Consider the following 110,559-nt stretch of genomic DNA (forward strand, 5'->3'; position numbering starts at 1 on the left):
AGAGTGAACACCACCACGACACCATGAACACCAAGCCCTGCCCGCCTCCGGCGGACAGGGCTTCACCATGCCGCTACAAGCTCACCAGCAACGACGCCTACATGCTCACCGCGAACGCCGCGCAACACCGTGTCACCCATGGCGACGTTTATACAGCGGATCATCGGTGGGCCATTCACGGGCCACATGTCGCGCGAAGGAGGACCACCCGGGCCGCTCCGGACCGAGGTCCACCAGACGAGCCGAGGTCGGAGATGTCGACCTGGCCGATTCCCAAGCTGAGGGCACGAATCCGCTCAGTGACGTCAGTTCTGTCGGCGGCCGCCACGGCTCGGGAGGCGATGGGTACTCCATTGGTGCACCCGGAGCAGCGTCAGGCCGCGTCTGCCGGTCGACCTCGTCGAAGGCTCGATCCAGGCGGCGCAACGGGCCGAACAAGGCTCGGCCCAGCCAACGCAACAGGCTGAACAACCATCCGACCGAAGCCGGGAGCAAGTACGACGCACCTGCGGATACCACGATGAGAAGCAAGAGGTCCGAGGTGAACGGTAGCCGGGCAATGAAGGCGAAAGTGACCAATGACGCGACGGCGGTCGCGACGACGTCCAGGACGGCCCGGAGCGCGGGGCCGCCTCGGTGGGCGTTCCCGCGCTCGGCAGGGGGGAACTCGCCGCTGACCGAGAACCTCTGCATGTGACGCATCGCCTGCAACCAGTCGACTGCGAAGGGAATCTTTAGGATCGCCACCAGCAGCGCCCACTTCCCGATGTTGGCCGCTACCTCGCTCAGCCCGGCTGGAGCTATCGGCGCAAGGAGCCAGTACGTGAACAGCAGCGTTACGAATTCGCCAAAGAAGACCATGAACGGCAGTAGCGTCATGAGCGCTAGCGCCAGCTTGCGCTGACTCGGACCCAACACCTCTGTCATGCCACCTCGTTCCTCGACGGGCCGTCATGCTATCGGCCCACGCCAGCCCCAACCCAGCGTCGGCTCCGTGGGCGGTGCCACGACCGCCCGGCGAGCCGTCGGGGCCGGGATTGGGGAGGAGCCAAGATGACAGAGACTTCGATCCCCTGTGGATCATCGGCGGGCCATCCGCGGGCCATAAGCCCGGGTGAAGGAGGGACCGCCCAGGCCACTCGGGACCGCGTTCCGTCGCGTGAGCCGTGGTCGGAAATGTTGATCTGGCCGATTCCCAAGCTGATGTCGGTGGGCCCAGTCCTCAGTCGTCCACGCGGATGCCACGAGCCACCAGGCTACGTCGCAGCAGTGCACGCCCTAGTCCAGCCGCGTATGCCATGCCGATCGCGAGGTGGAATATCGCCAACCACCGGCCATCCACCAGGAGGCGGAAGGCGGTGATACCGCCGAACACGCCTATCCCGAGCGGCCATGTCCAGAACGGGGCCTTGTCGATCGACTTCATGCCAGGGTTATACGGGAGTGCTGACGCTATCTCAAGGTCATGTCCCCGGGGCCGGGCCATCCACGGGCCATAAGCCCGGGTGAAGGAGTGGTCATCCAGGCCACTCGGGACCGCCGTCTCCCAGGCGGAGCGAGGTCAGGGACATTGATCTGGCCGATTCCCAAGCTGACAGTGCAGGTTTGATTACCAACGGCTACATCACGAACTTGGGCTGCCGTATTAGGATCGCCTGATCACGGTCGACAGTTGCGGACCTGGTGGGAAAAGCCGCGTTCTACGGTGCCGACCCGTCCCCTGGCGGCAACCTAGTCGGCGTAGACCCGGTTGTGGTTCACCGTCCCGGCCGCAGGCGTAGCTCCTCGCGCTGGTCAACGCGCGTCGGGCGGCGCGCCCGGGTGCCTGCGCTGCCGCCCGGACAGTCAGAAACCTGCTCCTGGTCTGAGTAATACCTGGTGAAAGCCGTTTAGTGACAGGCCGGACGTGGAACGTATCCCAAGAACTGCGCCTGGCCGCAGGTAGGGAAGCGACATCATGGGTCTGGAGCATCCCACCGACTGGCGAACTCAGTGCGGCGTCGCCAGCTGGCTACGAGCAACAGGGAGAAGCAATGAGCGTGGATGTACAGCACAGCCAGAACAGCGTCGGGGCGGACGACAAGGTCCAGGTGCTGGAGAAGGAGCAAGCAGTGCAGGCGGCAACGCAGGCAGGCGCGCAGGCCGTGCAGGCTGCGACGCAGGCAGGAGCACAAGCGACTCAAGCTGCTATGCAAGCAGGTCAAGCCGCTGCTACCGGGGCGTCGATCACCGGGTTGGCCGCAGCCGTGGCAGCCGGAGCAGGAGGCCTGATAGTGGGCATTTTCCTGGGCATGTCGATCGTGAGAGGGCGTCGTCTCGACGAGTAATGGGACGAGTTGCGCAAAGTGGGGTCGCCACGATGAAGTGGCGACCCCATCGCTCTCTCTGGCAGCGCCAAGCCCAAGGGAATCGGGCCGACGTTTTGCGGGGAATGGCGTTGATTCCGCGGAGGTTGGCGTATTAACACCTAGCATGCTGACCTTGGTGCTGACAGGCGCCGCGATGACCTGATGATAGTTGCTGCGGGAGCAGGCGTAGGCGCGTGCTCCAACATGGCGGAAGTCGGCCACGTTAGCCGGCCAACTAACGCACGTTCGTCCCCCGTCTGAGCGATGTTCAAACCTCGACACAGCGGATTCGGCCGACCCGCTGCCCGGTCAGGAGGATGTGTCGGAGTTGGTCACGGAAACCGTAGTCCCGCTGCGCCGAAGTGCGCTTTTCGTACATGATGGCGATGTTCATGGTGCGCCACGCGCGTTGTTCCCCCGGCGCCGTGGCCGGGCGGGGGAGATGTCATGGTCAAGATCATGGTGAAGTTCGTGAACGGCTGCGCCGAGGTCCTCCAGGAACTTGAGGTCGATCGACCTGATGATCCACCCATGTCTGTATGCCTGGGCCCGCCGACGCCAGCAGCGGTGGCCTCGGCGGAGTCGGAGGCACATGAAGCCTGGGAAGCGGTCTACGTCAGGGAACAGGACACCGGCATCCAGCCGCCATGGGTCTACCGATTCTGCGGTCTCGCCGACCCGGAAGAGTGATGCCGAACCACGAACCACTACTGGGCGGGGCTGCGGAGCGCTTCGGCGTATTCATCGCCTGGCTGGATGTGATCCGAGCGGCACGGGCACCAACCTCGCATCCGACAACCATGACACCGTCCGATGCTCGGACAAGAACACGTTCGATATCCAGCATCTAGCGGGCAAACGCTGCCCGCGGCCGAGGTCCCACACAGGGCTTCGGCTGTCGGCAGCCGGCAGGCGACATCGCCTCCATCAGTCACGTCTCGCCATCGGGCAGCGGGCTGAGACCGCGAGGGCGAAGCTCATCGGCGATCGGCGAATGAGACGCCCTGCGGACCGGTACCGGATGAGACGGCCCCAGACAACGGCCTGGGTTTGAGCAGGGGCGACGCGGGAACTCCGCTTCTGGACCCGGCGGCCCGGGCCGGGGGCGTCGGCTGGCACAGCGACGTGGTCCGGGCAGCTCCCACATGGTGGAGGGGGAAGGAAATGAAGCAGGGATACAGCGACAGCACCGAGCGCGAGTCCGCTGAGGGCGGATCCGGCTTAGGGGGACCGCAAGGGCAACCGACGGCGGAGGGCGTGTCCCACCAGCAGCACGATCTTGCGCAGACACCGGGAAAGTTCACCGACGATGCCGGGCAGGCTACGTCAGGCGAAGGGGCCGTCACCGCGCGGCCAGCACCTGACGGCGACGATGACGAGAATGTGCCCGCAGCCATTGCGAGGCCGTCCGACCCGCCTAGCCACGAGAAGGGCCCGAGTACCTCGGCGGACCGCGGGGCAACCCGCTGAGCGCTTCATGCGCAGCGCGCTAGCCGGTGATCTGCGGGAGGTCCGCGGCCCCGCTCGGCCAATCTCGGGCTCGCCCGCGTAGAGCCTGCTCAGTGCGGGTACTGACAGCGGATGCCACTGACAAGATCGCTGAGCGAGTCGACGGTTGTGATCACGGGTGCCTCGAGCGGCATCGGGGCCGCCACGGCGCTGACACTGGCCCGCCGTGGCGCCCGACTGGTGCTCGCCGCCCGGAGCGAGCGCGGGCTGTCCGAGATCGGTGAGCAGTGTCGCCTGCTGGGCGCGGCGGTGCTGGAGGTGTCGACGGACACCGCGGACGTGGAGGCTGTCGAGCGGTTGGCCGCTGCTGCGCAGGCGAGGTTCGGCCGGATCGACGCCTGGGTGAACAACGCCGGAGTGGCCGTCTACGGCAGGCTGCTCGACCTGCCGCTGGATCAGGTGCGCCGGACTGTCGACGTGGACGTGTTCGGTTACCTGTATGGCGTGCGGGCTGCGGTGCCGCGTCTGCGTGCCTCCGGGGGAGGGGTGCTGATCATGGTCGGGTCGGTGCTGTCGGAGGTGTCGATTCCGTACCTGGGCGCGTACAGCATGGCCAAGCACGCGGTGCAGGGCCTGGCCGATGCGCTGCGCCAGGAGCTGCAGGCCGACGGGATCGACGAGGTGTCGGTGTGCACGGTGCTGCCGGCGTCGGTGGACACGCCCCTGTTCGCCTGGGCGGCGAACTACATGGGGCGGGAGGTCGTCCCACCGCGGCCGATGAGCTCACCGCAGCGGGTGGCCGACCGGATCGTGCGGTTGCTGGAGCATCCGCGGCGGCAGAGTCTGGTCGGTACTGCCGCGGCGAGTGTGGTGTGGTCGTGGCGGCTGGCGCCGGCGCTGGCCGGCCGGCTGATGGTTTGGTACGGCCAGACGGCCCAGTTCGGGCGGCTGATGCAGTCGTCGGAGGGCAACCTGTTCACGCCCGTCGAGCAGCCGCGTCGCGTCGACGGTGGGCGGCGCCTGCCGATGGTCGCGCTGGCGGGCATTCCGGCGGCGGCGCTGGCCGATGTGAGCCGCCGTATTCGCAGCGCGTGGCTGCCGACGAAGAGCCGCCCTGAACGCCTGACACCTCGAACCACGAGCCGCCGAGCTGCGCGAGTAGGCGTCACAGACGATTAGGGCAAAGCGCTGCCGGGTACGAAGCAGCCGTGTTTTTGTCCCAGTTTGTTCATCTGGCGCCCGGCGGCCCATCATGCCTGCCCGAAAGAGGCTGACCCATGTCAAGAACAGAACGCACCGTCAACGCGCCGCTGCAGAAGGTGTTCGACGTGCTGTCCGACGGCTGGAGCTACGCCAACTGGGTGGTCGGCACCGCACACATCCGCGACGTCGATCTCGAGTGGCCGGCGGCCGGCAGCAAGCTCCACCACACGGTCGGCATCTGGCCGCTGACCCGCAACCACGAAACCGAGGTCCTGGACTGCGAACCGCCGGTTCGCCTGGCCATGAAACCGAAGCTTTGGCCGCTCGGCGAACTCACCGCCGTATTCACCCTGATCGAACAGTCATCATCGGCCACCCAGGTGGTGCTGGTAGAGGAGTTCAGTGACGGGCCTGCCCTCGCCCTCCGCAATAAGATCAACGATGTGCTGATGCACGCCCGCAACCGCGAAGCGCTGCGGCGCCTGGCCGACCTGGCCGAGCACCGCCCGTGAACACGCCGGTCGCCGACGCGGTGGTCATCGGCGCCGGGCCCAACGGGCTGGTCGCCGCGAACCTGCTCGCCGACGCCGGCTGGGACGTGGTGCTACTGGAGGCCGCGCCCACCCCGGGCGGCGCCGTACGCAGCGCGCAGGTCGCCGCACCCGGCTTCCGCGCCGACCTGTGCAGCGCCTTCTATCCGTTCGCGGCCTGCTCACCCGTGATCTCCGGACTGCGGCTGTCCGACTACGGCCTGCGCTGGCTGCGCGCCGACGCCGTGCTCGCGCACGCACTGCCGGACGGACGTGCCGCGCTGATGTGGGGCGACCCCGAGCGAACCGCCGAGTCGGTCGGCTCGTTCGACCGCCGCGACGGCAGGCGCTGGCTGGCCGCATACCGCAGCTGGCTTGCCCTGGAGGACGACCTCGTGGCGGCCATGTTCACCCCGTTTCCGCCGGTGCGGTCCGCCATGCGGCTGCTGGCCCGCGGCGGTGTAGGCGGCAGCCTGCGAGCCGCTCGGCAGGCGGGGTTGTCGATCCGGGACCTCGCTGAGGAGTCCTTCGCCGGCGAGGGCGCTCGGCTGCTGCTCTACGGCTGCGCCCTGCACGCCGACGTCGGGCCGGAAAGCGCGGGCTCCGGCGCGTACGGGTGGCTGCTGGCCATGCTCGGTCAGCACCACGGCTTCCCCGCTCCCGAAGGCGGCGCACAGTCGCTCACCGACGCCATGGTGCGTCGGCTGACCGCCCGCGGGGGAATGCTGTGCTGCCAGGCCAACGTCGACCGGATCATCGTCGGGGGTGGGCGCGCCCTCGGCGTCGTCTGCGCCGACGGCCGCGCCTGGCGGGCCCGCCGGGCCGTGCTCGCCGACGTCGACGCCCCCTACCTCTACCGGCACTTGATCGGCCCTAGCCACCTCCCAGGGCAGCTGCTTGCCGACCTGCGTCGGTTCCGCTATGACCGGCCCACGGTGAAGGTGGACTGGGCGCTACGTGAGTCGCTGCCCTGGACCAACCCGCAGGTGTGCTCAGCCGGCACGGTGCACTTGGGCGGGAACACTGCCCAACTTTCGCGTACGGCGGCGTCGGTTGCCGCAGGAGACGATCCCCCGGTGCCGTTCGTGCTGATGGGGCAGATGAGCCGCGCCGACCCGACCAGGTCGCCGTCGGGAACGGAGACGTCCTGGGCCTACACCCACCTGCCCTACCGCTACGCCGGGCGGGGCCGCGACGACGCGGGCATCGGGGCGTACGTGGATCGCATCGAGGAAATGATCGACAAACTGGCGCCCGGATTCGGTGAGCTGGTCGTCGGCCGTTACGTCCAAGGTCCTAAGGACCTGGTCAACGAGAACGCCAACATGAGCGGTGGTGCGCTCGGCGGCGGCACCGCTGCGCTCACCCAGCAGTTGGTGCTGCGGCCGACGCCGGGGCTGGGCCGCGCCGACACCGTGATCGACCGGCTGTATCTGGCTAGCGCCTCGGCCCATCCCGGCCCGGGCGTGCACGGGGGTCCCGGCGCCAATGCCGCCCGAGCTGCGATACACCGCGATCGGGCCGTCACGGGTGCTGTCTACCGCGCGACCGTCTCGGCCGCGTACCAGCTGATCTATTGACCGAACCCAGGAGGGCAGCGGCCATCGCTGTGTGTAGTCGGACAGTGTTGCCGCTGCGGAGGAAAGGGTAGAATCCTTCGTGTTGACTGTTTGATCTCAACTGCCCCAGACCTCGGCAGCTCTGTCGGAAAAGCCAGAGGTGGGGATGGCGTGGTACAGCACCCGATGATCATCACCGTCACCCGCACATGTCAGGGGCGGGTGGCATTTTTATGCATAGGCGGCGACGTCGACCTGCTCGATTCCGGGGACGTAGAGCTGGCGCAGCGTCAATTGGCCGTGGTGTCCTGCGAGACCCTGTATGTGGACCTCGCCGATGTGACCTTCGGTGGGGCGGCTCTGGTTCATTACCTATACGCAGTGGCGGCCCGGCTGCCCGGGGCGGCGATATCGCTGTGCGGAGCGCCGGGCATAACTCACCAGATCCTCGAACTGACTGGCCTGGACCAGGTCGCCGCCCTGCGTGACAGCATCCCGGAGAACTGGGCGACACCCTCGGCCGCAGCTTCGACCTCGGCCGCCTCCGAACGACGGCTGCCCGCGGGGCGAGCCGCACTCGGTGGGCCGCAACCAGCGACCTGACGCCACCTGGCGATCCGGCGCGCAAACGGGGACAACTACGAAGCCAAATCGGTCACGGACCGGAATATCGGTCCGTGACCGCGGGGGACTGTCTATGTGCTCCCAAATTGATCACCAGCCGCCACACCGTCTTGCCGGGCTGACTGTAGAGGTCGAACCGGTCGCAGACCTCGTCGGCGATCCGCAAGCCCCAACCGCCTTCGGAGCCGGGACAGGCAGGGCATGTGCCGGCTTGAAAGGTTCCGCTGTCGGTGAGTTCACTGACGACCGCGCCCTCATCGGCCCATACACGCACGGTCCCCCCTGCACGCGTATGCCGCAGCGTGTTCGTGGCGACCTCACTGATCGCCACCCTCAGTGCCGGCAGTCGTTCGGCGTGCAGGCCGACAGCCCGCGCACACTCACACACGAACTCACGCACCTGCGTCAGGTCGCTCGGGTTGTCGAAGGTGAGCACTGGGGTGCCCTCGGGAGATGGTCCGAACGGTGCGGTTACCTGATGCACAGTTCCCCTCCTCCCAAGGCCACCGCCGTGGCTGTTGATCTGTGGGAACGATCGGCCCAGTGACGACAGCTAGTGTAATTTGTACCCATTTTGCAGCCGACGAAACTGCGGTTGACATGCTCGGCGAGGTGCCCGGCGACGACTGATTCGCGGGGCGGCTCTGCCGCTATCGACTGCATCGATCGGGCCGTAGGGGAGCAGGAGCGACCCAGCCGGAACATGGCGTCGATCATGATCAGCGTTACATCCCGCTCCGCGAACGCAGGGGACTGTAACGGCTGCCGCATAGGAAACTGCGCGGCGCTTGCGTCCGCGTCTTCGTAGAGAACCGGCAGCGCAGCCTGCTGCCCCGTGCTTAGGATGTGCAAACACGGGGCAGCAGTGGTTGATCGCTCCGCCTAGGTCATTGCGGCTTTACGCCGAAGTCCGGCGCCGCCTTGATCAGCGCCTCGTGATGGGCGGTGATGACCGGCATCGCCGCCTCGGCGGCCTCCTTGACCTGTGCGGCCTCACCCTTGTCTATTTCCTGCTGGGTCGCCTTCATGGACTTGGTGTGAGCTGCGAGCTGCTGCTCGATCCACATCTTGTTGAACTCGTCGCCCGCGGCGGCGGCCTGGAGCTTGTCTGCCACGGCCTTCTGCTCGGCGTTCGGCTCGGCCGGCAGGCTCACCTTTAGTTCCTGCGCCAGAGCCTTGAGCGACGCGTCGAGTTTGGCGTGATCGGTGACGAACCGCTGACCGAGGTCCTTGACCGCGGCCGAACTGCTCTTGGCCTGCGCCATCTTCCCGGTCGCGATCTCGGCGAGATTCGCCTGGTGCGCCGCGACCATCCACGCGGTGTCCTGCTCCGACGGCTGTACGGCGACCGCAGGCGACGCGGCGGCGGTCGCCGTGACCGCCATGGCCGCACCGGCCAGCAAGACTGCCATCCTTCTCCACAACTTCATCGTGCTCAGCCCCCTCCGTGGCGTGCATTCCATCCCGAACCAATACCCGTCGCGGGGTAGCCCTGAAACGGCTTGGCCTGCAGGTTTGCCGATGGCAGAGCGGGGAACGGACATACATGGCAAATGCTGCCCGCAGGGTGGCGGCAGCACAGCTGACCAGCATGAAGGGCGGCCACCGATGAAGGCAGTGGTGTGGCACGGCAAGCGTGACGTACGTGTGGACACGGTCGACGACCCCGTTATCCAGGAACCCACCGACGCGGTCATCAAGGTGACCTCGACCGGGATCTGCGGTTCCGACCTGCACCTTTACGAGGTGTTGGCACCGTTCATGACCGAAGGCGACATCGTCGGCCACGAGCCGATGGGCATCGTGGAGGAGGTCGGCTCGGCGGTCACCCGGCTTAAGCCCGGCGACCGCGTCGTGGTTCCGTTCCAGATCGCCTGCGGCGCCTGCTTCATGTGCAACCAGAACCTGCAGACCCAGTGCGAGACCACCCAGGTGCGCTCCGAAGGCATGGGCGCGGCCCTGTTCGGCTACACGCGCCTCTACGGACAGGTCCCCGGTGGGCAGGCGGAGTACCTGCGGGTGCCGCAGGCCCAGTACGGGCCGATCACGGTGCCGGCCGGGCCGCCAGACGACCGGTTCGTGTACCTGTCCGACGTGCTGCCGACCTCGTGGCAGGCCGTCGAGTATGCGGCCGTGCCGCAGGGCGGCACCCTGCTGGTTCTCGGCCTGGGCCCGATCGGTGACATGTCCTGCCGCATCGCGCTGCACCACGGCGTCGGCAGGGTAATCGGTGTCGACCCGGTGCCTGAGCGACGGGATCGCGCCATGGCCCGAGGCGTGGAGGTCCTCGACCTTGAGGACCAGGACACCCTCGTCGCCCGCATCCGGGACATGACCGGCGGTCGTGGCCCCGACTCTGTCATCGACGCGGTCGGCATGGAGGCACACGGCTCACCGATCGCCAGAGCGATGCAGCAGATGACCGGTGTCCTGCCGGACGCCTGGGCCGCCAAGCTCATGGAGACCGCCGGCATCGACCGCCTGGCTGCGCTGAACCTGGCCATCGAGACAGTCCGCCGCGGCGGCACCATTTCGATCATCGGCGTGTACGGCGGCATGACCGACCCACTGCCCATGATGACCCTGTTCGACAAGCAGATCCAGATCCGGATGGGCCAGGCCAACGTACGCCGCTGGGTCGACGACATCCTGCCCCTGCTCACCGACGCCGATCCGCTCGGCGTGTCCGGCTTCGCCAGCCATCGGCTGCCGCTGACCGCGGCGCCCGCGGCATACCAGCAGTTCCAGGAGAAGAAGGACGGCTTTATCAAGGTGCTGCTGCAACCGTGACGCACCGCGTTGGGCTCCGACATCGCGAGCACTGATCGGCGCTGCGATGCACGCAAGCGGATGAGACCGGCAGCGACGTCGGCGTGATCTTTTGCGCGCTGCGGGCTCAGACGAACAATGCGAGATAGATCGCGATGTGGTGGCACAGCGCTGCGAGCAGCGTGCAAGCGTGGAACACCTCGTGGTGGCCGAACACCGCCGGCCACGGATCCGGCCTCCGTAGCGCGAACAGCACCGCGCCGACGCTGTAGCCGATGCCGCCCACCGCCAGCATGACCAGCGCCAGTGTCCCGGCTACGTGAGCGACATCGGGCAGGATCACGACCGCCGCCCAGCCGAGCGCGAGGTAGAGGGGCACGGAAACCGTGCGGGGCGCGTGTGGCCAGACCATCGACATCGTGACACCGGCTAGCACGCCAGCCCAGACGATCGACAGCAGCACTGTTGCCTTGGTCCGGCTGAGCAACAGGATGCACAGCGGCGTATAAGTGCCGCCGATGAATATGAAGATCATCGCATGGTCGAGTCGGCGCATGATGCGGTAGCCGCGTTCGCTCCAGACCCGGCGGTGGTATAGGCCGCTGACGGCGAACAGAGCGCAGACGGTGATGCTGTAGATCGCAGTGCTGACGACCGGTGAGAGACCCGGCCGGGTGGCGGCGACACCGACCATGACGACACCGCAGACAGCGGCGACGAAGAACCCGTACGCGTGCAGCCGGCCGCGCATACGCGGCTGGCCGAAATCGGCGAGAGCGAGGCGGGGCGAGGTTAGGGTCACGCCTTACACCAGACGGTCATGTCGACCCTCCACAGCTTGAATCCGGATCAGCGGAAGCCGCCACCCGTCTGGTGACAAGCCTCTGTATCCGACGCACCGACGTCCTGTGTGGTCGGTCAACGGGTGCGACTCGGAGTTCCGGCATGTACGCCCGCGGAGATCTCGACCTTGGCGGGGGTGAGGCCGGTGGTCGTGGTGAAACGGCCCAGTGCCACTTGGACGTGTCGGCGTAGTTCGTTCAGGTCGGCTCCGGGACGGGTGTCCAGCGTCAGCAGCATGTCGGGCGCGTCGGCGGCGCCGCTGATCATCACGTCGGCGTGCTGCAGTCGACCCGTCGTAGCCAGGTCGCGTTCCAGGCAGTCGGCGATGGCCCGGTAGCGAACCTGCGTGGTGCCGTACAGGTCATCGGAAGGGCTCCTGTCGTCGGCGTCACCGAGCCGGTGCGGGTTGTGGCGGCCGAAAACCAGGTCCGGCAGGTGCCGGCGACCGTGAGCGCGTAGCTGGATCCGAAGCAAACGGGAGCCGAGCCACGCCACGATCAAGCCTGCGACCAGCACACCCAGGTAGGTCCACGGCTGCCACTGCCGCCACTGCTCGACCAACCCGGGCCACAGCAACGGCGAGTCCTGGTAGGTGCCGGGCAGCCGCCCGAGCTTGGCCAGCACGCCGGCCACACCAAGAGCCGTGAGAAGGACGCCGATGACGGTCCAGAGGATGCGGTTTCCGGTGTTCATGTCACCCTCCTCGGTTGTCTGAGGGCCACGTGCAGGGCGACGTCATCGCTGGCGCCCAAGCGGCTCATGGCGCGCCGGGCCGCTCGGGTCACCTCGGGATCGCAGTCCGCCCGGGCGTCCGCGGCTACCGAAACCGACCACGCCGATCGGCGCCCCCGGACGTCCACTCTCGGCAGTCCCACGCCGTTGACCCGGGCCACCGCTGCGGCGACCTGCTGCTGCACCGTGCGACGCTGCACCCGCCACGTGACCGCTCCCTCACTGGGCAGGTCGAGCTCCTTGGGGCGCCAGTGCCGCAACTGACCGGCCAGGATGACCAGTCCAGCCAGCGCTGTCGCGATGGCGGCCAGCAGCACGACACGGCTTGACAACGGTGTGGTGGTGAGGCGCTGATACCACTCTCGCAGCGGCAGGATCAGCGGTGCCCTGCCGGTCCATGCCGTGCCGGCTTCGGCTGCGGCCACCAGACCGACGATGATCAAAAGAATCCCGAGCAGAGCGGACGCGACCCGGTTCACGATAGGCATCGCTCACCTCCATCTGGGGCCGGTAAGAGGGCGTAGCCCGTGGATGCGGACCGCAACGCTGTGTCCGTCACGTCGCCGATCACGACGTCGACACGTCGGGTGTCGCCGCGTTCGGCAAGGACAGCTTCCGCGGCCTGCCCGACCGCGGCCGCCACCGGGGCGAGCGGCAGCCGCGCGGCCACGACCGCGACGGTCACCCGTTCGTCGCTGCCGCGTACGCCCGGCACCTGGCCGTGCGCCGACAGGGTCACCACCGGCACGCCGGGCCCGGCGGTCATCGAGTAGACGCCCGGCAGGGCGGTGACTGCTTCGGCCACCGCCCGTGCCAGCTCGAGCCTCGAACTCATTGCACTCGTGCTTCCTGTTCGCCCGTGTCGTCGGTCTCGACGTGGATGTCGTCGACGTTGATGTTGACCTCGACGACCTTGAGGCCGGTCATGCCCTCGATCTGTTCCGTAACGTGCTCGCGTACGGCATCGGTGACCTCGACGATGCTCTGGCCGTACCAGGTGACGACGTCGAGGTCGATGGCGGCTTCCCGCTCGCCCACCTCGACCGAGACTCCCTGGCTGGCACTGGCGGCGGGATCGTTGCTGGTGCCGGGGATCATTGAGCGCAGCTGGCCGACGCGGCGGGCCATGCCTGCCCCCATCGAGTAGACGCCGGGCACGTCCTTGGCGGCCAGCCCTGCGATCTTGGCGACGACACCGTCCGCGATGTGGGTTTTGCCGTGGTCGGTGATCAGGGACATGCCGGTTTGCGGCCGGCTGATCGGATCTGCTGATGGCCGCCGGGCGAGGTCACCTGCCCTGCCCGGGAGGTCCGTTCGCTGGGTGCTGGTCTCGCCGGTGCCGGCCTCTGCTGGCCGGTCGGTAACCGGACTGGTCATGAGAACCTCCGTGGGTGTCAATGATGTTGATCAGGGCCGGGAACGTGACAGCCGGTCGAACGCCCCGCGCAGGTCTCCCTCGACCGCGCTGGCGATGACGTAACCGACGATGCCGGCGAACAGGGCTGCCACCAGAACGAGGAAACCCAGCACCGCCCAGATGACGGCTAGGGCCACACCGATGGCGAACCCGAACTGGCGAGCACTCATCGCAACTCCTCTGGTAGCGGACGTGGTGTACCGCCCTGCGACACTCTCGGCCGTCCATAGGTCGGCCTTACCCATGAGTCCAGAATGTTGCTTTTACCCCTTTGCCGGGGCATCCAAACGTGAACGGCGCGTTTCCCGGCCGATGGGCGGTCCACTGGCCGGGTCGCAGCCGGCGGGCGACGTCGTCGGCTTTGGCGACGGCGTCATGGTGCCTGCACGGTGACTGCCCGGTGGGGGCGAGGGCACGTCGGGGTCGGGCGGGACCAGGCCGGCGCGCAGTTGCGGGTTTTCGGCGGCGAGGCCGAGCAGTGCCTTGACGATGCTGTATCGGGCGTGCCGGGGGCCCGAGGGTGATGTGGCTGATGCGGTCGACGGCGGCAGCGGCGTGCAGCCAGCCGCGGGCGGTACAGCACGTGGCCTTCGTCGAGCACGTGATCGAGTTAAGCGGCTCCGGTGGCGCAGGCGGCGACCTCGCTGCGGCCTCCAGGACCCGACGCCTGGCTGACACCCCCGGCGAATTCGAGTGGCGCAGCATAGGGCGCTGCCACCACCGCGACGGCTCGGGTCTGGTGCCTTCGACGGCGCGGCGATTGCCTGACGAAGAGTGCCCCCGCGCCCTCATGATCAGGTATTCCAGTAGTTCTGGCTCTTGCATTTGATGGTCTTGCGGATCGAGGACCTCAATGCAGGTGTCTCGCGCAGTGGCAGTGAAGGTGAGCCCATCCTCGCCGGCCTCTCATCGAAGAAGTCGACGTGGACCATGCAGCCATACTCGAAGGGATCAGGCTGGTGAACAAGCGCTCTGCTGCTGCCTGCGATGCAGGCGCAGCCAGCCTTGCCACTGCGCCGGAACGGATATGCGTCCTGAGAGCAGACCAACTCCTGAAGGGCACGTGGTGTTCTGTATGGCGAGCCGACACCAGCGGCTCAAGATCGTCTCACTTGGTTGCACTTGGCGCGCGCCCATAAACACGTGACCATGAGCAGGCCCATCTCAGTTTGTGCGCCGCCGCGACCCGCGCAGGTGTCCTCGGCGACCCGGGGGTGAAGCCCGCGGTCGAACGCGTTCGCCGCGGAGCACGCAGGTGTCGGTGTCCAGTCCGCACGACACGACGTCGGTTCAGCCACGCCCGGTGATCTTCAGCGCCTGCCGTTGAGTGCCCTGTAGCCGGTCTTATCGACGACCCCGCAGATGTGCGGCAGCGACGGGGTCAGTAGGTGACATTGTCGGTGTCTTGGCCCGTGCACCTCGTACCAGTCCAGCATTCGCTCGAATGGCCCGCTGGGATAGCGACCAGAACGCGCCGCCGGCCGCTCGCTCGCGTCACCTGCACGAGACTACGATCGCCGGTTCGATATGGCGGCTCGTTGAGGTAGTAGCCCTGCTGCGGGTCGACCACGATCAGCACGCATGACGCGGATCTACATGTCAGGCGACGGCGCTGCGCAACGCCAGGGGATCGGACGGGGCGTCGCTCTTCGCGGCCTGCATCCGGGCGCCCAGCTCCCGCAGCGCGGTGCGGTTCATGGCTTTGCGCACCAGCGGGAACCACTCCTTCTCCTCTTCCTCCACGTGGTGGCGTACGTTCTCCATCAGCACGGCCATCTTGGCGTCGAATCGCTCGTCGCGGGCATCGGTGTCGGCCAGTTCCGACAGCATCCACACCACGACGTGGTGCTCTTCGACGCTTTCCAGGACGTGCTCGGCGGTGTCCGGTGCGGCCTTGCGGGCGGTGGGGTAAAACAGCGTCTCCTCGATGTACGCGTGCCGCGTCAGCTCGGCGATGACATCAGTAACGATCCGGCGCTTGACGCCGAAGGCGCTGTCACCGGCCTTCTCGAACCGCTTGAACAACCCTTCGACGACCTTGTGGTCGGCCTTGAGCATCGCGATCGCGTCTTCTCCGATCGCGGCGGTGCCCGGCAGCGACTTCTTGGGCTGCCCGGCCTTTGCCGACGCGGCCGATGCGGCGGAGGTGCTCTTCTTGGAGCGGCTGGGCAGGGCAGTCTTACGGCCGGCGGTCTTGGACGTGCGTGTTGACTGGCTCACGATGCCTCCCGACAGTTGATGCGCGTGTCAGTCGATATGTACATGAAATGACGGCCAGAAACCGGGCAATGGACAACATCGCAGGCCAGGAGTTGACCGGCCGCGAGCTGCGCGTTACGGCTCGTGCGCCACGCCTGGCCAAAGGGCTCTTCACGATCCGGATAGTGGAGTGCAGCTGTGGCAGCCCGATCGGGCCCTGCTACGGGGGCGGTCGTGGTCCCGCATCATGCGCAACTCATGCCCATGTCCCGCCGTTCGAAGCGGCAGAGGGTGGAGTCAAACACATCAGGGCCAGCTGCGATGCCGCAAGCAGCCCGGCAGTCCGGTGGGGGGTCATCGGATCACGCACGCGCATCGGGGCCGGTGCTGCCCGGCAGCCGGCATAGCTTGGTCAAGCGGGCCGGTGTCCCCATGTCGACGGTCGGCCGGAGAGGACATAGTCGGTACAACGTGACAGCACCTGCTGCGATGAGCGATTTTCGGCGTTGCGCTCGGGGCCAGTTGACGGGTCGCGTAATGAATCGCCCAGGGGCAACAGATGGCCAGCCGTGATCTGCTGGTTCGGTACCTGCGGTCGCCGGAGCCGTCCTGCAGCCCGCCGCGGCGGTTTTGGGGGTTCTGCCGGCACTTTGGCACATTCGGCCGTCACGGCCCAGAGGTAGCACGTAGCACGATCTCCTCGAACGCCGATTCGGCGCGGAGTGATGCTGAGGCCTCTGGCGAAAGAGTGTCGGGAACGGCGGCAGGTGCCGCTTCGAATATCCGCCATGCCATGCCCGACACCGACACCAACTCCAATACCAGGCATCCTGTGGCATCCAGGCCGTACCGCAGGTTGACCAGATCGCTGTCCACGAGCGCGTCGAGCGACTCATTTACCTGCTGCTGGCTCAAACGCAGCGCGGTGGAGTAGCCGACTGGGTCGACGAATCGAGTTCCCGATTGGGCATCGCCCACCAGACGCAGCAAAACGCTGCGATGCTGCGACTCCCACTTCGTCTGCATGACAAACACAACGCCATTGCGCGCTGCGGGTTGCTCTCGGCGGCAGTCCGTGATGACGGTATCGCTGCGTAAGTTTCTTCATGCCGCGTCGCTCGCCTGGTTCTGAGCGCGAGCAGCGAACCCGTTTGGGCGGGAGTTCGGGTCCCGGTATCTGCTTGCGGATTTCCTTGGGCGTGAGTTTGGGACCCGCTCTGATCTGGCGTCGCGTTGATGGTCGAGCCGGCACTTTCACATAGAGGGTTCCTCGCTCCATGCTGTGGTGTGAGCAGGCGGAGCTAAGCCCGCCCGCCGACTTCCCGTGGGTAGGGGCGGGAGGGTTTGGTGGCGGGAGAAGTGGATGCAGTACCGTCGCGCGTATGACCAGGTCGACCCGCCCCGCTGGACGCCAGCGTCCCGGTGGCGCCTTCGGGCCTGCCCGTGACGAGACGCGGAATGCTCGCATCATCGAAGCGGTCTTGGACTTGATCGTGGAGAGCGGGTACGCGGATCTGACCATGGGTGCGGTGGCCGCGCGCGCGGGGGTGGCCAAGGCCACCGTCTACCGTCGCTGGGCCTCGCGCGAGGACCTGGTCGCCGACGCTTTGGAAAGCATCATGCTTCCTGATGTCCCGGCCGAGGTGACGGCCGTCGGGACACTGCGCGAGGACCTGGTCGCGACACTGACCCACAGTTCCGCATGCCTGCACCCCCGCGAGCGTCGCTTCTCGGCTGTGCTGGCCGCCGCCACCGCCTCTCACCCCAAGATTGCCGACACCTTGCGTGAGCGGTACATCGTCGGGCAGCGCGAGGGAATCGTCTCCTGCCTTAGCCGCGCCCAGGAGCGCGGCGAGCTCACTGCGGAGAGGGTTGAGCGTCTGCTGGCGCCGGGCCGGCTGGAGATCGCCGCAGTCGTCGGGGTGCTGGTCCTGCAGGAGGACCTGCTCGGTGCCGTTCTCGATGTCGATGGGATAGCCAGCCTGGTTGACCAGGTGCTGCTGCCCCTGGTGGGCGGAACTCCCGTCAGCTGAAGCCCTTCCGGCTCTATGTTCGATCCACGCCATGTCTGCTCGGCCGACCTCGGGTCAGGCAGCTCACAAACTAGATACGTTCATGACTCGATACTGTAGTGTCTCTAGTTGACGGGTTGTCGTGCCCGTGAACCGTTACCACATGATCAACCGAAGGCGGGACGTGCTGTGACACCCGAGAATAAGGCGAAAGTGCTGGTCACCGGGGCAACCGGGATGCAGGGTGGCGCCGCTGTCCAGGCACTGCTGCGCGCCGGTCACCCCGTGACCGCGTTCGTGCGCAACCCCTCGTCGGCCGCCGCCCAGGCGCTTACCGACCAGGGCGTCGCCCTCGCGACCGGCGACTTGGACGACGCCGCATCCCTGGAGGCGGCCAGCGCCGGACACGACGCGGTCTTCTCCGTGCAGCTCGCGGGCGTTGACCCAACCGATCCCGGCGCCGAGCAGCGCAAGGCCCGCAACATCGCCACCGCGGCCAAGCGGGCCGGCGTCTCTCAGATCATCCACACGTCCGTGTCGTCGACCGGGTGGCGCACCCGGCACCCGGGCATCGAGGTGACCGACCCTGTGATGAAGGCGTACTGGGACGAGAAGGAGGCCGCGGAGGACGCGATCCGGCAGGCGGGCCTCGACCACTGGACCATCTTCAAGCCCGCCTTCTTCATGGACAACTACCTCCCGCCTAAGCAGGGCACCCAGTTCCCCGAGCTGCCTCAGGGCAAGCTGATCACCTCTGCGAGCCCGCAGACCGTGCTGGCGCTCATCTGTGCGGACGACTTCGGAGCGGCTGTTGCCGCCGCCGTGGCCGAGCCCGGCAAGTTCCACGAAGCCGAGATCGACCTGGCCGGCGACGCGCTGACGCACACCGAAATCGCCGACACCCTCACCAGGGCCGCCGGCCGCAAAGTCGAGGCCGTCTTCCTCTCCCGGCAGGAGCAGGAGCAGCGCATGGGTGCGCCCACGGCGTGGGGTGACACCTGGAGCGACCGCGTCGGCTACCCCGCGCGCCCCCACCATGCCGCCCGCTACGGCCTGACCACGACAACCCTCGAGCAATGGGCAGCGCAGCACGACCTGCACACCCTCGCTGCCTGAACTCAGGCAGCCCTCCGACTTCACCAGCGCAGCGGTGTTCCTGGCGGCGCCCCGCCGCCAGGAACACCGCCTCACGCGGCGAGGACGACCACGTCCATACATTCGCGACAGCACCCTGCCCGCGGCGTCAAGTTGCCAACCCGCCCCGGGGCGGGGATCACAGCTCCTCACATGGCAGCGACAAGAACGGCTGCCTCATAGCGGCGCCCTGCGGGCTTCACTCACATGCCGCGATGAAGGATGACTCCGCGTTCGGGCGAGAATCACCGGCGGCCCCGGCTACCTGATCGACATGCTCGAGCTCACCCGTCAGCGTCTGCAAGATGGGGCCCAAACTCACGCATATTGATCACCGCGAAATGCCCAGCCCTGGGCCCGAGAAGGGTGCCCATCCGGGTCCCGTTGCCACGACCGAGCCACTCGCCCTAGATCGGCAACCGAGGGCCATCGCAAGGTGACCGCCCGCATCTTGAACTCCAGGCAGCTTGAGGTGCAACGCAACGAGTACAGCGGTGGACAGCGGCGTCCCCTCAAAGGCTATGGGACGTTGCTGGGAGCCTATGGTGCGATCGTCGCAGGCCTGGCACTGGTGGTCCGGGCCTCCCGCCGAGAGCTGCCCCGTCCCACTGTTGGTGACGTCGCGCTGCTCGCCGTAGCCACGCACAAGGCGAGCAGGCTGCTTACGAAGGACGCCGTGACGAGCCCGCTGAGAGCGCCGTCCACGCGCTATGACAAGCCGGCCGGTGAAGGCGAGGTTTGCGAGCAGGTGCACGATGGTGCAGGGCAGGTCCGTCATGCGGTGGGTGAGCTGGTCAGCTGCCCGTTCTGCCTTTCGGTGTGGACCGCGACCACGTTGACAGCCGGGCTCGTGCTGGCGCCCGGGTTGACGCGGCTCGTGGCGACCGCCCTGTCCGCGGTGGCAGGTGCCGACTTCCTGCAGTTGGCATACGGTATCGCCCGGCGTGCCGCCCAAGATGACCCACAGGCCTCGCCGCCGCAAGTCCCGGACATGGCTGATGCGCCTCGGGTCTACGAGAGCGCCGGTCTTCCCTGACGCGCCCGCTGGCGTTCTTGCCCGCGCACATGGAGCTGGACGGTTCGCCCACAGCGAGCCGGACCCGTAGACGGCGATGCAAGCGCTCCGGCGCCGCACCAAGGCCGGGCCGTATAGCCAGGCCACAGGACGGTCCGCTCCTGACGGTCTCAGATGATCAAGGCCAAGCTGGAGGACGCTTCGACGCCGGTGGGTCGGCTGAGCGATTGGCAAATCATCTTCAAGGGTATTTGGGTGCTATGGCCAATGCTCCCGTCAGCCCTGATGCGGTCGACACCTGGCGCGCCGGTGACCTTCCGGCGTATCTGTCCAACGGTCTGATCGGCCTTCGGGTGCGTCACATTCCGTATCTCAACGGGGTGGCCATCGTCAGTGGATTTGACGGGGTTGACCCCACCGCGGCGGTGGAGACGTTCGCCCGCGCACCGTACCCGCTGTCCGGGGACATCCGGGTGGACGGCAGGTCGCTGGACTACGCCCCCGACCGGGTCACCTTCGTCGATCAGCGCTACGACTTCGCATCAGGCGAGCTGAACAGCCGGTTCGTGTTCGATCCCGGCGACGCGCCCGTCCATGTGCAGGTCACCACCTTCTGCAGCCGGACCCATCCGACGCTCATCCTGCAGGAGACACACCTGCGGGCCGAGCGGCCGTGTGAGATCACGGTGTCAGCGGGAGTGGATCCGCAAGGCGTGACGGGGGAGTGGGCCGACAGACATCTGGGCGAGGTCGCCACGATCGCCGACGGCTGCGACGGGATGATGCGCTGGCGCAGTTACGGACAGCTGAGCACCTGCGGGGCGGCCTACCTGACCGCGTTCGACGGCACCGACGACGTGCGCCGCTTCCTCGAACGCAGTCCGGTGGCCGCGCTGCGCACGGACTACAGCTTCACCGCGCGGCCCAAGACGTCCTACCGGCTGCGGCAGGTGTCGAGCCTGGTGGCGGACACGCTGCACTCGCAGCCTCACCTGCAGGCCGGGCGGCTGCTGCGCGGAGCGCAGATACGCGGCTTCGACACCCTGCGCAAGCTGAACCGGCAGGCGTGGGACCAGCTGTGGCGCGGCCGGATCGTGCTGGACGGCGCTCCGAACCGGTGGCAGGCCATGGCCGACGCGGCGTACTACTACCTGCACAGCTCAGTGCACCCCTCCTCACCCGCCAGCACATCGATCTTCGGACTGGCGTACTGGCCGGACTACCACTACTACCGCGGCCACGTGATGTGGGACATCGAGGCGTTCGCGGTCCCGCCGCTGCTGCTGACCTACCCCGAAGCCGCCTCTACCATCCTGCGCTACCGCGCCACCCGCGCCGACGCCGCCGCGGCCAACGCAGCGCTCAACGGCTACCGCGGCTTGCAGTTCCCCTGGGAGAGCAGCATGAGCACCGGTGACGAAGCCGGCCCGGGCATCGGCGCGGCGACGTCGCTGGAGCATCACGTCGGCCCCGACATCGCCCTGGCGTTCGCCCGCTACGTGCACGCCACCGGCGACATGGGCTTCGCCCGCCAGTACGCGTGGCCGGTGATGTCCGGGGTGGCGCAGTGGGTGACCAGCCGCGTCGAGCACAGCGACCGCGGCTACGAGATCCGCCGCGTCACCGGCATAGCGGAGACGGCCAGCCCGCGGAACAACGACGCCTTCACCAACATCGCCGCGATCCTCGCCCTACGCGAAGCGGCTGCGCTCGGCCAGGCACTCGATGAGCATGTGCCCGGTGACTGGGCCGACGTCGCCGACCATCTCGTCATCCCCATGATCAACGGCGGCCACGTGATCGCCAACCATGACGGCTACCAGCCCGACCAGGAAAAGGGCGAGACCCCGGAGGCAGCTGCGGCCCTGTTCCCGCTGGGCTGGGAACCGGACCCGAAGGTGGCCGAGGCGACCCTTCGCTACTACCTGGACCTCGGCGACCGGTACGCCGGCGCGCCCATGCTGTCGGCGCTGCTCGGTGTGTACGCCGCGCGGCTGGGCGACCGCGGTGCGGCCCTGGAGATGTTCGAGCGTGGGTACGCCGACTTCATCACCGACCCGTACCGGATCACCCTGGAGTACGCCCCGGACGTGCACCCCGACCAGCCGCGCGCGGGGCCGTTCACCGCCAACCTCGCCGGTTTCCTCACCAGCTGCCTCTACGGCCTCACTGGCCTGGTGGTCAACCCCGGCGAGCCCGACACCTGGCCGCAGCACCGCGTCGTCATGCCCGACAGCTGGCAAGGCGTGCATGTCGAACGGCTGTGGGCACGACGCGAAGGGTACGAGCTCAATGCCGAGCACAGCCACGACCGGGCCCAACTGAAGCCGACCGGCGACTCCAGGGACATCGGATAGCGCCCTCCAGGGCCAACGACTTACTCACGCCCGTCACTGCCGAACTCCCACGGCCGACCGCCCGTCCGATCCACGACGCATACCGGCCCGGCCAGGGCCATTGCCGCGCAACGGCTCGGCTGCGGTGTGATAGCCGGCCTCGGCCCCAGCAGGTCGACACTTGCTCGGCACCAGCTGGCACCTGCCCGGCCGATCTCATGCACCGCGTGAGCGGACGTCCTCGCCGGGCTGCGCATGCCGCTCGGCCGGTCAGCTGATGCAGCAGGCCTCCGACAGCGCCCACCGCGCCGCCGACTGGCTGGAGCACCACGAGCCCGGCCAACTGCTCGACGAGCTAGCAGCTACGCCCGCCGGCACCCCGGCACCCCGGCACATTCCTGATCGGCGCGCTCGCCGCAGGCGTCGTTGCCGGTCGGCTTACCCGCAGCATCGCCTCGGCCCCCCGCAGGCAGGTCCAAGGACGGGCCACAGCCGGGTGCAGTCCCGGTCGCCAACAGCCGCTGCGCCGGTGTCCGGACGAACACGCGCGACCACAAGGACTACAGGTGATGGTCCAGGGGCCCGCGTGACGCCCCATGACCTTCGTACACCAGCGGCGGCTACCAGCACGAAGGCGAGGCGTCCCGATGAGCACGGAATCGTTACGCGACGCGGCGCCGAAGGGCTCGGCAACAGCTCGCAGCAGTCAATCGGTGGGCTGCTTGGCGAGATCAGCACCGCCTGTCGACCCTGATGCGGCAGGAACTCGAGCTGGCCAAGGCCGAGCTGCGGCAGGGGGCTTCAATAGCGGGCAAGGCGGCCGGAATGTTGGGCGGCGCCGCCGTGGACGCCTTCCTGTTGGTGCTGTTCCTGTCGTACGCCCTGTTGCGGCTGCTGTCGGCGGCCATGGACCCCGGCTGGGCGGCGGTCCTCGTCGCGGCCTTGTGGGGTCTGATCGCCGTCGCCCTATACGCCGCCGGACGCTCGCGGATGCGTGAGCTGCGGCCCATGCCGCAGACGGCGGAGTCGGTCAAGCAGATGCCTTCGGCGCTGCGGGCGCTACACCGAATCGGAGCGGAACACGTGATGAGCACGGATACCGAACAAAATCCGCCGAGACAGCGGCCGACGGGGCGGTCCGCGGCGCCGACCGGCGCCGCGGACCGCTGCCATCAAGCTGCGATGCCGTCGACTGGCCGGTCGTAATGGCGATGGGCTGCGATCGCTGTGATCAGCTCGGCGAGGAAACCGGTGTCGGCATCGCCCGCGGGTGCCAGGAAGACCACCCCGTCCAGCGCTCCGGCGGCGGGCTTGCTGGACGGCCCGGCCACGCGGTCCGACGGCTCGAACACGGGCAGCCGGGCAGCCTGCACGAGCCGGTCGCCTGTGCCGAGCACGCCCAGGGCTTTGGCGTGCTTGTACGCCTCGGCGACGAAGTGCACCGCATAGCCGTCATTGACGAGCAGATCGACCGCCGCTTCGCCGTCGGCGACGACGACCGCGTCGTAGAGCACCGACGCTACCGTGTTCATCGCCCGGGTTACCGGCAGCGCCTCACCGCTTGACGTCGTGACCGCGCCGTCGACCGGCGCGAGTAGCTCCACCACGGCGCCGGCATCCATCAGACCCGCCTGCACCGCCTGGACACTTCCGGCTTCGACGCCGTCGGCTACGAGTACCGCGACCTTTCGGCCGAGCACTCCGGTGCTGCCGGGCATGGCGGCCTGGCTCAGCGCCGGCGACATCCGGCCGTGGTTGGCCCGGCCAGCTGCCGGGGCAGGGACGCCGATACCGGCGGCGACTGCGACGGCGAGCTGATGGTCGATGTTGTTGAGGTGCTCAACCATCCGCTCGCGGATGTGCAGGTGCTCGACCTTGCCGAGCTCGAAGCGGTAGGCGGCGATGATGTGCTGCTTCTCCCAGGCGGCCATGCTGTTCCAGAACAGCGTGGCCTGTGAGTAGTGGTCGGCGAAAGTCTCCGAGCGTTTGCGTTCCTTGATCCCGTCGACGTGCTCGGGCGTGTGCACGAACGCCCCGCCGCCGGCGCCCGGGACGACCGGGCAGCCGCCGCCGAGCGAGTTCGGATGGTAGTTGGCCTGGCCGAGCGGGATGTCGTCCTGGTGGAAGCCGTCCTGCTGGTGGTTGCGTACCGGCGCGAGCGGCCGGTTGATCGGGATCTGGGCGAAGTTGGGCCCGCCGAGCCGGGTCAGCTGGGTGTCGAGGTAGGAGAACAGCCGCGCCTGCAGCAGCGGGTCGTCGGTGAAGTCGATGCCTGGCACGATGTTCTGCACGCAGAAGGCGACCTGCTCGGTCTCGGCGAAGAAGTTGTCCGGGTTGCGATCCAGGACGAGCCGCCCGACCGGGATCACCGGTACGACCTCCTCCGGGATGATCTTTGTCGAGTCCAGCAGGTCGATGTCGTCGAAGGCGAACTCGTCGCTCTCGGCAATCAGCTGTACACCGAGTTCGTACTCCGGGTACACGCCGGCCTCGATCGACTCCCACAGGTCGCGGCGGTTGAAGTCGGGGTCCTTGCCGGAGATCTTCTGTGCTTCGTCCCAGACCAGGGAGTGCACGCCGGCCACCGGTGTCCAGTGGAACTTGACGAAGGTGCGGGTGCCGTCGTCGGCCACCAGCCGGAACGTGTGTACGCCGAAGCCCTGCATGGTCCGGAAGCTGCGCGGCAGCGCACGGTCCGACATCAGCCAGATGACGTGGTGCATGGTTTCCGGCTGCAGGGTGACGAAGTCCCAGAACGTGTCGTGGGCTGACGCGGCCTGGGGGATCTCGTTGTGCGGCTCGGGTTTGACGGCGTGGATGATGTCAGGGAACTTGATGCCGTCCTGGATGAAGAACACCGGCATGTTGTTGCCGACGAGGTCGAAGTTGCCCTGGTCGGTGTAGAACTTGACCGCGAACCCGCGTACGTCGCGCGGTGTGTCTGTGGACCCGCGCGAGCCCTGCACGGTGGAGAAGCGCACGAACACCGGCGTGCGCGCCCCGGGGTCAGTCAGGAACCGTGCGGCGGTGTACCGGGCCAGCGAGCTGTCGTATGGCTGGAAATAGCCGTGCGCGCCGGAGCCCCGCGCGTGGACGACCCGCTCGGGGATGCGCTCGTGGTCGAAGCGCATGATCTTCTCGCGGCCGTGGAAGTCCTCTAGCAGGGCCGGCCCGCGCGGTCCGGCCCGCAGCCAGTTGTCGGTGTCCTCGACGCCGATGCCCTGATCGGTGGTCAACTCCGTGCCGGCCTTGTCCATGCGATGGGGATCGAGCTGCAGCACTTTGGCGTCACCACCGGGAGCGGCAGCGGCCGCGCCGGCCCGTTCGGCCCGGCTCAGCGCCTCGGCGACCGCGGCAGGAGCCGCGCGTGAACCCGCCTTCTTGGCTGGCACCGCCTTGGTGAACGGAGCAGCCTTGGCGGCGGCGACTTGCGCGGCGCCGGCTTCAGCGGTGGGCCGCCGGGCCGGGGACGTCTTCGCAGCCGGCGGCTTGGGGGTCGCGGGCTTCAGGGATGCCTGCTTGGCCTCGCCGGGTTCCGTCTGCTCGGTCATCGCTGAACCTCGCTGCCATCGGCCTTGCCCAGCAGATCCCTGACACGTTCGAACACCTGGTCCGGTGGCCCTGCCAGTGGGCTTGGCGCCTGCCCGCCGGCGGCCTGGAGGTGTTGTGCCAGCAGAGCCTGAGCGCTTGCCACCACTTCGGCCATCCGGGTGAGCTCGCCGGGATCGGTCACCTCGCGTAGGCGCAGGAACTCCAGCTCTTCCTCGGCCTCGGCGTGGGCCGAAACCGCGTCGCGAAGAGCGGCGAGCTGGCCTTCGAACTCGGGAGCGCTCACGCCGAGTTCGTAAAGCGCCGATAGTGCCTGCTTCGCGTCCTCCTCCTCGGCTAGGCGAGGGGGCACCACCTGGTCTCCGTCAGGTAGCTCCTGCTCGGCCAGCGGGTGCACCAGAAGCTGTTCGATGCTTTCATGCAGCGCCAGCGTGCCGACCAGTTCGGTGAACAGCTCCTGGCGATGGTCACCGTCCGCGGACTCGACCTGAGCGAACAGCATCTTCACCTGTTGATGTTGGCCGAGGAGGGTGTCGATCACATCTTGCTGAGCTGTGGTCATGCAGGGCGCTCCGTTCGTCCGCGCCGACACACGTTGCTATCGGCCATCGGCTATCTACGTAAAAATGGCAGAACTGGCAGAATGCCTGAAAGTACGCTACCCATAAGAAGACAGAGCAAAGCACTATTCACGAACATCGGGCCCCGGCAGCTCAGCGCGCGTGCTTGCCCGCGGTACAGACCTCGAAGCTCGCCGCCCGGGACACGGCCCGGAGTTATTGCCGTGATCCGGACGCGAGTCTGCGCCGTCAGCCGCGAGTGGCGCTGTCACCGATGCGCCTGACCGTCGTTGCATCGTCGACGTAGTCGGCGAAGCGGACCGCCAGAGATCCGGACGACACTGGCTACATCGATGTAGTCAACGAGAAACACCATAAGAGCAGGCCAACACCTGCAAGGTCAGGTCAACTGACAAGGTCTGGCCTCACCACCCGCGATCGGGACCGGGCGACACGAGTGCACACCCTGACCCGCACGGGCCCCTCCGACGTCCTGCGCCGAGCCAGAAGCGGTGCGTGGGTTTGGCCATTAGGCAGCGGTCAGCCGCCGGACGGCGGGATGTCCAATCGGCGTTGCAGGATCTCGATCATCGCGTTCGCCGTGGCCAGCTGGTACTCCAGGTCGACGATGCGGACCGCGGCGTCCAGACGAACACCACCGTCGACCAGACGTCGAGCACGGTCGGCCCGCTGCAGGTCATCCTGACTGTAGCGGCGATGACCGCCGCCCGAGCGGTGCGACTCGAATAGCCCCGCGGTCTCCACGGCGCGCAGGAATGCCGGCGTCACGCCGATGGCCTGTGCCGCTGTGCCCATGGCATACCCGGGAAAGTCGGTGTCGCCGAGTACCGGGATACGCTGCACCGCCTGCGCGGTCTCGTTCATGTCCGGCCTCGTCCTGTACGGGCCGGCCCTGGTTGGCGGAGCACCGCCAACCAGGCCCGGCCGGGTCGTATCCGATCAGGTTGCGGCACCGGCCGCAGCCGGACGGCGGCCATCGCTCGCCTGACCGCTGATCATCTTGTGTCCTTCGTGCGACTCCAGCCCGGTGTCTCGACCGCGGGTAATCTCAATGCGGCGCGGCTTGGCGCGCTCGGCGATCGGGATGGTCAGCGCCAGAACGCCGTCGCGGTAGTCGGCGCGGATGGCCTCCACATCGAGTCCGTCGCCCAGCACGAGCTGCCGGCTGTACCGGCCAGCCGGCCGCTCGGACACCAGGTAGGTCGAGTCCTCGGGATCGTTGCGTCGCCGCTCGCCGCGCACCGTAAGCGTGCCGTTCTCGGCCGAAACGTCGAGGCTGTCGATGTCGATGCCCGGCATGTCGAAGCGGACCACGAACGTGTCGCCCGTGCGCAGGCAGTCCATCGGCATCGGCGCTGGGGTGCGGGCGGTCCCGAACACCTCACCGGCGAGCCGGTCGAAGTCGCGGAACGGGTCGAAACGCATCATGATCAACACACCTCCCAAATGAGTGCTCTAGCAAGGCTGTCTGCTTGCCAGCAGAAATTCTATTCCTGCTGCTGCAGATTTCAAGCCCCAACTGGGGCAGTTTCTCCGCGCGTTGTTGGCCTGCCCGTGCGGCGCGGCGCGGCGCGGCGCGGCGATGGGACACGGAACTCGGTCAGGCGTGCAGTCGCATCGCCAGCCTTGTTCGCCGATTGTGATCGCCGAGCGCGCAGCCGCCGAGGGCGGGAAGTCCGCACGGGCTTCAGCCACCCAACATTCCGGCGATTGACGAACCGGCCATCGTGAGGCGGCTGGCGGTTGCGCCAGAACGCACTGACCTCCACGGCCGACGGTCAGTCGAGGAGGTCCGGCTGCATACCCGACGTGTCGGGCATCACCGCGCAAGAGAGGTTCGCCAGCCGCCGCGGGGCAATAGGTGCAAGGTTGTCAATAAAAAGGGGCTGGCATGGGTCAGAACATGTTCTCGATCGTCGATCTGCTGGGGGTCGCTGCCGTTGCGTTGGCACTTGGGGCCTTGGCGACAGTTGTTTTCCTGTCGTCGACGGCGAAAGAACTATGCGCGTCCCAAGCCGCCGCGGGTCGCCAGCGCCGGCAGACGATGAAGCTGCCACGCCTTGCCGAGCAGTCCGGCGGTGTCACCAGCGACACATGGGTGGCGAGCTGCTGCGACGGGTGCAGCCTGCCTGGCTGCCGCTGAACCGTTCGGCCGCCCGGCCGGGGCCTGACCCCCATCACCGCGCGATACGACCGCCCGCCCGGCGGCGCTTCGCCATGGCGGCATCAGACGATCGCGTGCGAGCCGCCGCCCGCGTCTCAAGTCGCCTCGGGGCCCAGCCCAGACGGGCAGAGCTAGCGCCGCTCATACGGCTTCCACTCGGGGGCTTCGAAAGCTTCCGCGTCTCGTGGGCGCGTGAACTTCCCTCGTACGCCGAACCTCCCGCGCGGGCTTGGTGAGGCGTCATTGGCTTCGTGCGGCGTCAGATGCGCTTGTCCGGGGTCTGGACCTCGCTTCGCCAGGCTCCGGTCTCACTGCCGCGCTCCTCGATGAACGTCTTGAACCGCAACGCGTCGGCTTTGACTTGGCGGCTGTCGGCGCCGATAGCGCTGCCGATGTTTTCCAGTAACCCTTCGGGCTCCCAGTCGAACTGGACAGTTACCCGCGTGTCGGAATCGCCGAGCCGGTGAAAGGTGACCACGCCGGCGTGTTCGGTCTTCCCGCTCGTGCTCTTCCACGCGATCCGCTCATTCGGGTGCTGCTCGGTGATCTCGGTATCGAACTCCCGGACGGTCCCGGCCACGTTGACGACCCAGTGACTGTGCGTGGCGTCGATCTGCCGGACCGACTTCACACCCTTCATGAAGTGCGGGAAGGACTCGACCTGGGTCCACTGGTTGAAGGCCATGTGGACTGGCACGTGGACGTCAACTGACTCTGTCACCGTGCTCATAAGACACCTCCTAGCAGATTCGGTCCGAGGGCAATACCCGATATATATGCTTATAAACCTGGAACGGCCGCTGCTGGTTCGCGAAGAGCGCGAATCGGCGCCTCGCCAATCCTGATCCGTTACACATTCCCGGTCGGCACGAAGCGCCGCCCACGTGCGCGGACCGGCCAAGCCTTGATGCCGTTGCCCACCACACGCATCAGGCGCACCACGGGCCAACAGGCCGCAGCGGCCGGATCTCGCACCCGGCCGGTACAACACATATGCGACCGAGGGCAGGCGCGGCACAATTCCTGGCCGCATTTCGCTGGCGGCTGGCCCCCTTCCTGGTGCGAACCCAGCGTAAAATCGGGCAAGACGGGCTTTGGGAAAGATTGTTTGACGTCCGTGTTCGGAGGGCGGTAGCCATGACTGTTCGAACTCCTTCCATCGAAGATCATCCTGACCTTGCCGAGCTTCGGTTGCGGTACGAGGAAGCCGCCGAAACCAAGGCGGCACAGGTAGTAGAAGGTCTGACCTTCCTCGCGGGTCTCTACCTCGCCATCTCGCCATGGGTGGTCGGCTTCACCAGCCACTCCAGCCTGACCGCGAGCAACGTCTTCACCGGTGTCGCACTGGCGGTGCTGGCATTGTGCTTCGCCACCATGTACGGACGTTCGCACCGGATCGTGTGGGTCGCCCCGATCATCAGCGCATGGGCGATCGTCGCACCTTGGCTTGTCAGCGGACCCGCACCAAGCGTGGGCGCCATCGTCAGCAACGTCATCGTCGGCCTGGTGGGCCTGGCGTGCACCCTTGCGATGATGTCCGTAGGCAGGCGAAGGGCCGCCGGCAGGGCAGGCCTCGGGGCGTCGCCCGAACCTTTCCACGAGGGGCGTCGGTTATAGACCGTGCCTGTGCGAGAGAACCGGCGACGGCTGATATCGGGTTTGTCGGCCTCGGCGCGATGGGGGGCCGGATGGCCAGCTGGTTGCTCGCCGCGGGCGCCAGGTCTACGGCACCAACCGCACGCGGGCAAAGCAGAAGGGCTGATCGAGCGTGGCCTGATCTGGTCGGACACACGACGCGAGGTCACCGCTGCGGCACAGGTCGTCTTCAGCATGGTGATCGGCGACAATGCCCTCGATGCGGTCACCTCCGGCCAGGACAGGATTATCGCCGGTTTTGGCACCAGGCAAGATGTACCTCGACATGAGCACCGTCAGCCCGGCCGCCAGCGGCGGGCTCAGCGATCAGATACGCGTGACCGGCGCGCACATGCTCGGGCAGCCTCCGCGCCGAGGTGGTGAACAGCAGCTCGCCGTAGATATGCCGTTCGTTGCATTCGGTCTGGGCAGATCACTCCATGCCACGCTGGCTGACCTCGGGCACGGCCTGTCCTGGCACGACGTGCGTCGGGTCAGGCCGCGAGTCCAATTGACCTGCTCGGCCTGTGCGGGTGCGCTACACGCCAAGGTGTCCCGCTCGGCCTGCGCTTCTTTGCGCACGGCAGCGCGTAACGCCAATGTCCGCTCAACGGCGAGACCATCGAGCACCGCCTGCTCAAGAGTGCCATCGCCGCCGCTTGCGGCTAGCCGGCACGGCCGGCACGCGGCCCTTGAGGTCAGCGCTCCAGATGGAGCGTGGCGCGCAGATGTGTTGGCGACAGCGCCCGACAGGTCATCGGAGGGCCTCCTGGGAGGAGGAGTAGTTGTCTCATCAGCACCACGATGACACTGAGGCCCGTATCGTCCGCTACGCCGACCACGGCATGGAGGTCGTGTGGTCTTCACTCGGGCCACGGCCGCCAGCGCACCGGAGATCGTAATCGAGGTCGACGCTGCCGGGATCACCGTCACTGGGCCGGTGGCCCACTTCAGCGCCAGACGCTGCGACAGCGCAGAGCCGTTCGTCCGCTTTCGTGACCTGCCTGCACCGCCGGTCTGCTCAGGCCACGGCACATGGCGGGGACAGCGGCGGGCCGCCTAATCCGCGTGAGGCATCGCCCGGACGGCCGCATGTCTGCGGTCGCCCGCGGCTATGACGGCTGGGTCACGGGCGGTAGGCCGTGCCGATGATGTGGGCAAAACGGGGCACGAACCGGCACGGGCTGAATCCAAACCGCTCACAGCTCACGATGGCGAACCCGCTGGCGGCGATGACGGCAGCGGTGTCGTGGTTGGGTCGGCAACCTGCGGCCAGCCGCGCCCACACCGGGGCGATCAGGTCCTGGAGCCTGGCCAGCGCAGGCTTGTCGGAGCGGACGTGCTCGTAGAAGCGGAGCTGCCCGGAGGGGCGCACCACGCGGCCGATCTCAGCCAGCGCGTGGGCGGGATCGGGCACGGTGCACAGCACCAGCGACGTCACGGCCGCGTCGAAAGCGGCGTCAGGTCCAGGCAGGGCGTCAGCGTGCCCTGCAATGACCTCCACCGGCACCGGTGCCCGCTGCGCGGCCTGGTGTGCGTGCCTGCGCAGAGTGCTGTCGGGTTCTACGGCCAGCACGCGGGTAACTGTAGTCGGGTAGTGAGCGAAGTTGAGCCCGTTGCCGGCACCGATCTCGATCACCGTGCCGGTGAGGCCAGCCAGAAGCCGGGCCCGGTGAGCGGCGCCGCCGTGGGCCTCGGCGTGGGTGCTGATAGCGGTATAGAACCGCGCGAACCTCGGGTGTTGCAGGTCTTGGACGTGTCGGTCTGACATCGAAGCTCCGCCCCAACCGTCTCACTTCGGACGGTAGGCTAATGTTTGGGGGTGTGTGGGCGATTCGGCGCTCACCGGATCTGGCATCAGTGCGCCTCACAACGGTTCGTCGAAGTTCACGACACCGCGGTAGCGGTAGATCCACTGTGGCTGTCTTTCCGGGTTAGGCTCGCGTACGTAGACGGCCTCCCAGGGCGGTTCGACCTCAGACTCTTGTACGGTCGCATGCTCGCCGGGCAGCGACAACGAGTACGTGTCCGGCGGGTTATCGGCGGAGTCGACCTCGATCTCCCGGATGAACTCTGCGTCACCGTGGACGAACTTCGCGGTGATCTTGTCCATGTGTTCAGCCTGCAGCCCAACGCCTGGTATGCGGACGGAAATCGGGGAACCAGCACACGACTCAGCCGACAGTACCTATAGACCCGTCCGCTGGACACGACCCGACACAGGAGCGGGGTGTGCAGCAGCGAACCCGCCGACACGCTGGCCACGGAGGAAGCCACCATCGATGCCCGCGTCCAGCGGCACGCGACGCCGTTGCCTGTCGTTGTAGGCGAGAGGGATTACGACGCGGCGACACCTGGCAGGGGTCTAAGCACGGGCCCTTGCAGAACTGCGCCGTCGATGTCGAAGCGCGAGCCATGACAGCGGCACTCCCATGTCCGTTCCGCGTCGTTGAACCCGACGATGCAGCCAAGATGGGTACAGGTCGCCTCCACGGCGTGCACCGTGGCGTCATCGTCGCGATATGCCGCGCACCGCTTGCCCTCGATCATCACCACCGCGCCCTGCCCCGGCCCCAGTTGGTCGACATTGACGTCCGGCTTGGTCAGCCGCTCGCCCACAAAGTTCTTCGCCACATCGACCGTGGCTTTCGCCACAATCCGCGGCCTCGGTGAGCGGGGTAACCGATGCGGGTCATACAGCTGGTTGGTCTTGGACCTGCCTATCGCGAGTGGGCTGCGGGCGGTTGGGTAGTGGTTACCCATCTCGGGGAAACCGAGGACGTCCGGTGGATGGATAGACCCGCAGCTGCCGTACGAGGTGGACAGCTTCTGGCCTGGTGTTGTTCTCGTGAGGAGCTGATATGGGCGAACGTGTGTTGCGGGGGAGCCGGCTTGGAGCGGTCAGCTACGAGCTGGATCGCAATATTGAGCTCGCGCCGCGCAGGGTCAGCACGTTTCAGTGTCCTCACGGCCACACGTTCGACGTGATGTTTGCGCTGGACGTGGAGGTCCCCTGGACCTGGGAGTGCAGGTTCGACGGCAGTGTCGCTCGGTTGAGGGACGGTACAGAGCCGGAGCAGAAGAAGGCCAAACCGCCGCGGACCCATTGGGACATGCTGCTGGAGCGCCGCACCGTCGAGGAGCTCGATGAGCTTCTGGACGAGCGGCTGGCTGCGGTACGCGCCAAGCGCGGTCGCTGACCGCCGACCGGGCCCCGCACGCAGGTGTCGGTGTCCAGCCCACAGAACAAGATCTCGGCCAGCCCTGCTCGCCGACAGCGCCACCGTCTGCTCGGGGATCGCCGTGTAGCCCGTTGGTGTTGCTCGCCACTTACGGGTTCTGGCGCAATCTGCGTGAATGATCTTGCGGGTGCGGCGGACCGCTCTCCGCCGGCGTGCTTAATGGCAGGAGCGCCGGTGGTGACGAACGGAACTCTCGACGTCACAGGGTTTCCGTCGACACTGAAACGAACGTGGGGTCAAGGTGCAGTTCGTAGGCTCCGTAGCACTCGTCCATCACAGTCGCGACCTCTTGACCGCACGGACAGATGAGGTTGTTGCCCCGAGTTCCAGGACGCCCGCAGCATCCCACCGCCTGGCGGTCGGGATCAGGGTTGCGCTGGAGGGACGGCGCATCAGCGGGGTGGATGACAAACGTGTCACGAGGACCAGCTGACACCATGTCCACCCCCTCGATGACCATGCTGTAGCCGGGCATGGCGTGAAGGTACGCGTCCGGGTCGGGCGAAGGCACAAAAGGTGCGCCGAAATGCTCGGGATCCACCGCATACCAGCCAACCGGCATTGTCGACCGCCTTGGGATGCTTCGCTCATCGGGCTGTGACGGGCGGATCAATGGGCCGGGGTACACGGCGAGTCCGCCGGTGATCGTAGTACCGCACGTACGGCAGCGAAAGGATGGCACGGTCGCGATGATAGTTACGCTGGCGATGATCCGGTGTCTCGTTTCCGGCCAGGCTGCCCAACGGCCAGTTTGGAAGGTATCGCGAAACAGCGACAAGATCATTCACGAAGAGTGCGCCAGAATCCACTTACGGCGCCAGATGTCGCCGAGTTTGAGCGCCAGCGAGATCTAACGGGTCTCGATGTTCGCGAGTTTCGGCGCCACCCCGGACGCCGGTCTCAGCCTGGTCGTCACCCCAGCGATCCGCTCACGTACGGTGACAAGTCGTGCAACTAGGGTCGCGCGCTTCGCGGCAGATCCGGATGGCAGCCCGGGGCATCACCCCAACTTCGTCCATTGCCCTTCGGAGACCACCTCGATGGAGCCGTTGACGACCTTGATGGCCGTCTGTTCGTCGATGGCATAGGCCGGGACACCGAGGTCAGCGGCCCACCGCTCCGCGTCAGCCAGGGTGTTCTCTGGAAAAGCGTTCAGGTGCGGGAAGATCGAGAAGTCGACGACTCCCAGTGTGCGGTCATCCGGCGCGGACGGCCACTCGACGAACTCCGCCCCGATCCGTGGCGTCATCACCATGCTTCCCGCACTCACGCCCACCCAGACCATGTCCGGCAGCGAAGGCAGTAGATCAGCCAGCCCGGACTCTCGCATCCAATGACACAGATACGTCGCGTCGCCGCCGTCGACCAGGAGCACGTCGGCCTCCCGGATCCAGGCGACCCACCGCTCCGCGCCGATGGTGGGCAGCGCGGTGAGTTCCAGCACGCCCAGCGACTTCCAGCCCAGGTCGCACATGGGTGATGAGCTTCGGCCGGCGATGAAACGCCAGGCCGAGGCGGGAGTGCACATGGGATGCCCGTACTGCGCTGTGGGAATACAGAGGGCATCGGCGTCGCCGATCGGCTTGCCAAGAAGCTGCACGAGCGCCGAGTGGATGCTGGCGTTCGTGACGCCACCTGACGTCAGCAAGAGCTTCAAGGTGCCTCCGAGTTCGCGTGCGGAAGGGGTGGATGTGCCTGAAGACCAGGGACCGAGCCGGGACTCATCGTAGTTAGGGTCTTCTCTTCGGAGGGTCCCTCAGATTGCTGAGCGTGATCGCCCTGCGCGTCAGGCGGGCAGCCGGCACGGCCCGTCTGGCGTGGCGAACGTGAGAGTCGGCGTTTACCTCCTGGATCAGGCCAGAATCAGGTCGTGGTCGATGACGCCGTGAAGTGGCGACTAGCAGCTGGGTTTCCGTCGTGACCGCCTGGCGAAATCCAGGTAGGCATCGGTGGTCGGCTAGGCCCTGGCCTGCTCTGCCCGGGCGCCTGGCCCACAGTCGGCAGGAGCGACAAAGCCGACCGCCTCCGGCGGCGGTCACGGCACAGCCGGACGACCATTTCGACTCCACCAGCCGGTGCGGCTTTCGCGGAGACGTCGAAGGACTGCGGGCGGTCGCCGTCGTGCTGGTGCTGCTCTTTCACGCCGGAGTGGCCTTCGTCCCGGGCGGGTTCGTCGGCGTGGACGTGTTCTTCGTCGTCTCCGGATTCCTCATCACCGGGTTGATCACCTCGGAGTTGAAGCGGACCGGAAAGGTGTCGCTGCTGCGCTTCTACGCCAGACGGGCAAAACGGCTGCTGCCCGGCGCCGGGGTGGTGCTCATGGCCGTGCTGCTACTGACGGTGTTCCTGCTGCCCAAGATCCGCTGGTCGGACACGGGTTGGGACGTGATCAGCAGTGGGCTGTACCTGGTCAACTGGCGCCTGTCGGAGCGGGCGGTCGACTATCTGGCCGCCGACACAGCGCCGAGCATGGTCCAGCACTTCTGGTCGCTGTCGGTCGAGGAGCAGTTCTACCTCGTCTGGCCGCTGCTTCTGCTGCTCATCGCACGATCCGTGCGCCGGCTGCGCGCAGGAAGTACACACGACATCGAACGACCGCTACTGTTCGGTCTGGCACTGGTCGCCATACCCTCGTTCGCGTGGTCGGTGTACCTGGCCGGTACCGATCCCGAACGGGCATACTTCATCACCACCACCCGGATGTGGGAACTGGCCCTGGGCGGTGGCATCGCGATGATCGTCGGCCGCCTGGGCCGGATGCCGCGGGTGGTGGCGGCGGCGTCGGGCTGGGCCGGACTGGCCATGGTCATCGCGTCCGCGTTCCTCCTGCGAGGGTCGACCCCGTTTCCCGGGTACGCCGCCCTGCTGCCCACCCTCGGCACGGCGGCCGTGCTCGCCGCCGGTGCGGCCGCCGGCCGGATCGGGCCGGCGGCCGTTCTCGACAACCCCCCATTACGCGCGGTGGGTGCGCTGTCGTACTCGCTGTACCTGTGGCACTGGCCGCTGCTCGTCGTCGCCGAATCCCGGTTCGGTGAGCTGTCGACCGCATGGCTGCTGGCGGTGGTGGCGCTGTCCGCGCTGCCCGCCTGGCTGACACACCGCTACGTGGAAAACCCGCTCCGGTTCTCGGCCGTGCTCGAACGCATCCCGGCGCGGGCGCTTCGGCTGGGGGCGCTGTGCACGGTGATCCCCGCCGTCTGCGCGCTGGCGCTGCACCAGGTCGTCACATGGCCGACCGGCACGTCAGCGAACCAGGCAGGCTGGGCTGAGCAAGCCGACACGGCTCCGCGCGGAGCCGAGGTCCTGTCCGAACACCCCCGAGATGATCCGCGTGGCGCCCCCGTCGACCGCGTGCCCTCGATGATCCCCGATCCGGTCTCGGTGCGCGCTGATTATCCCGACGTGTACAGCAAGGGATGCCACCAGAGGGAACGCGAACCCGAGGCGACCTCATGCATCTACGGCGAGCCGACGTCAACGTTCACCGTGGCGCTGGTCGGGGACTCCCATGCGGCCCAGTGGGTGCCGACGCTGCAGGCCGTCGCGGCGAAGCGCAATTGGCGTCTGGTCACCTACACCAAGTCGTCCTGCCCTATGGCCGAGGTGCAGGTACTGTCGCGCACCAACGGGCGCCCCTATCCGAGCTGCGCCGAATGGAACCACAATGTGTTGGGCGCGCTGACCGGCGACGGTCATCCGGATCTGGTAGTCACCACCAACTCCGACTACCGGATCGTCCGCGGCACTACCCGGCTGCCCGTACCGGAAGGCGACCGGGCCATGATCGCCGGCCTGCGTGCGAGCTGGCAAGCCATCACGGCCGTCGGCGTCCCCGTGGTCGTGCTACACGACACGCCCGACCCGGGGACCAACATCGCCGAATGCATCTCGGCTCACCTCACCGAACTCACCAGATGCGCCTTCGCGCGCGCGACAGCGCAGCCCGCCGTCGGACCCGTCCAGGTGGAAGCGGCAGCGGCGATGAGCAACGTGCACCTGGTCGATCTCAACGACGCCATCTGCCCCACCGACCGCTGCGCCCCCGTCATCGGCCGGGTGATCGTGTATCGCGACAGCAACCACATGACAGCGACATACGCTCGCACTCTCGCCCCGCGGCTCGACGCCGCAGTGGCCGGAATCCTCGAGTAAAGGGTCGTCCGAACGGTGTAAGCACGTGGGTGAGGACTACTTGGGCCTGCGGAAAGCCGACGCTCGGAGGTCCCTCGAAGGCGTACAGGGCGGGACTCCGGCGGGTGACCCGGCGTCTGCGGCCCTGGCCGGTCGGGCCGGCGCTCATCACCAGCCCCGAGCTGGTCGCCAAGGCCGGAACCGAAGATCGCGAATGCGGGCTGCAGGCAAAGTTCGTTGCCATCGACGCGTCCCATGCGCGAACGCCTGGGCGCTGCTCCGTACGAGCCGCCACCGACCTTGATCGAACCGGTGGCGGAGTGCGCAAGGAAAAGGTTTCGGGCAACGGCCGCCGGGCATACTGCCGCGACTGCGACGGATGACGGGGAGGCGACGTGGCTCAGCGATGGCTGGCCAAGGCGCATAACGCCCGCACGCTGATCATGACGCTCGGGAGCACGCTGCACGAGGTCGTGAACGGCCGCGGCGGTCTTGAGGTGCACCAGGCGTTGATGGACGCCTTCGACACACCTCATGACGACAGCAGGGTCGACGGGGTCGAGGTCGGCCGGGACGAGTTCGCACAGCTGTGGACCGGCATCCAGCAGGGGTCCGAGCTGCCCGAAGCCGCCTGGCACAAGATCGTCCTGCCGACGGTCGTGACCTTCAGCGGTCCACGCACTCAGAAGATCCATCTGGAACTGGTCACAGCCCAGTGGCTGGCCGCGCGTGCCGCCGCTGATGCGGTGCCCGGCTACGCGGACATCGCCGGCACTCTGGTGGCAGTTCACCCGGCGCTGGGCGACGAGCGCGCCGCCGAATCCCCGCCGACTGCGGAGATCGCGGTCCGGCCCAGCGTCGACACCATTGTCCCGGTCGCCGAAGATCCCCTTGTACCGAGCACGAAACGCCGGGCGTGGGTCGTGGCGGCAGCGATCGTGGTGGCTGCGGCGGTCGTGTTCGCGCTGACCTATCGCGCCTCCGATACGCCTTCCGCGATGGCCGGCACGCCGACTCCGTCCACGGCGGTGGTCGTGGAGGGCTCGGCAATGCAGCCCAGCGCCCTGCCGACCGTGGTGCCGTCGGCTGCGCAGCCACCGCCGGCGACCACGGATCAGCCGCCGCCGGTGTCGGTGTCGGCCGGGCCGGCGTCGCGCCCGCCGTCCGCGCCTCGAGACCTGACCGTCCTGGCCGCCACCCGGGACAGCGTGATGCTGAGCTGGTCAGCTCCGGCAGATGGCAGGACCGGAGGCGTGGCGTACTACCGCATCGTGCAGGACGGCGCCGACGCCGGCTGGACCAGGTCCTCGGGGGCGACGGTCACGGGCCTGACGCCGGGCACCCGCTACATCTTCGTGATCGTGGCGTACAACGCGGCAGGTCAGCAGTCAGCGGCGAGCAGTGCGGTCACGGTGATCACCGCCAGCTCGCTGGCGTCCGCCCCGCCCGCATCGCCCAGCGCGCCTTTGTCCCCGCAACCCTCGCCGTCGCCCCCGGTCGTGCTGCCGGGAAGCGACGTCCCCGCGCTCGGCGGAACGATCCGGGTCACGTGCTCGAACAGGCAACCGTCCGTCGTGCGGGTCACGCCGGCTGCCGGATACACGGTCAGGGACGTTCCGCAGCCCAAGGACCAGGTCCGCGTCCTGCTCGTCTCACCGGACAACGACAGCGAGATCACCGCCAAGTGCGACAAGAAGAACGCCGTCGCGGCCACGGTGAAGGAACACAGCCACTACGGCCTGTTTCAGCTGTCCACCGATCCGCTGTTCGTGGACAAGGTCCGTGACGTCGTGGGCCTGTACCTGGACCCGCCCGAGCGGGCCCTGGTCCTGTGCGTCGATGAGAAGTCCCAGATCCAGGCCCTGGACCGCTCCCAGCCGGTCCTGCCCATGCAGCCCGGCGTGCCCGAACGCCGCACCCACGACTACCTGCGTGCCGGCGTCACGAGCCGTGAGGTCGCACCCTGACGACCTAGGGCATATGTGAGTTGAAACGAACAGCTCTCCGGCGGCCAGCAGCAGCGGCTGTCCATCGCCTGCGCCCTCGCACGGACCCGACCCGGTCTTCCTCGAAGAGCCCACCTCGGGTCTGGACCCGCAGGCCCGCCGTGACCTGTGGGACGTGCTGCGCGACATCAGCGCGCTGGGCCGCACGGTCGTGCTGACCACGTACCACCTCGACGAGGCCGAGTCACTGTGCGACCGGGTCGCCATCATGGACCACGGCCGCATCCTGCAGTCCCTGCCGCCCGCCACGCTGGTGCGCGACCTCGACATGCCGGCTTGTCCACGTGACATACGGGTTCCCCGTAGCTGGAGCTCGACCGCGGGGCGGTGGGTCGCAGTTGTACTTGGTTCCCCGCAGGACCTGAACCGCAGTCGCCCGCGACCGTGACGAACCGCGTCGAGCAGACCTGGCGCCATGAACTGCTCAACCAGCGCCGGATGCGGCTGCACCGGCCGGACCATATGGCGCCGGTGCAGTGACTCTATGTCGACTGGGGGTTGAAAACTGCCATGCCGGATATAGAATAAATGTGTCGGTTGGTCCAGGAGAGCTCGACACCGGCAGTAGATAAACGAGGTCCTCGTCCGACCGGCGCGGTAACAGGCCCGATGAGCCGGGCCGAAGCAGAGCAAGTAGGCGAGGGGTGAACTTCGATGCTTATGCGTTGGGATCCGTTGCGTGACATCGACCGGCTCGCGGGTGAGGTGTTCGGCGCGGCGAGCACGCCGGCGCTGATGCCGATGGACTGCCTGCGGTCCGGGGACACGTTCCTGGTGCGCTTCGACATGCCCGGCATGGAGCCGGACTCCCTCGATGTGTCGGCTGAGAACAACACGCTGACCGTGCGCGGCGAGCGCCGCCGTCACGACCCCGATGCCACCTACCTGATTTCGGAGCGGCCGTCGGGCAGCTACAGCCGTCAGCTGGTCCTGGGTGACGACGTGGACGTCGAGGCAATCAGTGCCGACTACAGCGCGGGCGTGCTGACACTGACGATTCCGGTGGTCGAGCAGGCCATGCGCCGCAAGATCGAGATCGGGCGTGGGGCCAAGTAGATCGGGACCAGCAAAATCGTTGAGGGCAGGTCCGAGGCAAAGGGCCGGCCGCAGCTGACCGGAGCCCGTTCCTGACAACAGTCGCACACGGACGGGGGTGATGCGGCAGAGATAGTGCAAAGCGTCGCTCCAGTGGCGAGACCGGGTATCCCGCGCGACCGCCACTGGGGTGGGAGACCGTGAGGGAGGGACCATGGTTGACACGCGTAATGTGCCCACCGCGCTGTCCGCGATCAAGGAGCCGGATTTTCCCGGCTTCACGATGGGCACTGCCGCTGAAGCGCTGGGGGTCACCCCGGGGTTCCTGCGGTCGGTGGAGTCTGCCGGCCTGTTCGAGGCACATCGCTCCGGTGGCGGGCACCGCCGCTACAGCCGTGACGACCTCCAGCTGGCCGACCGGGCGCGGCACCTTGTCGACGACGGAATGCGCCTGGACGCCGCCGTACGCGTAGTCCAGCTCGAGTACCAGCTCGCCGCCGCCCAGGCAATGATCGAAATCCTGCGCCGCCGACTGGACCACCCGGAAGACGGCTCCTGAGTCCGTTACCGGAGTCGGTTTGTGGGAGCGCGGCCCGTTGCACCGGAGGTGAAATCCTATGCGACAGCTCGCTGTGTGTACCACCGCTGACCTGGCCGGGGACCTGAACCTTCGCCTCACCGGGGAAATCGATCTTGCAGTACACGCACAACTGCGGCGCTGCCTGCGGGCAGCATTGGCGGCGTCGGCCAACCATCTTGTGGTGGACCTGGCGGGCCTGACCTTCCTGGACGGCCGCGGTGCCGTCATGCTGATGGACGCCGCCGAACATGCCCGCCGCTCCGGCTCGGCGCTTTCGTTCACCGGTGCTGACAGCATCGTCGAGCAGGTGCTGTCCATCGTCGCCGGCTGGTATCCGCAGGCCGGTGCAGTTGGCGACGGGGCCGCGACTTGCCGTTGAAGTGCACCCGTGTGCTTCCGTCTTCGCGTCGCCCGGCGAACCGACCGACAGGCGCCCGATCCGTCAGACCCGTGGCCGGGCGACTGCACCGGCTGGACGCCGGGTCAGCAGCACGCCGACCGCGATCATGCCCGCGGCGAGCAGGAGGTGCAGCCAGTTGTCCGCATTGTTGACGGGCACGAAGTTGGCTGTGCTCGTCTGATCGACGATCAGCCCGTAGAGCCACAGCAGCGCATAGACCACGCCGCCGCCGATCAGATAGGAACGGGCGGCCGACACGGTACGCGACATCGCCAGGCCGGCCACACCGAACAGCAGGTGGACGATGTTGTGAAGCACCGAGACCTGGAAGATCCCGAACAGCATCGCCTGCGAGTGGTGCCCGGCGGCCTGCATGGTGTCGTAGTTGGTGGTAATGCCCGGGATGAACCCGAGGATGCCCACCAGCAGGAAGATCGCGCCGACTGTCGCAGCGGCCACGCGCACCGGCGCGCGGGCGGCTGCCCGGGTGGTCGACTCGTATCGGCTGGTCATGATCTTCTCCTTTGTCTGCGGCCGGTCAGCGGCCGATCAGGGGCGCAAGTACCCGCCGGCGGGGTGAAAAAACTTGTTCTAGCTGCTCAGTGCGGTTGTGGCGGTTCCGGGAGCTCGCCTTGGGGTGGGCCGTCCTGGGGAGCCCGGGACCGGCACCGCTCGTCCTTCGCGGTGGGTACGCCGACCCTGTGCCTGAGGACCCTAGGTTTGATCGAAGGCCATGAGGGAAACTCCCGATCCAGGCGTCGCTGTGGTCTACGAACGGGAGGAGACGGCCGTGGCGCGCAACCGCGACGACAAGCCTTCGGGCGCCACCGCAGGAGGGACCGAGCGGCCGGACACCGTCGCCTTTCCAGACGACGCCGAGGAACTGAGCGTCGCGGAAATGCGGCAGCTCCTGAAGGGCCAGGGCGTACTGGGTGTCTCCACGCTCGGCAGGGGCGGACTCCTGCGCCTGTACCACAAGGGCGGGCTGCCTCAGGACTCCACCGCCCGGCCCCGGTGACCTCGGCTGCCGACCGGAGAGGGCCACCCTGTCCATCCCTGGCCGACCGCGGTCACCTTCAACCGGGAGCGCCGTTCAGATCTTGGTGCGCCCTGGCATTGCAGGAGGTGGTCGTGCCGCTCACTCCGAACGAGCGTCGGCGTTTGCACGAGATCGAGCAGCAGCTGGCGCGGGACGACCCGGCCTTCGCGACGTCCATGGACGGTCCCGGACACCCGCCCGGCGACGCGGCCAGCCGGCGGCCCGTCCTCTGGTGGGCACTGGCGGCGCTGGCCGCGGTGGCGACATCGGTCGTCGTCGCATTCGTCGCGGGAATCGAATACGCGGCGATCCTGATGCTGTTCATGCTTGCCGCCAGCGCGTTCATGAAGCTCGGCTTGCAGAGCCGATCGGCGTCCGGCCCGCCGGACGAGCACGGCCAGTCATAAGCCTGCGGTCGGCAGGGTGCCGGGGACCCGCGGCGCTGCTCCTGAGCGACGACTGCCTGGAGGTCGGCCGACCGGTCGAGCTGGCGTTCAGTCTGCCGACGGAACGGGGCCCGCACCTGTCGTCCGGCGGCCGGCAGTCCAGGCCTGCTCAGGATTTCTCTGCTCGCAGCTCGTCGGCCAGGGGTGAGGCGACCCGGTTTTCGGGGTTCTCGACCCCGGCCATGCCGCCGTCCGGCGAGATCGTCCCGTCGAACTGGTAGACCGTGAGTTCGTCCTCGGCGACCCGGCGGGTGGTCGTCGTCGCCACGTACCGGTGGATGAGGCCGTCGGCCTCCATCTCCAGCAGCGGCCCTTCCACGCCGTCGAGCCGGGAGCCGTCGAACGGACCGCTGGCGAGAACCACATCCCTGCTCTGTGTCATGCCCGCGACCTACCCGTGCCCGACGGCGCGCAAACGGCCGAGAGGCCCATCGTTTCTGCAGGTCAAGGCGGTAAAAAGCCGATCGGGCGGGATTGTGCGCGGCTGCCGTCGGGTACGAGTTCCCGCGACAGGTGAGCAGCGTAGAGCCGGAGGAAACCGCCATGACCGACGTCATCACCTTGATCGAGCAGGACCATCGGGCGCTCGAGGAGCTGTTCGAGCGGCTGCAGAGCGGCAGCGCGGACAGGGAGCTGCTGTTCCAGCAGATGGCCGCGATGCTCACCGCGCACAGCCGGGCCGAGGAAGCCGAGGTGTACCCGGCCATCGCCAAAGCCGGTGAGCAGGACGAGGTCGACCACGCACGCGAGGAGCACGCGCAGGCCGACGAGCTGGTGGCCCAGCTGAAAACCATGGACCCGGAGTCCGCCGAGTTCGGCGAGGTACTGGCCCGGCTCATCGACGCGGTCAACGAGCATGTGGCAGAGGAGGAGTCGACCACCCTGCCCGCGCTACGTGACTCCGTCGACGGGGAACGGCTGGAGCAGTTGGCCGAGTCGTTCCTGGCCCGCCGCGGGCAGGAACTGGAGAACGGCCCGTCGCCGCAACAGGTCGATCCCGACACCGGGCAGGGCAGCGGTGAGCAGACGAAAGCCGAGCTGCTCAAGCAGGCGGCCGAGCGGGATCTGCCGGGCCGCTCCCAGATGACCAAGGACGAGCTGCGGGAGGCGCTCAAGACGGTCGGCGAATGACGGCCGCGGGCCGCGCCGCGACCCTCAGCTCAGTAAGCCGTGACCAGCCGGCGGTGCGGGCCACCGCCGCACCATGCCTCAGCGCCTCGCTGCGCACGGCGACCTGTTCAAGCCGGTCCTCGATCACGCATTGCCTGCCACGGCTCCACTGAGCACAGCGGACGGCCTGCCGGTCGGTCGACCGACGCCCGTGAGCGCCGATGTCTCGCCGGCAGGCCGCCCTGGCGGTGCTATCCGGTCGTCGGCCCGCGGGTCGGTGTGGCCTCCTCGCGTACCGTCGACGTGGCCTCGCCCACGGTCGAGCTGACGGATTCGACGGCCTGCTGCACCGGCTCGCGCAGGTGCTCCTTGACCTCCCCGGCCACCTCCGTGGCCTGCTGCCGCAGCTCCTCGGAGTGCTCGGCCACCTTCTCCTTGACCTGTGTGGCGAGCTGCTGCTCGGGCTCGGTCGCCGGAAGCAGCGCCGAGACGAGCACGCCTACGCCGAAAGCGATCAGGCCGGCCGCCAGCGGGCTGCCCTGAGTGCTGGTCAGCACCCGCTGCTGGGCTGCGCCGGCCGCGTCGCCGACCGTTCCCGCGGCCGAGGACGCCTTGTCGGCCAGGGTCGACATGGCCCCGCTGCCGGAGTCGACCGGATGCTGCACCGTTCCCATGATCTTCTCGCGTACCGAGTGCGCCGCGTCGCGTACCCGGTCCACCCGCCGCCCGACCACCCGCGCCGGGCTGACCCGGTCGGTGAGCGCGTCGACGTCGTAGCGCAGCTCCTCGCGGGTGCGTTCAATGTCGCGGCGGATCTGCTCGGTGTCGGTACTCATGGTGTGTTCCTCCCCGCGTCGGTGTGTCCTCGCAGCGCCGAGGGCACCTGCTTGACCGTCTCCGCGGTCTGCGTCATCGGCTGCAACTCCCGCAGACGGGAGCGCCCGACCGTGAACAGCACCGCGCCGACGACGCCCCACAGTACGGCGACGAGCACCGCCGCCCAGCCGGGGTCCATCGCCGCGGACAGCAGCCGCCACAGCGCCAGCGACAGGAACAGCAACACCAGGTGGACTGCCAGTCCGGCGGCGGCCAGCATCCCGGCCGCCTTGCCCGCCTTGGCGGTCTCGGCCCTCAGTTCGGCCTTGGCCAGGTCCAGTTCCTGCCGCATCAACGTCGACAGGTCCGTGCTGATCTCGCCGAGCAGCTCGCCGATCGACTGCTGCGATGAGCCGGCGGCACCCGTGCTCAGGTCGCCGCGCAGCGGCTCGGTCCTCATCGGGACACCTCGCTCTCCTGCTCGTAGCGGCCGCCGGCCCCGGTGTAGGCCAGCTCGTCGGGTGTCACCCGGGCGGGACGAGCACTCATGCCCGGCTCCGCCAGCGGCCGGGACTGTGCCGGCGTGGACGACGCCCGGCCCGCCCCCTGCGCGTCACTGCGCTGGGCCGAGGCCATGTTGCGGGTCAGCCGACCCACCACCAGGCCCGCCGCGAGGGCACCCAGCAGGAAGGTGCCGGGGTGCCGGCGCGCATAGTCGCGCACCTCGTCCAGCACCCGGCCGGGCTCACGGTGCTCCAGCCAGTCGGCTGTGCGGTGGGCTCCCGCAGAGACCTGCTGCATCAGCTGCCCGGCCATCCGGTCGGATCCGCTGCCCTGGCACATCGCCGACAAGTCGTCGGCGATCGTGTGCAGGCCCCCGGCGATCCGCTGCTGCTGCGTGCCCGCCTGATCGCGCAACTCCTGTGTCGCGGTGTCGACCAGACCGCGAACCTGCGAGCCGGTCTCCTGCGCGACGTGCTTCACCTGCTCGGCCGCGGTCTTGGCCGCCTCCGAGGCCGATGTCTGCTGTCCGCCGCCGGCCTGCTCATCCGGCCCGATCCCGCTCGGTGCAGCGCCCGGCTGCGTGGGCATGTCGATGTCGACCGGCTCCGCCGCGACGCCGGCGGTCGCGGGCGCGCCGGCGACGGACTCGCTCTGCGGACCACGCTCACCGACGAACGTGCCGGGCGTCTCGGCGAGGCGGTCCTGCTCGTGGCGCGGCCGGGTGACGTCGATGTCGTCCGTCTCGCCAGAGCCGATGCCGGTCGCGGGCCGTGGCTCATACTGCTCGCTCATGTCTCCCCCTCCACCTGCGCGGGAGCCGCGACGTCACGCCGTAATGGTGTCCGCTGGGACCGCAGGTAACTCCCGCAAGGTGGCCGTTCCCCTTGACAGCCGGGTGAAACACGTTCGCTCAAGCAGATCGCCAACAAATGAGCAGCTCAGGCGGGCGGTGCCCGCTGCCGGTTTCAGTGCAGGTCTGCCGGCGGCAACGGTTTGAGGGCGGGGCCTTGCAGCACCGCGCCGTCGACGTCGAACCGCGAGCCGTGGCAGGGACACTCCCAGGTGCGCTCGGCTTCGTTGAACCCGACTATGCAGCCGAGGTGGGTGCAGGTCGCCTCGACGGCGTGCACCTGGCCGGCCTCGTCGCGGTAGGCCGCGCACCGCTTGCCGTCGGCGCGCACGATCCCGCCCTGACCGGGTGCGAGGTCGTCGACGGTCCGGTCGGGCCTGCTGATCCGCGCACCGACCAGGTTCTTGGCGACGGTGGCCGCCGCCTTCACCAGCTGGGCTGCCTCGGCGATCGGGTGCAGCCGGTGCGGGTCGTACAACCCGGCCCATTCGGGAGTGGCCTCGTCGACGATACGGCTGGTCAGCAGGGTCGCCGCAGCCATCGAGTTGGTCATGCCCCAGCCGCGGAAGCCGGTGGCCACCCACACGTGTTCGTGCCCGGGGAACCGGCCGACGAACGGCAGCAGGTCGCTGGTCGTGTAGTCCTGCGCCGACCAGCGGTACGTCGCCTCGGCGACGCCGAAACGTTGCTGCGCCCAGCCCCGCAGAGCGGCGAAGCGCCCGTCAACCCCGTCCTCGCCGGGGGAGTAGGTCTCCCCGGTGACGATGAGCAGCCGTCCGCCGCCCGGCAGGGGAGCGGTGCGCACCGACCGGTCGTCGTCGACCCCCAGGAACATGCCGTGCGGGTCGGCATCGTCTGCTATGGGCGCGGCGATGACGAGTTCGCGCTTCGGGACCAGCCGCGTGAACAGTTCCGGCCGGTCGAACGCCGGATAGCCGGTCGCGATCACCACGTCAGGGGCCCGCAGCACGAGACCCGACTCCAGGGTGACCTGGCCGTCGGCGATCTCGGTGACCCGGCTGTGTTCGAAGATCCGCCCGCCCAGGCGCTCCAGGTCGGCGGCCACGGCCAGCAGGAACCGGCGGGGATGGAACTGGGCCTGGCCGCTGACCCGAACCGCCCCGGCGATGGGATACGGCAGCGGGGTGTCGGTCACGAACTGCGCCGGCAACCCGGCCTCGGCCGCCGCGGCGGCCTCCTTGCGCAGTCTGGCCGCACCGTCCTCGGTGACGGCATAGGTGTAGGCGTCGCGCTCCTCCCAGTCGCAGTCGGCGCCCACGACGTCGGCCACGACGCGCAGGGCCGCCAGAGCGGCCAGCTGCGACTGCCCGTATCGCGCGGCGTTGTCAGCACCCAGCTCGGCGTAGACGGCGCCGTGCAAGGCCGTGACCTTCGCGGTGGTGTTGCCGGTCGACGCCTCGGCGAGCCGGCCGGCCTCCAGGACCACCACCCGCCGGCCTCGGCGGGCGAGGCTCCAGGCCGTGCACAGGCCGGCGATGCCGCCGCCCACGACCGCCACGTCCGCTTCGACCAGGCTGGCGACCGGATAAGCGGTGCGTGGCGTGGACTGCATCCAGAACGAGACATGATCGTCCACCGTCATCCCAGCCCTTTCCTGGGTAAGGGTCGACTGGCGTCATACCCGGCTGGGGCCTGTTGAAACAGATGCGGCGCGTGGTCGCCCGGGGGCGACCGCCTGCGCCTTCTTGCAGGTCCTCGGCGTCAACTGGCACGTACTCACCCAGACCAGCTCGGCCGCCCGATGCTCGCCTTGATCCCGCGTCGTCGCAGGTGTTCCCGGTTGGCGGCCGAGGTGTACGCCTTGTCGGCCAGGACCCGGTCCGGGCGGGTGCGCGGACGCCCGCCGCCAGGGCGTGGTACCCGGATGCGGGCCAGTACCCGGGTGAACTGCGGACTGTCACCACGCTGCCCACCGGTCACCACCACGGCGAGGGGCTTCTGGCCTTGGCAGCAGCGGTTCCAGCGCCGCCCATTGCGCGTCGGTCAGGTCGTGCCGCCTCGCCGCCGGTATGGTGGCCATGAGGTCTCCGGTTTCGTTCCTCTTGGTCGTTGAACGGTCTTCGGGAGACCTCGCCGCTTGTCGATCATTTACGCGCAAGCCTTCTATGCAACCAGGTCCCTCGCAGGTCACCTGCCGTCGAAGCCCCGAAACGTGCCGAACTCGTCTGCGGTGTCTGCGAAATCGGCGAAGTCCAGGTTCGCGATGCTCAGATTGGTGGAGACGTCCGGGAACCAGCGGGGTGGCAACCGGAAGGAACGCCCGGGTTCGTCGAAGAGGTCAACCGCGAGCAGCAGGTGCTCCTCGTCAGTCATGCAGACGGCATCGGCCAGGAACAGTAAGTGACCCTGTCCCCGTCGTCGGCTGCGGCATCTGCCTCGACCAGTGCCTGAACTGACACCCCGGCGTATGCCGGATCGCTGACGTATGTCGCGCTGCGGTGTCCGCCGGAGCCGTCGACCGCAGCCTTGACCGCTTCCCAAGCTGCGTCGTCGCCAAAGTCTGATCGCAGGACCAGAGACGTCAAATCCTCGGGCTGAGGCAGGGAGGCCATGTCCGTGATCTTCCCATCCCGAACCTACCCACTTTGAAAACGCGGCCTAGGCGGCGTGCTCGCCGACCGGCTGCACACGCGACCCCTGCTCATCGCCACCCAACTCGCCCACGCGTGCTGGCCGCGGCGCTCGCGATGATCGCCTGGTGCCCTTCCGGCGATCTTTGTCTGGTGTACGCGGTCTCGGTGCTCGGCGGCACGGTCGCCGTCGCCGAGGTCCGGTGATGCGCCGCCGCCGCCGCCACCGTGCCGCACGCCGCCCTCGGCAACGCCCTGCGCCGTCGCAGGCCTGACCATGGCCCGCCGCGCGAACGTGCCCCCGCGCGGCCGACAGCTGCACCGACTGCGCGCCGCCGTCGGTCGCACGATGCCCGCCGTGCTGTGAGCGTCTCCAGGCCGGGCATCGTCCGGCTCCGGCCGCCAATGAGCTCATCCGGCGCTGGCCGCGACCTCGGCGCTTCGCTTGAGCTTCTGCCAGCGCAGGCGCCGTCCAGCCACGGCTGTCACCGCTGAGCGCAACAGCACCGCGTACATGATCTGCCGGTAAGCGAACTGCTGCAGCGGCAGTGCCCACAGCGGCCGCAGCGGCTCCCGGTCGAGCCGAAACGCGAGTATGGCGGTGACGGCCTGGATGGCCAGAACTGCCAGCCAGCCGATCAGGGTGCTCCAGCGGTCGAGGAAGAAAACGCCGAACACGGTCATGAGGTCCAAAATCGGGCCGAACAGCGGCAGTACGACGCTGAACAGCGCGATCAGGGGCAGCCCACGTCGGCCAAAGCGCCCAGAGGCGCCGGGCTCGATGACCGAGCGGCGGTGTTTCCACATCGCCTGCATGGTGCCGTAGCTCCACCGGTACCGCTGCTGCCAAAGCTGGCGCAGCGTGTTCGGCGCCTCGGTGTGGGAGCGGGCGGTCTCCTCGTAGACCACACGCCAGCCCTGGCGCAGGACCGCCATGGTCAGGTCGGTGTCCTCGGCGAGGGTGTCGATGCTCAGGCCGCCAGCGTCGGTGAGGGCCTGCCGGCGGAAGGCGCCGAGGGCGCCGGGGATGGTGGGGATGCAACCGAGTGCATCGTAGAGCCGGCGGTCGAGGTTGAATCCGATTACGTATTCGATGTGCTGCCAGCGCGGTAGCAGCCGACGGCGGTTGCCGACCTTGACGTTGCCGGCCACGGCCCCGACGGTCGGGTCGGCGAAGGGCTGCACGAGGTGGCGCAACGCGTCGGGCTCGACGATGGTGTCGGCGTCGACCATGACGATCAGGTCATGTCTGGCCAGCGCGACTCCGGTGTTGAGGGCCAGTGCCTTGCCACCGGACGGGACCCGCACCAGCCGTACGTCGTCGATGCCCAGAGCATCGACAGCGGCGGCCGTGGCATCGGTGGACTCGTCGTCCACGACGATGATCTCCATGCTCGGATGGTCGGACGCGGCGAGCGTGCGTACGGTCGCGGCGATGGTGTGCTGCTCGTTGAACGCCGGCACGATGACCGACACCGGCTCGTCGACGGGCGGCCCCCACGTGAACGCGGGCGCGCGGCGGCGGCGGGCGTGGCGGACCGCGACGGCGAACAGCAGCAGGGTGCGGGCCAGCGTCAGGACACCGACGACCACCAGCAGCCACCACAAGACGACCATGAGCCCGTCGGCGGCGCGGATCGTCCACACCAAGGCGCCGCCACGCCACTTCTGGCCGGCTGTGGCCAGCGGGTTGACCGCGGTGGCGATCGGCGTCTGCAGGGACTGCGAAACGGTCGTAAAGCGGTAGCCGTTCTCGCGCATCGAGGGGATGTAGCGTTCGAGCGCGGCGACGGTCTGGGACCGGTCTCCGCCCGCGTCATGCAGCAGCACGATCGCCCCGCGCCCTCCGCCAGGGGTGGCGTTGGCGGCGATCGCCTGCGCCCCGGGCCTGGCCCAGTCGCGGCTGTCGGCGTCTTCGAGCACGTTGAGGTAACCCTGAGCGGCCGCCTCACGCATGACCTGCCAGTCGCTGTCACCGACCGCGTCAGTGGAAGAAGAGTAGGGCGGCCGGAAAAGCGACGTCGTCACGCCCGTGGCATACGCGATCGCCAGTTGCGTCTGGGAGTACTCCAGATCGCGGCGCCACGCGGGGATCGCTGACAGGTCGGGATGGCTGAACGTGTGAACTCCGATCTCGTGTCCTTCAGCCACGATGCGCCGGGCCAGGTCCGGGTAGCGGGCGACCTGCGATCCGACGACGAAGAACGTGGCCCGGGTGCCGGTGCGGGCGAGCACGTCGAGGATCCGGGGAGTCCAGGTGGGGTCAGGGCCGTCGTCGAAGGTCAGCGCGACCGTCCGCTTCGCGGGCCGCCAGGTTTGTGGTTTGGAGCCGGCAGGAGCAAGGACCGGGCCGCCGTCGCGGACAGCAGCGGGCACGGCCGAGGCGGGCTGATCGGGCGCCGAGGAGGCGTCCGGCGCAAACGACGCGTTGGCGTACGCCTCGACCAGCAGTAGCGCAGCGACGATCACCACCAGGGTCAGCAACACCAGGATGCGGATTCCTCGGCCGGCCGGTCTGCGGGTGCTGAGGAACCCGGTGGTGGTCGGGTCGTCTGCGGGCCGGTTGCTGCTCGCGTACAGCGTCATCGTCGACCGCACCGCGGGGAGGGACCGTCGCCGGCCGGGGCGCAGGTGGCGGCGGGGGTGGGGCGCACGGTCCCTGCCGACAGGCTCAGCCAGGCCACCGTGGCCAGCACCGCCACCGCGCAAGCGAGGACGAATGCGATGGCGCGGATGCGGCGCCTGCGCCGGCCGCTGTCGTCGACGAACACCGGGGCTGCTGGGTCCGGCACCACCATGACGGCCGTCAGCTCAGCGGGGACGACCTTTGCCACGCCATCGGCGTTGATCCGGGCCCGCCCGACATGCCGCCACACCTTGGCCCGGCCCACCTGGTTGCTGCCACTCACGGCATCGCGCCTTTCGATCTCACATGGGACAACTGATCAGGGAGCCGGCGGCAGGAAAGCGGCACCGGCCGAGACCATGTCGCGGCCGGTGCCATGGGGTTAGAACTCCGAGCGTTCCTCGACCGTGCGGTACTCGGTCGGTTCGCGGGTCACCACGGCACGTCTGCGCGGTCCCCAGATCAGCGCGGTGAAGATGAGGCCGACAACACCACCGATCATGAAAATCACGCCGATGACGTCGATGTCGATACCGCCGATGTCGAAGTCCAGCGCGAACGTGAGGATCGCGCCGACGACGATCAGAAAGATGCTGGCACCGATACCCATGAGGGTCTCCTTCCAGGCTGCGAGCGTCCTGCTCAGCAGCCGGGATACCCCCGCCGCGAACACCGAAACGAAGGCCGGATATCCAGCAGGGCTCTGACCTGCACGGATGCGTATCGCAGCCCGTGGCCTTATCGGTTATGTCACAACCAAGTGACATCGAAAGCACCTGCTGCGCTTATCGTCCTTCCGGGTGCCGCCAATCAATCAGCCCGGCTGTGTTGCGCGGGAGTTGCGCTGCCGTCCGCGAGGCCGTCGGCGGGCGCGAACGCCTGGCCGGCATCTGCCGGATCGGTGGCACGGAGGTCGGGATCAGAGCGATGCCGCCATGCGTCGGACGCCCTCGGCGAGCAGTTGCGGCGAGGTGGCGAAGTTGAGGCGGGCGTGGCCCTCGCCGCCGGGCCCGTACTCCGGTCCGGAGCTGAGCGCGACGCGCCCGCGGTCGAGGAAAATCCGGGCCGGGTCGTCGGCGAGATCCAGCGCGTGGCAGTCCAGCCAGGCCAGGTAGGTGGCCTGTGGCGGATGGTGGGCGATCGCGGGCAGGTGCTCTGCCAGCAGTTCGCCCAGCAGCCGGCGGTTGCCGTCGAGGTCGGCCAGCAGGTTGTCGAGCCAGTCGCGGCCGTGGTCCAGCGCGGCGCTGTGGGCGATGACGCCCAGGTGGCTGGCCGCCTCGCGCACCTGCTCGGGAATGCGGCCGAGGTCGGCGACCGCTCGGGGACCGGCTACGACGACGGCGGCCTTGAACGCGACCAGGTTCCACGCCTTGGATGCCGACAGCACCGCGAACGCCTCATCGGAACCCGGCAGCGACAGGTAGGGCACGTGAGGCTGTCCGGGGTACATGAGTGGCGCGTGGACCTCGTCGACGACGACACGTACGCGGTGTCGGCCGGCCAACTCGGCCACCGCCGCCAGCTCATCGCGGGTGTGTGCGGTGCCGGTGGGGTTGTGCGGGCTGCACAGCAGATAGGCCGCCGTGCCGCCGGTGCCGGTCGCGGCACGGAAGGCCGCGTCGAGTGCGGGCAGGTCCAAGCGGTGACCAGAGCCCAGCGGGACCGGCACGACGCGCCGCTCGATGTTCTCGATGAGCTGGAAGAAGGGCGTGTAGACAGGCGGGTTGACCACTACCGCGTCGCCCCGGCGCGTGACGGCCTTCAGGACCTCGCCGATGCCCGCTGTCACGTCGGGCACGGTGACACCCTGCTCGGGGTTCAACGTCCATCCCCATCGATCGGCCGCGAACCGGGCGAGTGCCTCGGGATACGGCCGGCCCTCGGGGTAGCCCGTGTCGCCGAGAGCGATCGCGTCGACCACCGCCCGCACGACCGGCTCGGCGAGGTGCACGTCCATCTCGGCCACCCACATCGGCAGCACGTCGGGGCCGAACCGGCGCCACTTCATGCTGGTCCGCCGCCGCAGCTGCGCCCACGGCACGTCCAGAACCGGCTCGACGGACGGTGTCACAGCTCGTCATCGCCCAGAAGGATCCTGGACACGGCACCTTGCGCCTGCCGTGAGTGTCAGTGCCATACCTCCCATCCTCCACCGGGCAGTTTCCGTCACGGGCCGGATTCGCCAGTCGAGCACGGCATGGCCGTGCTGCCGTTTCGGCGCGACCGGATCTGCAGCAGGTGCGCCGACGAGTTCGCGGCAGCGCAATCGTCACGATCCACGATTAGGATCACCGGGTGCGCCATAGGGAAGGCATGGTCGCTCTGGTGACCGGGGCGAATCGGGGTATTGGTTTCGAGGTTGCCCGCCAGCTCGGGCGGTCGGGATACGTGCCGATCGTCGCCTCGCGTGATCGCGGGCTGGGCGCAGCGGCGGTCGCACGGCTGTCCGAGGACGGCGTAGTCGCCGAGTACGTCGAGCTGGACGTGACCGATGAAGCGACGGTTCGGGCGGCCGCTGGATGGATCGATCGCCGGTTCGGACGGCTGGACGCGCTGATCAACAACGCGGCCATCGCCATCGACGATGCCCGGCCCAGCCAGTTGCCGGTCGATTCGTTCCGGCGCACGTTCGAGACCAATGTGATCGGTGTCTTCACGGTGACGACACTGATGCTTCCGTTGCTGCGGGCGTCGGCCGGCGGCCGCATCGTCAACGTCTCGTCTGGATCTGCCTCGCTGAGTCTGACCAGCTCCGAGTGGCCGGACGAATGGAATGCCGCCGCCTACCCGTCGTCGAAGTCCGCGGTCAATGCGCTGACTGTCCAGTTCGCAGTCGAGCTACGGTCCACCGCCATAAAGGTCAATGCGGTCGATCCCGGGTATACGTTGACGGAGATGTCACCCGGCGCGACTCGGACCGCGGCCGAGGCAGCGGCAGTGGTGGTGCGGTTCGCCACTCTGGATCCGGAGGGGCCGAGCGGCGGGTTCTTCAACGCGGAGGGCCCGATTCCCTGGTGACCACACCCGCCGCCGATGGTCGAGCCGTGACGAGATCCTGCGCCAGCAGGGATGGGCCGGCGTCGACAGGGAGCCGCCGCCCCGCCCAGGTCCGACTCCGGCGCTCCACCGGTGTCCGTCTCGCCGGACGGGGTGACGGTCGCCGCGAGGCTGCTCCTCGATCGGAGCTGATGATCCGGCAGCGCACATAACGAAACCGGGCGTACGGTTTCCATGAGTGTGCGGCGGGCATGGGCGCCCCGCGTGCGGCGCGAGATCGCGGGCAGGCGGGAAAGGGGCATGTGATGAACACGATCGGTTACGTCGGCCTCGGAGCGATGGGTGGCCGGATGGCCGGGCGCCTGCTCGGGCTGGGGAACCGGGTGTACGGCACCAACCGCACCCGGGCCAAGGCGGAACCGCTGATCGAACGCGGTCTCATCTGGTGCGGCACGCCACGGGAGGTCGCCGCCGCGGCGCAGGTCGTCTTCAGCATGGTGACCGACGACGCCGCCCTGGAGTCGATCACGGCGGGTTCGGCCGGGATCCTCGCCGGCCTGGGACCCGGAAAGATCTACCTCGACATGAGCACGGTGAGCCCGGCTGCCAGCAGCGGGCTCAGCGACCAGGTTCGCGCGACCGGCGCGCACATGCTAGCCGCCCCGGTCTCCGGCAGCGTCCACGCCGTCGAGCAGGGCAGCCTCGCCATCATGGTCGGCGGCGACACCGAACCGTTCCACGCGGTCGAACCGCTGCTGCACCAGCTTGGCCAACAGGTGACCCATGTCGGTGGCAACGCCGAGGCGCTGCTGCTCAAGCTGGCCATCAACGACAGCCTGGCTGCGCAACTGCTGGCGTTCTGTGAAGGCGTGCTGCTGGCCGAGCGCGGCGGCGTCGACCGCAAGAAGGCGATCGAGGTGATGAACGGCAGCGCCATCGGTTCGCGGTCGCTGCGGGCCCGGGCTGATTTCCTGCTCGACCCGCGGGCCGATCCGTGGTTCGACGTGGCGCTGATGCAGAAGGACATCCGCCTGGCCCTTGCCACCGCCGACACGCTCGGCGTGGCAATGCCGGCGGCGCAGGTCACCGACGCACTGCTCACCAAAGCTCGTGAGCTGGGACATGCCGACCGCGACATCGCCATCATGATCGAAGTGCTGCAGCAGCTGCCCACCGGGTCGGCGCGGCCGTGACGGCCGCACCGATCGCGAAGCACGCGGCTGGCCCGGTGCGCCGCGTGCTGCCCGCCCAGAGCTGTTGTTGAAATCTTGGAAACGCTCGGTCCGGCGGCGCGATTCGAGGCACCGTAGGACGAGGAAAGCGACAGTGAATGGACGGATGCCATGCCACTTGAGGGTGAGTACGAACCCAGTCCGGAGAAGTGGGTGCGCGATCAGGTGGAACTTTACGAGAGTTCCGGCGGCACCCAGGGCACGACGCTCATGGACACCGGCCTGCCGGTGATCATCCTGGCCACGCTGGGCGCCAAGAGCGGCAAGATCCGCAAGACTCCGCTGATGCGCGTCGAGCACGACGGCCGGTACGCCGTGGTGGCCTCGCTGGGCGGAGCGCCCAAGCATCCCGTCTGGTACTACAACGTCCGGCAGCACCCCACGGTGGAACTCCAGGACGGGCCCCGGCGCCAGGAGATGACGGCCCGCGAGGTGACCGGGGAGGAGAAGGCGCAGTGGTGGGACCGGGCGGTCGCGGCGTATCCGCCGTACGCCGACTACCAGCAGAAGACCGACCGCGAGATCCCCGTCTTCGTCCTGGAACCGACCGGCAACTGAGCGGTCGAGCCTGAGGCACATGGCCAAGATCACTTCTAGGTTCCGTCGCCCGTTCAGGTGGGGAAGCGGCGTAGCCAGGCGTTTCCGCCTTGCGGCGGACCTCGGCGGATGCGACGTATCGACGACATCAACCGTCCGACGGAGCCGGGGTCACACGCTTGGCTGCTTACCCCTATCCTCGCGGGGTGCTCGCGAACATCAACATCACAGAAGTACTCCTTGTGCTGCCTGTCGCTGCCGTGACGGTCGCCATCCTCGGTTACTTCGCCGGCCGGGCCGTCCGGCGGCGACGCTCACGGGTCGGCCGGTGACCAGACGGCGTACGTCCAGCTCACCTCCTACGAAGTCGGCTGCATCGCCGGGTGGTCATCCGGTGACCGGCGGAAAGCCGATGCCCTGAGCCGCAAGAGCGTCGACCGCCTATCGGTGGCGTAGGTGGATCCGGGTGCAGGTGCCCGCGGGGGTGGTGTGCACCCGCACCAGATCGCAGAGCTGGTTGACCAGCAGCAGCCCTCTTCCGCCGTCAGGCGCGTGTGCCGGCACCGGGATCCGCCCGGCAAGGGGATCGCTGAGGTGCCCTCGGTCGGTCAGCTGGCAGACGAGGTGGTCTGCGTCGTGCCAGAGCGCGAGTTCGCCGGTGCCGCCGCCGTACTTGACGGCATTGGTGGCCAGTTCACTGATCGCGATGGTGAGATCGGCGACCTGCTCGCGTGTCATGCCGGCCTGCTCGGCGTGCTCGGCGACGAAGCGGCGTACCGCCGCGAGGGTGTACAGGTCGACGGTGACGGTCACCGCGTCGGCCGGCGGGGCAGGCAGCGGTCGGTTGAAGCCCGCCGCGACCGCCACCGGATCGTCGTAGTGGACGCTGTCGAAGCGGCGGGTGGCGTCCAGCATGACCGGGTGTGTCCGGTGGGCATCCTCGATCCACACTGGATCGAGCAGCTCAGTGTTGTACGGGCACAGAATCGTGGCCCGTCGGCCGGTGAATGCGGCGTTGATGAGGGCTTCGTGCTGGGCGCAGGCCGGGTACTCCGCGGCGCTGCGGCCGGCCCAGATGGGCTCGCCGATCAGGCGCACTCGACGTCCGGGGTGGGCGTTGGCGAAGGCGAGCAGGACGGTGGGGATGATCCGGCCCGGGTTGCGGCCGACGACCGTCATGTCGCGCAGCAGCACCTGCTCGGCGTCGGCACCTAGGGCGTCTCGGATCAGTCGCAGGTTCGGGCCGGGAACGGCGACTGCGACCGGTTCCCCGAGACTCAGGCCGTCGCGGATGAAGGACACGGTGCCCGCCAGGTACTCCTCGTCGTTGCGGTAGAGCAGCGCTGGGTGGACGAACCCCTCCACGGTGGCGGTGGTCATGCGGCCATCTCCGTACTTGCCGTGCCAGTGCCGCCGGTGGCGTGGACCAGGCGCATCTTGGGTAGCTGTGCGACACCGAGCCGGTCGAGGACCGTCGATATCGCCGGTTGGGCACCGGCGAGGTGGACACCGTTCGGTGCGCGCTGCGCCAGCTGGCCGAGCATGGCGGTGGCTGCGGCGTCGGCGAAGCGCAGGCCCGCGACGTCGATCAGGATCGGGGCGGCCGGGTCGGGTTGTTGGTCCAGTACGGCTTCCAGCGTGGCGGCGATCGCCTGGCGGTTGCTGAGGTCGGCCTCACCGATCAACCGGAGCCCGTAGGGGTCTGTCGTGCGGCTTATACGCAGCAGCGGCGCCCATCCGGTCTTGACGTGGCCGGCGATCGATGCCGGATGCGCGCACGTCACCTGTCGTAGCAGTTCGCGGGGGAAGGCACGCCGGTCGTAGAGGCAGACTCCCAGCGCCTGCCCGTCCAGGTAGAGCTGGTTGACCTGCGCCTCGTACCCGGCCAGTTGATCGACTCCGGGGGGTTCGGCCAGCGCCCAGGTCATATCGCCGACCAGCCGCAGCCCGCGGTAGCCGTCGCGGATGGTCTGGTCGATGTGCCCCATCAGAGTTTCGAGCAGCCGGTCGGGCTCGAACCGACCGGCCGGCAGATACGCCTCCCGGGCTGACAGCACCTCAACCTGTCCTGACCGCCGGGCAGCCGATGTCACGATGGGGAGCTCGTCGATCCCGGTCTGAACCGCCGTAGGCGGCAGCAGCGATCCGGTGAACATCATGACCTTGTCGCCGGCGTCGAGTCCGGCGGCGAGCGTCTGCGCCATCACGTCGAGAACATCGCCGACGCCGTCGACGAACGAACAGATGTGATCGCCGAGCTCGAGCTGCCCTGCCATGCTGTCTCGTGCCATGTGATCACCGCCCGACATCGTCCAGACCTGTTCGGCACGCCCTGACGCCCAGACGAGAACACGCGGATGACCGCAAGGCGGAATGTCCTCGGAACGGTACACCAGCTGATGTCGGCGGTGCCGGGCTTGGGACGTCGCCTGCGCGGATCCTCAAACGGGACCCTGAGCGGGGTGCACACCCCGGTGCGGTCGTGCGCATCGCCGTGATTGGTGGTTCTGCCGCTCGCGTTGCATGCCGCCTCGGCCGCACCGGCGCACCCTCAGCCGTGACCGAGGTAGGTGTCGACCTCAGCAGAAGGCGCGACCATGCCGTGGATGTCAGACCGCAGGCGCCCGGTAACCCATGGAAACCACGCGGCACGTCGTTTCAGAACGTGTTCGGCTGACGGTTACCACGGGTTCGGCAACAGCGTCGCCGATGACGGGTCCGCTGCCTGCGACGTTTCGGTGGCGGGCGCAGGTGGCGCAACCAGCTCGTCCGCGACCGCCTCACCGGTCAGCAGCTCCAGCACGCCGGTGACCGCCATCACCCGGCGGACCAGGCCGACGGCTCCGACGACGTTGAAGGCGACACCCGAACGGTGTGCCCTCTTGCGGGCGGCGAACAGGACATGCAACCCGGTCGAATCCATGAACGAGACCTGGGAGAGATCGACGACGACTCTTGTGACATCCGCCGTGTGGATCGTCTCGTACAGGCTGTTCAGCAGGTCCTCGCGGACCGCCAGATCGATTTCGCCGGACACGGCCACGACCGCCTCGCGCGGGTCGCCACCGTGCACGTCGACTTTCGCGACCTCCACGTCAGCTTTCCTCCCCGTCCGAGGGCACCGGCTCCAGGCCGGTCGCTGCCGCGACCTTGTCGACGTCCTGCTGTCCGTACGCGGTGCGCACCCCCGACACCGACATGCCCGCCGCCGACGCCAGCTCGCCGAACGTGTACGGGTGCGGATACACGAACTGGCGGCCGTAGGCCAGCAGCAGCCGGATCTCCTCCTCGGCCCGCATTCGCCGGGCGTGCGCGTCCGCCAACGCCGCCAACACCGCGTCACTGCTGGTCACGACAGCGGGGATCGGGAGGACGGCAGCCAGCACGGTCTTGACATCAGCGGCCACTCTGCGCGTACTCATGAAACGAGATTCGCATAAACCTGCGACGAACGCAATCCTTGATGATCATCAGCGATGGCGGCGTGCGTCAACGAGCCGGTGGGAGGGCGACAACTTGTGCGCCACGCACTTCTGCAGGCGCCTGGCCTTCTTGGCTGCGTAATGGCTGTTCAGGCCGGGTGGGGCGGGCGGGAGCCCTTGACAAGATCACTCACCCGACCCACCGCGACCCCCGAGGCGGCCCGGCGGTCATCCCACCCGGAACGGCCGCATCATGTCGTTGTCCTCGTGCTCGAGCAGGTGACAGTGCCACACGTAGCGCCCGGCCAGGTCGAAGGTCGCCTTCACCCGCGTGATCTCGCCGGGAAAGGTGAGGACGGTGTCCTTCGTGCCGCGGTCGCCCGGCCGCGGCGGTTGCGTGCCGTCCTTGCCTCGGCCGAGTACCTCGAACTGCACCACGTGGAGGTGGATAGGGTGGACATGGGCGCTCCAGTTGTGCAGCTCCCAGATCTCGGTGGCGTTCAGCGCCGGCCGCTCGGTGATCGAGTCGTGCCAGTGGTGCGGGTCGGCGTGCCCGTGCTCGTCGATCGTGCAGAGCATCATCTTGATCGACCGGTCCTGCCCCAGCTGCTCGTCCAGGGCCAGTCGGCGGGTCTTGCTCGCCCGGCCGAGCGGTCGGATCCGGGGCAGGTCCAGGTCCTCGGGCGGGACGCTGCGGTCCTTGCCGGTGAGCCGCCCGACCGTGAACTTCATGACCTGGCCGGTAGTGGCCGGATCCGACGGGTCGAATTCGTCGCCGCAGAGCTCGTCCGGCCCTTCGTTGACGAGGTACAGCTCGGTGCCTTCGCGTAGGCCGGTGAAGTCCACGATGACGTCGGCGCGCTCGGCCGGGCCGAGCAGCAGTTGCCGCAGGGACATCGGCTCGGGCAGGAACCCGCCGTCGTTGCCGATCTGCCAGATCGGCAGCGCCGCCGGCGCTGGGCGCTGCGCCAACTGCTCCGTCACGAGTTTCATGATCAGCACTCGGCTGTTGCAGCCGTTGAGTAGTCGCAACCGGTAGCGGCGCGGTTCAACCTCGAGCACGGGCCAGGTGCTGCCGTTGACCGTGATGGTGTTCGCAAGGAATGCCGGGTTCCAGATCGGCGGAAAAGGACCGTCCGGAATGTATGGTTTCGCATCGTCGGTGAAGGCGCGGCTGGTGGGGTAGAACAGCGAGCCGTCGGCGTTGAACGAGCGGTCCTGTACGACCAGTGGGATCTCGTGGTAGCGGGTGCCGGGCTGGTCGCCCACCCTTGGCGCGGGCCCCGGGAGCACCCCGGGCGGCAGGTCCCCGGAGCCGCCGCGCAGCAGGTAGAACCCGGCCAGGCCGGCGTAGACGTTGACGCGGGTCATGCCGAGGGTGTGGTCGTGGTACCACAGCGTCGTCGCGCGCTGGTCGTTGCCGTAGTGGAAGGTCGCCGAGCCCGGCTTCCAGGCGTCGCCGTGGCGCTGCGCGAATTCGTCGCCGAACTCGTCATAGAAGCTGCCCACTGTGGCATGGCCGCGCGGGATGTTGCGCGCCTGCGGCAGGTACCAGGCCTCCGGGTAGCCGCAGCTGTCCTCGAGTGAGCGCCCGCCGTGCAGGTGCGTGACGATCGGCACGGGCCCCCGATAGGGACCCGGCGTCGAGGTGAAGGTGGGCTGGGTGTCCCGACCGGTGGAACCGCCCGGTGGGTTGGCCCAGTGCAGCGTCGGATCCACCGCCAGAAGGTGGGGGCGGAAGTCGCCGGACGCGTCGACGAGTTCATTGACCCAGGTGACCCGGACCGGACGGTCGACGCTCGCCTCGATGGTGGCTGACGGGGTGCGGAAACTGCGCGGGTTCGACACGTCCCCGTAGCCCCACACGGTGGTACGCGGCAGGCCCTTCGGCAGGATCTGCTGGCGGAACTGGCGTACGCCGACCAGGTAGTGGGCCGGGCCGCGTCCCTCGTGGCGCGCGGGCGGTATCACCGACGGCACCGTCAGCGGCGTGACGTACTTGCGGATCTTGTTCGGGTTCAAGGTGCCCGCCCGGCCCTGCCCTACCGCCCAGGCCCAGCCGCCCTGCTGGGAGAGCGCCGTGACGGCACCCAGTGCCGCCGTCGCCTGAAGAATCCGCCTGCGGTCGACCATGTAGCACACCTTCCGCCGCGGACGCGGCAGCCCCGAAGCTGTTGCGGAGCAGCCCTCGCTCCGCAGACCGCCGGCCCCGCGGACGGCGTCTGCCAGGAGGAACGAGCAAGTCGACCTTGGGAAACGAGCCGCTTTCCTGCTCGCCTCCGAGATGCATCGGCTGCGACGAGTCGGTCGGCCGAGGTCGATGTCGGCCAGGATCGGGTGCCATCACCGCCGGGCACCGGCGCATCCATGGACGCTTGAACGGCAGCTGACGAAGCGTCAGAGGGCGGGCACCCCCGCTGCCCCGCGCCGGCTTATGGGCGGGCACGGGACAGCTCACGGCGGGATCACCCACGCCAGCCCACTTTGGATCACGCCGAAGTCGGGTGCGGCCTTCATCAGGGCTTCGAGCTTCTCCGCCACGGCCCGCAACAGCCCAGGATGGTGGTCAGGCTCCTTCCCGGTCCTCAAGTCCGACCGCGGCTTTGAGCTCGTCCACGTCGCTGTGCAGGCCCGGCTGTCGGTCGGCCTCGGCGACGTGGCTCATCAGGTCGGCCAGCCCGTCGGCGATGGCGTTGAGCTTGTGCTGGACAGCCTTGTCGGCGCGGGTCTGGGTGTTCTGCAGCAGTGCCACCATCAGGAAGGTCACGATCGTCGTGGCGGTGTTGATGATCAGCTGCCAGGTGTCGACCTCGCCGATGACGAAATACGACGGAGCCCAGATCAGCACCAGCAGCACGCACGCCGTGAAGAACCACGCCTTGGAGAAGAAGGCTGATGCGCGGGTGGCGAAACGATCGAATACACCGAGCTCGCGGCTGACGCTGCTGGGCATCTCGGAGACAAGGATGCTGTCGGGGCCGTGCTCTGGGGGATGCGCGCCAGACCGCCGGCGGGGAGCTTTTGTCATGAGGGTGCGATCGTCCTCTGAAACGACGGGCAAACGTGAGATTCGTCCAGCGGCAGGTCGGGTAGTGGCGTGAGGTCACAGCCGACCCGGTGGAGGAGTGTCACGTGCAGCCGACAACAGGCAGGACCCGCAACGCGATCTCGGCTGCGGCACGGCAGGTCGTGGACTGGGCCGGATCGGCCTGGGCCGCCGCGGCAGCGGTCGCGGTGGCGTTGCTGTGGCTGGCCGGCGGCGTGTTCGGCGGCTTCACCGAGCGCTGGATTTCTGTGCTGGTCGCTGTCACGAGCGTGTTCACGTTCATCATGGTGTTCTTCGTCCAGCACACCACGGGCCGGGAATCGCGTGCGGTGCTTCTCAAGCTCGATGAACTGGTGCGTGCCACCACCGGAGCCCGCGACGAGCTCATCGCTGCCGAGCAGGGGCCCCTCCGCGACCAGGAACAGCTCGAGGAGCAGTTGAAGTCGTCGCGATGAACCTCAGCCGGGCGGGCCGGTCTGGCGATCCAGCCGGCCCGGTGCGTTGCACGTGGGCCGGTGTTGGAACTGCCGCCTCGGTGCGCCGCGAGCGACCTGAAGCGAGAAGAGTTGCGATGCCGGAACGATCACCGCTGAAGATCCTGCTGGTGGAAGACGATCCCGGCGACGCGCTACTCGTCGCGAACGCCCTGGACAGCCACGGACTGGCCGAGGACATCTTCCACGTCGGCGACGGCCGGCAGGCGCTGGGCTTCCTCCAGGACCCCACCGCGCCGCGACCGGACCTGGTTCTGCTGGACCTAACCTGCCGCGGATCTCGGGGCACGAGGTGCTCTCCTTCGTCAAGCACGACATCCGGCCGGCCACGATCCCGATCGTGGTGTTCAGCACCTCCAGCAGCCCCCACGACATACAGGCGAGCTGCGGATCACACGCCATCATCGCAAGTCGAGATCCACTTCCGCAGCGGCCATGGCGGTGAAGGTGAGGATGGTTGAGCGCCGGCGTCCACGCCTGCTGTCGGACCGAACCTCGCGAACGACATCACTCACTGGTCTGAGTGTGGGCCGGTCCTGAGTCGTAGCGGTCGAGAAACGCGTTGGCTGGGAGGTCGAGTGCATGCAGTTTGGAGAACACCTCCGTGCCCGCGCCCATCTCCTCGTCGCCATCGGAGATCATATCGGAGATCCGGTATGCCTGCACCATGTCGAGGACTTCGTGGTCGCCCTCCCTGGCGTACTCGGCCGACTCCCGCTCGGCCAGTTCGATGGCCTCGTCGAGGGACGATGCTCGGAACAGCACGACACGCTCCTCGAAGGGACGGTCTTCCCAGGTCAGCCATCTATAGAAGGTTCTGGCGCTGTACCACGCCATCGGCTCATGCCTCATTGCCGGTCCGCCATCCCCTCGCGCCAAACCGTGATCATCGCAAAGGAAGATCCATTTTTGCAACAGGCCTAGGCGCGATCAGCCGACGGCATTGCGGCTCGCCGGACGCACCCGTCGAATGAAGGCCGAGTAGCTATCGCTCATGCCATGCCTCCATTACGTCGCCGGGCGCCAGGGGCATGTCCCTATGGTGCGGCATGCAAATCCATGACTACAAGGCGGCCAAATTCGACCTGGTCCGGCCTCGATGCGGTGTGGCCCGTCACGGTCGCCGGCTCACCCACGACGCTTCGAGCGGACGTCGCGATACGAGGTTTGCGCCCGCGTCCGGCGGGCAGATGCACGCCATAAGAACTCACGCGCAAAAGAGAAGGTCATGACTGTCGCCGGAATCATCTCGGCTCTTATCGTCGGCCTGGTCATCGGCGCGCTCGGCCGGCTCGTGGTGCCGGGCCGCCAGGGTCTGCCGATCTGGCTGACCATCGTCGTGGGCATCGTGGCCGCGCTGATCGGAACCGCGATCGCGCAGGCGGTCGGCGTCGCCGTCACCGACGGCATCGACTGGATCGAGCTCGTCTTCCAGGTCGGACTTGCTGCACTCGGTGTCGCGCTGCTGGCCGGCGTCCGTGGACGCAGCACGGTGTGACGCACGCACGCACGGCTATGGCGCGGGGCCCGAACTGAGTTCGGGCCCCGCGCCATAGCCGTGGCCGTCGATCGGCCGCCAGCCGCTCACTTCCGGGCGATGTCCCGGGGGTCCCACAACCCCGGGCGCCATCCGCCCTTCCCTCGTCGGAGATCGGGCGTTGGAACGGTAAGCACTCCTGACGGTCAATGGGCCGACCGCGCAGCACCAGGTCGCGCAGGCCACCGGTCTCCGACACGACATGACCACGCACCACCTGCGCGTACGGGGTTGTGGCTGAAGGTGACGGGGTAGGCGTCAGAGTATGAGCACCCCGGCTGAAGGTTCATGGCGTTCGGGCACACTGATCGACGACCGCTACCTGTTGACGACCCCGGTCGGCAGCGGCGGCACCGCGACGGTCTGGCACGCCCGCGACGAACGGCTCGGTCGCATGGTCGCGGTGAAGCTGCTCAGCCCCGGCATGCTCGCCGACGACCTCGCGGTGCAGCGCCTGGGTGTGGAGGCGCAGGCCCTGGCCCGCCTGCGGCACCGCCACATCGCCGAGGTCTACGACTACGGCGTGAACCGCCAGGCAGGCCAGACGACGGCGGCATACCTTGTCATGGAACTGATCGACGGAGTGCCGGTGCGCCAGGCCCTGGCCGAACAGGGTCACCTGCCCTGGCCGCAGGCCGTCAGGATCGCGGCCCAGACCGCCGACGGGCTCGCCGCCGCACATGCGCGTGGCATCGTCCATCGCGACGTCGCACCGGGCAACATCCTGCTCACCGCCGACGGCGTCAAGATCATCGATTTCGGGATCTGCGCCTCCACCGGCAGCGAGGAGCTCGACGCTGACGGCAACCTCATCGGCACGCCGGCCTACCTCGCCCCGGAACGCGTCGACAACCGGCCGGTCCAACCGCCGGCTGACGTCTACGCCATCGGCGTGCTGCTGTACCGCATGCTCAGCGGCCACCTGCCCTGGCCGGCAGACACCCCCGTCGGTCTGCTCACCGCGCCACACCTGCGCCCGCCGGAGCCGATGCCCGACATCGCAGGCCTGCCCACGAGCGTCACCGACACGATCGGGGCCTGCTTGGACCTCGACCCCGCCGCAAGGCCCACCGCCACGCACCTGGCCGACGCACTGGGCACCGCCGCTGACGGAACCGACGCCGCGGCACCATCGGCCATGCCGTACGCGGAGTCCGGTGCCGCGGGCACGGTGACCCACATCCTGCCCTGGCGGCAACCGCCGGCACCGCCCCGTTCCCGCCGCCCGGCCCCCGCCGTGCTCGCGGCCGCCGTCGCCCTCGGCGGCCTGGCCGTCGGCGGGGCGCTGTGGGCGTTCGGCACCTCCGACCCGCAGCCGCCGCCTGCCGCGGCCGGACCGCCCGGCGGTACGCAGCCAGGATGCGCGGCCGTGTTCCATCTGGAGGCCGACACCGGCACCCGCTTCGCTGCCACCATCACCGTCACCAACTCGGCGCCCGACGCCCGGACTCCCGCCCGGATCTCGTTCGATCTGCCCGGTGACCAGAGGATCCTCTCCGACGCGCACTGGCAGCAGAACGCCCGCACGGTCACTGCCGGCGGCACCCGGACGCTGGACCCCGGCGCTCAGCTGAGCCTGCCCGTCAGAGGGACCTACCGGAACGCCAATCCGCTGCCCACCACGTTCCGGCTCGACGGGTTGCCGTGCGCGGCCACCCTGCTCGGGCCGTCGGGAGCAATCATCACCCCGCAGCCGGGCACGCCCACCGTGGCCGGCACGGCGACAGGTCCGGCCGGCCCCACGCCGGGGCCGCGGCAAAGCCCGGACGTGACTCCCGAACCCGTCCCGCCCAGCCCGGACAGCAGTCCGAGCAGCGTTCCGAGCCCGCCCGCACTCTCACCTTCGCCGGCACAGGGCGAGGCGTGACCTCGTGGCATCTCTGCGCTCAGCAGCGCAGCGAGGCAACACTGACTGTCGCCGCGGACTGGGTCTGAGCGCCGAATTCAACATCTGAGTGGTGCGGTGGTCACAGTGCGGCCGGCGGTCGCTCACCCCCGTCAGCGACCGCCGGCCTTTCACTGTCCGGGTGAACGCCGTCCCCCAACGGCATCTGTCCACCCATCCCCCTGTGCACTTCGCTCGGCGCCACCAACCGGAAAACGAGTTCTCCGGCCGGGCCGGCCCGCTGGGACCCCTGGGGCCTTCATCGAGCGTCGCGCCACTGGTGGAAACGTTATGTCGTCTGACCTGCGGTCGTCCAGGGTGCGGCCAAGATTTTTTCACGGAAAGTAGTCGCGACATCTACGGTGAGTGCGGCGATGAGATGGCGGTCACTGCTCGCCAGACGCCCTGCCGCACGCGGACCCGCTTCATGGAGTGGCTGTCGTGACCGTTGGTGTGGGCGTTTCGCGATGGGCATCACCGACCCGACCTGCAGCACGGTGATAGCCGCCCGATCGTGAGCGCCACGACCCGTCCGGCACCGCTAGGCTCGGGACCACCGGTGATGCGGAGGAGGCGGCGTGATCGTGGCGGGCGAAGCGCCCGGGGCGTCGGGCGTTCCCTCCGGCGAGGCGGCGACGCCGTTCGTGCGTGAACTGCTGTCCGGGCTTCCCGCCAGCTGCAGCTGGCTGCTGCCGGTGACCGACGGCGACGGAGCGGTGGTCGACTTTCGGATCGCCGCGGCCGGCTCGCGCGCCGATGACGTCGGCGGGCGCAGCGGCCAGGACCGGGTGGGCCGCACCATGGCGGAGCTGTATCCCATGCTGGTGGGGGAGCCGTTGTGGCAGCTGTACCACCAGGTGCTGGCCGACGGTGTGCCCGGCCGGTTGCCGGACTTCAGGTACACCACCGACCAGCGCGGCATCGTCGCGACGTCGCTGTTCGACATAACGGTGCACCGGGCCTGCGGCGGCCTGCTGGTGTACTGGCAGCGCCTGGACGAGGACCTGCGCCGGCTGGAACAGACCGAGATGCTGGGCAGTCTGGGCTGGGGCGAGACCGACCTGAACACCGGTGAGACGACATGGTCGCCGGGCATGTATCGGGTCTTCGAACGCGACCCGGCGCTGGGCCCGCTGAGCCGCGGCGCGCAAGCCGAAATGATCGTCGCGGAGGACCGGCCGTTGCGCGAGACGGTCTGGCAGATCCTCGACAGCGGCACGATCTCCGACCTGACCCTGCGCGTGCGCGTCGGCGACGAGATCAAGCACCTGCGGCTGGTCGCCGACATCGCCCGCGACCCGGCCGGGCAACCGGTGAAAGTCTATGGCGTCGTGCAGGACGTGACCGCGCGTGAGACGACCCGCAACACGATGGACCGGCTCCGTGCACAGCTGCACACCCAGGAGCTGACCATGCTGGCCGAACATCGGCTGGCCGGCCGGCTCCAGCAGATCATCCAGCCGGTGCCCGAGGACGTCGTCGAGCTGGGCTGCATCCAGGCGTTGGTGCGCTACCTGCCGGCCGAGAACTCCGTACGCGTCGGCGGCGACTGGTACCACGCGCTCACCCTGCCGACGGGCCGGGTGCTGCTGGCCATCGGCGACGTCGTCGGCCACGGTCTGCCCGCGGCCACCGCCATGGCCCATCTCCGCTACTCACTGACCGCGTGGACCTCGGTCGGGATCGGCGACCCGGCACAGCTGCTGCGCCACATGAATACGCTGTGCCTGCAGCTGAACACCACCGCCACCGCTGTCGTCGCCGTGTACGACCCCACTGACGGGATGCTGGTCTGGGCGCGGGCCGGCCACCCCATGCCGCTGCTCGGCAGCGCCGGGAACGCCGGGCCGCTGCCCTGGCTCGACGGGCTGCTGCTGGGTGCCTCGGCACAGGCCGAGTATCCGCAAGGGCGCGTGCGGTTGCGTCCGCAGGACGTGCTGCTGCTCTACACCGACGGCCTGATCGAACGGCGCGACGACGACGGCGACCGGACGCTGCACGACGCGACCTCGGCCCTGGCGTTCCTCAGCGGCGACGCGGCACGCCCGCTGACCACGCTGCTGCCGCGACCGAACCCGCACGACGACACCTGTGTCCTGGCCGCCCGCGTACGGTGCTGACCGGCCGGACGCCGGTCACAACCGCATTCTCACCTGGACCACGGTCGCCTTGTCGGTGTGGTACGTACGAACCTCGTCGCAGACCTGGTCCACGATCGCCAGCCCACGCCCGCTGGGAGCGTCCGCCGCAGGCATCCGAGCCGGCGCCGGTCTGCCGCCGACGGGGCCCTGGTCGTGCAACTCGCAGACGATCTCACCCGGCTCCGCCCACAGCACCATCGTCCCGCCGCCGGCGGTGTACATCAGGGTGTTGGTGGCCAGCTCGCTGACGGCGAGCGCCAGCAGTCCGGAGCGGGACGACGGCAGGCCCGCCCGCTCGGCGTACGAGGTGACGTGGGTGCGCAGCTTGCCCAGGTCCCCGGCCTCGCGGTAGGCGATGCGGTGCGGCTCGGTGTCGAACACGGGCGGTTCAGCGCTCATGGCCATTTCCCGGGGATGGCGGGGCCAGCAGGTCGGCGACTCCGGTCATCTTCAGCACGTGCGAGACCATGCCGCCGGCTCCCGTGACGTACAGCGCGCGTCCGTGCTGCTCGGCGTGGCGGTATCCGAGGACCATGGCATGGATGCCGCTGGAGTCGAGGAAGCCGACGGCGCTGAGGTCGATCTGCACCGCGGGCGATTCCGCGAGCGCGGACAGGATCGCCTGCTGAAGATCCTGCAGGCTGGACAGGTCGCAGTCGCCGAACAGGCGCAGCACGATGCGGTCTGACTGCGGCTCCGTACTGAAACGGAACGGCACCACTTCACCACCCACCTAGCCGCAGCGCCCGGTCACGACATCCTCGCATTTCGGTGCCGGGAACGCATATCCGCAGCCGCGGTTCAGGCAGACGTGTTCCGGACGCGTCGCGAAAGCTCGGTCGGCGCGGACGTCGCGGCGTTCATGAGGTGATCCGCCCACATCCGGTAGCCGGCGGCACTGGGATGGAAACCGTCCTCGGCATAGAGGTCGGGGCTGTCGATCCGCGGGGAGGGCACGTGGACTGTGGACGGTGCGGCCGCGGCGACCCGGTCGAGGCGAAGGTCGAGGTGCCGCGCGTGCATCGCCAGCACCGCCCGCGTCGGCTGGGGCAGCGACGGGAACCCGGCCAGATCCGGAACACCGGCCAGCACGATGCGACCATCCGGGCGCAGGCGCCCCTGCAGCGCGGCGACAAGCGCGGCGACATCGCGCTGCCACGCGCGCGCCGACCGCATCTCCAGCACGTCGTTGACGCCGAGCACGACCACCACGACGTCGAAGGACTCGTCGGGCACCTGCGGCAGCAGCCCGGTCAGCGCCTGCCGGGCGTTCGACCCGGTCCGCGCGGCGACTCGCCAGCTCACGGGACGTCCGCTGTGCCGGGCCAGACGTGCGGCGAGTGCACGGGCAAGCCCGTCGGACTGCGCGGGCACCCCGACACCGGCGGCGGTCGATTCGCCGAGCAGCAGGACGGCCAGCGCGTCACGGTCTCCGGCGCCTTCCACACCATGCCGTTCGCCGCCGGCCTCGGGCAGCACGGGCGTCCGGCGGCGGACCCGGACGCCCTGCGTGATCAGGACCGGTGCCAGCGCATACGCGAGGGGGCGGCTGGCACGTACGGCGATCTGGCCCATGCCGCGGATGCTAACAGCGGTTCGGGCGCGGTCCTCCACGCGCATGGCCATGCGGCGGTCACCGAGACTGGGCCGTCACCCGATAGTTGAGCTCCACCAGGTCGTGGGAGTAGACCGGCGTCCGGAAGATCAGCCGCAACCAGCGGTGCTCTCCGCCACGCGGGTCGGCGGCCACCTCGATGCGCTCGTCGCACGCGCCTACGTGTACCGCGGCGATGTTGGCTGTGCTGCGGAAACGGCGCACGCTGAGCTCCACCGACAGCGCCTGCGGCGGCTGCGGGTAGGGCAGGCTGTCGGGTAGGAAGACCGAGAACTCCTGGAGGTCGTCGAGGCGCACCACGCCGCGGAAGCCCTCCCGGCGGGCCAGGCGGACGTGTCCGCTGTAGATGGTCGAGCGGACCGGCTCACCCGTCGTGGGATCGGTGCCGTCCAGGAAGGCGCGTGGTCCGGGCACGACGGCCCGCAGCTCCAACAGGTCCACCCGGGAAGACTAGACCCTCGGCGTACGGCCGTGCGAGGTCGACGAGCGGACTGGGTGAGGCGGGTCCCGGATCGCCTATCGGGTGATGTTGAGCGTGGCGATGAGGTCTTCGTGGAGTTCGAACCACACCCGGTGGCAGGAGTCGACCTCCGTACCGGTGATCCATACCGGATCGTCCGAGGCCTGGGCCAGCGCCCAGGCGAAGCGGCGGTGGTAGCCGCCGAACCGGGCCAGGTGTGCGACCAGCCGGTCTTCCAGCGGTCGAAGCTGTGCGGCGAGCTGGGTGAGCTGCCCGAAGACGTCGCCCGTCACCGGCGGAGTGGCGGTGTTCATGGAACCGAGCTGCCATGACGTGAACGCTTGGGTCGCCTGCGAGTTGACGGGGAGGAACTCCTCGTGGACGGCGGTGACGGTGTCACGGGCTCCGACGCGGTCGAGTTCCTCCTGCAGCCGGGTTTCGCCGTGGCGGCGGCCGGCTTCGGCGAGCGACCAGCCGGTCAGGCCGGCGAAGGAGGCGCGGGTGACCCAGCCGTACGCCTGGGCGTCGAGCAGGTCCTCCCGGGTCTGCTCGACGTCGAGGCCGAAGCGGGCGGCGACGGCGTCGGTATCGGCGAATCCCTTGAGCCGGACGGCGTGCAGCACCAGGAGGTCGGTGGGCGACGCGTGGGGCATCAGGGCGTTCCGTTCGCCGCGGTGACGGTGCCGAGGGTGCCGTCGACGCAGACCGGTGTCCCGTCGTCCAGCTGGGACATCGCGTGGGCGGCGCCGACGACGGCCGGGATCCGGTACTCGCGGGCGACGATCGCCGCATGGCTGAGCAGCCCACCGGTCTCGGTGACGACGGCGGCGGCGAGCCGGAACAGAGGTGTCCAGGCCGGGTCGGTGGTCCGGCACACGAGCACGTCGCCGGGCCGCATCCGGGCGAAGTCGTCGACGGAGCGCATCAGCCTCGCGGGTCCGCGGGCCTGGCCGGGACTGCTGGGCACGCCGGTGACGAGGACAGGGGGCCGGTCGGTCATGGTGCCGGGACGTCCCATGATCGCTTCATGCGGCCAGCATCGCTTTCCACAGGCTGCTTGTCAACGAGCCGTACCGCGAACGTCCCACCGGACCTGCTGGTGGTCATCCGGGCGGCGATCCCCCGTGGGCGCCGTGGGCGCCGCAACGCCGCCCGGATGGTCGAAGGGGTGTGGCGGGCCTGTCGGCCGGCCGTCCACCGTGTCGGAACGCGGCGAACCGGGCGGGCGTTCGTTCGGCCCTGGTCAGCGCCCGCACCAGCTCCTGCGAGCCCCGCCTGATGCGCTGATGCCCGGGATCGTCGTGGCCGGAGTTCATCCAGGCGACACGGTCGTAGTAGGACAGGATGTCGAGCGGCACGTGAGTGCCGCGTCGCCGCTCACGGAAGTACGTCCAGCAGCCGTATCGCGATCGCGGTCATCGTCGCGGCGATGACGACGTCGAGCACCCGCCACGTCACGGGCCGGGCCAAGACCGGGGCCAGCCGGTGCGCCCCCGCGCCGAGCGCGGTGAACCAGACCACGCTGGCCAGTGCCGCACCGGCCGCGAACAGCCACCGGCTGGGGTCGCGCAGGGCCAGGCCGCCGAGCAGCAGCACCGTGTCGAGGTACACGTGCGGGTTGAGGAAAGTGAACGCCAGACAGGTCAGCAGGGTGGCGCGTAGCGGCGTGCCCGCTGCCACGCGCGGATCGAGGCGGCCGGGCTGCAGCGCGCGCCGCGCCGCCAGCACCGCGTACCCGAGCAGGAACGCGGCACCGCCCCACCGGATCGCCGCGAGCAGGCCGGGACGGTCGGCGACGAGCGAGCCGAGCCCGCCGACCCCCGCCGCGATCAGCAGCGCGTCGGCGGCCGCGCAGGTAACCACGACCGGCAGCACGTGCTCCCGGCGCAGGCCCTGGCGCAGCACGAAGGCGTTCTGGCTGCCGATGGCCACGATCAGCGCCAGGGACGACGTGAAACCGGCGAGCAGCGAGGAGATCATGTTCTCGACGGTACGGTCCTTGGCGGCACCACTCCAGCTAATGTTTCTTAATAAGCATTAGCATCACTTAGGTGAGCCTGGATTCGGCACAGCTGGAGACGTTCGCCGCCGTCGTACGCGAGGGCAGCTTCGACGCGGCCGCGCGGGTGCTCAACCTGACTCCGTCCGCGGTCAGCCAGCGGATCAAAGCGCTGGAACAGGCCACCGGTCAGGTCCTGGTCCGCCGGGCCAAGCCGTGCCAGGCCACCGAGGCCGGTGCGCCGCTGCTGCGCCTGGCCGGGCAGATCGCCCTGCTCGAACGCGAAGCCCTGGCCACCGCCCGGGGCGCCCGCGGTGGCACCTGGACCAGGGCTGCCATCGTCGTCAACGCAGACTCGCTGGCCACCTGGTTCATGCCCGCGCTCGCCGCAGTGCCGCCGGAACTCCGGCTGCGGTTCGACGTATACCAGGACGACCAGGAGCACACCGCCGAACTGCTGCGCAGCGGCACCGTGATGGCCGCGGTCACCGCACAGAACGTGCCCGTGCAGGGGTGCCGGTCACAGCGGCTGGGCGCGATGCACTACCGGGCCGTCGCGGCACCGGCCATGTTCACCACCTGGTTCGCCGACGGGATCACCCCGCAGGCGCTGGCGGACGCGCCGATGCTGGTGCTTAACCGCAAGGACCGGCTGCAGCACCGGTTCCTGCGGACTATCACCCGCCGGGAGCTGGATCCGCCGATCCACTACGTGCCGTCGGTGACCGCGTTCGACGAGGCCATCCGCCTGGGGCTCGGCTGGGGCATGGTGCCCGAGCCGGTCGCCGACGCGGACCTGGCCGCGGGGCGCTACCGGGAACTGGCGCCGGGCAGCCGACTGAGCGTCCCGCTGTACTGGCAGCACTGGCGGCTCGAATCGGACGCCCTCACCGCGCTCACCACGGCCGTCCAGGCGACCGCCGCCACCGCCCTGCGCTGATCGGGGGCGGTGGGACCGCCGTCAGCGCGAGGCGATCAGCCACCGGCCCCCGACGCGTCGTCGAAGCGCGCGGCGAGGGTGAGGAACTCCTCACCCCACCCGCTGGACAACGCGACCTCCTGGATCGGGCCGGTCGGGGCGAACAGCACCGACAGGGAGAACGGCACCCTGCCCTCGGCGCGGACCACCGCCGTCAACCCGTCGATCTCGACCAGGGCGGCATCGGCGTCCAGGAAGGACGACCACGAGAAGTCGTTGTCCGGCCGGGCCAGCCACGCCCGCACCTCACCCAGCACCATCACGAGCGTTGCCACATCGACACCCACCAGCCGATTGTGCGCGTCCGGTCAAGATCGCTCAACTTGCCGGGCACCTGTGGGTATGGCGATCCAAGATACGCACAGGTGCCGGGCAAGTTGAGCGATCATGGGCCGGGCGGTCAGGTGGCGAGCAGCTCGCGTACGCGGGGCACGACCTGCTCGCCGTAGAGGCGGATCGAGGTCATGAGCTTGTCGTGCGGGAGGGTGCCGGCGCTGTACTTGAGCTCGAACCGGTTGACGCCGAGTGTGCGTACCGTGGCAGCGATCTTCTGGGCGACGGTCTCGGGTGAGCCGACGTAGAGCGACCCCTCGTCGGCCTCGGCCTCGAACCGGTCGCGGTTGGTGGGCGGCCAGCCGCGCTCGCGGCCGATCCGGTCCATCAGCTTGCGGTGGTGCGGCCACAGCTCTTCGCGGGCCTGCGCGTCGGTCTCGGCGAGGTGGCCGGGGGAGTGCACGCCGATCGGCAGCCGCTCCACCTCCATCTGCGCGAGCGCGCGGTGATACAGGTCGACGTAGGGCGCGAAACGCTCCGGTCGCCCGCCGATGATCGCGAGCATGAGCGGCATCTGGTACGCGGCGGCGCGCACCACCGACTCCGGGCTGCCGCCGACGCCGATCCAGGTGCGGATGCGCCCCGACTCGGTCTTCGGATACACGTGCTGGTCCTTCAGCCCGGCCCGCAGGTTGCCCTGCCAGGTGACCGGCCCCTCGTCGAGCAGTTGGGCCAGCAGGTCCAGCTTCTCCTCGAACAGCTCGTTGTACTGCGCCAGGTCGTAGCCGAACAGTGGGAACGACTCGGTGAACGAGCCACGCCCCAGGATGATCTCGGCCCGGCCGCGTGAGACGGCGTCGAGGGTGGCGAACCGCTCGAACACGCGCACCGGGTCGTCGGAGCTGAGCACGGTCACCGCGGTGCCGAGCCTGATCCGCTCGGTACGCGAAGCGATCGCGGCCAGCACGATCTCCGGCGCGGTGACGGCGAAGTCGCCGCGGTGGTGCTCGCCGATGCCGAACGCGTCCACGCCGACGCTGTCGGCCAGCACGGCCTGCTCGACCACGTTGCGGATGACCTGCGCGTACGGCACCGTGCCCCCGGTGTCGTCGACGGTGACGTCGCCGAACGTGTCGAGCGCGAACTCCAGCGGTACGGACATACCGGTCCTCTCCCTCATGATCGTCGACAGGTCGAACCCGCGCGCGGGGCAGCGTATTCCGCGCCGCGGCGCGGAACCCACCGGGACGTGCCCGCTCGGTCCGGTGTAATTCGCGAAACCGGCCAATGGGCTGTAAATGGCGACTAGCGTCGCACGGGGACGCCGGATCCGGCGGCGGGCGCCGCCTGCCGCTGAGGACAGGGAGCACGACCATGACGCAGCAGAAGACCATTCCCGGGTACACGTACGGCACCGGCGAGGCCGCCAGGTCGCCGGTGACCCTCGACGAGCTGGCCCGGCTGAAGGAGAGCGTGCTGTTCGGCCCCGCCGACGAGGCCGCCCTGCGCGAGGCGGGGCAGGTGCTCGCCGACCAGGTCCAGGACGTGCTCGACGTCTGGTACGGCTTCGTGCTGGCGCACCCGTTCCTGGTGGCGTACTTCTCCACGCCCGATGGGCAGCTCATCGACGACTACCAGCGACGGGTGCGGGCCCGGTTCGGACAGTGGATCCTCGACACCTGCAACCGGCCGTACGACCAGGCGTGGCTCGACTACGCGGAAGAGATCGGGCTGCGGCACACCGCCGCGAAGAAGAACACCACGGACGACGCGCCGTCCGTGCCGCTGATCAACCTGCGCTACCTGATCGCGTTCATCGTGCCGATCACCGTGACGATCCGCCCGTTCCTCGCCCGCAAGGGCCACGGCCCCGACGAGGTCGAAGCGATGTACCAGGCCTGGTTCAAGGCGGTCGCCCTGCAGGCGGCGCTGTGGAGCCGCCCGTACACCGGAGGGGACGCCTGGTAGCGCCGGTGTCGTCGGACCATCGCCTTAGGATGGCGGGACGGGCGCCGGTGCCGGGAGGCCGCGATGGGCAAGATCGTGCTGATGATGTCGGTGTCGGTCGACGGGTTCTTCGCCGGCCCCGACGGAGAACTCGACTGGCACCTGGTCGACGACGAGGTGCACCACCACTTCAACGCGCTGCTCGCCCCGATGGGCGCATTCCTCGACGGCCGGGTCAGCCACGAGCTGATGGCCGACTACTGGCCCACCGCCGACCAGGATCCGGCCGCGCCCGCGACGGCGGCGGAGTTCGCCCGGATCTGGCGGGACATGCCGAAGTATGTCTTCTCCCGCACCCTCGACCACGCCGACTGGAACACCACGGTGGTGCGCGAGGTCGTGCCCGACGACATTCGCATGCTCGCCGACCAGTCGGGCGGGGACGTGGCCGTCGGCGGCGCCGGGTTGGCGGCCTCATTTTTCGAACATGACCTGATCGATGAGATCCGCCTGTACGTGCACCCGGTGGTGCTGGGCCGGGGCCGCCCACTGTTCCGGCCCGCGGACCGGCGTCACCACCTTCGCCTGGCCCGCACCCGCACGTTCGGCAACGGCGTCGTCCTGCTGCACTACGCGCGTCCTGCCGGCTGACGCAGGCGGAAGACTCCGGGACGGTGGCGGTCACCTCGTCCTGGAGTACGGCATGGCGGCGCCGGCCGCGTACGGTCGGAGGGAACGCTTCGTACCTGAAGCAGGCATGGGGGAGCCGAAGCAGTGAACAGCACGACACATCAGAAGGCCGCTTGGGACGCCTACGTGGATGTCGCCTATGGGCTGCAACGCGCCATCTGCGAAGGCGAGCGTTACGACGGTGAGGTCGACTGGGAATGGGCCGGCGTCCGCGGCAGCCTCCGCGACCACCGCCTGAGTGTGCTCAACGCCGGGCTGTTGGCCCTGCTCGACCAGGCCCAGGCCCACTGGCGGGACTGCCCCGTCGACAACGACGTGCTGGCCGGTTATCTCAACGAGATCGCCGACGGGTTGCGGGACCTCGCTGAAGATCAGGCCCTGGACGGCTGGTGACCGGCGACCGGTGCGGGGCATGCCGGGCACGCCCCGCACCGCCGGGTGTCGTCAGCAGTAAAGGTTGGCACCGGGGGTGGTGCCGAGGATGCCGACGAACTGCTGGTAGGCGTTGACGCGGCTCTGGACCTGCGCCGGGTTGCCGCCGTTGCACTCGATGGAACCGTTGATGCTGCGGATCGTCTGGCCGAAGCCCGCCCCGTTGACCATGGCGTTGTGCGCGGTCATCGTGCCGGGGCCGTTCTGGGTCATCCAGTACCACAGTCCGGTGCGCCAGGCGACCGACGCGTCCTGCTGCACCAGCCACGGGTTGGTCAGCAGCGGCAGCCCCAGCGCGTCACCGGCGGCCTTGTAGTTGAAGTTCCAGCTCAGCTGGATCGGTCCGCGGCCGTAGTAGGCGGCCTGCCCGGCCGGGCAGCCGTAGGGCTGGCCCGCGTCGCAGTAGTGCGGGTAGTTGGCCGTGTTCTGCTCGACGATGTGGACCAGTCCGCCGGTCTCGTGGTTGACGTTGGCCAGGAACGCCGCGGCCTCCTGCCGGCGCACGGTGTCGCTGCCGGTGGTGGCGAACGACGGGAAGGCGCTCAGCGCGGCGATCAGGCCCTGGTACGTGTAGAAGGAGTTGCGGCCCGGGAACATCTGGTTGAAGGCCGCCTCGGAGACGACGAAGCCGCCCGGGTTGGTCGGCGGGTTCGACGGGGGCGTGCCGCTGCAGGTGTACGGGTCCCAGTACCAGGTGCTGATCGTCGGGTCGTAGCCCGGGTTGTCGTGCTCGGCGATGTAGTAGAGCCCGTTGGTGTAGCGCACGATGCTACCGGTGGTGTACCAGGTGCCCGCGGCCCAGTTGGGGTGGTTGCAGGTGCCGCCGGGCGGGGGCGTGGTGCCGCCGCCGCAGGTGCCCTGGTCGGTCCAGACCTCGTTGGTGCCGGGGGCCTGGTTCTGGGTCCACCAGCGGGCCAGCCAGTTGCGACCGTTGTGGGAGGCGGTCATGCCTCCGGTGTAGACGGCCGACGACTGCCACGCGGTGACGCAGTTCGCGGCGGACGCCGAGGCCGAGGGCAGGATGACCGCGAGTGCTGCGACGATCGCGAGCACTCCCGTCAGCGCCAGGGAACGTTGTCGTGACATGGGGGCTCCTCTCCGCGGCGGGGTGCCTGCGGTTCGTGAGATGTCGGGGGGACGAGCGCTCACGGAGAAGAGTATCAATAAATAAAGCTTCCTAACAGTCTGTCAGGATGGCGTCTTCAGGCCCGCCAGGACGAAGTCCGCGAGCTCGCGCGCGATCGTCTCGGCCGGCTTCGGGCCGTCCGGGCGGAACCAGGTGTGCAGCGAGTTCGTCACCCCGAAGATCGACCATGAGACGACCTCCGGCGAGGCGACCGGGCTGAACACCCCGTCCTGCTGCGCCTGGCGGATCAGGCCCCGCACCGCCTCCTGGTAGCGGCGCCAGTCGGCCTGCAGGCGCTGGGTGCGCCCGCTGTCCATGGTGGCCAGCTCACGGGAGACGGCCGCGGACTCCTGCCGCATCGCGGCCGTGCCGACCACGATGTCCTCGATGATCGCCCGCAGCGTCCACTCCGGATCGCGCCCCTCGGCGAGGATCGCGTCCAGCGCCGTGAGCCGCTCGCTGAAGATCGCCCGGTACATCTCGACGAGCAGGTCCTCCTTGGCCCCGAAGTAGTGGTACAGGCCGCCCTTGGTGACCCCGGCCCGGTCGACGACCTGCTGCACCGACGTCGCGTCGTACCCCTGCTCGGCGAACAGCTCACACGCCGCGGCCAGGATGCGCTCGCGCACCCCGGCCCCGCCGTCGGTTTTAGAACGCCCCATCCGGGATCTCCATCAGCGCGTTGTCGGTGGCCTCCAGCACCCGGCGGCGCGCGGTCAGCTCCGGCAGCACGGTACGCGCGAAGAATCGCGCCACCGCGAGCTTGCCCTGGTAGAAGCCGACGTCGTCGCCGGACGCGCCGTCCAGGGCGGCCAGCGCGACCGCGGCCTGCCGGATCAGCAGCCAGCCGATCACCAGGTCGCCGACGCTCATCAGCAGGCGGGTCGTGTTCTGGCCGACCTTGTACACCTCGGTGACGTCGTCCCCGGCCGCCTTCTGCCAGCCGAACATCGTCTCCACCATGCCGCGCACGTCGGCGATCGCCTCGCGCAGCGACTCGCACTCCAGCTTCAGCGCGTCCGTGGACCCGTTCGCGTCGAGGAACTCCTCCATCTCGCCGATGAGCAGGTCCAGGGCCACTGAGCGGTCCCGTACGATCTTGCGGAAGAAGAAGTCCTGCCCCTGGATCGCGGTGGTGCCCTCGTACAGGGTGTCGATCTTCGTGTCCCGGATGTACTGCTCCATCGGGTAGTCCTGCAGGTAACCCGAGCCGCCCAGGGTCTGCAGCGACAGGGCCAGCATCTCGTAGGAGCGCTCCGAGCCGACGCCCTTGACGATGGGCAGCAGCAGGTCGTTGACGTTCGCGCCCTGCGCGTGGTCGCGGTCCAGCCAGCCGGCGGTGTAGAGGTAGGTCGCGCGCAGACCCTCGGCGTAGGCCTTCTGCAGCATCAGGATGCGCCGCACGTCGGGGTGGCGGTCGATGGTGACCCGGGGTGCGGTCTTGTCCGCCGCACGGGTCAGGTCGGGGCCCTGCACGCGCTGGCGGGCGTAGTCGAGCGCGTTGAGGTAACCGGTCGACAGCGTCGCGATCGCCTTCACGCCGACCTGCATACGCGCTGACTCGATCACCTTGAACATCTGGGCGATGCCGTCGTGCACCTCGCCGACCAGCCAGCCCTTCGCCGGAACGCCGTGCTGGCCGAAGGTCAGCTCGCAGGTGCTGGAGACCTTCAGGCCCATCTTCTTCTCGACGTTGGTCGCGTACACGCCGTTGCGTTCGCCCAGCTGCCCGGACTCGTGGTCGAAGTGGAACTTCGGCACCAGGAACATCGACAGGCCCTTGGTGCCCGGCCCGCCCGCACCGGGCGTGTCCACCGGCCGGGCCAGCACGAAGTGCATGATGTTCTCACTCAGGTCGTGCTCGCCCGAGGTGATGAAGCGCTTGACGCCCTCAAGGTGCCACGAGCCGTCGGCCTGCGGTACGGCCCGGGTGCGCCCCGCGCCGACGTCGGAGCCCGCGTCCGGCTCGGTGAGCACCATCGTCGCGCCCCACTGTCGCTCGATCATGATCTCGGCGACGCGCTGCTGCTCGGGCGTGCCCATGCGGTGCAGCAGTCCGCCGAAGCCGGGGCCGCCGCCGTACATGTAGACCGGTGCCTGCGCGCCCTGGACCAGCTCGATCAGCGCCCACCACAGGGCGCGCGGGGCGACGACGCCGCCGGCCTCGGCGGGCATGTCCAGCCGCCACCACTCGGCGTCCATCCAGGCCCGGTAGGAGCGGCGGAAGCTGTCGGGCATGGTCACCGAGTGGGTCTGCGGGTCGTAGACCGGCGGGTTGCGGTCCACGTCGGCGTACGACGCCGCGATCGGCCCGACCGACAGCCGCTCCACCTCGGCGAGCATGTGCTCGACGGTGTCGGTGTCCAGCTCGGCGAAGCGTCCCGTGCCCAGCTTCTCGCCGAGGCCGAACACCTCGAACAGGTTGAACCGCAGGTCACGCAGATTGCTCCGGTAGTGGCTCATGCCCAGCCTTCCCCCATGGCGCCCCAGCCGGAACGCCGACGTGTCGAGGTGCCCATGACAGCGCGGCGGCGGCCCCGCTGTCAATACCGACCAGTCGGTATGTTGAACCGCACGGAGGCCTACCGACCGGTCGGTCTGCTCGCTAAGGTATGCGCACATCGACTGCAACATCAACGACTGAACAAGGGGCGAAGCTGTGCGTACAGGTCTGGAAGGTCGTACCGCGCTGGTCACCGGCGCCTCCCGCGGCATCGGCAAGGCCACCGCGGCCGCCCTGGCCGCCGAAGGCTGCAACGTCGTGCTGACCTCCCGGCGCCAGGACGCGCTGGACGCGGTCGCCGCGGAGTTCCGCGCGGCGTACCCGAAGGTCGGCTTCCTCGCCAAGGCCGCGCACGTGGGGGAGAAGGAGCAGGCCGACGCCTGCGTCGCCGCGGCCGTGGCCGAGTTCGGCTCCGTCGACGTGCTCGTCAACAACGCCGGCACCAACCCGTACTTCGGCCCCATGGTCGACCTCGACGTCTCCCGCGCGGAGAAGACCGTGCAGGTCAACCAGCTGTCCATCGTGCTGTGGACGCAGGCCGCCTGGCACGCCTCGATGGCGGCCAACGGCGGCACGATCGTCAACATCGCCTCCGTCGGCGGCCTGGCGACCGAAATGGGCATCGGCTACTACAACGCCACCAAGGCCGCCGTCATCCACCTGACCCGGCAGTTCGCCGCCGAGCTGGCCCCGAAGGTGCGGGTCAACGGCATCGCCCCCGGCATCGTGCGCACCAAGCTCGCCCAGGCCCTGTGGGAGAACAACGAGGAGCTGATCAACCAGCACACCCCGCTGGGCCGCATCGGCGAACCCGAGGACATCGCGAGCGCCGTCGTCTTCCTGGCGGGCCAGACCTCCTCCTGGATGACCGGCCAGACCCTCGTCGTCGACGGCGGCTCCCTCATCCGCCACTCCTTCGCCGCCTGACCCGCTCCGACCGGAGGGTGCACTTTCAGGGAAACTGCAGCGATCGGGCCCACGGATCGTGCAGTTTCCCCGAAACTGCAGCGGGCCGCGCGGCGGCGCGATGGTCGGTAGCGTGTGGGTATGGCGGCGCAGCTGTGGGTGCTCAACGCGGGGTATGTCGGTGATCGGGTGGCCAGCACTGTGGCGCTGCTGCGGGACGGGGACACCACCGTGGTCGTCGACCCCGGGATGGTCGCCGATCGGCAGCAGATCCTCGGCCCGATGGCCGATCTCGGCGTCGACCCCGAAGACGTCACCGATGTGATCTTCAGCCACCACCATCCCGACCACACGATCAACGCGGCGCTGTTCCGCAATGCCCGCTACCACGACCACTGGGCCTACTACGTCGACGACCAGTGGGTCAGCCGCGACGCCGAGGGTTTCGCGCTCTCCGAGACGATCAGGCTGATCCGCACCCCGGGGCACACCGCCGAGGACATCACCACCCTGGTCGACACCGCCGACGGCCTGGTCGCGCTCACCCACGTGTGGTGGCACGCCGAAGGGCCGCCGAAGGATCCGTTCGCCACGGACGGCGTCGCGCTGTCGGCGTCCCGCGCGCGGGTGCTCGCGTTGAACCCGGTCCTGATCGTGCCCGGTCACGGGCCCGCTTTCGTGCCCGATCCGACCACCCCGCGCTGAGCTTCGCGGACGCTGCGGGCCGCCTCCCGCGGTGGCTGCCGGTACGTCACTCAGCAGGGCGGTGCGCCAGGGTGCGCATGGCGTCGGCGACGGCCTGTGTCACCTGCGCGGCGAAGTCCAGGTCGAGGGTGTCCAGGGTGTCGGTCGGCTGGTGGTAGTGCGGGTTGCGGAACTCCGCGGTGTCGGTGACCATCACGCCGAGCCGCCCGCTCGCCCAGTAGGGCTGGTGGTCGCTGCGGGCACCGTTGGCTTCATGGTCGGAAGGCAGCGGCACCGCCACGACCGGCAGCGGCGGGACCTGGGCCGCCCCGCCGTCGCCGATGGCGGCCAGGTAGGCGGCGGCCTCGACGTTGCCGACGGCGGCGATGAAGTCCGCGCGGTGCAGCCGGGTGAGGTCGAGGTCTGCCTGCCCATCGGCGTCGGGAAACGTCTGGGAGCCGGGGCGCAGGTCGCGGTAGCCGATCATCTCCAGGACGATGATGCCTTCCACGTCGGCGCGCGTGGCGTCGAGCCGGGCGACGTGGGCCCGACTGCCGTTGCACGGTCCCGGATCGTGCTCCTCGCCGCCGAAGAAGCAGAACCGGACGGTACGCGGGGCGGCCGGCTCCGCCGCGCAGATACGGGCGAGTTCGAGCAGACCGGCCACGCCGCTGGCGTTGTCGTCGGCCCCGGGGCTACCGGCGACGCTGTCCCAGTGCGCGCCGATCTCCAGTACCGGAGCCATGGCGGTGCCGGCCCGCTCGGCCAGCAGGTTGACCTCGTGGGGTGCGTCGCCGTACGGCTCCCGCACCACCTCGTACCCGTAACCGGCCAGGCAACCGGTGATGTGGTCGAGCGCGGCCGACACCGCCCGGCTGTCGTCGCGGTGGCGCGGGCCGAAGGCGGTCAGCCGTCCGATGTGCTTCCGCAGCGCCGCCGCATCGATCACTTCTGTCATGGCGACCGTTGTAGTAGCCCGCCGCAACCGTCACCGGGCTCTGTTGGCGACGATCGCACCGCGCGCTTGATCCGGATGGCTACCGTCACGCTCGTGACGATGTCGGGAGAGATGAGCAGACCGTCCGGGGCCGCGCGGTGACCCGTCCGGAACCGCCGTGGGGGAAGACGGGCCGGTGGGCCGGTGCGTTCGTGTCGGTGGTCTTCCTGGCGCTGGTCGTGTCGTTGATGGTGCTGGCGTCGAACAAGGTGCTGGCCGAGCTGGGCCCGTCGTGGCGGGCCGCCAACGGCGAGGGCGTCGCGGGCACGTTCAACCCGACCGGGACGTACGAGGTCGGGCGGAGGACCCAGATCTGGAAAGGCGACTTCGTCAGCGACGACCGTTCCGTACTGCACTTCGATGTGCAGCTCGACAACGCACCCCCGGACATGAGACTCGGCAGACCCGTGCCGGCTCTGGACACCGGTGCCCAGGGTGTCGTCTACGTGCCCGGGGCCGACTACCCCTTCGTGACCAACCTGCTGTGCCTGGGCTGCCTCTCGTGCCCGCTGGTCCTGCTGGGCCTGATCGTGGTGCCGCCACTGCTGCGCCGCATGCGCAGACCGAGGACCGGGGACCGGCCCGCGCCTGCCTGACGGTGCCGGTGTCCGTTCACCGCGGGCCGAGCCCTGTGTGCGGCCGTCGCCGCCGACCCGTCCAGGATCCGACGACTTGCCTGGCACCTGTACGTATGCGCGTGCGGGATACGCACAACTGCCAGGCAAGTCCGGCGGTCGAGGACGAGCGGGGTCAGGAGGAGTGGCTGCGGTCGTGGTTGCGGACCAGGCGCAGGCGGAGCTGGGAGATGCTGCGACCGTCGATCTCGGTGACCTCGGCGGTGAAGCCGGGGACCTTGACCGTCTCTCCGGTCTTGGTGGGGATGTGGCCGAGCTTGTCCAGCACCAGGCCGGCGACGGTCGTGTAGTCCATCTCGCCGAGGCGGTTCAGGTCGATGCCGAGGTCCGGCAGGTCGTGCAGCGGGAACGAGCCCGGCACCAGGAACACGTCGTCGGCCTCGCGGACCACGGAGACGACATCGCGGTCGGTCTCGTCGTAGATCTCGCCGACGACCTCCTCGACGAGGTCCTCCATGGTGATGATGCCGTCGATGGAGCCGTGCTCGTCGACCACCAGGGCGAACTGCTCGCGCTGGTTGCGCAGCTGGCGCATGGCGTCCGACACGGACAGCGTCTCGGGCAGGAAGACGGCCGTGCGGGCGCGCTCGCCGACCGGGCCGCCCGCGCCGAGCAGATCGCGCAGGTGCACCACGCCGACGACGGAGTCGAGGTCGCCGTCGCCGACGACCGGGGCCCGGCTGTGGCCGGTTTCGGCCAGCACACCCAGAGCCTCCTCGGCGGGCATGCCCGCGGGCAGGGTGACGACCTCGCGGCGGGGGATCAGGATGTCGCGGATGTCGCGCTCGCTGATCTCGAACGCCCCGGAGATGATCTCCCGCTGCTCGGCCGTGAAGCTGCGCTGCGCGACGACCAGGTCGCGGATCTCCTCGGCGGAGATCTCCTCCCGGCCGGCCCGCGGGTCCACTCCGGCGATCCGCACGATCATGTCGGTGGACTTGCCGAGCAGCCACACGAACGGCCGCGACGCGGTGGCCATCCAGTCCAGGGGCCGCGCGGCGACCAGCGCCCAGCCCTCGGCGCGCTGCATGGCGATGCGCTTGGGCGCGAGTTCGCCCACCACCAGGGTGAGGAAGGTCAGCACCAGGGTGACCACGATGATGGCGGCCGGCTCCGCCGCCTTGCCCAGGAAGCCGAAAACCGGCACCAGCGGCTTGGCCAGCGACGTCGCCGCGAAGGCCGAGGCCAGGAAGCCGGCCAGGGTGATGCCGATCTGGATGGTGGCGAGGAACCGGTTCGGGTCCCGGGACAGGCGGGCCAACACCCTGCCGCCGGAGGAGGAGCGCTCGAGCCGCTGGATCTGCGACTCCCGCAGTGAGATGAGAGCCATCTCGCTGCCCGACAGCGCTCCGTTGATCAACATCAGGACAAGCACCAGCAGAACCTGGGTGCCGTAGCCGCCCACGGGCGTTCACTCCTCGACATGTTCAAGACAGAACCCACACCGTAGCGGGTCTACCTGAAGGTGCTGCACGGGGCGGCACGGACAAAGCTCCGTCCATGCAGCACAACGGCATGAACGGAGCTTTGTTCGCGAAATGCGTCAGTCCTGCTTGACCTCGGCCTTGTCGCCCGACCACAGGGTGTGGAAGGTGCCGTCGGAGTCGACCCGCTTGTAGGTGTGCGCGCCGAACAGGTCCCGCAGGCCCTGGGTCAGGGCGGCGGGCAGCCGCTCGCGGCGCAGGCCGTCGTAATAGGCCAGCGACGAGGAGAACACCGGCGCCGGGATGCCCAGCTGCGCGGCGGTGGCCACCACGCGGCGCCAGGCCGGCACGGCCGCCCCGATCGCCTCGGTGAACGCGGGCGCGAACAGCAGGTTCGCCGGGTGCTCCGAGCCCTGGTACGCGGCGGTGATGTCGCGCAGCAGCGAGGCGCGGATGATGCAGCCCGCCCGCCACAGTGATGCGATCGCCGCCAGGTCCAGGTCCCAGCCGTACTCCTTGGACGCCGACACCAGCATGTCCAGGCCCTGGGCGTAACTGACCAGCTTGGACGCGTACAGCGCCTGGCGCACGTCCTCGACGAAGGTGTCGGGCAGGTCGACCTTGACCTCGTGGCCGGCCAACAGCCCCTGCGCGATCGGACGCTGGGCCGCCTGCGACGACAGCGCGCGGGCGAACACCGACTCGCCGATGCCGGTGACCGGCGAACCCAGCTCCAGGGCCGCCATCACGGTCCAGCCGCCGGTGCCCTTCATGCCCGCGGCGTCGACGACGACGTCCACGAACGGCTTGCCGGTCTTCGCGTCGACGTGCCCGAGCACCTCGGCGGTGATCTCGATCAGGAAGGACGACAGGTCGCCCTTGTTCCACTCGGCGAAGATCTTCGACTGCTCGGCCGGCTCCAGGCCCGCGCCGGAGCGCAGCAGGTCGTACGCCTCGCCGATGACCTGCATGTCGGCGTACTCGATGCCGTTGTGGACCATCTTCACGAAGTGACCGGCGCCGTCGGTGCCGATCCAGGAGCAGCACGGCTCGCCGTCCACGTGCGCGGAGATCTTCTCCAGCATGGGCCCGAGCGACTCGTACGACTTCTTCGACCCGCCCGGCATGATCGACGGGCCCTTGAGTGCGCCCTCCTCGCCGCCGGACACACCCACGCCGACGAAGTGCAGGCCCTTCTCGGCCAGCGCGGCCTCGCGGCGGCGGGTGTCGGTGAAGTGGGAGTTGCCCGCGTCGATGATGATGTCGTCGGCGTCGAGCAGCGGCACCAGCTCGGCGATCACGTCGTCGACCGGCTTGCCGGCCTTGACCATGATCAGTACGCGGCGCGGCTTCTCCAGCGCGCCGACCAGCTCCTGCATCGTCTCGGTCGGCACGAAGTCGCCCTCGCCGCCGTGCTCGGCGATCAGCGCGTCGGTGCGGGCGCGGCTGCGGTTGTGGACCGCCACGGTGTAGCCGTTGCGGGCCAGGTTGCGGGCGAGGTTGGCGCCCATCACCGCCAGCCCGGTGACACCGATCTGTGCTGCCATGGTGTGACTCCTGGTCGTGAATGCTCGATGTTTGCGGCCGCCCCGGTGCGTCCCTTCACCGCATACCCCATCACGCCGGGCACGGGTTCGCACGCCCGGGGCGGCAATGTCCTAGTGATCGAGAACCCGTGCCGGATTCGTGATCGACTCCAGGTTCCGCGGCCTCCATCCTCCCGCAAGACGCGACACGGCGAGCGCGTATGAAGCGCTTCGTGGCCGTGACACGGGCGTCAGAGCCGGATGCGGGCGGCCACCGGGAGGTGGTCGCTGCCGGTCTGGGGCAGGTACCAGCCGCGGGCGACCGTCGCTCCGCGAGCCGGCACCTGGTCGATCCGGGCCGGCGGCGCGGGCGCGGGCCGGCTGAACGCGAAGTCGGACCGGTCGGAGGTCAGCTGGGAGGTGATGGGGTTCAGTCTCGCAGGCTCGCGATGTGCCGCATCTTGTTGGTCGCGTCGAGCGCCGCGACCTTGTACGACTCGGCCAGCGTGGGGTAGTTGAACACCGCCTCGACTAGGTAGTCCACGGTGCCGCCGCAGCCCATCACCGACTGCCCGATGTGGAGCAGCTCGGTTGCGCCGGTGCCGAAGACGTGCACGCCGAGCAGCTTGCGGTCCTCCGGCGACACCAGGATCTTCAGCACGCCGTGCGTGTCGCCGATGATCTGCCCGCGGGCGAGCTCGCGGTAGCGGGACACACCGACCTCGAACGGCACCCGCTGGTCGGTCAGCTCGTCCTCGGTGCGGCCCACGTAGCTGATCTCGGGGATGGTGTAGATCCCGATGGGCTGCAGCGCCGAGATCGGGCCCAGCGGCTGCCCGCAGGCATGGTGCGCGGCCAGCCGGCCCTGCTCCATCGAGGTGGCGGCCAGCGCCGGGAAGCCGATGATGTCGCCGACGGCGTAGATGTGCGGCACCGCGGTGCGGAAGTTCTCGTCCACGGTGATGCGCCCGCGGTCGTCGGCGGCCAGCCCGGCCGCCTCCAGCGCCAGGGCGTCGCCCATGCCCTGCCGCCCGGCCGAGTACATGACGGTGTCCGCGGCGATGGTCTTGCCGCTCTCCAGCACCGCGATCGCGCCCTTGGGGTGCTTCTCGACGGCGGCGACGGCCTCGCTGAACCGGAACGTCACGGCCAGGTCGCGCAGGTGGTACTTCAGCGCCTCGACGACCTCCAGGTCGCAGAAGTCCAGCATGCGGCTGCGCCGCTCGACCACGGTGACCTTGGTGCCCAGCGCGGCGAACATCGAGGCGTACTCGATGCCGATCACGCCCGCGCCGACCACCACCATCGAGCGCGGCACGCGGTCGAGTTTGAGGATGCCGTCGGAGTCGATGATGGTCAGGTCGTCGAATTCGACCGTCACGGGGCGCGCCGGGCGGCTGCCCGCGGCGATGACGATGTTGTCCGCGGTGACCGAGAAGTCGCGGCCGCGCTCGCCGGTCACGTGCACCGTGTGCGGGTCGGTGAACCGGGCGGTGCCCGCGTGCAGCCGCACCCCGTTGCGGGCCAGCTGGCCGCGTACCACGTCGACCTCGCGGCTGATCACGTGTTCGGTGCGGGCGGTCAGGTCCGCGACGGTGATGTCGTCCTTGAGCCGGTAGCTCTGCCCGTAGAGCTCGCGCTGGCTCAGGCCGGTGAGGTAGACGACGGCCTCACGTAGGGTCTTCGACGGGATGGTGCCGGTGTTGACGCTGACCCCGCCGATCATGTCTCCGCGTTCTACCATGGCGACCCGGCGGCCCAGCTTGGCGGCCGCGATGGCGGCCTTCTGGCCGCCGGGACCGGATCCGATGACGAGAACGTCCACATCACGCATGCCGCATACCTTGGCACGGCAACGTCAACGGCGGGCACCCTCCGAACGGCGGTCGTCCCGGACTGATCCCGGCTGCGACGCGGGTCACCTGCACAGCGGGACATTGGTATGGTCGCGGCGTGCGCAGGAGTGTGTCGGCGGTCGTGCTCGATCAGTTCCACCACCCGACGCAGGTGATCGTCGGGGGGTTCGCGGCCGCTGCGCTGGTCGGCACGGGTCTGCTGTCGCTGCCGGTCGCCACCGAGACCGGCGAGCCCGCCCGTTTCCTGGATGCGCTGTTCACGGCCACCTCGGCGGTCTGCCTGACGGGTCTTGTCCTGGTCGACAGCGAGACGCACTGGTCGGTCGCCGGCGAGCTCATCATCATGGCGCTGATTCAGGCGGGCGGCCTGGGCATCATGACCATGGCCACGCTGTTCGCGATCGCGCTGTCCGGCCGGCTCGGTCTGCGAGCCCGGATGCTGGTGCAGGCCGAGACGAAGGCGCTGCAGATGACCGACCTGCGCCGGGTGGTCCGCAACGTGGTGCTGCTCAGCGTGGTCACGGAGGCGATCCTCGCGGTGGTGCTGGCGGGCCGGTTCATGCTCGCCTACGGTGAGACGTTCTGGCGGTCGGCGTACCTGGGCGTGTTCCACTCGATCTCCGCCTTCAACAACGCCGGGTTCGCGCTGTGGCCCGACAGCGTGGTCAGGTTCAACACCGATCCGTGGATCTGCCTCACCCTGGCGGTGGGCGTGATCGTCGGCGGGCTGGGCTTCCCGGTGCTGTTCGAGCTGCGCCACTCCTGGCGGCGGCCGCGCCGCTGGTCGGTGCTCACCCGCCTCACCCTGACCCTCAGCGCCGTGCTGCTGGTCGGCGGCACGGTCCTGCTGCTGGCGACCGAGGGACGCAACCCGCGCACGCTGGGCGACATGTCCGGGGCGGACCAGCTGCTCAACGCGTTCTTCGGCGCGGTGATGCCGCGCAGCGGCGGGTTCAACTCCATCGACATCGGGGCGATGTACCCGTCGAGCTGGCTGGCGTACGACGCACTCATGTTCATCGGCGGCGGCAGCGCGGGCACCGCCGGCGGCATCAAGGTCACCACGTTCGGGCTGCTGGCTTACGTGATCTGGGCGGAGCTGCGCGGTGAGCCGTCGGTGAACGTCGGCCGCCGCCGCATCCCCGAGCAGTTGCAGCGGCAGGCGCTCACCATCGCGCTGGTCGGCGTGGGCACCGTGGCCGCCTCGACATACGTGCTGCTGGTCCTCAACCCGCACACCCTGGACCAGGTGCTGTTCGAGGTGATCTCGGCGTTCGCGACCGTCGGGGTGTCCACGGGCATCACCGCCGAGCTGGACGCGGCCAGCCACGGCCTGCTCGCGATCCTGATGTTCGTGGGCCGGGTCGGCCCGCTGACCCTGGGCACGGCGCTGGCACTGCGCGCCAAGGCCCGCCACTACGAGCTACCCGAGGAGCGTCCCCTTGTCGGCTGAGAACGGCAACGACCCCGTCGTCGTCATCGGACTGGGCAGGTTCGGCAGCTCGCTGGCCGTGGAGCTGATGCGCCGCGGCACCGAGGTGCTGGCCATCGACCACCGGCCCAAGGTCGTGCAGAGCCTGGCCGGGGAGCTCACCCACGTGGTGGCCGCCGACGCCACCGACATGGAGGCCCTGCGCCAGCTCGGCGTCGCCGAGTTCGGCCGGGCGGTGGTGGCCATCGGCTCCGACCTGGAGGCCAGCATCCTGGCCACGTCGCTGCTGGTGGAACTGGAGGTGGCCGACATCTGGGCGAAGGCGGTCAGCCGCCAGCACGGCCGCATCCTGGAGCGCATCGGGGCCAAGCACATCGTGCTGCCCGAGCACGACATGGGCGAGCGGGTGGCGCACCTCGTGTCGGGCCGGATGCTCGACTACATGGAGATCGACTCCAACTTCGCGCTGGTCAAGACCCGCCCGCCGCACGAGTACGTGGGTGTGCCGCTCGGTGAGACCAGGCTGCGCCGCAAGCACGGGGTGACCATCGTGTGCGTGAAGACACCCGGCAACGAGTTCACCTACGCCGACGCGACGACCGTGCTGCAGTACGGCGACATCATCGTGGTCGCCGGGCCGGTGGACCGAGTGGAGCGCTTCGCCGAGCTGCCGTGAGCGCCGACCGGCGTTTTAGATCATCCGGAGACCGGGAAGGGAGGAGGATGTAGAAAGTGGGCACTCTCCGTGGCCCGCTCGGGTCCCGGGAGGCAGCCCATGACCGCCGACGTCTCGGTCCCCGCGCCGCACCCGCAGCGCGACGACCCGCACGAGCTGCGCCGGGTGATCACCCGGCCCATGCTGATCTTCTTCATCCTGGGCGACATCCTCGGGGCCGGCATCTACTCGCTGACCGGGCAGGTCGGCGCGGAGGTCGGCGGTGCGATCTGGGCGTCGTTCCTGGTCGCGTTCGCGCTGGCCTTTCTGACCGCTTTCGCGTACATGGAGCTGGTCACGAAGTATCCGCAGGCCGCGGGCGGGGCGCTGTACTGCGACCGGGCCTACAAGATCAAGTTTTTGAGCTTCCTGGTCACGTTCGCGATCATGGCGTCGGGGGTGACCTCGGCGAGTTTCGCGGCGACCCGGGTCGGTGGGCGCTACTTCAGCGGCCTGACCGGGGTGGAGAACCCGCCCACGATTCTGATCGGCACGGTGGCGATCCTGCTGGTCGCGGCGGTGAACTTCTGGGGCGTGTCGGAGTCCATCAAGGTCAACATCGCGATCACCTGTGTCGAACTGGCCGGCCTGCTGTTCGTCATCGGCGTCGGGGCCAGCGTGCTGGCCAAGGGCTCGGGCGACCCGGCCGCCGCGTTCGCCTTCTCCGGGCAGGGCTTCGGCGTCGTCACCGGGGTGATGGCGGGCGCGGCCACCGCCTTCTACGCGTTCCTGGGCTTCGAGGACTCGGTGAACCTCGCCGAGGAGACCAAGGAACCATCGCGCGACTTCCCACCCGCCATGATCACCGGCCTGCTCGCCGCCGCCATCGTCTACCTGCTCGTCGCCTTCACCGCGGCCATGGTGGTGCCGCTCGACGTGCTGACCACGTCCAGCGGGCCGCTGCTGGAGGTGGTCAAGATCGGCGCGCCGAACCTGCCCGTCTCGGAGATCTTCTCCGCCGTGTCGATGATCGCGGTCTCCAACACCATGCTGATCAACATGCTGATGGCGTCCCGCCTGCTCTACGGCATGGCCCGGCGCGACGTGCTGCCGCGGCCCTTCGCGGTGCTGTCGGTGAAACGCACGCCATGGATCGCGATCGCGTTCACCACCGCGCTGTCGATCCTGCTGATGGCGACCGTCAGCGACCTCACCGACCTGTCCGACACCACCGTGCTGCTGCTGACGGCCGTGTTCCTGCTGGTCAACATCGCGGCGCTGGTGCTGCGCCGCGACCACGTGCCGCACCGGCACTTCCGCACGCCCACCGTCATCCCGGTGCTCGGCGCGATCGTGTCCGCGGTGTTCCTGCTGCCGTTCGTCCGCGAGGCCGGCATCTACCTGCTGGCGTTCTGGCTGCTGCTCGGCGGCGTCGCGCTGTGGGGGCTGAACCGCCTCGTGGTCGGGCGGATGCCGCCGCGCGACGGCTCGGCCGCCGCCCCGCCGTCGACGTGACCAGAGCGCGGCGAGCGTAGGCGGGCCACGCGGTCCGCCGGACGGTCGGACGCATGCGCAAGTTTTCCTCAAGGCTGCGCCGGGAAGGTTCCGCGCGGGCGCGAGCGGCCGTCACTGTGGGTACACCATCCGCACGACGACGTTGACGACGGGAGCTCACCGATGCGGTCCACCCTCGAGCTGATGCCCGCCGCCGCCGTGTACGAGCCGGTCGCCCGGCTCGACCGGTCCCGGCTGGCGGACGCGTTCGAGCTGGCCTGTCTGGTGCGGGCGACGTCGCTGACGCCCGACGGGGGAGTGCGGGTGGGCCATCCGCGTCGCCCGGCCACACCGGCCGGGACGGTCGAGTTCAGCGCCGAGCACGCTGCCCGCCGGATGGGGCAGCTGATGCGGGCGCTGGACCTGCCGTATGCCCACGAGACCGCCGAGGCGGGGTTGCGCCGCCGCTACCTGCTGCACCGGGTCAGCGTGCCCGGTGAGCACCGCGCCGCGTACGTGGAGATCAGCGAGGGCGCCTGGCGGCAGGGGCGCGCGGCGGTGCTGAGCACGGCGTTCGTCGGCGGCTCGGCCCCCGCACACGCCGACCGGCTGCGCCTGGCCGGGGCCGCCTGGCGCGGGGTGCTGCTGGCCGCCGGCCGCCACATGCGCAAACACATCCTCGGTGTACGCGTCACCGACCAGGACCTCGCCACGATCCTGGTCCGCGGCGCACACCTGCTCGGGGCCCAGGCCGCCCTGTCCCGCCAGGCGGGCAGCCTGCTCGTCAGCGTCCCCGCCGTCACCGCCCATCGCGTCCTGCACGGCGCGGGCATCCTGCATGACGGCACCGGAGCGGGCCGCATCCTGGCGCTCTGACGGCTGACCGTCAGGCGGCGGTAGCCGTGTCCCGGCTGCGGCGGCGCAGGCGCGGGACGGCGACGTACACGAACGCAGTCAGCAGCAGAGCCACGCCGAGCTGCCACGGAAACCCGAACATCAGCGTCACCCAGGTGCCCAGCGGGTCCGCGCGCTCCCACCGCGATCCGATGCGCACGCGATCACCGCCGCCATCGCCTCCGGCGAGGCTGGGCAGCACGTAGAACGGCGAGTAGACCACGCTCACCTTGTCGCCGTCGAAGCGGCGGCCGAGCTCGGCGAGCAGCGACGGGGTCAGTCGGGTGGTCTGGATGTACACCGACCCGTCGTGCAAGGGCGCCATGGCGACCAGGGTGCTGTCCCGCCACGAGAACACCTCGTCGGCGACGGAGTCGAGGTGCGGCGGCCGGACGGTTCCCGGCTTCTGCCGCGGCTTGGCATCGAGGTACGGCACCTCCCACCCGGACAGCGGGATGCCCGACCAGTGCCGCGGTGCCAGGCCGGCGGCGGCCGACGCCAGCACCAGGATCGGCACTGCCAGCGATAGAACGATCACCGTGACCACCGCGCGGAAGAATCGACTCATGTCATGATGACGCCTCCCCCCGGCACCTGGTTGCGGCCGAACCGACCCGGGAACAAGCCCGGCCGCCGAGCACGCACGATCGAGCACCGGTTCCTCGACCACCGGCCGCTGCCTCGGCGCTCTGCCCTCGGCGTAAAGCGGAGCGATCGCCGTTCCGTCAGGCTAGCCTGACAGCATGGTCACCCCTGATGAGCTCGAACGCGAGCACACCCTCCAGACGGCCGTCACCCGCTACAACGACCTGCGCATGCGAGAGGCCCTGGCGGAGCCCGGCCTCACCGCCGACGAATCGCTCCAGCTGCTGGCACTCGGCGAGCTGATCATCCGCAAGGCGGGCTACGGCCGGCAGCTGTCGGTGCGTGGCGCGCGCAGCGCCGGAGCGTCCTGGGCGCAGATCGGCGCAGCGCTGGGCATGACCCGCCAGTCGGCCTGGGAGGCGCACACCCGCTGGATCAACGACCAGGCCGAGCAGTTCCGTGACACCGGCATCTCCGGCTTCGACGCCGAGCAGGAGGCCAAGGCCCGCGACCTGGCCGGAGACGACGGCCACTGACAGCGGCCCGGCAGCGCGCTCGGGAGGTGCGGCCCGGGCAGCGTGCGGCACGAGTCGGGTAGGTTCTGCGCCGTGGTCCGTGTGCGAGTGCCGTCGGCCGCCGCGCTGGTCGTGGCGGTCCTGCTCGGCATGGCCGCGTGCACCGAGCCCGCGCCCGCGCCGGTACGTCTGGACATCGCCACCGGCAGCCGCACCGGTGTGTACTACGTCTTCGGGCAGGCGTACGCGGCGATCATCAACCGCGAGCTGCCGCACGTGCAGGCCAACGTCCTGGTGACCGCGGCTTCCGCGGAGAACGTCAAGCTCGTCGGCGACGGGCGGGTGCAGCTCGGCTTCACCCAGGCCGACATCCTGCCCACCACCGGCAACCAGCTACGCGCCGTGGCCCGCGTCTACGACGACCTGCTCCACCTGGTGGTACGCGCCGACGGTCCGGTACGCCGCCTCGCCGACCTGCGCGGCCGCGCCGTTTCGGTCGGCGCGCCCGACTCGGGCACCGCGATCACCGCGAACCGCCTGCTCGACGTCGCCGACCTGGCCGGCGGTCAGGTGAAGGTCCGCCAGCTCGGCCTGGACGCATCGGCCGAAGCGCTGAGCAAGGGCGAGATCGACGCGTTCTTCTTCTCCGGCGGCCCGCCGGTCAGGGCGGTCGAGCAGCTGGTGGACACGATGTCGATCCGGCTGGTCGAACTCGGTGAGTGGACCGAGCCGCTCCGCGTGCGCTACAGCGAGGTCTACGTCAGCCGCGACATCCCGTTCTCGGTGTACGGGCTCGACCCGATCAGCACCGTCGCCGACCCGAACTACCTCGTCGTCAGCGAGAACATGCCTGAGGACCTGGTCTACGACCTGACCAGGCTGCTCATGCAGTATCGCGACGAGCTCGGCGTCGCCCATCCGGCGGCCGGGCGGGTCAACCCGCAGTCGGCCATCGCGACCGCGCCGCTGCCCCTGCACCCGGGCGCGGCCCGCTACTACCAGTCGATCAAGCCCTAGGCCGGGGTGTCCAGGCTGCGCAGCCAGACACGGGCGTCCAGGCCGCGCTGGTCGGCATGGGTCATCGCGAGCCTGCCGCCGGACGCGTCGACGAGCACGGCCGCGATGGTCAGGCCCAGGCCGGAGCCGTCGATGTTCTGGGCGTCCGGTGCCCGCCAGAACCGCTCGGTCGCCTGGTCGAGCTGGGTGTCGGTCATGCCGGGGCCGTCGTCGCGCACGTGCACCGCGATGCCGCCGTCGGCGGGCAGCACCTCCACCTCGACCCGGCCGCCCGGCCCGCTGAACTTCACCGCGTTGTCGATCAGCGCGTCCAGTGTCTGGTCCAGGGCGGTCGGCACGACGTGCACCAGCGCCACCGGCAGCCCGACCGACAGCGTCAGCGCGGTGCCATGGTGCCGGGCCAGCGGCTCCCAGGCCGCGACCCGGGACTCGGCGACCGCCACCGCGTCGATGGTGACCAACTGGTGCTGGCCGCGTTCGGCGCGGGCCAGGGTGAGCAGCCCGTCGAGGACCGTCGCCAGGCGGTCGGTCTCCTCCAGGGCGAGCCGGTGCTCGCTGCGGCCGTCGTCGTCGGCCAGGCTCGGCCCGAGCTCCTCGACGCGCAGGCGCAGCGCGGTGAGCGGGTTGCGGAGCTGATGGCTGGCGTGGGCGACGAAGGCACGCTGGCGTTCCATCGCGTCGGCGACGGCGTACGCCATGTCGTTGAAGCTGCGGGTGAGCCGCCGCAACTCGGGCGGCCCGGCCTGGTCGGAGATGCGGGTGTTGCCGTCGCCCGCGGCGACCTCGTGCGTCATCGCGTCGAGCACGGTGACGGGGCGCAGCACCCAGTTGGCCAGGTTGCGCGCGGTGAGCACGCAGGCCAGCGCGGCGAGCAGGCCGATGCCGCCCAGGGCCAGCCACCAGAACGTCACCGCGTCCCGGACCCGGCCGGCCGGCGACACGATGATCACCATGCCGAGCACCTCGCCGTTGTCGTTGACCGGCACCGCGACCACGATCGGGTCGGAGGTCCAGGGCAGCACCGATTCGGCCGAGGTGTACTGCTGTCCGGCCAGTGCGGCGCGTACGGCCGCCTCGCCGCGGGCGGGTTCGAGGTGGTAGCTGACCGAGCGTACGAAGGTGTGCCGGTCGCGGTCGAGCACGGCCGCGCCGATGCCGTACAGCTCGTCGTAGCGGGCCAGTTCGTCGCGCACGGTGCCGATGGTGTCGGTGCGCAGGCCGGGCCGGGCCAGCGCGGCGAAGCGGGTCGCGTCGGCGAGCCGGTCGGCGCGGACCAGGTCGGACTCCCGGCTGGCCAGGGTGAGGGCGAGGGGGATCTCCAGGGCCAGCAGGACCAGCGTCATCAGCAGCAGGTAGCTGGCGGCCAGGCGTCTGCGCACGGCTACTCGCTGCGCAGCCGGTAGCCGACGCCGCGCACCGACTCGATGAGCCGCGGGTCGCCGAGCTTGCCGCGCAGGGAGCCGACGTGCACCTCGACGGTGTGCCGGGCGACCCAGGTGGTCTGCCAGGCGTCGAGCAGGATGCGGTCGCGGGTGATGACCAGGCCGGGGTGGCGGGCCAGCGACAGCAGGATGTCGAACTCCTTGCGGGTCAGCGCGACGTCGTTGCCGTCGACGCTGACGGCGCGGGCGGGCACGTCGATGCGCACCCGCCCGGCCACGATCACCATCAGCTCGGGGGAGGCGTACGCGGCCCGGCGCAGCACCGCCTCGATGCGGGCCTGCAGCTCGACCATGGAGAACGGCTTGACCACGTAGTCGTCCGCGCCGACGCGCAGCCCGACCACCCGGTCGCGCTCCTCGCCGCGGGCGGTGACCGCGATGATGCCCAGCTGGGGGCTGCGGGCGCGCAGCGTGCGGCACACGTCGAGGCCGTCGCCGTCGGGCAGGGACAGGTCGAGCAACACCAGATCGCAGGGGGCTGCCGACAGGGCCGCGGCGGCGGTGGCGGCGTGCTCGACGTCATAGCCGCGGCGGGTCAGCGCGGCGCTCATCGCCGTGGCGACCCGCAGGTCGTCCTCGACCAGCAGGATCCGCATACCTGACCTCCCTCCGCGTCCATGTGGCCTTCGATGATGCGTTACGGGCGCACCCATGCGCCAACGGGGCCGGGGTCCATCGACGGACGCCTTGACTTGGCTCGGCGCCGGTGGTTGACTCGAATCGTATTTAAGAAAGTTTCCTAACGATTGATCCGCCAGTCTCCGCCGGTGCCACGGCGGGGGCGCGCGGAGTGCAGACGTGCGCCCGTCCGGCCGGGGGAGAAGGCCTGCGGGCGTGCCAGGCCGTCGTCGCTGCCCGTCGGTGGGGCGCGGCGGGGGCCGTCCCCCGGGTCGTCACGCGCCGTGCCGCCGTGACGACGCCGGGCGTGCCGGGCACCTGGGCGGCAGCATGGTGTGTCATGCGCCCGGGTGCCCGGCCCGCCGGTGGGTCGGCCGGCGTGGGTGTCGGGCGGCGCCCGAGCGAGTTCGCCCCCGGCGGCGTACGGTTTGCCGGTGACAGACAACCCGATCAGGTACGCGGTCGTCGGGCGCGGCTGGCGTGCGCAGTTCTTCTTCAAGCTCGCCGAGCTGATGCCCGAGCGGTTCACCGTCACCGGTGTGATGACCCGCTCCGTCGAGGCCGCCGCCGAGGTGGCCGGGCTTTGGCGGCTGCCCGTCACCCAGGACCTCGACGAGCTGCTGCGCACGGGCGACCCGGATTACGTCATCACCTCGGTGCCGTGGGGTGTGAACCCGGGCCTGGTCGAGGCGCTGGTGGAACGCGGTCTGCCGGTGCTGTCGGAGACCCCGCCCGCCCCGGACGCGGAAGGGCTGCGCCGACTCTGGTCGCAGGTCGGCAAGGCCGAGAAGGTCCAGGTAGCCGAGCAGTACCTGCTGCTGCCCGACCACGCGGCGCGGCTGGCGGTGCTGCGCTCCGGCGCCATCGGCGAGCGCACCTCGGCGCAGGTGTCGTCGACGCACGGCTACCACGCGGTGTCGATGCTGCGGGGCATGCTGGACGTCGGCATGGGCCCGGCCAGCGTGCACGCCCGCACCTTCACCGCACCGCTGGCCGACCCCATGAGCCCGGCCGGGTGGCGCGACGACGCGACCCCGAAGCCCGCCGTCAACACCCTGGCCACCATCGACTTCGGCGGGAAGAGCGGGCTGTACGACTTCACCGACAACCAGTGGTGGAACCAGCTGCGCACCCGGCGCATCGTGGTCCGGGGCAGCCTCGGCGAGCTGGTCGACGACCGGGTGGTGCGGCTGCAGGGGACCCGGACGCTCGTCGAGTCGGAGCTGCGCCGCAGGCAGACCGGCCGAGACCTCAATCTCGAGGGCTTCGACCTGGACCACGTCAGCTTCGACGGCTCCGTGGTCTACACCAACCCCTATGCGGGCGTGCGGCTGTCCGATGAGGAGATCGCCATCGCGACCATCCTGGAGTCGACCGGCCGGTGGGCGCGCGGCGCGGCCGAAGCGCCCTACCCGCTGGCGCAGGCCTGTCAGGACCACCTGATCAGCCTCGCCATCGACGAGTCCGCCCGCACCGGCCACACCGTCGACGTCGGCGCCGAACCCTGGCAGTGACCAGGCTGCGTCGGGTGCCTGCAGTTTCACGGAAACTGCAGGCATCCGGGGCGGCGAACGTGCGCTTTCCCTGAAACTGCAGACCCCGGCGGGTCTACGGGCCGGGCGGGTCGGCGAGTCAGGCGGGGAGCTTCTCGCCGGTGAGCTGGGCGCAGGCGGCGAGCAGGCGGTCCTGGGCGGCGATGTCGTAGGCGGCCGCGTTGGGGCGCAGGTCCTGCCGGCGCTTGAGGTAGTGGCCGCTGAAACCGACTTCGGCGGGGTCCGCGGTGGCCAGCCACACCTGCGTCTCGGCGCCGTCGGCGAGCTCGTCGGTGGCGTTCGGGCCGCCCATCCGGGTCTTGATCCAGCCCGGGTCGACGGCGTTGCTCAGCACCGCCGGGAACAGCCGCGCCACCGCGAACGCCAGCAGCACGTCGTGCAGTTTGGAGTCGCTGTAGGCCTGCATCCCGCTCCATGCCTTGTGCTCGAACTGCAGGTCGTCGAAGTCGGCGCGGCCGCTCGCCTCCAGCCCGGAGGTCAGGTACACCAGCCGCTGCGGCAGTGGCATCAGCGCCGTCAGCAGGTACGGCGCCAGCACGTTGACCGCGAAGATGCGCTCGATCCCGTCCTCGGTGACCTCCCGACGGGCCGCGCTGCCCACCCCCACGTTGTGGATCACCGCGTCGTACGGCCCGTGCTCGTTGGCCGCCGCGGCGACCGACCGGGTCTGCGCCAGTGACGACACGTCGCCGACGAGCACCGCGGCCGCGTCCGGCACCGCGTCGCGGGTCTGCGCGGCACGCTGCTCGTTGCGGGCGTGCAGGACCACTCGATGTCCGAGCGCCAGCAGTTCGCGCGCCGTCTGCAGGCCGATGCCGTCCGCCGAACCGGTGACGAGGACGCTGCTCATGTCGGACACCTCTCGATTGGATCTCCCCACCAACCCTACGCCGGACGGCCCCGGGCGGCGAATCGCACCCCTTGCGCCGGAGGTCGAGATCGTGTCTGTCCGGATCGGATAGGAGTGGTAACGAACGTAATTCGCATTGGTCCGCGGAAGTCACCCGAATGATTGCCAACTTCCGACACATCGGCAACGTTTCCGCTGGCCGTCGCTACATTGGCCTTCACTTCCACCGATGAAGGAACGCCATGCGCATTCTGCACATCATTGCCACACCGCGTGGTTCCGAATCACATTCACTTCGTGTTTCCGAAGCATTTCTCAACGGCGTGAGCGAGCAGTCCGACGACGTCACCGTCGACGTCGTCGACCTGTACCGCCACGACCTGCCGTCGATGGCCGGTGACAACATCGAGGCGAAGTACACGCTGATGGTGGGCCGCCCGATCGACCGCGGCCACGAGGAGTCGTGGCGGCAGGTTGAGTCCCTGATCGAGCACTTCGTCTCCGCCGACGCGTATCTGATCACCGCACCGATGTGGAACTTCGGGGTGCCGTACGCGCTGAAGTACTACATCGACTGCGTCGTACAGCCCGGATACCTGTTCCGTTACGACGAGACAGGCCAGGTCGTGCCGATGGTCAACGGGAAGCGCATGGTCTGCGTGACCTCCCGCGGCGCCGACTACTCCGCGGGCAGCCACCTGCACCCGTACGACTTCCAGGAGCCGTACCTGCGGGCGATCTTCGGCTTCGTCGGCATCACGGACCTGCAGTTCATCCACGCCCAGCCGATGGACATCACCCCGCACCAGCGCGAGGCCGCCCTGACCGGGGCCGTCGCGCAGGCCCGCGAGCTGGGCAAGGGCTTCCTGTCACCCGCCGTCGGCGCGGCGGCCTGAGTCGCGGCCTGCCCTGACCTGCCGTCCCGGGGACCCGCGCTCGCGGCGGGTCCCCGGGACGTCGTGCTAGACGCGGGTGAACCGCACCGCGTCGGCGATGACGTAGCCGGTGCCGGTGGTCCACCGGCTGACGCCGACCTTGTCTCCGTCACCGGCGGCGAGGGTGAAGATGCCCAGTGAGACCCACTGGCCGCCGTTGACGCGCTGGTTCACGGTCACCGTCTGGTTGCCGCCGCTGGCGGCCACGATGAACGGGGTCGCTTCGTTGTAGCCCGCGTTGGCCGGATACCAGATCGCCACCTCGTACGCCGCGGTTTCCGGGATGTTCACCCGATACCAGGCCGGGTCGCTGGCCGCGACCGGGTCGGCGAAGCGGTAGTCGGTGCCGTAGCGCTGGCTGGAGAATGCCGAGGCGCCCCAGTTCGCGCTGGCCGTGAACCCGCCGGCGGTCGTGTTGTCCACGATGGCGCTCCACGACGTCGGCGGCGGGGGGTCTGTGACGCTCGTCGACACGTCGAGGTAGTTGCGGTCGATGTTGATCTGCACCCCGCCCCACGTCTCCAATACGTCCCCGGAGTACTGGTGCAGCCGCCGGTGGTTGGTGTAGTAGGACGCGTCGCAGTACGGGCCGGCGTCGGTGTTGGCCACGCCGTTCCACCACGCGATCCAGAGGTGGTCCAGGCGGGTGTAGCGGGAGTCGTGGTAGGCGCTGCAGACGTCTGTCACGCCGGACGACCCGCTGGAGTACATGCCGGACAGGTAGCCGCGCACGTGCAGCTGCTCCGTCCATCCGGACAGGAACGACAGCACGGCGGCCTTGCAGGAGGCGTTGGACGGATACTGCTCGATGTCGTTGTAGATCGCGCTACCGGCGGGGATGCCCAGCGCCTGCGCGGCGCTCACCGCGCTGTTCGCCGCGGTGACACCCTGGGATCGCGCGGTGGTCGCGTCGGCGGACATCTTCGGCAGGCGGGTGCCGCACGGGGCCTGGCGGCCCAGCTCGATCGGGATCAGCCGCCAGCCGTTCGCGGTCTGGTTGGTCACCCAGTTCGCGGTCAGGTTCGGCTGCGAGCAGGACCGGCTCGCGCCGCTGATGTAGATGCCGACGGCCCGGTACGGCGAGCTGTTGCGCCACGTGTTCATGGTCGACTGGGACGGGGCGGCGCAGGTGTCGAAGCCCTTGCCGGTGTACGTGCCCGGCTGCGGCCCGGCCGCCGCCAGCGGCGCCGCGGCGGTGGCGGCCCTGGTCGTCGCCGGGGCGGCGAGCAGGCCGTCGGCCGACGGTTTGGCGTCGCGGCCCAGGCTCGCGGAGGCGAGGATCTGCCGGACGAGGGCTTCGGTGTCGGGCGTATGCGCCGCGGTGACCAGCACTCCCGCGCCGCGCACGGCGACCTGGATCGCGTCGTCGCGCGACACGGCGTCCGCCGCGACAGCCGCGCCCGCGGCCGTGACGGCGGTCTGCGGTGCGAGGCGGCCCGCCGAGACGGCGTCGAGCGGCTCGATGATGAGCGCCGCGGTGCGACCGACCAGCTCGGCGGGGCAGAGCGACTGGTCGCCGGGGTGTCCCAGGTAGACCGTAGGCCGGTCGAACCGGACACACGCCCGCGGCTCGGCGCTCAGGTCCACCACCTGCCATGAGGCGGGCACGACCACGCGATACCCCTGGTAGCCGACGATCCGGCTGCCCGCCGTGGCCGCGTCCGCGGGCTTGGCCCATGTCGGCGCGGTCACCAGGGACGAACCGGCGACCGCGACGGATATCGCGGCCGCCAGGACGGCTGCACCTGCTAGGACCCTTCTCAAACCAGCCTCCGGGGTGTGAAGGAAATCTCAACATGGACATCGATGTGTGGAGAATTCCTACCACGTATTCATGACCGCCGCTAGGGCGAGCGCGCGGGCGGAGTGTGCCGAAGTGGCGGGGTTTGACATGCAGCCGTTCGGCTGCCTAATCTGCTGACATGCAGCCGAACGACTGCATGTAGGGACGGCGATGGACGACGTTTTCAAGGCGCTGGCGGACCCGAGCCGCCGCGCCCTGCTGGACAGCCTCAACGGCCGCAACGGGCAGACCTTGCGCGAGCTGTGCGCGGGGCTGGACATGGCCCGGCAGTCGGTGAGCAAACACCTCGCGGTGCTGGAGGAGGCCAACCTGGTCACCACCGTGTGGCGGGGCAGGGAGAAGCTGCACCACCTCAACGCCGAGCCGATCAACGCCATCGCCGACCGCTGGATCGACCGCTACCACCGCGGGCGGGTGCACGTCCTCGCGGACCTCAAGACGGCATTGGAGCAGCAGCACATGGACGAGTTCGTCTACACGACCTACATCCGGACCACCCCGCAGCAGCTGTGGCAGGCGCTGACCGACCCGGCGTTCACCAGCCGGTACTGGCAGGTCACCTTCGACACCGACTGGCAGGTCGGCTCAGGCATGACCTGGCAGCGCCTCGGCGTGGTGATGGCCGACCCGGCGCAGGTGGTGCTGGAGGCGGAGCCCTACCGGCGGCTGGCCTACACCTGGCACACCTTCACGCCCGAGTTCGCCAAGTCCGTCGACCTGGGCGAGGAACTGCGACAGCAGCTCGCGGCCGAGCAGCGCTCGAAGGTGACCTTCGAGCTGGAGCAGGACGGGGACCTGGTCAAGCTCACCGTCGTGCACGACGGGTTCGCGCCCGGCAGCGCGCTGCCCGGCATGGTGAGCCAGGGCTGGCCGCACCTGCTGTCGGACCTGAAGACCCTGCTGGAGACCGGCCGCACCATGGCCGAGGCGGCCTAGGCGGGCGCCAGGTGCTTGTCGAAGAACGCGTCGAGGCGCTCCACGGCCGGGGTCACGTATTCGGGCTTGTCGTAGAGGTCGATGTGCGTCGCCCCGTCGATCAGATACAGCTCCTTGGGCTCCTTGGCCTGGGCGTACGCCTGCTCGCTGAAGTACTTCGTGTCCGCCCTGGTGCCGGCGATCATCAGCAGTGGCCGGGGCGAGATGAGGTCGACGTGGTCGTAGGAGCCGTACGCCATGATCCGGTCGAGGCCGGCCACGACGTACCAGTTCTTCGCGTTCGGGTGCTGGGCGCGGGGCGTGCGGTAGTAGTCGGTGCCCTCGGCGTACAGCGTCGGGGTGTCCTCGGTGACCTCGGCCGGAGTGTCCGGCACGATGTGCTCCAGCCGGGCCGGCTTGCCGTGCGCCTGGTCGGTGCGGTCCTGCGCGGCAGCCTCCAGCAGCCCGTCGCGCAGTTCCGCGTCGCCGTTGCCGCCCAGCCCGTCGCGGAACAGCGAGCCCATGTCGGCCGCGCTGACCGTGGCGACCGCCTTGATGCGATGGTCGGTGGCCGCCGTGAAGGGCACGTAGCCACCGGACGCGCAGATGCCGAGCGCGCCGATACGTGCCGGGTCGACCTCGTCCACGGTGGTCAGGTAGCTGACGGCGCTGCGGATGTCCTCGGCGCGCGCGAACGGGTCCTCCAGGAAACGCGGCTCGCCCGCGCTCTCACCCTGGTACGAGGCATCGAAGGCGAGCGTGACGTTGCCCTTCATGCACAGCTTCTGCGCGTACAGGCCCGCGGTCTGCTCCTTGACCCCGCCGAACGGGTGGCTGACCACGATCGCCGGCAACTTCTGCCCGGCCTGGTAGTCGTCGGGCACGTAGAGGTCGCCCTTGACGTCGAGGCCGTTGCTCTTGAACGTGACGCTCTTCTTCACGCGCCCTCTCCTCACCTGACGAGGGGGTGAACGTCCCGATTTTACCGAGTTCCCAGGCCGCCGAAGAGCGGACAGCAAGGCTCGTGCGCATAGGCTACCGTGCGGGCGGTGATCGACACTCCACTCGTCGCCGACGCCCCAGCCATGCTGCCGGAACGGGACCGGCGGCTGGTGATCACGCTCGCCGCGCAGGGCCGTGCACACCCCGATCCGGCCGTGGCCGCGGCGGCGGTGGCGCAGGTGCGCCGACTGAACAGGCGCGACCGGACCGTCCGGCATCTGCTCCTCGGGGTGGGCGCGGTCGCGTTCCACGGGGGCATCCTGTCGCTCCTGATCGCCGGAGGCTCGGTCCGGAACGGGCCGTGGTGGCCGTGGCTGGTCTTCCTCCTGGCGGTGCCGGCAGCGGTGATCGCCGCCGGGGAGTGGGAGGTAGGTGTTCTGCGCCGCGGACTGCGACCCGAGGCAGAACCACCGAACCTGCGCATGCTGCTCGAATGCGCAGAGCCGGGCCGGACCGTGCCGGTGACGATCACGCGCTTCCGCGGACTGCGCGCGTGGTGGCCGGTGCTGGTGCCCGCCGCCGCCGTGGTCGGCTGGCTGACCTGGCGCAACCTGCACGTGCCGGCCAAGCTGATGGAAGGCCTGCGGAGCGCGGCGATCATCATGCTCTTCTGGGGGTTGTTCCTGCTGGTGGTCGCGGCACGCCGGCTCATGCGGCGGTGGCGCGGCATGCCGCCGCAGTCGGCCGATGCGGCGACGCCGATCATCATCGACGCGTCGGGTCTGCGCTTTCGGTCACTGCCAGAAGCCGTCACCTGGTCTGAGGTGAGCGCTGTGGGGCTGCTCGGGCCCACGCCCGCTGAGCCGCAAGCACCCGTGGCGGTGCGGTGGTCGCTGCACGGCCGCGATCCGATCGTCATCGAGGCGGACGACATGGCCCAGCCACCGGAGACCGCTATCCGCGCGACCTGGGCGCACCGCCCCGACCTGCGGTGGCGGCCTGTCGACGGCGACAAGCCGGTCAGCTGATCACAGCCCCTGCGCCGGTGAACCGTCCGGTAGGAGCGCCGCTGCGGCGGCGGTGCAGCGGCCCAGGTCCGCGCCGGGCATGTGCAGCGTGACCGCGATGCCGGGGTGCGGAAAGCGCAGTGCGCGGGCGAACGGCAATCAATCGAAGTCCATAGACGTAGATTTATCTACAATGACGGATTAATTCCGGCGCGGGACCGAGGTCTGCAGCCACTCGCTGATGAGGTCGGCGATGACGGCGGCGGCGGTGTCGTTGAGGTGGATGTGATCGGTGAGCAGCGCCAGGCCGTTGGCGGCCGAGATCTCGTTCCAGGAGCGGCGCAGCACGAGGTGCTGGAACGTCGTCCGCAGCGCCAGCCCGAGCCTGCCCTCGTACGGCGGCGGCCGGTGCCCCGGCGGCAGCATTGTGGTCAGCCGCTCGTGCAACGGTAGGCACGGCACGCCGCGTCCCTCCGCGATCTCCCGCAATGCCGTGTTGTACTCCCGCACCTGCTGGTTCATCGTGCTCGACAGATCCTCGCCCAGCGGCGGCAGGTCGAGCACGGCCAGCCGGGCCGAGGTGCCGTTCTGCAGGCGGTCCAGGATCGCGTCGACGTTCTCGCGATACCACTCCAGACTCGGGGGCGCGGGCAGGCGCTGCTGCCGCCGGTAATGCCGGGCCCAGCGGGCGTCGTAGGTGGCGTTGACGTCGTTCGTGCCGACGAGCAGGGTGACGGCGTCGGGGCGGCACGCGATCACCTCGTCCAGGCGGCCGCGCACGTTCCAGGCGAGGTTGCCGTCGACCCCGGCATTGACGAATCGGTATCCGGTCGGGCCGAGTCGGTCGCGCAGCAGGCTGACATAGTCCGCGCTGGCCAAACCGCGGGTGATGCTGTCACCCACGCACACGATCTCCTTCGCGGCACCGGCCGCCAGGCTGCCGTGCGGCGCGGCGATCGGGCCGCCGAGCGCAGTGCGGCGTTTCATCCAGGACACGAGACCCACGCCGACCTGCCTCCTCGCAGCTGCCGAGTCTGGTTTCGGCTGCGCCCATGAACGTTAACAAGCCGCTGACCGGGTGAGGGCCCGTCGCGCCGTTCCATTGACAGCACCACATGCGGCGGCTAGCGTTCGGCGCAACTGGAAGCAAACCTTACAGTTTGGATCGAGCCGTGCGCCGACTTCTCCTGCTGGCCGTGCTGGCCTGCGCCGTGGTGTACGTCCCGGCGAGCGCCGCGGATGCCTCGACGGTGAACCTGGTCGCCAATCCGGGCTTCGAGGAGGCCCGCCACGGCGACCACTCCGTGGTGTGGGCCTGGGACTGCGAACCCGGCTCTACCCAGTTCGGGGCGGCACACGGCGGCACCCGGGCGCTGGCCGCCGCGCCCACCGCCGGCAGCACGGGCCGCTGTGCACAGACGATCCCGGTCCAGCCCGGCGGGGTCTACACGCTGTCGGCGTGGGTGCGTGGCGGATACGCCTTTCTCGGCCACGACCACGGTGTGGCCTGGACCCCGCCGAGCGCGGAGTGGGCCCGGCTCACCACCGGCTTCACCGCCACGGCCGACACCGTCACCATCTATCTGCACGGCTGGTATGCCCAGGGCGCCTTCACCGCCGACGACATCGTGCTGACCGGCCCGGACAGTGCCGTGCGCCGTCCCGTGGCACCGGCCGCGCCGACCGTCGGCGAGTCGACCAGCCACTCGGTGAAACTGGCCTGGATCGGTGTGCCGGGGGCGACCGGTTACCGGATCCACCGGGACGGCGTGTTCATGCGTTCGGTGACATCCACGTCGGCGGTGGTGGACGGGCTCGCGCCGGGTACGGCGTACGCCTTTCACGTCACTGCGGTGAACGCGGCCGGTGAGTCCGCGCCGGGCCCGGGCGTGTCGGCGAACACCGCCGCGCCGTATGGCGAGGTCCCCCCGCCGACCCGGATGGTCGTCGGCACCCCGCAGGCCTACCAGGTGTTCCTGGCGTGGGAGGCGGTCATGGCGGCTACCGACGGCTACCACGTCTACCGCGACGGCGTCCTGATCGGCTGGTCCTACGGGCCCGCGTTCACCGTCACCGGCCTGCGGCACGGCACCATCTACACCTTCGCGGTGACCTCGCTCAACTCCGCCGGCGAATCCGCGAAGTCCCAGCCTGTCCAGGTCATGACCTGGCAGGTGCCGTAGCGGGCGACCGCTACCGTGCCGGAGCCGGTCAAGAGTCGGCGTGAGCCAGGCCACCGGCCGGCCTAGCGGCGGCGGAAGTTCGTGACGAACCGCAGCAGGCCGAAGAAGAGCAGGCAGCCGACCAGCACGAGCCCCATGGCCCCGGCGCGCTCACCGAAGGTGCCCGCCTTCACCACCACCGCGCCCGAGCCGATCACGAAGCCCGCCAGCGTCACGAACAGGCCCAGGATCTCGACGACCTTCAGCGTGCCCTCGGCGACCACGCGCTGGGCCGACTCGACCTTCTCGGTCAGCGCCGCCGAGGCGTCCTTGATCCGCTGTTCGGCCTGCTCCGCGATCGTCTCGCCGACCTCGCGGGTGAGCTGCTGGGCGTATCCGTGCAGCTGCCTGGTGACGGCGATCAGCTCGCGCTCGCGGACGTAGTCCTGGTGCACCGCGTTGTGCCCTGGGCCGAGCATGGCGATGGCGCGGTCCACCTCGTCCAGCGCCTGCTCGAAGCGGCCCAGCTTGCGCAGTGCGAAGGCGCGCCGGAAGAACACGTTCGCGTCAAGTGAACCGGTGGCCGTCAACTGGTTGGACAGTTCGAGCATCAACTCGGCCTGGTCCGGAAGGTGGTCGGCGAACCACAGCGCGTGCAGGCAGACGTGCCGGCTCTTGCTGTCGGCGTCGGGCGCGGCGACGGCCTGCTGGTAGAGATCCAGACCCCGGCTCGACCGGGAGCCGAGCGAAGCGAACGCGGCCAGGCCGAGGATGAGCGCGTCACCGCCGAACTCGGCCAGCCAGCGGTGCGACTGCGACTGCAGCTGCTCGAACTTGAAATCGAAGCGCAGCCGCTGCCCGTGTATGTAGGCCAGCACGAGCCGGTCGAGAACCGCGCCGCCGCGCAGCGCGTCCCAGTCGGCGCCGCCCGGGTAGCGCTGCCCCTGCTCGCGCGCCAGCCACGCCAGGTCCGTCGCGGCCGTACGCACCTCAGGCATGGTCAGCTGATGCCGCGCGGCCGCGGCCGACAGCTCGCCGATCCAGTCCAGCGAGGCCGTGCCGACCTCCGGTGCCAGGTGCTCGACGAGGACGGCCGTCCGCCGATCCGGCGCGGCGTCTGCCAGCCGGCGGTCGAGCGAGTCGGCGTCCTGCGGGTCGCGTTGCTGGGGCACCGCCGCCGCCGGTTCGACGCTCATCGCTGTTCCTCCAGATAAGACGGACCTTGAGATCCGCCCACCGTAGCGGTTTCGCGCACGTCGATGGCGCGAGCCCCAGAAGGACGGCGACCGCCCGCATACGGCACGTGGCCGGTCCGGGGCGCTGCCCGGACCGGCCACGTGTCACGACGAGGAGCAGCCGCTACCTGGTTTCGCGCTGCGCGTTCAATTCGGCGAGAAGCCGATCCGGGTCAGTGCCCACGATCGGCGTGAACAGGCTGGTGCCCAGCCTGCGCACGGTGCGCTGGTAGCCCACGATGCGCCAGAAGCCATAGAAGCGCCCGGCCGTCTCGCGTTCCTGGGCGCGTTTGTCCTCGCCCGGGTCGCGCGGTGTGACGCACAGCATCCACACGCCGCCGGACCGCTGCACGGCCAGTTCCTTCACGTGCGGCCAGGGCAGGTGCAGGGCGGCGAGCACGATGCCGTTGGGCCGCAGGAACAGGCCGTGGTCGTCCGCGCCGAGCAGCGGCGTGCGGGCCTTCGCGGCCTCGTCGAAGCACGTCACCACGTAGTGCAGGCCGACCACGGCCAGCAGGATCACCGTCAGCCGCCAGGACCGGATCGCGCTCAGCGACAGCACGGCGGCGACCGGCAGGTGCACGGTCAGCAGTTTGCGCCGGGTCAGCTGCAGGGCGTACGCGAGCCGGTTGCTGCGCAGCAGCACCGGAAGGTCATCTGGTACGCGCACGTGCAGGCTGGGGGTGTGCAGGGTGCCGTGGCGATCGGTCGAGGAGCTCATCAGCGGGCGAGGTTAGCAGGCCCGTGCCAGCAGCATGCCGCGCGGCGTCAGCTCGCCGGTCTGCGCTTTGCGGCTGGCCTGGGCGAACACGTCGAAACCGGCCTCGGTGACGAACTCCGCCATGCGGTCCACCGGGCGGAAGTGGTAGTTCAGCGTGAACGTGCGCCCGAACGCTTCGGTGCGCAGGCGCTGCTCGTCGAGGTTCTGGAAGATCAGCAGCAGGTGCCCGCCGGGGGCGAGCGCGCGCCGGAACCCGGCGAGCACCGACGGCAGCTCGTCGTCCGGGATGTGGATCACCGAGTACTGCGCGCTGATCCCGGCGAGGGAGCCGTCGGCCACGTCGAGGGCCGTCATCGTGCCCTCGTCGAAGCGCAGCTGCGGAAAGCGGTTCCGGGCCTGCGCGAGCATGCCGGGGGACAGGTCGAGTCCGCGCACGTCCAGACCCAGGCCGGCCAGGTGCGCCGTGCCGGGGCCCGTGCCGCAACCGACGTCCAGGGTCGGCCCGCCGCCACCGGCCAGCACGAGCTCGGCGTAGGCGGACAGCATCGCCCGCTCGATCGGGATGCCCGCCAGCTCGTCGTGGAACTGCTCGGCATAGGCCGTGGCGAGGGTGTCGTACGCGGCGCGGGTGGTCTGGAGGAAGGAGGGCTCGGTCATGGTCGCCCACCCTATGCGCCGTGCGTCGAGTCAACCCCGGCGGACGGTGACGGCACAGGTCAGGGTGTGTGCGCCGGGTTCGAGTTCGGCGGTGAGCATGGGCAGCGCGGTACGCGGGAACAACACGTTGCCGCCGGCCGTCGGCACCAGCACCTGCCCGGCTCGCGAGACGCTGCTGCCCTGGTCGGCGACGGCCGACACGACGCCGTCCGCGCCGACCTCGGCCCGTCCCGCCTCCTCGACCGCGCCCGCAGGCGCGTGCCCGGCCGCGGTCCACGGCACGCAGAAGCCGGTCTCGGCGGTGTGCA

At 69.2% G+C, this 110,559-nt stretch carries 118 protein-coding genes and 3 pseudogenes (1 of these 121 only partly in view); 51 read left to right on the forward strand and 70 right to left on the reverse strand.

The features are described 5' to 3' along the window. Positions 1-132 precede the first annotated feature (132 nt). Positions 133-927 carry a hypothetical protein gene (locus FLL47_RS32790; protein ID WP_144126525.1) on the reverse strand — a complete coding sequence of 265 codons (795 nt, stop codon included), beginning with the start codon at positions 925-927 and terminating at the stop codon, positions 133-135. Between the two features lie 295 nt (positions 928-1,222). Next, a complete protein-coding gene (locus FLL47_RS32795; RefSeq protein ID WP_144126526.1) occupies positions 1,223-1,426 on the reverse strand; it encodes a hypothetical protein in 204 nt (67 codons plus the stop codon). Positions 1,427-2,033: 607 nt separating this feature from the next. Here FLL47_RS32795 and FLL47_RS43235 point away from each other — a divergent pair. The 6 genes from FLL47_RS43235 to FLL47_RS32825 all read left to right on the forward strand — a co-directional run bounded on the left by FLL47_RS43235 (position 2,034) and on the right by FLL47_RS32825 (position 7,692). Beyond that, positions 2,034-2,327 carry a hypothetical protein gene (locus tag FLL47_RS43235; RefSeq protein WP_186316045.1) on the forward strand — a complete coding sequence of 98 codons (294 nt, stop codon included), beginning with the start codon at positions 2,034-2,036 and terminating at the stop codon, positions 2,325-2,327. A 468-nt stretch (positions 2,328-2,795) separates the two neighbouring features. Then, positions 2,796-3,038 carry a hypothetical protein gene (locus FLL47_RS32805; protein ID WP_144126528.1) on the forward strand — a complete coding sequence of 81 codons (243 nt, stop codon included), beginning with the start codon at positions 2,796-2,798 and terminating at the stop codon, positions 3,036-3,038. 891 nt (positions 3,039-3,929) lie between these two features. Continuing rightward, entirely contained in the window at positions 3,930-4,976 is a 1,047-nt protein-coding gene (locus FLL47_RS32810; RefSeq protein ID WP_144126529.1) for an SDR family oxidoreductase, read from the forward strand. Between the two features lie 98 nt (positions 4,977-5,074). After that, the gene (locus FLL47_RS32815; RefSeq protein ID WP_144126530.1) at positions 5,075-5,512 is read left to right on the forward strand and encodes an SRPBCC family protein; all 438 of its coding nucleotides are present in this window, start codon (positions 5,075-5,077) and stop codon (positions 5,510-5,512) included. Then, the gene (locus tag FLL47_RS32820; protein ID WP_144126531.1) at positions 5,509-7,110 is read left to right on the forward strand and encodes a phytoene desaturase family protein; all 1,602 of its coding nucleotides are present in this window, start codon (positions 5,509-5,511) and stop codon (positions 7,108-7,110) included. Before FLL47_RS32815 ends, FLL47_RS32820 begins: the two co-directional genes overlap by 4 nt. Before the next feature lie 165 nt (positions 7,111-7,275). Next, positions 7,276-7,692 carry an STAS domain-containing protein gene (locus tag FLL47_RS32825; protein WP_144126532.1) on the forward strand — a complete coding sequence of 139 codons (417 nt, stop codon included), beginning with the start codon at positions 7,276-7,278 and terminating at the stop codon, positions 7,690-7,692. A 52-nt stretch (positions 7,693-7,744) separates the two neighbouring features. Here FLL47_RS32825 and FLL47_RS32830 read toward each other — a convergent pair whose 3' ends face one another. Beyond that, the gene (locus FLL47_RS32830) at positions 7,745-8,197 is read right to left on the reverse strand and encodes an ATP-binding protein (protein ID WP_186316046.1); all 453 of its coding nucleotides are present in this window, start codon (positions 8,195-8,197) and stop codon (positions 7,745-7,747) included. 403 nt (positions 8,198-8,600) lie between these two features. After that, entirely contained in the window at positions 8,601-9,125 is a 525-nt protein-coding gene (locus FLL47_RS43240) for a DUF4142 domain-containing protein (RefSeq protein ID WP_186316047.1), read from the reverse strand. A 196-nt stretch (positions 9,126-9,321) separates the two neighbouring features. Here FLL47_RS43240 and FLL47_RS32840 point away from each other — a divergent pair, with 196 nt between their 5' ends. Next, positions 9,322-10,503, forward strand: coding sequence for a zinc-dependent alcohol dehydrogenase (locus FLL47_RS32840; protein ID WP_144126535.1), 1,182 nt, complete (start codon positions 9,322-9,324; stop codon positions 10,501-10,503). 106 nt (positions 10,504-10,609) lie between these two features. Here FLL47_RS32840 and trhA read toward each other — a convergent pair whose 3' ends face one another. From trhA to FLL47_RS32880, 8 genes are all read right to left on the reverse strand, one after another. Further along, positions 10,610-11,233 carry a PAQR family membrane homeostasis protein TrhA gene (gene trhA / locus FLL47_RS32845; protein ID WP_425457782.1) on the reverse strand — a complete coding sequence of 208 codons (624 nt, stop codon included), beginning with the start codon at positions 11,231-11,233 and terminating at the stop codon, positions 10,610-10,612. Between the two features lie 167 nt (positions 11,234-11,400). Then, positions 11,401-12,018 (reverse strand): Asp23/Gls24 family envelope stress response protein, encoded by a 618-nt coding sequence (locus FLL47_RS32850; protein WP_144126537.1) that lies wholly within the window; start codon positions 12,016-12,018, stop codon positions 11,401-11,403. Continuing rightward, positions 12,015-12,536 (reverse strand): hypothetical protein, encoded by a 522-nt coding sequence (locus FLL47_RS32855; RefSeq protein ID WP_144126538.1) that lies wholly within the window; start codon positions 12,534-12,536, stop codon positions 12,015-12,017. Before FLL47_RS32855 ends, FLL47_RS32850 begins: the two co-directional genes overlap by 4 nt. After that, positions 12,533-12,892: a hypothetical protein gene (locus FLL47_RS32860; protein WP_144126539.1), complete on the reverse strand. Its 360-nt coding sequence runs from the start codon at positions 12,890-12,892 to the stop codon at positions 12,533-12,535. Before FLL47_RS32860 ends, FLL47_RS32855 begins: the two co-directional genes overlap by 4 nt. After that, positions 12,889-13,434, reverse strand: a complete 546-nt coding sequence (locus FLL47_RS32865) for an Asp23/Gls24 family envelope stress response protein (RefSeq protein ID WP_144126540.1) — start codon at positions 13,432-13,434, stop codon at positions 12,889-12,891. The genes FLL47_RS32860 and FLL47_RS32865 overlap by 4 nt, the downstream gene beginning before the upstream one ends. Before the next feature lie 30 nt (positions 13,435-13,464). After that, complete coding sequence (locus tag FLL47_RS32870) at positions 13,465-13,644, reverse strand: hypothetical protein (protein WP_144126541.1); 180 nt, start codon at positions 13,642-13,644, stop codon at positions 13,465-13,467. Between the two features lie 1,429 nt (positions 13,645-15,073). Continuing rightward, positions 15,074-15,694 (reverse strand): hemerythrin domain-containing protein, encoded by a 621-nt coding sequence (locus tag FLL47_RS32875; RefSeq protein ID WP_246158962.1) that lies wholly within the window; start codon positions 15,692-15,694, stop codon positions 15,074-15,076. Between the two features lie 645 nt (positions 15,695-16,339). Further along, positions 16,340-16,699, reverse strand: coding sequence for a hypothetical protein (locus tag FLL47_RS32880; protein WP_144126542.1), 360 nt, complete (start codon positions 16,697-16,699; stop codon positions 16,340-16,342). Between the two features lie 356 nt (positions 16,700-17,055). Here FLL47_RS32880 and FLL47_RS32885 point away from each other — a divergent pair, with 356 nt between their 5' ends. From FLL47_RS32885 to FLL47_RS32905, 5 genes are all read left to right on the forward strand, one after another. Beyond that, positions 17,056-17,706, forward strand: coding sequence for a TetR-like C-terminal domain-containing protein (locus tag FLL47_RS32885; RefSeq protein ID WP_186316048.1), 651 nt, complete (start codon positions 17,056-17,058; stop codon positions 17,704-17,706). 168 nt (positions 17,707-17,874) lie between these two features. Beyond that, positions 17,875-18,801, forward strand: coding sequence for an NmrA family NAD(P)-binding protein (locus FLL47_RS32890; protein WP_144126544.1), 927 nt, complete (start codon positions 17,875-17,877; stop codon positions 18,799-18,801). Positions 18,802-19,255: 454 nt separating this feature from the next. Beyond that, the gene (locus FLL47_RS32895; protein WP_246158963.1) at positions 19,256-19,855 is read left to right on the forward strand and encodes a DUF1360 domain-containing protein; all 600 of its coding nucleotides are present in this window, start codon (positions 19,256-19,258) and stop codon (positions 19,853-19,855) included. Positions 19,856-20,094: 239 nt separating this feature from the next. Next, positions 20,095-22,191 carry a glycoside hydrolase family 65 protein gene (locus FLL47_RS32900; protein ID WP_186316049.1) on the forward strand — a complete coding sequence of 699 codons (2,097 nt, stop codon included), beginning with the start codon at positions 20,095-20,097 and terminating at the stop codon, positions 22,189-22,191. Between the two features lie 732 nt (positions 22,192-22,923). Beyond that, positions 22,924-23,376, forward strand: coding sequence for a phage holin family protein (locus tag FLL47_RS32905; protein WP_144126546.1), 453 nt, complete (start codon positions 22,924-22,926; stop codon positions 23,374-23,376). On the opposite strand, the gene FLL47_RS32910 is transcribed toward FLL47_RS32905, so the two are convergent. The 4 genes from FLL47_RS32910 to FLL47_RS32925 all read right to left on the reverse strand — a co-directional run bounded on the left by FLL47_RS32910 (position 23,343) and on the right by FLL47_RS32925 (position 27,728). Continuing rightward, positions 23,343-25,721: a catalase gene (locus FLL47_RS32910; protein WP_246158964.1), complete on the reverse strand. Its 2,379-nt coding sequence runs from the start codon at positions 25,719-25,721 to the stop codon at positions 23,343-23,345. The two genes, FLL47_RS32905 and FLL47_RS32910, sit on opposite strands and share 34 nt — an antisense overlap. Continuing rightward, a complete protein-coding gene (locus FLL47_RS32915; RefSeq protein WP_144126547.1) occupies positions 25,718-26,281 on the reverse strand; it encodes a hemerythrin domain-containing protein in 564 nt (187 codons plus the stop codon). Before FLL47_RS32915 ends, FLL47_RS32910 begins: the two co-directional genes overlap by 4 nt. 538 nt (positions 26,282-26,819) lie before the next feature. Next, positions 26,820-27,164: a helix-turn-helix domain-containing protein gene (locus tag FLL47_RS32920; RefSeq protein WP_144126548.1), complete on the reverse strand. Its 345-nt coding sequence runs from the start codon at positions 27,162-27,164 to the stop codon at positions 26,820-26,822. Between the two features lie 75 nt (positions 27,165-27,239). Then, a complete protein-coding gene (locus tag FLL47_RS32925; RefSeq protein ID WP_342780380.1) occupies positions 27,240-27,728 on the reverse strand; it encodes an Hsp20/alpha crystallin family protein in 489 nt (162 codons plus the stop codon). Positions 27,729-28,191: 463 nt separating this feature from the next. Here FLL47_RS32925 and FLL47_RS32930 point away from each other — a divergent pair, with 463 nt between their 5' ends. Continuing rightward, positions 28,192-28,443, forward strand: coding sequence for a hypothetical protein (locus FLL47_RS32930; RefSeq protein WP_144126549.1), 252 nt, complete (start codon positions 28,192-28,194; stop codon positions 28,441-28,443). 280 nt (positions 28,444-28,723) lie between these two features. On the opposite strand, the gene FLL47_RS32935 is transcribed toward FLL47_RS32930, so the two are convergent. Continuing rightward, complete coding sequence (locus FLL47_RS32935) at positions 28,724-29,194, reverse strand: SRPBCC family protein (protein ID WP_144126550.1); 471 nt, start codon at positions 29,192-29,194, stop codon at positions 28,724-28,726. A gap of 407 nt (positions 29,195-29,601) precedes the next feature. On the opposite strand from FLL47_RS32935, the gene FLL47_RS32940 reads away from it, so the two are divergent. Beyond that, a complete protein-coding gene (locus FLL47_RS32940) occupies positions 29,602-30,081 on the forward strand; it encodes an SPW repeat protein (RefSeq protein WP_144126551.1) in 480 nt (159 codons plus the stop codon). 1,144 nt (positions 30,082-31,225) lie between these two features. Here FLL47_RS32940 and FLL47_RS32945 read toward each other — a convergent pair. Further along, positions 31,226-31,738, reverse strand: a complete 513-nt coding sequence (locus tag FLL47_RS32945) for a class I SAM-dependent methyltransferase (protein WP_246159000.1) — start codon at positions 31,736-31,738, stop codon at positions 31,226-31,228. Here FLL47_RS32945 and FLL47_RS44355 point away from each other — a divergent pair. Next, on the forward strand, positions 31,697-31,867 hold the full coding sequence (locus tag FLL47_RS44355) for a hypothetical protein (protein WP_246159006.1): 171 nt from the start codon (positions 31,697-31,699) through the stop codon (positions 31,865-31,867). The two genes, FLL47_RS32945 and FLL47_RS44355, sit on opposite strands and share 42 nt — an antisense overlap. Positions 31,868-31,966: 99 nt before the next feature. Here the strand turns inward: FLL47_RS44355 and FLL47_RS32950 are convergent, their stop codons facing one another. Further along, complete coding sequence (locus FLL47_RS32950; protein ID WP_144126553.1) at positions 31,967-32,212, reverse strand: hypothetical protein; 246 nt, start codon at positions 32,210-32,212, stop codon at positions 31,967-31,969. Between the two features lie 224 nt (positions 32,213-32,436). Further along, on the reverse strand, positions 32,437-32,754 hold the full coding sequence (locus FLL47_RS32955) for a Rieske 2Fe-2S domain-containing protein (protein ID WP_246158971.1): 318 nt from the start codon (positions 32,752-32,754) through the stop codon (positions 32,437-32,439). 206 nt (positions 32,755-32,960) lie between these two features. Between FLL47_RS32955 and FLL47_RS32960 the strand changes: the two genes are divergently transcribed. Further along, a complete protein-coding gene (locus tag FLL47_RS32960) occupies positions 32,961-33,299 on the forward strand; it encodes an RNA polymerase-binding protein RbpA (protein ID WP_144126555.1) in 339 nt (112 codons plus the stop codon). 241 nt (positions 33,300-33,540) lie between these two features. Here FLL47_RS32960 and FLL47_RS32965 read toward each other — a convergent pair whose 3' ends face one another. Next, a complete protein-coding gene (locus FLL47_RS32965) occupies positions 33,541-34,125 on the reverse strand; it encodes a hypothetical protein (RefSeq protein WP_144126556.1) in 585 nt (194 codons plus the stop codon). 216 nt (positions 34,126-34,341) lie between these two features. Next, positions 34,342-34,998 carry a Type 1 glutamine amidotransferase-like domain-containing protein gene (locus tag FLL47_RS32970; RefSeq protein ID WP_144126557.1) on the reverse strand — a complete coding sequence of 219 codons (657 nt, stop codon included), beginning with the start codon at positions 34,996-34,998 and terminating at the stop codon, positions 34,342-34,344. 329 nt (positions 34,999-35,327) lie between these two features. Between FLL47_RS32970 and FLL47_RS32975 the strand changes: the two genes are divergently transcribed. The 7 genes and pseudogenes from FLL47_RS32975 (at position 35,328) to FLL47_RS33000 (ending at position 41,472) form a co-directional block, all read left to right on the forward strand. Then, positions 35,328-37,493 carry an acyltransferase family protein gene (locus FLL47_RS32975; protein WP_144126692.1) on the forward strand — a complete coding sequence of 722 codons (2,166 nt, stop codon included), beginning with the start codon at positions 35,328-35,330 and terminating at the stop codon, positions 37,491-37,493. A 1,028-nt stretch (positions 37,494-38,521) separates the two neighbouring features. Beyond that, positions 38,522-38,872: pseudogene (locus tag FLL47_RS44835) on the forward strand (fibronectin type III domain-containing protein); the annotation flags it as partial. A gap of 342 nt (positions 38,873-39,214) precedes the next feature. After that, positions 39,215-39,421, forward strand: a pseudogene (locus FLL47_RS44365) (IS630 family transposase); the annotation flags it as partial. A gap of 172 nt (positions 39,422-39,593) precedes the next feature. Continuing rightward, positions 39,594-39,866 carry an ATP-binding cassette domain-containing protein gene (locus FLL47_RS43730; protein WP_222106307.1) on the forward strand — a complete coding sequence of 91 codons (273 nt, stop codon included), beginning with the start codon at positions 39,594-39,596 and terminating at the stop codon, positions 39,864-39,866. 287 nt (positions 39,867-40,153) lie between these two features. Next, entirely contained in the window at positions 40,154-40,534 is a 381-nt protein-coding gene (locus FLL47_RS32990) for an Hsp20/alpha crystallin family protein (protein ID WP_342780381.1), read from the forward strand. A gap of 193 nt (positions 40,535-40,727) precedes the next feature. Then, positions 40,728-41,072, forward strand: coding sequence for a MerR family transcriptional regulator (locus FLL47_RS32995; RefSeq protein ID WP_144126560.1), 345 nt, complete (start codon positions 40,728-40,730; stop codon positions 41,070-41,072). A gap of 58 nt (positions 41,073-41,130) precedes the next feature. After that, on the forward strand, positions 41,131-41,472 hold the full coding sequence (locus FLL47_RS33000) for an STAS domain-containing protein (RefSeq protein WP_144126561.1): 342 nt from the start codon (positions 41,131-41,133) through the stop codon (positions 41,470-41,472). 63 nt (positions 41,473-41,535) lie between these two features. On the opposite strand, the gene FLL47_RS33005 is transcribed toward FLL47_RS33000, so the two are convergent. Further along, complete coding sequence (locus tag FLL47_RS33005; protein WP_144126562.1) at positions 41,536-42,006, reverse strand: DUF4383 domain-containing protein; 471 nt, start codon at positions 42,004-42,006, stop codon at positions 41,536-41,538. Positions 42,007-42,226: 220 nt separating this feature from the next. On the opposite strand from FLL47_RS33005, the gene FLL47_RS43245 reads away from it, so the two are divergent. Beyond that, entirely contained in the window at positions 42,227-42,511 is a 285-nt protein-coding gene (locus FLL47_RS43245) for a hypothetical protein (RefSeq protein WP_186316050.1), read from the forward strand. 113 nt (positions 42,512-42,624) lie between these two features. Next, complete coding sequence (locus tag FLL47_RS43250; protein WP_281286765.1) at positions 42,625-42,939, forward strand: DUF3040 domain-containing protein; 315 nt, start codon at positions 42,625-42,627, stop codon at positions 42,937-42,939. Positions 42,940-43,087: 148 nt separating this feature from the next. Here FLL47_RS43250 and FLL47_RS33015 read toward each other — a convergent pair whose 3' ends face one another. Next, on the reverse strand, positions 43,088-43,360 hold the full coding sequence (locus FLL47_RS33015) for a hypothetical protein (RefSeq protein ID WP_144126563.1): 273 nt from the start codon (positions 43,358-43,360) through the stop codon (positions 43,088-43,090). A gap of 161 nt (positions 43,361-43,521) precedes the next feature. On the opposite strand from FLL47_RS33015, the gene FLL47_RS33020 reads away from it, so the two are divergent. Beyond that, complete coding sequence (locus tag FLL47_RS33020) at positions 43,522-44,109, forward strand: hemerythrin domain-containing protein (protein ID WP_144126564.1); 588 nt, start codon at positions 43,522-43,524, stop codon at positions 44,107-44,109. 230 nt (positions 44,110-44,339) lie between these two features. On the opposite strand, the gene FLL47_RS33025 is transcribed toward FLL47_RS33020, so the two are convergent. From FLL47_RS33025 to FLL47_RS33070, 11 genes and pseudogenes are all read right to left on the reverse strand, one after another. Then, positions 44,340-44,924, reverse strand: a complete 585-nt coding sequence (locus FLL47_RS33025; protein WP_144126565.1) for a DUF3618 domain-containing protein — start codon at positions 44,922-44,924, stop codon at positions 44,340-44,342. Next, positions 44,921-45,364: a phage holin family protein gene (locus tag FLL47_RS33030; RefSeq protein WP_144126566.1), complete on the reverse strand. Its 444-nt coding sequence runs from the start codon at positions 45,362-45,364 to the stop codon at positions 44,921-44,923. The genes FLL47_RS33025 and FLL47_RS33030 overlap by 4 nt, the downstream gene beginning before the upstream one ends. Then, positions 45,361-46,200 (reverse strand): hypothetical protein, encoded by an 840-nt coding sequence (locus FLL47_RS33035; RefSeq protein ID WP_144126567.1) that lies wholly within the window; start codon positions 46,198-46,200, stop codon positions 45,361-45,363. Before FLL47_RS33035 ends, FLL47_RS33030 begins: the two co-directional genes overlap by 4 nt. Positions 46,201-46,373: 173 nt before the next feature. Then, positions 46,374-47,861 carry an FAD-dependent oxidoreductase gene (locus FLL47_RS33040; protein WP_144126568.1) on the reverse strand — a complete coding sequence of 496 codons (1,488 nt, stop codon included), beginning with the start codon at positions 47,859-47,861 and terminating at the stop codon, positions 46,374-46,376. 158 nt (positions 47,862-48,019) lie between these two features. After that, positions 48,020-48,217, reverse strand: a pseudogene (locus FLL47_RS33045) (transposase); the annotation flags it as partial. Between the two features lie 189 nt (positions 48,218-48,406). Further along, complete coding sequence (locus FLL47_RS45240) at positions 48,407-48,706, reverse strand: DUF6924 domain-containing protein (protein WP_425457785.1); 300 nt, start codon at positions 48,704-48,706, stop codon at positions 48,407-48,409. Next, positions 48,589-48,831, reverse strand: a complete 243-nt coding sequence (locus FLL47_RS45245; RefSeq protein WP_425457783.1) for a DUF6924 domain-containing protein — start codon at positions 48,829-48,831, stop codon at positions 48,589-48,591. The genes FLL47_RS45240 and FLL47_RS45245 overlap by 118 nt, the downstream gene beginning before the upstream one ends. A 429-nt stretch (positions 48,832-49,260) precedes the next feature. Further along, positions 49,261-51,435: a bifunctional polysaccharide deacetylase/glycosyltransferase family 2 protein gene (locus FLL47_RS33055; RefSeq protein ID WP_144126570.1), complete on the reverse strand. Its 2,175-nt coding sequence runs from the start codon at positions 51,433-51,435 to the stop codon at positions 49,261-49,263. Next, on the reverse strand, positions 51,432-51,758 hold the full coding sequence (locus FLL47_RS33060; RefSeq protein WP_144126571.1) for a hypothetical protein: 327 nt from the start codon (positions 51,756-51,758) through the stop codon (positions 51,432-51,434). The genes FLL47_RS33055 and FLL47_RS33060 overlap by 4 nt, the downstream gene beginning before the upstream one ends. 99 nt (positions 51,759-51,857) lie before the next feature. Continuing rightward, complete coding sequence (locus FLL47_RS33065; RefSeq protein WP_342780382.1) at positions 51,858-52,148, reverse strand: DUF6458 family protein; 291 nt, start codon at positions 52,146-52,148, stop codon at positions 51,858-51,860. A 246-nt stretch (positions 52,149-52,394) separates the two neighbouring features. Beyond that, positions 52,395-53,546, reverse strand: coding sequence for a MalY/PatB family protein (locus FLL47_RS33070; protein WP_246158975.1), 1,152 nt, complete (start codon positions 53,544-53,546; stop codon positions 52,395-52,397). 242 nt (positions 53,547-53,788) lie between these two features. Here FLL47_RS33070 and FLL47_RS33075 point away from each other — a divergent pair, with 242 nt between their 5' ends. From FLL47_RS33075 to FLL47_RS33085, 3 genes are all read left to right on the forward strand, one after another. Beyond that, positions 53,789-54,493: an SDR family oxidoreductase gene (locus FLL47_RS33075; RefSeq protein ID WP_144126572.1), complete on the forward strand. Its 705-nt coding sequence runs from the start codon at positions 53,789-53,791 to the stop codon at positions 54,491-54,493. Positions 54,494-54,777: 284 nt separating this feature from the next. After that, entirely contained in the window at positions 54,778-55,665 is an 888-nt protein-coding gene (locus FLL47_RS33080; protein ID WP_186316052.1) for an NAD(P)-dependent oxidoreductase, read from the forward strand. Positions 55,666-55,815: 150 nt separating this feature from the next. Then, positions 55,816-56,262, forward strand: coding sequence for a nitroreductase family deazaflavin-dependent oxidoreductase (locus FLL47_RS33085; RefSeq protein ID WP_144126574.1), 447 nt, complete (start codon positions 55,816-55,818; stop codon positions 56,260-56,262). Positions 56,263-56,682: 420 nt separating this feature from the next. Here FLL47_RS33085 and FLL47_RS33090 read toward each other — a convergent pair whose 3' ends face one another. The 6 genes from FLL47_RS33090 to FLL47_RS33115 form a co-directional block, all read right to left on the reverse strand. After that, a complete protein-coding gene (locus tag FLL47_RS33090; RefSeq protein WP_144126575.1) occupies positions 56,683-57,621 on the reverse strand; it encodes a sensor histidine kinase in 939 nt (312 codons plus the stop codon). After that, the gene (locus tag FLL47_RS33095) at positions 57,618-58,634 is read right to left on the reverse strand and encodes an MEDS domain-containing protein (protein WP_144126576.1); all 1,017 of its coding nucleotides are present in this window, start codon (positions 58,632-58,634) and stop codon (positions 57,618-57,620) included. The genes FLL47_RS33090 and FLL47_RS33095 overlap by 4 nt, the downstream gene beginning before the upstream one ends. A 287-nt stretch (positions 58,635-58,921) precedes the next feature. Then, the gene (locus FLL47_RS33100; protein WP_144126577.1) at positions 58,922-59,335 is read right to left on the reverse strand and encodes an STAS domain-containing protein; all 414 of its coding nucleotides are present in this window, start codon (positions 59,333-59,335) and stop codon (positions 58,922-58,924) included. A gap of 1 nt (position 59,336) precedes the next feature. After that, a complete protein-coding gene (locus FLL47_RS33105; RefSeq protein WP_144126578.1) occupies positions 59,337-59,663 on the reverse strand; it encodes a hypothetical protein in 327 nt (108 codons plus the stop codon). Positions 59,664-59,891: 228 nt separating this feature from the next. Further along, positions 59,892-61,796 (reverse strand): multicopper oxidase family protein, encoded by a 1,905-nt coding sequence (locus FLL47_RS33110; protein ID WP_144126579.1) that lies wholly within the window; start codon positions 61,794-61,796, stop codon positions 59,892-59,894. 433 nt (positions 61,797-62,229) lie between these two features. Next, positions 62,230-62,616: a low affinity iron permease family protein gene (locus tag FLL47_RS33115; RefSeq protein WP_144126580.1), complete on the reverse strand. Its 387-nt coding sequence runs from the start codon at positions 62,614-62,616 to the stop codon at positions 62,230-62,232. 179 nt (positions 62,617-62,795) lie between these two features. Here FLL47_RS33115 and FLL47_RS33120 point away from each other — a divergent pair, with 179 nt between their 5' ends. Next, positions 62,796-63,164, forward strand: coding sequence for a low affinity iron permease family protein (locus FLL47_RS33120; protein WP_186316053.1), 369 nt, complete (start codon positions 62,796-62,798; stop codon positions 63,162-63,164). Positions 63,165-63,710: 546 nt separating this feature from the next. Here FLL47_RS33120 and FLL47_RS33125 read toward each other — a convergent pair. Then, positions 63,711-64,040 (reverse strand): DUF4288 domain-containing protein, encoded by a 330-nt coding sequence (locus FLL47_RS33125; RefSeq protein ID WP_186316054.1) that lies wholly within the window; start codon positions 64,038-64,040, stop codon positions 63,711-63,713. A gap of 391 nt (positions 64,041-64,431) precedes the next feature. On the opposite strand from FLL47_RS33125, the gene FLL47_RS33130 reads away from it, so the two are divergent. The 3 genes from FLL47_RS33130 (at position 64,432) to FLL47_RS33140 (ending at position 68,745) form a co-directional block, all read left to right on the forward strand. Beyond that, positions 64,432-64,701 carry a GlsB/YeaQ/YmgE family stress response membrane protein gene (locus tag FLL47_RS33130; RefSeq protein ID WP_144126583.1) on the forward strand — a complete coding sequence of 90 codons (270 nt, stop codon included), beginning with the start codon at positions 64,432-64,434 and terminating at the stop codon, positions 64,699-64,701. A gap of 304 nt (positions 64,702-65,005) precedes the next feature. Next, positions 65,006-66,607 carry a serine/threonine-protein kinase gene (locus FLL47_RS33135; RefSeq protein WP_144126584.1) on the forward strand — a complete coding sequence of 534 codons (1,602 nt, stop codon included), beginning with the start codon at positions 65,006-65,008 and terminating at the stop codon, positions 66,605-66,607. A 596-nt stretch (positions 66,608-67,203) separates the two neighbouring features. Further along, complete coding sequence (locus tag FLL47_RS33140; RefSeq protein WP_246158976.1) at positions 67,204-68,745, forward strand: PP2C family protein-serine/threonine phosphatase; 1,542 nt, start codon at positions 67,204-67,206, stop codon at positions 68,743-68,745. A 15-nt stretch (positions 68,746-68,760) separates the two neighbouring features. Here FLL47_RS33140 and FLL47_RS33145 read toward each other — a convergent pair whose 3' ends face one another. From FLL47_RS33145 to FLL47_RS33175, 7 genes are all read right to left on the reverse strand, one after another. Beyond that, positions 68,761-69,165 (reverse strand): ATP-binding protein, encoded by a 405-nt coding sequence (locus FLL47_RS33145; protein WP_144126585.1) that lies wholly within the window; start codon positions 69,163-69,165, stop codon positions 68,761-68,763. Continuing rightward, complete coding sequence (locus FLL47_RS33150) at positions 69,155-69,484, reverse strand: STAS domain-containing protein (protein ID WP_186316055.1); 330 nt, start codon at positions 69,482-69,484, stop codon at positions 69,155-69,157. Before FLL47_RS33150 ends, FLL47_RS33145 begins: the two co-directional genes overlap by 11 nt. An 83-nt stretch (positions 69,485-69,567) precedes the next feature. Continuing rightward, the gene (locus FLL47_RS33155; RefSeq protein WP_186316056.1) at positions 69,568-70,341 is read right to left on the reverse strand and encodes an SGNH/GDSL hydrolase family protein; all 774 of its coding nucleotides are present in this window, start codon (positions 70,339-70,341) and stop codon (positions 69,568-69,570) included. Positions 70,342-70,399: 58 nt separating this feature from the next. Next, complete coding sequence (locus FLL47_RS33160; RefSeq protein WP_144126588.1) at positions 70,400-70,822, reverse strand: hypothetical protein; 423 nt, start codon at positions 70,820-70,822, stop codon at positions 70,400-70,402. Between the two features lie 75 nt (positions 70,823-70,897). Next, positions 70,898-71,494 carry a hypothetical protein gene (locus tag FLL47_RS33165; RefSeq protein ID WP_144126589.1) on the reverse strand — a complete coding sequence of 199 codons (597 nt, stop codon included), beginning with the start codon at positions 71,492-71,494 and terminating at the stop codon, positions 70,898-70,900. Next, the gene (locus FLL47_RS33170; protein ID WP_222106308.1) at positions 71,494-71,859 is read right to left on the reverse strand and encodes a PEP-utilizing enzyme; all 366 of its coding nucleotides are present in this window, start codon (positions 71,857-71,859) and stop codon (positions 71,494-71,496) included. The genes FLL47_RS33165 and FLL47_RS33170 overlap by 1 nt, the downstream gene beginning before the upstream one ends. Positions 71,860-72,218: 359 nt before the next feature. Beyond that, the gene (locus FLL47_RS33175; protein ID WP_144126590.1) at positions 72,219-72,821 is read right to left on the reverse strand and encodes a LysE/ArgO family amino acid transporter; all 603 of its coding nucleotides are present in this window, start codon (positions 72,819-72,821) and stop codon (positions 72,219-72,221) included. A 77-nt stretch (positions 72,822-72,898) separates the two neighbouring features. Here FLL47_RS33175 and FLL47_RS33180 point away from each other — a divergent pair, with 77 nt between their 5' ends. Next, positions 72,899-73,780, forward strand: a complete 882-nt coding sequence (locus tag FLL47_RS33180; RefSeq protein ID WP_144126698.1) for a LysR family transcriptional regulator ArgP — start codon at positions 72,899-72,901, stop codon at positions 73,778-73,780. 35 nt (positions 73,781-73,815) lie between these two features. On the opposite strand, the gene FLL47_RS33185 is transcribed toward FLL47_RS33180, so the two are convergent. Both FLL47_RS33185 and FLL47_RS33190 read right to left on the reverse strand, forming a co-directional pair. Beyond that, positions 73,816-74,106, reverse strand: coding sequence for a hypothetical protein (locus tag FLL47_RS33185; RefSeq protein ID WP_144126591.1), 291 nt, complete (start codon positions 74,104-74,106; stop codon positions 73,816-73,818). Positions 74,107-74,219: 113 nt separating this feature from the next. Beyond that, positions 74,220-75,254, reverse strand: a complete 1,035-nt coding sequence (locus FLL47_RS33190; protein ID WP_144126592.1) for an LLM class flavin-dependent oxidoreductase — start codon at positions 75,252-75,254, stop codon at positions 74,220-74,222. A 212-nt stretch (positions 75,255-75,466) separates the two neighbouring features. Here FLL47_RS33190 and FLL47_RS33195 point away from each other — a divergent pair, with 212 nt between their 5' ends. The 3 genes from FLL47_RS33195 to FLL47_RS33205 all read left to right on the forward strand — a co-directional run bounded on the left by FLL47_RS33195 (position 75,467) and on the right by FLL47_RS33205 (position 77,122). After that, positions 75,467-76,060 (forward strand): protoglobin domain-containing protein, encoded by a 594-nt coding sequence (locus FLL47_RS33195; protein ID WP_144126593.1) that lies wholly within the window; start codon positions 75,467-75,469, stop codon positions 76,058-76,060. A gap of 63 nt (positions 76,061-76,123) precedes the next feature. Beyond that, positions 76,124-76,690 (forward strand): dihydrofolate reductase family protein, encoded by a 567-nt coding sequence (locus tag FLL47_RS33200; RefSeq protein ID WP_144126594.1) that lies wholly within the window; start codon positions 76,124-76,126, stop codon positions 76,688-76,690. Between the two features lie 123 nt (positions 76,691-76,813). Then, the gene (locus tag FLL47_RS33205) at positions 76,814-77,122 is read left to right on the forward strand and encodes a hypothetical protein (RefSeq protein ID WP_144126595.1); all 309 of its coding nucleotides are present in this window, start codon (positions 76,814-76,816) and stop codon (positions 77,120-77,122) included. 51 nt (positions 77,123-77,173) lie between these two features. Here FLL47_RS33205 and FLL47_RS44840 read toward each other — a convergent pair whose 3' ends face one another. From FLL47_RS44840 to FLL47_RS33220, 3 genes are all read right to left on the reverse strand, one after another. Further along, positions 77,174-78,247, reverse strand: coding sequence for a glycoside hydrolase family 19 protein (locus FLL47_RS44840; protein ID WP_144126596.1), 1,074 nt, complete (start codon positions 78,245-78,247; stop codon positions 77,174-77,176). A 102-nt stretch (positions 78,248-78,349) separates the two neighbouring features. Further along, positions 78,350-78,949 carry a TetR/AcrR family transcriptional regulator gene (locus tag FLL47_RS33215; protein WP_144126597.1) on the reverse strand — a complete coding sequence of 200 codons (600 nt, stop codon included), beginning with the start codon at positions 78,947-78,949 and terminating at the stop codon, positions 78,350-78,352. After that, complete coding sequence (locus FLL47_RS33220) at positions 78,936-80,750, reverse strand: acyl-CoA dehydrogenase (protein WP_144126598.1); 1,815 nt, start codon at positions 80,748-80,750, stop codon at positions 78,936-78,938. Before FLL47_RS33220 ends, FLL47_RS33215 begins: the two co-directional genes overlap by 14 nt. A 196-nt stretch (positions 80,751-80,946) precedes the next feature. Between FLL47_RS33220 and FLL47_RS33225 the strand changes: the two genes are divergently transcribed. Further along, a complete protein-coding gene (locus tag FLL47_RS33225) occupies positions 80,947-81,717 on the forward strand; it encodes an SDR family oxidoreductase (protein ID WP_144126599.1) in 771 nt (256 codons plus the stop codon). A gap of 120 nt (positions 81,718-81,837) precedes the next feature. After that, a complete protein-coding gene (locus tag FLL47_RS33230; RefSeq protein WP_144126600.1) occupies positions 81,838-82,401 on the forward strand; it encodes an MBL fold metallo-hydrolase in 564 nt (187 codons plus the stop codon). Positions 82,402-82,447: 46 nt separating this feature from the next. Here FLL47_RS33230 and FLL47_RS33235 read toward each other — a convergent pair whose 3' ends face one another. Beyond that, on the reverse strand, positions 82,448-83,338 hold the full coding sequence (locus FLL47_RS33235; protein ID WP_144126601.1) for a M20/M25/M40 family metallo-hydrolase: 891 nt from the start codon (positions 83,336-83,338) through the stop codon (positions 82,448-82,450). Positions 83,339-83,529: 191 nt separating this feature from the next. Between FLL47_RS33235 and FLL47_RS33240 the strand changes: the two genes are divergently transcribed. After that, positions 83,530-83,973 carry a hypothetical protein gene (locus FLL47_RS33240; protein WP_144126602.1) on the forward strand — a complete coding sequence of 148 codons (444 nt, stop codon included), beginning with the start codon at positions 83,530-83,532 and terminating at the stop codon, positions 83,971-83,973. Positions 83,974-84,127: 154 nt separating this feature from the next. Here FLL47_RS33240 and FLL47_RS33245 read toward each other — a convergent pair whose 3' ends face one another. The 3 genes from FLL47_RS33245 to sthA form a co-directional block, all read right to left on the reverse strand. After that, positions 84,128-85,417, reverse strand: a complete 1,290-nt coding sequence (locus tag FLL47_RS33245) for a hemolysin family protein (RefSeq protein WP_144126603.1) — start codon at positions 85,415-85,417, stop codon at positions 84,128-84,130. 138 nt (positions 85,418-85,555) lie between these two features. After that, positions 85,556-86,983, reverse strand: a complete 1,428-nt coding sequence (gene gndA, locus FLL47_RS33250) for an NADP-dependent phosphogluconate dehydrogenase (protein ID WP_144126604.1) — start codon at positions 86,981-86,983, stop codon at positions 85,556-85,558. Between the two features lie 409 nt (positions 86,984-87,392). Continuing rightward, the gene (gene sthA / locus FLL47_RS33255; RefSeq protein ID WP_144126605.1) at positions 87,393-88,796 is read right to left on the reverse strand and encodes a Si-specific NAD(P)(+) transhydrogenase; all 1,404 of its coding nucleotides are present in this window, start codon (positions 88,794-88,796) and stop codon (positions 87,393-87,395) included. 119 nt (positions 88,797-88,915) lie between these two features. Here sthA and FLL47_RS33260 point away from each other — a divergent pair, with 119 nt between their 5' ends. The 4 genes from FLL47_RS33260 (at position 88,916) to FLL47_RS33275 (ending at position 93,275) form a co-directional block, all read left to right on the forward strand. Next, positions 88,916-90,271, forward strand: a complete 1,356-nt coding sequence (locus FLL47_RS33260) for a TrkH family potassium uptake protein (RefSeq protein WP_246158982.1) — start codon at positions 88,916-88,918, stop codon at positions 90,269-90,271. Next, the gene (locus tag FLL47_RS33265; RefSeq protein ID WP_246158984.1) at positions 90,261-90,926 is read left to right on the forward strand and encodes a potassium channel family protein; all 666 of its coding nucleotides are present in this window, start codon (positions 90,261-90,263) and stop codon (positions 90,924-90,926) included. The genes FLL47_RS33260 and FLL47_RS33265 overlap by 11 nt, the downstream gene beginning before the upstream one ends. A gap of 99 nt (positions 90,927-91,025) precedes the next feature. Next, positions 91,026-92,420 (forward strand): APC family permease, encoded by a 1,395-nt coding sequence (locus FLL47_RS33270; protein ID WP_144126606.1) that lies wholly within the window; start codon positions 91,026-91,028, stop codon positions 92,418-92,420. A 162-nt stretch (positions 92,421-92,582) separates the two neighbouring features. Beyond that, entirely contained in the window at positions 92,583-93,275 is a 693-nt protein-coding gene (locus FLL47_RS33275; protein WP_186316057.1) for a hypothetical protein, read from the forward strand. Positions 93,276-93,285: 10 nt separating this feature from the next. Here FLL47_RS33275 and FLL47_RS33280 read toward each other — a convergent pair whose 3' ends face one another. Then, positions 93,286-93,861: a hypothetical protein gene (locus FLL47_RS33280; RefSeq protein ID WP_144126607.1), complete on the reverse strand. Its 576-nt coding sequence runs from the start codon at positions 93,859-93,861 to the stop codon at positions 93,286-93,288. A gap of 175 nt (positions 93,862-94,036) precedes the next feature. On the opposite strand from FLL47_RS33280, the gene FLL47_RS33285 reads away from it, so the two are divergent. Then, complete coding sequence (locus tag FLL47_RS33285) at positions 94,037-94,414, forward strand: hypothetical protein (protein ID WP_144126608.1); 378 nt, start codon at positions 94,037-94,039, stop codon at positions 94,412-94,414. 72 nt (positions 94,415-94,486) lie between these two features. Next, positions 94,487-95,410 (forward strand): TAXI family TRAP transporter solute-binding subunit, encoded by a 924-nt coding sequence (locus FLL47_RS33290; protein ID WP_281286762.1) that lies wholly within the window; start codon positions 94,487-94,489, stop codon positions 95,408-95,410. On the opposite strand, the gene FLL47_RS33295 is transcribed toward FLL47_RS33290, so the two are convergent. Together FLL47_RS33295 and FLL47_RS33300 are read right to left on the reverse strand one after the other, a co-directional pair. Then, the gene (locus FLL47_RS33295) at positions 95,407-96,789 is read right to left on the reverse strand and encodes a sensor histidine kinase (RefSeq protein WP_144126609.1); all 1,383 of its coding nucleotides are present in this window, start codon (positions 96,787-96,789) and stop codon (positions 95,407-95,409) included. The two genes, FLL47_RS33290 and FLL47_RS33295, sit on opposite strands and share 4 nt — an antisense overlap. A gap of 2 nt (positions 96,790-96,791) precedes the next feature. Then, the gene (locus FLL47_RS33300) at positions 96,792-97,448 is read right to left on the reverse strand and encodes a response regulator transcription factor (RefSeq protein WP_144126610.1); all 657 of its coding nucleotides are present in this window, start codon (positions 97,446-97,448) and stop codon (positions 96,792-96,794) included. 456 nt (positions 97,449-97,904) lie between these two features. Here FLL47_RS33300 and FLL47_RS33305 point away from each other — a divergent pair, with 456 nt between their 5' ends. Then, positions 97,905-98,984, forward strand: a complete 1,080-nt coding sequence (locus FLL47_RS33305; protein ID WP_144126611.1) for a Gfo/Idh/MocA family protein — start codon at positions 97,905-97,907, stop codon at positions 98,982-98,984. Positions 98,985-99,102: 118 nt separating this feature from the next. Here FLL47_RS33305 and FLL47_RS33310 read toward each other — a convergent pair whose 3' ends face one another. Then, entirely contained in the window at positions 99,103-99,873 is a 771-nt protein-coding gene (locus tag FLL47_RS33310) for an SDR family NAD(P)-dependent oxidoreductase (RefSeq protein WP_144126612.1), read from the reverse strand. Between the two features lie 242 nt (positions 99,874-100,115). Here FLL47_RS33310 and FLL47_RS33315 point away from each other — a divergent pair, with 242 nt between their 5' ends. Then, on the forward strand, positions 100,116-100,769 hold the full coding sequence (locus tag FLL47_RS33315; protein WP_144126613.1) for an FMN-dependent NADH-azoreductase: 654 nt from the start codon (positions 100,116-100,118) through the stop codon (positions 100,767-100,769). A 66-nt stretch (positions 100,770-100,835) separates the two neighbouring features. Here the strand turns inward: FLL47_RS33315 and FLL47_RS33320 are convergent, their stop codons facing one another. Next, entirely contained in the window at positions 100,836-102,572 is a 1,737-nt protein-coding gene (locus FLL47_RS33320; protein WP_425457784.1) for a glycoside hydrolase domain-containing protein, read from the reverse strand. A gap of 190 nt (positions 102,573-102,762) precedes the next feature. Here FLL47_RS33320 and FLL47_RS33325 point away from each other — a divergent pair, with 190 nt between their 5' ends. After that, positions 102,763-103,548, forward strand: coding sequence for an ArsR/SmtB family transcription factor (locus FLL47_RS33325; protein WP_144126614.1), 786 nt, complete (start codon positions 102,763-102,765; stop codon positions 103,546-103,548). Here the strand turns inward: FLL47_RS33325 and FLL47_RS33330 are convergent. Further along, a complete protein-coding gene (locus tag FLL47_RS33330; protein WP_144126615.1) occupies positions 103,545-104,468 on the reverse strand; it encodes an alpha/beta hydrolase in 924 nt (307 codons plus the stop codon). The two genes, FLL47_RS33325 and FLL47_RS33330, sit on opposite strands and share 4 nt — an antisense overlap. A gap of 108 nt (positions 104,469-104,576) precedes the next feature. Here FLL47_RS33330 and FLL47_RS33335 point away from each other — a divergent pair, with 108 nt between their 5' ends. Next, positions 104,577-105,497, forward strand: a complete 921-nt coding sequence (locus tag FLL47_RS33335; RefSeq protein WP_144126616.1) for a hypothetical protein — start codon at positions 104,577-104,579, stop codon at positions 105,495-105,497. Here the strand turns inward: FLL47_RS33335 and FLL47_RS43255 are convergent, their stop codons facing one another. Together FLL47_RS43255 and FLL47_RS33340 are read right to left on the reverse strand one after the other, a co-directional pair. Next, on the reverse strand, positions 105,498-105,635 hold the full coding sequence (locus FLL47_RS43255) for a hypothetical protein (RefSeq protein ID WP_186316058.1): 138 nt from the start codon (positions 105,633-105,635) through the stop codon (positions 105,498-105,500). It lies immediately after the preceding gene. Positions 105,636-105,677: 42 nt separating this feature from the next. Beyond that, complete coding sequence (locus FLL47_RS33340; RefSeq protein WP_144126617.1) at positions 105,678-106,463, reverse strand: SGNH/GDSL hydrolase family protein; 786 nt, start codon at positions 106,461-106,463, stop codon at positions 105,678-105,680. A 185-nt stretch (positions 106,464-106,648) separates the two neighbouring features. On the opposite strand from FLL47_RS33340, the gene FLL47_RS33345 reads away from it, so the two are divergent. Beyond that, positions 106,649-107,659, forward strand: a complete 1,011-nt coding sequence (locus FLL47_RS33345) for a fibronectin type III domain-containing protein (protein ID WP_144126618.1) — start codon at positions 106,649-106,651, stop codon at positions 107,657-107,659. Between the two features lie 62 nt (positions 107,660-107,721). Here FLL47_RS33345 and FLL47_RS33350 read toward each other — a convergent pair whose 3' ends face one another. From FLL47_RS33350 to FLL47_RS33365, 4 genes are all read right to left on the reverse strand, one after another. Continuing rightward, complete coding sequence (locus FLL47_RS33350; protein ID WP_144126619.1) at positions 107,722-108,834, reverse strand: tetratricopeptide repeat protein; 1,113 nt, start codon at positions 108,832-108,834, stop codon at positions 107,722-107,724. 163 nt (positions 108,835-108,997) lie between these two features. After that, positions 108,998-109,594, reverse strand: coding sequence for a class I SAM-dependent methyltransferase (locus FLL47_RS33355; RefSeq protein ID WP_144126620.1), 597 nt, complete (start codon positions 109,592-109,594; stop codon positions 108,998-109,000). 12 nt (positions 109,595-109,606) lie between these two features. Beyond that, positions 109,607-110,251, reverse strand: a complete 645-nt coding sequence (locus FLL47_RS33360) for a class I SAM-dependent DNA methyltransferase (RefSeq protein WP_144126621.1) — start codon at positions 110,249-110,251, stop codon at positions 109,607-109,609. Between the two features lie 30 nt (positions 110,252-110,281). Continuing rightward, positions 110,282-110,559, reverse strand: partial view of a DUF2264 domain-containing protein gene (locus tag FLL47_RS33365; RefSeq protein WP_186316059.1) — the end only. 1,453 nt of this gene lie beyond the right edge of the window; the window shows 278 of its 1,731 coding nt (coding positions 1,454-1,731); the start codon falls outside the window, past its right edge; the stop codon is at positions 110,282-110,284.

Origin of the sequence: Catellatospora sichuanensis, assembly GCF_007483665.1 — a bacterium.
Lineage (GTDB): Bacteria > Actinomycetota > Actinomycetes > Mycobacteriales > Micromonosporaceae > Catellatospora > Catellatospora sichuanensis.

Bases quoted from the DNA above. Each gene is read 5' to 3' on its own strand.
- FLL47_RS32790 (WP_144126525.1), bottom strand. From the start codon at position 927: ATGACAGAGGTGTTGGGTCCGAGTCAGCGCAAGCTGGCGCTAGCGCTC.
- FLL47_RS32795 (WP_144126526.1), bottom strand. From the start codon at position 1,426: ATGAAGTCGATCGACAAGGCCCCGTTCTGGACATGGCCGCTCGGGATA.
- FLL47_RS43235 (WP_186316045.1), top strand. From the start codon at position 2,034: ATGAGCGTGGATGTACAGCACAGCCAGAACAGCGTCGGGGCGGACGAC.
- FLL47_RS32805 (WP_144126528.1), top strand. From the start codon at position 2,796: ATGGTCAAGATCATGGTGAAGTTCGTGAACGGCTGCGCCGAGGTCCTC.
- FLL47_RS32810 (WP_144126529.1), top strand. From the start codon at position 3,930: ATGCCACTGACAAGATCGCTGAGCGAGTCGACGGTTGTGATCACGGGT.
- FLL47_RS32815 (WP_144126530.1), top strand. From the start codon at position 5,075: ATGTCAAGAACAGAACGCACCGTCAACGCGCCGCTGCAGAAGGTGTTC.
- FLL47_RS32825 (WP_144126532.1), top strand. From the start codon at position 7,276: ATGATCATCACCGTCACCCGCACATGTCAGGGGCGGGTGGCATTTTTA.
- FLL47_RS43240 (WP_186316047.1), bottom strand. From the start codon at position 9,125: ATGGCAGTCTTGCTGGCCGGTGCGGCCATGGCGGTCACGGCGACCGCC.
- FLL47_RS32840 (WP_144126535.1), top strand. From the start codon at position 9,322: ATGAAGGCAGTGGTGTGGCACGGCAAGCGTGACGTACGTGTGGACACG.
- trhA (WP_425457782.1), bottom strand. From the start codon at position 11,233: ATGCGCGGCCGGCTGCACGCGTACGGGTTCTTCGTCGCCGCTGTCTGC.
- FLL47_RS32850 (WP_144126537.1), bottom strand. From the start codon at position 12,018: ATGAACACCGGAAACCGCATCCTCTGGACCGTCATCGGCGTCCTTCTC.
- FLL47_RS32860 (WP_144126539.1), bottom strand. From the start codon at position 12,892: ATGAGTTCGAGGCTCGAGCTGGCACGGGCGGTGGCCGAAGCAGTCACC.
- FLL47_RS32865 (WP_144126540.1), bottom strand. From the start codon at position 13,434: ATGACCAGTCCGGTTACCGACCGGCCAGCAGAGGCCGGCACCGGCGAG.
- FLL47_RS32870 (WP_144126541.1), bottom strand. From the start codon at position 13,644: ATGAGTGCTCGCCAGTTCGGGTTCGCCATCGGTGTGGCCCTAGCCGTC.
- FLL47_RS32880 (WP_144126542.1), bottom strand. From the start codon at position 16,699: ATGCAGACGAAGTGGGAGTCGCAGCATCGCAGCGTTTTGCTGCGTCTG.
- FLL47_RS32885 (WP_186316048.1), top strand. From the start codon at position 17,056: ATGACCAGGTCGACCCGCCCCGCTGGACGCCAGCGTCCCGGTGGCGCC.
- FLL47_RS32900 (WP_186316049.1), top strand. From the start codon at position 20,095: ATGGCCAATGCTCCCGTCAGCCCTGATGCGGTCGACACCTGGCGCGCC.
- FLL47_RS32905 (WP_144126546.1), top strand. From the start codon at position 22,924: ATGCGGCAGGAACTCGAGCTGGCCAAGGCCGAGCTGCGGCAGGGGGCT.
- FLL47_RS32910 (WP_246158964.1), bottom strand. From the start codon at position 25,721: ATGACCGAGCAGACGGAACCCGGCGAGGCCAAGCAGGCATCCCTGAAG.
- FLL47_RS32915 (WP_144126547.1), bottom strand. From the start codon at position 26,281: ATGACCACAGCTCAGCAAGATGTGATCGACACCCTCCTCGGCCAACAT.
- FLL47_RS32920 (WP_144126548.1), bottom strand. From the start codon at position 27,164: ATGAACGAGACCGCGCAGGCGGTGCAGCGTATCCCGGTACTCGGCGAC.
- FLL47_RS32925 (WP_342780380.1), bottom strand. From the start codon at position 27,728: ATGATGCGTTTCGACCCGTTCCGCGACTTCGACCGGCTCGCCGGTGAG.
- FLL47_RS32930 (WP_144126549.1), top strand. From the start codon at position 28,192: ATGGGTCAGAACATGTTCTCGATCGTCGATCTGCTGGGGGTCGCTGCC.
- FLL47_RS32935 (WP_144126550.1), bottom strand. From the start codon at position 29,194: ATGAGCACGGTGACAGAGTCAGTTGACGTCCACGTGCCAGTCCACATG.
- FLL47_RS32940 (WP_144126551.1), top strand. From the start codon at position 29,602: ATGACTGTTCGAACTCCTTCCATCGAAGATCATCCTGACCTTGCCGAG.
- FLL47_RS32950 (WP_144126553.1), bottom strand. From the start codon at position 32,212: ATGGACAAGATCACCGCGAAGTTCGTCCACGGTGACGCAGAGTTCATC.
- FLL47_RS32960 (WP_144126555.1), top strand. From the start codon at position 32,961: ATGGGCGAACGTGTGTTGCGGGGGAGCCGGCTTGGAGCGGTCAGCTAC.
- FLL47_RS32965 (WP_144126556.1), bottom strand. From the start codon at position 34,125: ATGATCTTGTCGCTGTTTCGCGATACCTTCCAAACTGGCCGTTGGGCA.
- FLL47_RS32995 (WP_144126560.1), top strand. From the start codon at position 40,728: ATGGTTGACACGCGTAATGTGCCCACCGCGCTGTCCGCGATCAAGGAG.
- FLL47_RS33000 (WP_144126561.1), top strand. From the start codon at position 41,131: ATGCGACAGCTCGCTGTGTGTACCACCGCTGACCTGGCCGGGGACCTG.
- FLL47_RS33005 (WP_144126562.1), bottom strand. From the start codon at position 42,006: ATGACCAGCCGATACGAGTCGACCACCCGGGCAGCCGCCCGCGCGCCG.
- FLL47_RS43245 (WP_186316050.1), top strand. From the start codon at position 42,227: ATGAGGGAAACTCCCGATCCAGGCGTCGCTGTGGTCTACGAACGGGAG.
- FLL47_RS33015 (WP_144126563.1), bottom strand. From the start codon at position 43,360: ATGACACAGAGCAGGGATGTGGTTCTCGCCAGCGGTCCGTTCGACGGC.
- FLL47_RS33020 (WP_144126564.1), top strand. From the start codon at position 43,522: ATGACCGACGTCATCACCTTGATCGAGCAGGACCATCGGGCGCTCGAG.
- FLL47_RS33025 (WP_144126565.1), bottom strand. From the start codon at position 44,924: ATGAGTACCGACACCGAGCAGATCCGCCGCGACATTGAACGCACCCGC.
- FLL47_RS33030 (WP_144126566.1), bottom strand. From the start codon at position 45,364: ATGAGGACCGAGCCGCTGCGCGGCGACCTGAGCACGGGTGCCGCCGGC.
- FLL47_RS33035 (WP_144126567.1), bottom strand. From the start codon at position 46,200: ATGAGCGAGCAGTATGAGCCACGGCCCGCGACCGGCATCGGCTCTGGC.
- FLL47_RS33040 (WP_144126568.1), bottom strand. From the start codon at position 47,861: ATGACGGTGGACGATCATGTCTCGTTCTGGATGCAGTCCACGCCACGC.
- FLL47_RS45245 (WP_425457783.1), bottom strand. From the start codon at position 48,831: ATGGCCTCCCTGCCTCAGCCCGAGGATTTGACGTCTCTGGTCCTGCGA.
- FLL47_RS33055 (WP_144126570.1), bottom strand. From the start codon at position 51,435: ATGACGCTGTACGCGAGCAGCAACCGGCCCGCAGACGACCCGACCACC.
- FLL47_RS33075 (WP_144126572.1), top strand. From the start codon at position 53,789: ATGGTCGCTCTGGTGACCGGGGCGAATCGGGGTATTGGTTTCGAGGTT.
- FLL47_RS33080 (WP_186316052.1), top strand. From the start codon at position 54,778: ATGAACACGATCGGTTACGTCGGCCTCGGAGCGATGGGTGGCCGGATG.
- FLL47_RS33085 (WP_144126574.1), top strand. From the start codon at position 55,816: ATGCCACTTGAGGGTGAGTACGAACCCAGTCCGGAGAAGTGGGTGCGC.
- FLL47_RS33090 (WP_144126575.1), bottom strand. From the start codon at position 57,621: ATGACCACCGCCACCGTGGAGGGGTTCGTCCACCCAGCGCTGCTCTAC.
- FLL47_RS33105 (WP_144126578.1), bottom strand. From the start codon at position 59,663: ATGAGTACGCGCAGAGTGGCCGCTGATGTCAAGACCGTGCTGGCTGCC.
- FLL47_RS33110 (WP_144126579.1), bottom strand. From the start codon at position 61,796: ATGGTCGACCGCAGGCGGATTCTTCAGGCGACGGCGGCACTGGGTGCC.
- FLL47_RS33115 (WP_144126580.1), bottom strand. From the start codon at position 62,616: ATGCCCAGCAGCGTCAGCCGCGAGCTCGGTGTATTCGATCGTTTCGCC.
- FLL47_RS33125 (WP_186316054.1), bottom strand. From the start codon at position 64,040: ATGGCGTGGTACAGCGCCAGAACCTTCTATAGATGGCTGACCTGGGAA.
- FLL47_RS33130 (WP_144126583.1), top strand. From the start codon at position 64,432: ATGACTGTCGCCGGAATCATCTCGGCTCTTATCGTCGGCCTGGTCATC.
- FLL47_RS33135 (WP_144126584.1), top strand. From the start codon at position 65,006: ATGAGCACCCCGGCTGAAGGTTCATGGCGTTCGGGCACACTGATCGAC.
- FLL47_RS33145 (WP_144126585.1), bottom strand. From the start codon at position 69,165: ATGAGCGCTGAACCGCCCGTGTTCGACACCGAGCCGCACCGCATCGCC.
- FLL47_RS33155 (WP_186316056.1), bottom strand. From the start codon at position 70,341: ATGGGCCAGATCGCCGTACGTGCCAGCCGCCCCCTCGCGTATGCGCTG.
- FLL47_RS33165 (WP_144126589.1), bottom strand. From the start codon at position 71,494: ATGCCCCACGCGTCGCCCACCGACCTCCTGGTGCTGCACGCCGTCCGG.
- FLL47_RS33170 (WP_222106308.1), bottom strand. From the start codon at position 71,859: ATGGGACGTCCCGGCACCATGACCGACCGGCCCCCTGTCCTCGTCACC.
- FLL47_RS33175 (WP_144126590.1), bottom strand. From the start codon at position 72,821: ATGATCTCCTCGCTGCTCGCCGGTTTCACGTCGTCCCTGGCGCTGATC.
- FLL47_RS33190 (WP_144126592.1), bottom strand. From the start codon at position 75,254: ATGTCCGTACCGCTGGAGTTCGCGCTCGACACGTTCGGCGACGTCACC.
- FLL47_RS33195 (WP_144126593.1), top strand. From the start codon at position 75,467: ATGACGCAGCAGAAGACCATTCCCGGGTACACGTACGGCACCGGCGAG.
- FLL47_RS33200 (WP_144126594.1), top strand. From the start codon at position 76,124: ATGGGCAAGATCGTGCTGATGATGTCGGTGTCGGTCGACGGGTTCTTC.
- FLL47_RS44840 (WP_144126596.1), bottom strand. From the start codon at position 78,247: ATGTCACGACAACGTTCCCTGGCGCTGACGGGAGTGCTCGCGATCGTC.
- FLL47_RS33215 (WP_144126597.1), bottom strand. From the start codon at position 78,949: ATGGGGCGTTCTAAAACCGACGGCGGGGCCGGGGTGCGCGAGCGCATC.
- FLL47_RS33220 (WP_144126598.1), bottom strand. From the start codon at position 80,750: ATGAGCCACTACCGGAGCAATCTGCGTGACCTGCGGTTCAACCTGTTC.
- FLL47_RS33230 (WP_144126600.1), top strand. From the start codon at position 81,838: ATGGCGGCGCAGCTGTGGGTGCTCAACGCGGGGTATGTCGGTGATCGG.
- FLL47_RS33235 (WP_144126601.1), bottom strand. From the start codon at position 83,338: ATGACAGAAGTGATCGATGCGGCGGCGCTGCGGAAGCACATCGGACGG.
- gndA (WP_144126604.1), bottom strand. From the start codon at position 86,983: ATGGCAGCACAGATCGGTGTCACCGGGCTGGCGGTGATGGGCGCCAAC.
- sthA (WP_144126605.1), bottom strand. From the start codon at position 88,796: ATGCGTGATGTGGACGTTCTCGTCATCGGATCCGGTCCCGGCGGCCAG.
- FLL47_RS33270 (WP_144126606.1), top strand. From the start codon at position 91,026: ATGACCGCCGACGTCTCGGTCCCCGCGCCGCACCCGCAGCGCGACGAC.
- FLL47_RS33275 (WP_186316057.1), top strand. From the start codon at position 92,583: ATGCGGTCCACCCTCGAGCTGATGCCCGCCGCCGCCGTGTACGAGCCG.
- FLL47_RS33280 (WP_144126607.1), bottom strand. From the start codon at position 93,861: ATGAGTCGATTCTTCCGCGCGGTGGTCACGGTGATCGTTCTATCGCTG.
- FLL47_RS33285 (WP_144126608.1), top strand. From the start codon at position 94,037: ATGGTCACCCCTGATGAGCTCGAACGCGAGCACACCCTCCAGACGGCC.
- FLL47_RS33300 (WP_144126610.1), bottom strand. From the start codon at position 97,448: ATGCGGATCCTGCTGGTCGAGGACGACCTGCGGGTCGCCACGGCGATG.
- FLL47_RS33310 (WP_144126612.1), bottom strand. From the start codon at position 99,873: ATGAGCAGCGTCCTCGTCACCGGTTCGGCGGACGGCATCGGCCTGCAG.
- FLL47_RS33315 (WP_144126613.1), top strand. From the start codon at position 100,116: ATGCGCATTCTGCACATCATTGCCACACCGCGTGGTTCCGAATCACAT.
- FLL47_RS33325 (WP_144126614.1), top strand. From the start codon at position 102,763: ATGGACGACGTTTTCAAGGCGCTGGCGGACCCGAGCCGCCGCGCCCTG.
- FLL47_RS33340 (WP_144126617.1), bottom strand. From the start codon at position 106,463: ATGAAACGCCGCACTGCGCTCGGCGGCCCGATCGCCGCGCCGCACGGC.
- FLL47_RS33350 (WP_144126619.1), bottom strand. From the start codon at position 108,834: ATGAGCGTCGAACCGGCGGCGGCGGTGCCCCAGCAACGCGACCCGCAG.
- FLL47_RS33355 (WP_144126620.1), bottom strand. From the start codon at position 109,594: ATGAGCTCCTCGACCGATCGCCACGGCACCCTGCACACCCCCAGCCTG.
- FLL47_RS33360 (WP_144126621.1), bottom strand. From the start codon at position 110,251: ATGACCGAGCCCTCCTTCCTCCAGACCACCCGCGCCGCGTACGACACC.